Origin of the sequence: Sorangium sp. So ce296, from assembly GCF_051529605.1 — a bacterium.
Classification (GTDB): domain Bacteria; phylum Myxococcota_A; class Polyangia; order Polyangiales; family Polyangiaceae; genus Sorangium; species Sorangium cellulosum_D.
The window spans coordinates 4611061-4726403 of record NZ_CP150325.1; the positions used below are offsets into that span (position 1 = coordinate 4611061).

Consider the following 115343-nt stretch of genomic DNA (forward strand, 5'->3'; position numbering starts at 1 on the left):
GCTCCCGAGATCCCCGAAGGCGCCGCCCAGCCGGTCTTCGCGCTCCACGAGGTCGGCATCGGCCTCACCGGCGAGGAGATCCTCGCCGATCTCCGCCCCACGCTCCAGAGCCAGGCCAAGGAGATCGCGGACATCATCCTCGGCCGGTACTGGGTCAACAACGACGCGCTCGACTTCTACTACGGCCGCGCCGCGCCCGACGGCGCGCCGACCTTGTTCTTCGTGGCCGAGGACGACCTCCGCCCTTCGGATCAAAGCTCGGACGCCCCCCGCGCCTACACTTACGAAAAGCCCGGCTTCTTCACGAGCCGGGATCTCGACGAGGCGAGCAAGGTCTCGAAGAAGGAGCTCGAGGGCGTCGTCGACACCGCGCACGAGAAATACCGGCTGCCGCCGGGCGACACCACGCTGTACATGCAGGACGACGAGGGCGCCGTCTACGAGGTGCGCTTCCACGTGCCCGACGGCGACGATCCCGTGGAGATCACCGCCGACGTGGAGAAGCTCTGATCATGGTGAGGCTCTGATCATGATAGCGCGAGACAGCACCCACCCCGCCGCCCCCTCCCCCCGCCGGCCCTCCCGGCTCGGTCCCCTGGCCGCCGCCGCGCTCTCCGCCGCGCTGCCCGGCTGCGTCGACGCCGTCACCGTCGACCAGCCGCCGCCCCCGCCGGCGCTCGGCGTCAACGAGAGCCGCACCCTCACCCTCGAGTTCCTGCGGTTCGACGCGAAGCGCTTCGCCAAGACGCTGACGCTCGACGAGCTCAAGGCCATCCCGCGGCCCACGCTCGAGGGGATCTGGCTGCTCGATCTCGACATCGCGGCCCTCATCGAGAACGCGCTGCTCAAGGTCATGTACATGCCCCCCGCCGAGATCGACGCGCTCTCGCCCGCGTCGAAGAACCTCGTCGGGCTCCTGAACATGACGCCGGAGAACGCCGATCTCCGCGGCACGAGCCTCGAGGGCCTGCTCGGCGTCGGCAACGCCGTCGGGCTGCCGACGTCGAAGATCCTCTCGGACCTCGTGGGCGTGGCCGGCAACGAGCGGCTCATCCCCGTCCAGATCACGTCGCAGGCCGTCCTGGAGAACCTCGTCAGCACCCACCCGAACACCCAGCGCCGCAAAGGACCGACGGACGACGAGCACCCGGACGGCATCTACCCCGTCGCGCCCCACTCCATCCCCGTCACGCTCTACGACGTGGTCACCGACTTCGCCGGCCTCGCCGAGCAGTTCGGCCCGACACCGCTCGATCCGGACGACCCCGGAGGGGCGAAGCACCCCGGCTTCATCAAGGCCGCCGCCGGGGTGAAGGCGGCCCTCGACGACTTCACGATGACGGTCCGGGTCAACGTCAACGCCCTCCCGTACAAGGGGGTCGACGCGACGATGGCCGACGTCGCGAGCATCAACAGCACGCCCGGCCAGATCGACACCCTGTTCGACTTCACCGAGCCGGACTGGCTCGAGCTCGCCAACCTCGCCAAGAACCTCAGCATCGGCGAGCTGACCCTGGCCATCCCCGAGAGCGCGATGCACCTGCCGGGCGGCACGAGCCGGGAGCCCGCGCCGCGCGGCGACTCACCCGTGTGGGAGCAGCCGCTCTGGGAGTTCGAGCACATCCTCGCCCGCGCCGGCGAGCTCAAGGCAGCGCAGATCGAGGAGCATTGCTCGAGCTACGGGCCCCAGGGCACCTCCACGAGCGAGTTCCAGCCCGTGAAGGTCTGCGTCGACGGCACCGGATGGACCGAGATCAGCGTCGATAGCAGCATCGTCCTCGAAGACCCGCCGCCCCCGCCGTCCTACTTCTGGGACATCCTCCTCGAGGTGGCCCAGGCGCGGCTCCACGACGGCGGCCTCGCCGAGGGGGAGGCCGACCTCGAGGTGACCCTCCGCGACGTCCCGGTCGGCGTGAAGACCGAGGATCTCGTCGCGAGCATCAAGGAGAACCTCGCGAAGGATCCGGCGGTCCTCAAGGACATGGCGATCGAGCTCAACAACAACGCCGCCGGCGACGCGGACTTCTACCTCTACCAGCCGAGCACCGAGAGCGGCGTCGCCGGCCAGCGCGATTACCTCTACTTCGTCGCGCCCGACGACATCCGCAAGGACGACGAGGGCGTGCGCGTGCGCGACTATGCTTACGAGAACCCGGGCTTCTTCGCCGACGCCGCGCTCACGAAGAAGGTGTCGACGATCGAGGAGATCGACGGCGATGCGCTCCACGAGAAGGTGGAGGTCCAGCCAGGAGATACGCTGTATTTCGCGGACGACGAGGGGCGCCGCTACGAGATCGGGATCGGCGACAAGCCGAGCGCCCATCGCCTCTCGCTCACCCTCACCCGGATCCAGTGATCGGCCCCCCCACCGTGAGGACCCGTGTCATGACAGGAGCTCTGCCGACCCCGCGGCCCCGCAACCGCGCGCGTGCCAGTGGACTGAAAAGACGTGAGCTCGCCGCGCTGGCGCTCGCGACAGGCCTCGTCTGCCGGACGGCGGGCGACGCGCGCGCCTCGGGCATCGACGCGCCGTGGGTGACGAGCGGCGCCTCGGGCCCCACGACCGCGGACGCCGCCGCCGTCTTCTGGAACCCGGCCGCGCTCGCGGGCGTCGAGCGGCCGGAGCTCCTCCTCGGCGCCGGCCTCATCGTCGGCCGCGCCACCTATACGCGCGAGCGGCGCGGCACCTACCAGACGCCGGACACCCTGCAGTTCAAGCTCCCGCTCGATCCGGCGAACGTCGCCCCCGGCAAGACCGGCCCGGCCGAGCAGGTCTCGACCACGCCGATCGCGCCGACGGGCAACGCCTTCCTGGCGATCCCGGCCATCCCGAAGCGCCTCACCGTGGGCGTCGGCCTGTACGTGCCGTATGCCGCGGCGCTCAGCTTCCCGGACGGCGCGCAGCGCTGGCAGCTCCAGCAGGCGTTCATCGTGGCGAGCTCGCTGACGGCGGCCGCCGGGCTCCAGGTGACCGACCAGCTCTCGGTCGGCGCCGGCCTGTCGTACGTCGGCGGCCTGGCCGAGCTCTCGAAGGTGCAGGACTTCGCCAGCCTCAAGGAGTTCCACGACGGCCTCGACTACCTCAAGCAGGACAACGACTTCGGCCCGAGCACGCCGTCCGAGCTGCGCGAGCTCGACGTCCTCGCGCGCCCCATCGCGCTCAAGCAGGCGCTCTCGCACGGCGCCTCGTTCCACCTCGGGCTCGCGTTCAATCCGAACAAGGACCTGCGCTTCGGCCTGACGTACCAGCACAGCACCGCGATGCGGTACAAGGGCAAGTTCGCGATCGACATGAACCACCCGTTCTTCACGCAGGACCTGGCGGAGCAGGGCCTGCGCTACAAGCCGCTCGTGGAGGGCGACGCGGAGCTCTCGTTCACGCTCCCCAAGCGGCTCACGGCCGGGGTCGGCTACCGGGTCAACGACAAGCTCAGCATCGATGGCCTCCTCTCGTACGTGCTCTATTCGGACATCGAGGCGTTCGTGGTCACGGCCTCCTCGCCGGACCTCGCCCAGCCGAAGCTCGGGATCACCGATCGCGTGGCCGTGACCCTGCCGCGCCGGTGGAACGACACGGTCTGGCTGGAGGCCGGCGCCAAGTACCGTTTCAGCGAGGCGTTCGTCGGGACCGCGTCGGTCGGCTATCAGTCGCCGGCCTCGCCGGACAGCACGATCGACGTGGCGTCGCCGGACAACCACCGGCTGATCGGGGACGTCGGCGGCATCTTGAAGGTGAGCGACAGCGTATCGCTCTCGGGCGACGTCCGCGTGCAGGGCATCTTGCCGCGCACGGTGACCGAGTCGGACTACGACCTCGGCAACGGGGAGTACACGCTGGTGCTCACGACCGTGGGCGGGCACCTCAAGGTCGTGTTCTGAGCGGGAAGGCGGTGCCGAAAGAGCAGCGAGATGAGCTGCTGCGGGATCGCCATCCTCCAAGGGACAACGGCCTACCCGCCGGATCGGACACGGCCCTCCACGCCGAACCACGGGTCACCCGTCACCTCGGAGACAATTTTGTAAGCCGGATCACGCATCCACCGTCGAACGGGAGGCAGCGCAGAGAGCGCGGCGACGCCGGGCGCGTCGCTTCGATGATGCGGCTTTCAACGGCTCACGGCCCGCACAGCTCGAGATCCGGCTTCGGCGGCGCCGGGTACGCGTCCGTGGCGCGCTTCGCGAACTGGCACTGCAGGTCGTCCGGCAGGCACCCGCCCTGCGGGATGCACGCGCCGTCCTCGTCCGTCCCGAGACACAGGCAGTCCTGATCGCCGGGATCGCAGATCTCCACGAGCTCCATCATCCCCTCGTCCTCGTGGTTCAGCTTGTGGCAGTGCAGCACGAACTGACCCGTGAACTTCCGGGGGTTCATGATCACGTCGCGCGGCCCGTCCTCGACCTGGACCCACATCGTGTCCCGCCAGTGAGGGAAGTTGGGCTCCTTGTTCGATTTGTTGGGGCACACGAGGAAAGGGTTGATGTGGATGTGGAACGGGTGGCCGTCGAACGCGCGGATCTCCCACCGCTCCGCGCTGCCGACCGTCATGATGCGGTCGCTCCGGTAGCCCCGCAGCCGCCGATCGTCGAACTTGCGGCAGCTGATGTTCGGATCCGGGCAGAGGCACACCGGCGCGTCGGGATCGATCTGGTGCGGGTGGTCCTCCGGATCGCACGACATGAGGGCCACGTCCGAGCTGAGGTCGGGCGGCTGTGACCCCGGCGTGGGCACCAGCAGCACCACCTTCTGGTGCACGGTCTCGACCGAATCGCAGCTCACCTCGGTCATCTGCCCGTCGACCATGCCGGTCCACGAGGTGGGCGGGGCGAGCGCGGCCACGTCCGCCTCGCTGGGCAGGTTGACCTCGGTCGGCTCACCCGCGCTCCGGCGCACGTCGACGATCGCGATCACGCTGCCCAGGAGGTCGTTCGGCCGCCGGCCGACCAGGCAGAGCGTCTGCTCCCGCTCCGGCATCTTCACCATCACGTCGGCGCGGTAGCCCGGCGACACCCACACCGTGTCGCTCCGGTAAAACTGCGGGAGCGTCAGCCCGTCGCGCGCGATCTGCGTCGTCTCGATGGGCTCCTTGTCGAAACCGGAGCACGCCGCGTCCTTCGCGACGTGGAGCTTCATCCCCATCTCGTCCGGGCTGCCCGCGTACACCATGCGCCAGCGCTCCACCTGCCCGGGCGGCGTCACGATCCGCGGCCTCAGCTTGCCGTTGATCAGCGTGGCCCGGAGCGTCTCGACCGCGAGGAAGTCGAGCACCGACAGGTTGTCCTCGGTGCAGTCCTCCCCCTCTTTCAGGGGCACCGTGTTCTCGTGATCGATGGGCACCTGCGTCATCACCATGACCCGCTCTCGGGCCTTCGCGATGCCGGGCAGCTCGTCGAGCTCCCCCTCGATGAGCAGCGCCCCCGCGGCGCCGTCCATGACCTGGATGGCCGTCGAGCCGTGGATGTGCGGGTGATACCAGTTGGTCCCCTCGTGATGGATCCCGTCCTCGTCGATGTCCCAGCGGTATCGGGCGCCCTCCCCCGGCCCCACCTGGTGCAGCACGTGGTCGCCGAAATACCGTGCGTCCGGGGCGCAGCCGTCGCCCTCGCACGGGTCCTCGGCGTCGTCCGTCGCGAAGTTGGGCTGCACGTGCAGGCCGTGCGCGTGCAGGTTCGTCAGGTTGAAGTCGTGACACGACCGCGACCCGTGACCCATCATGCTCGCGATCTCGCGGAAATCGCTCCTCGTGAAGTCGTTGCGCAGGTTCACGTGGATCCTGCGGTCCTCGCCCTTCGGGACGCGGATCGTGGGCCCGCTCGTCATCCCGTTGTAGGCGCGGAGACAGAACCGCCGTCCGCCGATCTCCACCGCGCTCGGGCCGTAGCGGAGCTCGTAGGCCCCGTCCTCCCCCGGCTGGAGCTCGGGCGGATCCTCGTACATCGGCGACGCCGGCGTCCCGCCCGTCTCCTCGTCTCCGCCAGCGCCCGCGCACGCCGCGGCCCCAAGGGCCACCGCCGCGATCGATCCCGCGCGCATGAGCGCGTGTGAAGCGTCTCGTCCCATCGGCTTTGCTCCTCCGGGAACGACACTATCGATCCGCGCCGTACGCCGATGGCCGAAGACGGTCACCCGCTGGCTCGAATGCGGCCAGTGGCAGGATGTAAGGTGAACGCCGCGCGCAGATGCGGTAGACAGGTAGCGATACTCCCGTGAGCTCCGGTCAACCCGTCCTCCGCGTCCGCAACCTCCACAAGTCCCACGCGCTCGGCGCGACGCCGATCGAGGTGCTCCGGGGCGTCGACCTCGACATCCACGCCGGGGAGATGTGCGCGATCATGGGCCCGTCCGGCGTCGGCAAGAGCACCTTGCTCTCGTGCGTCGCGGGCCTCGAGTCCCCGGATCGCGGCGAGGTCCACGTCCTCGGCGAGGACATGGCGGCGCTCGACGAGCACGGGCGGACCCTCCTGCGCCGCCGCCGCATCGGCATCGTCTACCAGTTCTTCAACCTCGTCCCGACGCTCACCGGCTACGAGAACATCGTCCTGCCTTACCTCATCGACGGCGCCGCGCCGGACCACGACGCCGCCGCGCGCATGCTCGACCGCGTCGGCATGCGCGCCCGCGCCGAGCACCTGCCCTCGCAGATGTCGGGCGGCGAGATGCAGCTCATCTCCATCGCGCGCGCGCTGGTCCGCCGCCCCGCGCTCGTGCTCGCCGACGAGCCGACCGGCAACGTCAACGTCGCGACCGGCCGGCGCATCATGGCGCTGCTCGCCGACGCCCTGCGCGAGGCCGGCAGCGCCATGCTCCTCGTCACGCACAACGCCGAGGACGCCGCCCGCGCGCACCGGGTCGTGTTCATGCGCGACGGCCTCCTCTTGCACGACGCCGCCCTCGCGGGCGCCGCCGTCACCTCGGCCGCGGTCCACGATCGGCTGAAAGAGCTGGGCATCTGAATGCTCCTCCTCCTCCGCGCCCTGTTCCAGCCGCTCGTCCGCATCCTCGCGCTGCGCAACCTGCGCGCCGACCGCTTCGGCGCGATGGCCGCCCTGCTCGGCGTCGCCCTCGGCACGGCCACGGTCAACGTCGTGCTCATCCTCGACGTCGGCACGCGCGCCGTCGAGGCGCGGAGCTTCGTCACCAATCCGGATCTCCCGGTCTTCACCGAGCAGACCGTCGCCCTGCGCGGCCTCCGCCCGGACGGCGAGGTCATCGCCGCGGCCGACGCCCAGGAGGAGACGCACGAGGACTACGAGATCATGCGGTCGGCGATCCGCCTCGGCTCGCTCTCCGCGTTCCTCGTCGGCGCCCTCATCGTGTTCTTCACCTTCAACGTCGCCGTCGAGCGCCGCCGCCGCGAGATCGCCTTGTTGCGCAGCGCCGGCGCGCTGCCCCCGCAGGTCGCGGCGGTGTTCGTCCTCGAGGCGTTGCTGCTCGGCGTGGGCGGCGCGGTGCTCGGCCTGCTCGGGTCGATCCCGCTCGCGTACCTCGCGGCGAAGGCGGGCATCACGACGACCGGCCGCGCGCGCATCCCGCTCTACGCGATCCGCCTGCCCTGGAGCGCGATGCTGCTCGTCAGCGGCACCGGCGCCCTCACGGCGCTGCTCGGCGTGCTCCGCCCGGTGCGCGACGCGCTCCGCGTCGACATCGCGCGCGCGCTGCGCCCGCGCTTCCTCGAGGGCGGGGCCGAGCAGCGGCGCCGCCTGCGCGGGATCACGCTGCTCGCGCTGCCGTTCATGGTGCTCGTCTACGGCCTGCTCCGCCCGTTCTTCCGGGACTCGGTGCCGATGCTGGCCTTCTTCGTCGTCGAGGCGGGGCTCGTGTGCGCGGCGTTCCTGGCGGCCATCGTGTTCGTGCCGGACCTTGTCGCGCGGCTCGGCGCGCTCGCCGTGCGCCTCGCGCCGCGCCGCTGGGCCGCGGAGCGCCTGCTGCTCCGGCGCCGCGTCGAGCACAGCGGGCACGAGCTCGCCTGGAGCGTCGGCGGCGTGATGATGGTCTTCGCCCTGCTGCTCGCGCTGCACATCGCCACGGCGGCGCTCAAGCAGGAGGTCTCGGCCTGGGCCGGGCGCGCGCTGGCGCCGTACGCGTTCCTTTACCCGGACGAGCCGCTCGGGCATGCGCAGCGCCTGTTGCCGAGCCTGCCGCCGCGCCTCGTCGCGGCGCGGTTCTCGAGCCGCACGCCGTGGCCGAACGTGGTGTACGCGGTGCCGGGGGATGAGCTCCTCGCGCTCGCGGAGGCCACCGGGCGGCCTGAGTCGATCGCGCTGGCGCGAAGCTTCGGACCGGGCAAGGCGATCGTGTCCACGATGATGGCCCGGCGGTTCGGCGTGGGGGCGGGCGATCTGCTCGAGGTGAGCGGCAGCGCGGGCGGGCGGCGGTTCGAGGTCGTCGGGGTCACGGACGATCTGGGGTATGTGCCTGCGCCCGGCGCGTACCGGAACCTGCGGACGTACGCGGTCATCGAGGCGGCGGACTTCACGGTGATCTCGCCGTATGCGCTCGCGATCGGCCACACGGTGGCGCTGGCGGATCCGGTGACCGGGGCCGAGGCGGCGCGGGGCGGCGCCGCGACGCCGCCCTGGGACGAGCTGCTGGCCGACGTGCCGCGCGCGAGAGACGTGCGGATGCAGACGGGGGTCGAGATCGAGGCGGTGCGGCGGAAGGCGACCGGGCGTGACTTCGTGATCTTCGACATGATCCTGGGGTTCACGACGGTGCTCGCGGCGATCGGCGTGGCAAATCAGATGGTGCTGGCGCTGCACGCGCGGCGGCGGGAGCTCGCGCTGCACCGGGTGCTCGGGATGACGGCAGGGCAGGTCCGGCGGATGGTGCTGATGGAGGGGGCGCTCGTGGGCGCGCTGGGCGGGGCGCTGGCGGTGCTGCTCGGGGTGCCGCTCGGGTCGGCGGCGCTGGGGGCGCTGCGGACGGTGTCGAGCTTCGAGGTCGAGTTCCATATACCGCCGGAGTACGGCGTGATGACGGCGCTGGGGGCGACGGCGGTGGCGCTGTTCGCGTCGCTGTATCCGGCGCGGAGCGCGGGGCGGAGCAACGCGGCGGAGTCGGTGCAGTACGAGTAGGGGGCGGGGCGCCGGGCGCTGGGACCGTGGCGCGCAGGTTCGTCCCTGGCTACGGGGGTCTTGCCGAGATGCCGGTACAGGGGGACCCGGCGTGTCGCGCGGCGCGGGGAGCCCGACGAACTCGCTTGAGCATTAACTTCTTCCCGTCATGGAACCAGGGATGAACTCGGGCGACGATTTTGCGGGGGCGAACCGTCGCCATCTGTTGTTTCTTCCGGGGTTTTGGGGGCACCAGACCACCGATCGCCACCGTTTGGAACGGCATGCACCCAACCGGACCCAACCGGCGAGCTTGACCCTAGAGAACTCGCGCCGGCCGACCGTCGCCTCGCGCCGCCGTGGTCGCATCGCTCGCCGGCACCTTGCACCTCGGGCATGCGGAGGTAGCCCGGGTCGTGCACGAAGCAATCGGTCGGCTGTTCGGCCTTCCGCAAGTACCGGAGGGGCGAGCAACGTCGCACTGACTGAGTAGCCCACCGCATCGGACGGTCTATCTCCGCTCCGCGAGGAAGGCGGCTCCCTGCTCGCCGTGCTCCCGCGCAGGGACAGCGGCGCGATTTGTGCGTCGCCGGAAGAGGGACAGCTTTGCGTCGAGGATGAACCGTGCGGGCCAAGGGTCCTTACTCATCATCGGGAAGGCGCCAATGAATGCGTCGCAGATCGGCTGAGCGAGAGCGCCGCGAAGCGACCAGACCGATGCGGGTCGACCTCCTCCCACCTTGGTAGGGGCTCCTCCTAGGCCTCAAAGTGGCGCAGGAACGACTCACCCCCCGAGCACACATGGGGTTAGCGGATCTCTAGATGCGGCACCCGCTGGTGCACGTGGTGCTTATGCTGCACGAGGACTCCCGAGTTTCGCGTGCAGCGCCCGGCGTGGATCTCCCCGTCGGAACGCTATGCATCAGTAGAATCTTTCTTCGATCCGGAATTGCCCGTAGGCATCGCCGAGAGCACTGCCAGTTTCGCGTCCTTCTCGTTCTTTCGGCTAATCTCGTCCTCGACAGCAATTCGATACGCAGTTGCGAGGGCAGAACTAATCTTCCCCTCGGCCTCGGCCATGCGTCTTTCGAGCTCACGTAATCGCTGCTCGTGCGCCTCCATCTTGTCACTTAACCGACGTTCGGCGTGTGCAAACCTATCCTCTGTCCTTCGTTCGTGAGATTCGCATTTGAGCTCTATGCGCTGCTCGAACGCCTGAGCAGCTTTCTGAACCTGTTCCACGATTGCCTCGACGCGAACTACAGCCTTAAACGCCTCGAGAGCCTTCTCCATAGCCAGCTTAGCTGTGTCACCGAAGCCCATGCTGTACCTTACGCCTTTGACCCGTGGAGCAATGTAGAGCTAAGCTCTTGAAGCTTTTCTTCTAGAGCAGACAGTCTAACTGCGGTGTCGGACCATGCACTGGCCGCAGCCAGCCAGACAGAGTCATCCTCGTCGACGCTTGAGCTTTCTTCGTCTGTATGCTTGGCCCCCTCGCCAGCCGAGCTTTCTTGGCTTCTTAACCTTGCGCGCTCAAGTTGAACGAGCTCATGGCGGGACCTGTACAAAGGGCTTCTTAGCGCCGCATGCCTTTCGTATATGGCCTCAAAGGCCCGTTGCTCTACAACCAAATCGTAATTGATTTCGTAGGAGTACAACATCGCAAAGCATGCATCAAAAGATGATGCTATTTCCCCATCGAGAGCCGCAATAGATCTTCTTAGATCTTCCGCGCGATTCCTAACGAGCAACTGGTCTAAACTGAGTGACGATCTTGCAATTAGGCCAGCAGTCTCTAAGAGAACCATGTCGCGTTCCTCTCTGGAGGAACTTGTCATAGCCCAAAACACATGGCTAAGTATCACCATGACCAATTGAGGCTCTGGGACGTTTGACTGACGGTGCTCCACATATAGCAACTTGCGAAGCCGCTCCTCAAACGCCGGCAGAGGCGCGAAGGCGTGTGAAATATAACGATCATCCTCGGCTTCAGCGGAAGGCCGGCGCATGGGCTCAGGGATCGGCTTATATTGGTTACCCGCCATGCTGCGAGTGTAGGCCGGATTTCGGCTCAAGTCCATCCCAAGTCGGCTGGCGGAATACAGGTGACGAATTGCTGGAATTTTGTACAGGTGATGTCACCTACGTCCTGGGCAGGGCGACGGGCATGGATCTGGCATCCCAGCTGTGGTCGCCGAACCTGATGACGGATTCCGAGCGTCGGGTACGTGCTCTCGTCGTGACACAATGCGCAACGCGAGCGGCGCGACAGGCGCTCCCGGTCAGTCACGAGGCCTACCTGTGACAGCGTCGACGGCCAAGGTAGCCCATCAGACGCAGGAGATGGCGGGTTCGATGTCGTCCGGGTTTCGTGGGAAGATCCTGACGATCGGACCGTTCCGAATCAACACGCAACGGGGAGCGGTTCCACCGGCGATACGATCGATGATGCGACATAGGAGACACAGCACGGGCGGGCCTGCTCGGCGCTGCAGGGAACTTTCCAGCCGAGAGGCACGACGCCGTTCCTCGCCGGCCCAGGTCAGCTCGGCGCGCGCTTCCACCGCTCCTATTACGCGACCGGGGCAGCGGCGGCGCGGACGACCTCAATGAAGAGCTCGGCGTCTGCCGGATCGTCTAGATCGCGGCCGGGTCGGAGTAGCGTCGCGCAGTGGCGCGGCGGGACGGCGCGGAGGATCTCGGCAGAGCGGCAGCACATGGGGGCCAGGATGGCAGCTCGGGTCAGCGGCGGGGCGCCCCCGTCGACGCCACGGCATACCACGCCATGACTTCGCTTCGCGGAGGCGAGCGACGGGATCAACGAAGGTCTCGAGCACGTGCTTGATGACTTCCGTGGGGAACGCATTGGCCGTGCCGAACCGTCGCGATCCGTCGCATTTGACGGGACTTCGGGAGAACGTGACGACGGATCGCACCCCTTCGGAAGGCATGGCCCCAACCCGGGCCCAACCGGCGAGCCCAGGGCCCGAGGGGCCTGCGATGATCGATCCATCGCCTTGGGCCGCCGTGCTCGCCTCGCTCACCGGTACCCTGAGCCGCGCCGTCGCCCTCGGGGATGGGGAGGCGGCCCGGATTGTTCACGAGGTCATCGACCGGCTGCTCGGCATGCTGCCAGCACCGAGCGAGCAAGCAAGCTCGCGCTGTTACGGTTCTGCGAGAGGCTCTGCCGCCGCCGGGAGGTCGCCGTCGCGGACCCGTTGACCTGCGTCACCGGCCGGTTGCCGTGTATTGCCGCCCGGTCTCGATGATGCTCCAGCCCCTCACATCGAGCATGCTGCGTGATGGTGAGGAGCTCTACGCAGCGAAGATGGCCATCATGGAGGGCGCTCGCTCCGCGTACGCAACGAGGGAGGACGACACCCCTGAAGCCGCGGTACCTACATTCCGGCCAGCTGCCCCGAATTCTCATCGGAAGGAGCTACCGGCACGTGACTGCATCCATTCCGGCCACCGCTCGAAAATTGCCACCCATCGTTGCTCCCACGCCCGCCTCACGACGGGGTAGGTCCACCAGCGGAGCGGAGCAGCGGCGCGGTGCCGGCCACAAAATAGGCGACGAGGAGACCTGATCTTGGCCGACAGCCTCCTCGTCGTGCTCCGGTTCTTGTGCCCAGGAATCGAAGCGGTCGCAGTGTTATCCAGAGCGCCATCGACATCAAGCGCTGGCAGCAGCAACCCCCCTCGGTCGTCGAAGCGCGCCCTGCTCGCTGCCCCGCCTGCGGCGTCGCGAGTTGTCCGCTCGGAGGCGCCATCCAGCTCCAAGGTCACGGCAGGCGCGAGCGGCAGATCTGGGGCCCTGCCAGCCCCGACCAACCCCCCGAGGTGATCTCGGTCACCGCCCGTCGCTACCGCTGCCTCAGCTGCGGCGCCGTGCTCCTCGTCGTTCCTCGCGGTGTGCTCGGTCGGCGCACGTACAGCGCCGCCGCGATAGGCTTCGCCCTCGCGCTCTGGGGCCTCGCGCTCGCGACGGCAGCCGAGGTCCGGCGGCGCGTGGGCCCGGCGAGGATCCTCGGCGACAGCGCCGTCACCGGCTGGGCCACGCTGCGCCGGTGGGCGCGCGATGTCGCGCAGCGACGTCTCTTTGCGGAAGCCCCCGGCCCAGGCCCACCCGCATCCCTTCGTCAGAGCGCGGCCAGCGCCGCGGCAGCGCTCGCGGCGAGCGCTGCCCCAACGACCCGGGCGCTGCCGATCGAGCACCGCGCCTTCCTCGGCGCGGCGCACGCGGCGTGAGGGCCTCTGCCCTTTCAGAGTCCCAATCGTACAGCCCACCTGAGAGGATCCCTGCCGAAAACGCCGCCGATCCCGGACAAGGACCGCGCGCCAGCAAGGCGCAGAAAGGACCTGTTCGAATGGCTCTCGGCCCCGCCGACCACGCCGAGACCGTGGCGATCTATCGCGCCACGGTCATCGGCCCTCTGATGCACCGCGTGCTCACCCACGGCCAGCTCGCCGCCGAGCTGCGCACGCTCAGCGAGCAGCGGTTTCGCCCGCCGGGCGCGCACAGCACGCGCACCTACTCGGTGCCCACGCTCCAGCGCTGGCTGTACGCCTATCGCGCAGCTGGCCTCGACGGCCTGCGTCCGCAGCCACGCAGCGATCGAGGCTTCGCGCAGCGGCTGCCTGAAGAGCTGCGTGCGTTGCTGCTCGATATCCGGCGCGAGCATCCCTACGCCTCGGTGCCGCTCATCCTCAAGACGCTCGTCGATGACGGACGCCTCGAAGCGGGCAAGGTCTCCGAGCCCACCGTACGGCGCCTGTACGCGGCGCACGGACTTCGCCGCCGCGCTGCGCGCGCCGAGGGCGAGCCGAAGACGCGGCTGCGCTGGCAAGCCGAGCGCCCCGGCGCGCTCTGGCACGGTGACGTCTGTCACGTGACCGGCTGCACCGTCGGCGGCAAAGCGATGCCGCTCCGCATCCACGGGCTGCTCGACGACGCCTCTCGCTACGTCGTCGCGCTCGAGGCGCACACCACCGAGAAAGAGGTCGACATGCTCGGCATGACCGTCGACGCCCTGCGCCGTCACGGCAAGCCCGACGCGCTCTATCTCGACAACGGCTCGACCTACCGCGGCGACATCCTCAAGACCGCGTGCGCGCGGCTCGGCATCACGCTCCTGCACGCAAAGCCCTACGACCCCGAGGCGCGCGGCAAGATGGAGCGCTTCTGGCGCACGCTGCGCGAAGGGTGCCTCAACTACCTCGGTGCCGTGGCCTCGCTCGTCGACATCAACACGACGCTCCGCGCCTTCCTCGACAGGCGCTACCACCCGGCGCCACACGCGGGCCTGCTCGGCAAGACCCCGGCGCAGCTCTACGCAGCCCGCCCCGCCGGAGACAGCGCCGTCGATGAGAAGGCGCTACGCAGCGCGCTCACCGAGCGTACCCGGCGCCGCGTCTCGGGCGACAACATCGTCTCAGTCGACGGCATCGCCTGGCAGCTCGACCAGGGCTACCTCGCTGGCCAGATCGTCTCTGTCGCCCGGTGCTTCATCGCGCCGGACGAGCCGCCGTGGGTCGAGCACGAGGGCAAGCGCCTCATGCTGCATCCGGTCGACCCGCAGCGCAACGCGCGGCGCAAGCGGCCTCCGTGCGGCGGCCCAGCGGCGGATAAGCCGACGCGCCCGGTGGACTTCAACCCCGCGCGGACGCTCGGCCGCCGGGCGGGCGGAGGCGAGGACACCGGCGAGGCCGGAGGTGCAGCGTGAGCGAATCATACGTCCGCTTCTTCACCCTCTCGGCTGCGCCCTTCTCCAAGGAGATCCAGGACGGCGAGCTGTGGCTGCCGCCCTCCAAGGAGCAGCTCGTCGAGGAGGTGTGCGAGGCCGTGCACGAGCACGCCCAGGTGCTGCTGGTCGGCGAGCCCGGCGCCGGCAAGACGTGTGTGCTGCGGGCCGTGCGTCATCGGTTGCCGCAGGCAGGCTTCCGGTTGACCTACTGCCACAATGCCACACTGGGCCGTCGCGACTTCTATCGTCAGCTCTGCCATGCGCTCGGCCTCAACCCCGCTGCAACCGCGGCGGCCGTCTTCTACGCCGTCAGCGCGCATGTCGAGACACTCGGCCGCGAGCGTATTCACCCGGTCTTTCTGCTGGACGAAGCGCATCTGCTCCACCAGGACACGCTTGATCATCTCCACATCCTGCTCAACTACGAATGGGACAGTCGTGCACTGCTGTCGCTGATCCTGGTAGGGCTCCCTGACCTCCAAGATCGGCTCGAGCTGCGCAAGAATCGCTCGCTGTACTCGCGGATCGAGCGGCGTCTGTCGATTGGTCCAATGGTCCCCGACGATACCGGCCAGTACGTGCGGCTACGGATGAGCCGCGCCGGCGCCGACCGCGAGGTCTTCACCGCCGACGCCCTCCTCCTGCTGCACGAGGCGGCCGGATCGAGCCTGCGCGAGATCGACCGCATGGCCACCGCCGCGCTGCGCGAGGCGGCGCGGCGCAAGAAGAAGCTCGTCGAGCGCGAGGTGATGTCCCACATCGTCGGCGACCTGGGGACGGACGGCAGCTGACGCTGGACCGAGGCGGCGGGAACGCCCTCGGCGCCGGCGCAGGAGCGCCTCTTCGGCGCCAACGTCGGCGGACACGCGGTGATGGCCATCGCGAGGCAGCCCGCGGCGCACGCCGGAGCGATGGCCATCGCCCTCCTTGACCGCAACGGAGCACGCCCGCGATGGCCATCAAGGGGCCTGCTCGGCGAGCCATCAGCCAGCCTGAGCGTCAACAGGGAGGCGGCCGCTGTCGCGCTCGCGGTCCTCGTCGTCGGCGCCGCGCCCGAGCTCGGCGAGGTCTGACCGACGGCCGCGCCCGCGTGACCGTGGCGCCGAGTAGCGGGTACTTGAACGCAGCCTCCACCTTGTCACGCGCCCAGCTCGACCGCGGGACGGCGGACATCGGGGGAGGGTTATCCCGGCTGGACCCAAGTCCACACCTCCGAGAAGAGGCACATGTAGATCGTCGCCTCGCCCATCAACACCACGTTCATCGCCACATCCGGCACCACCTCGTTCCCGATCTCCGGCGGGATCGGCCGGTAGCCGGGGTACGTGGCCTCGATCTCCCGGGCGACCTCGCGCGCCGCCGGCTCCTCCTCGGGGATACCGGGGAGGTGGGTCCCGTAGTATGGCCCGAGCAGGGACACGTGGAAGCTGAGCGCCGTTTCGTCGGTGAGCCAGATGCGGGCCGAGTACGCCGGGTCGGCCCCCCCGGACAACAGGTGGAGCGACTCGTTCTGAAGGCCGTATCGATCCGCCAGCCTGTCAATCATGGCGTTCCACCTTGGGTACTCCGCTCGCCCGCGGTTTGCGGCTTCAACCAGGCGGCGGTGCTCCTCCGTGTCCTTGTAGACGGGCTCGCCCGGAGGCACGTGGATGCGATCGGTGTTATGCACGCCTCGCGGGTAAAATCGGTAGACTACGTCGAGCAGTTCGGAGCGAGTTATCATCATGGATTTGTCACCCTAGTGGACTGTTCGATAAGTTTTTTAACATATTCCCCGGGGTGGCGTAAGCTTCGGCATGCGAGGACGACCACCCAGGAAGATCGAGCTGTCGCAGGAGGATCGGGCGTACCTGGAGCGGCTGGTGCGCGATGGACGGACCGAGCAACGCGTGGCTCGCCGAGCTCGGGTGCTCTTGGCCATGGCAGACCCGGCGACGGTCGTGGAGGAACTGGCGACGCATGTGGAGCAGAGGCGCGAGAGCATCTGGCACCTCTGCCGTCGGTACGAAAAGGTGGGGGTTCGGGCGGTCGAGGACGCCCCTCGCGAGGGTCGGCCCCGGGCTTTTTCCCCCTCTGCAACGCGTCGGCCTCGAGATGCTCGCCTGTTGTGAGCCCGCAGGGCTCGGGCTGCACATGACGCACTGGTCGACGCGCAGCCTGGCGAAGGTGGCGGCTGAGCGTGGGCTGGTGCCGAAGATCGCGCACTCGACCGTCTCGCTGATCCTGCGTACCGCCGATCTGCAACCCCACCGTTCGCGGTACTGGAAGACGCCCACGATCGATGCCGACTTCGAGAGGAGGGTGACGCGCATCCTGTGGTGCTACGAAAGAGCCTCGGATCTAGCCGCGCGCGGCGAGCTTGTACTTTGCTTCGACGAGAAGCCGAACATCCAGGTGCTCGAACGCCGGCGACCGACGCGCCCCGTGAGGCCCGGCCAGGCCGAGCACCAGGAGTTCGAGTACATCCGGCACGGGACGGTGAACTTCGCCGCGGTCCTCGATGTGCACACGGGCAAGATGCGCGGATGGTGCCCCAACCGGAACGATAGCGAGCACCTGCGCGCGATCCTGCCCGAGTTACTCCACGAGTGCTGCGATGCGCGACGCGTGCACCTGATCTGGGACGGAGCCCCGTCCCACGTCGCACAGGAGACCACCACCCTGCTGCGTACCCTCTACCCGCACGTCCGCGTCCTCGTGACGCCGGCGCACGCCTCGTGGCTCAACCAGGCTGAGTTGCTGCTCCGCGCGTTCAGCGAGCGCTACCTGAAGCGCGGCAGCTGGAACAGCCGCCAGCAGCTCGTCGAGCACCTGGACGCGAGCTGGCGAGAGTACGACCAGCTCTACGCTCACCCGTTCAGGTGGTCCTGGACGCGGCAGAAAATGCACCGCTGGGTTGAGCGGCATGCCGCGTGATTATGTTAAAAAACTTATCGAACAGTCCACTAGCGCCGAGCCCCTTGTACTTGGATCTGAACGTCACCCGCGTCTGGTCGATGAACTTACTACAGAATATCCCCTTGGGGAGATCGTAGTCCATGCGGTTTGCGACCTCCTCCGTGATCTCCTCGCTGAGGCCGGCTGCGCGGTCTGCATCGATTGGCCCGTACATTTCAGTCCGGAGCGGCATTTCGATGGTAAAATTGCAGGACCAGCTCCTGACTGTATGCGGGATAGTGAGTTTCCTGAAATTCAGCTTAACCTTGGCCACTTGCCACCCACCGGCTTTACCCGTGCCTGGGTCATTGACGGTGGTAACAAACGTAAAGTCCGATGGATCGAAATCTACGTATATCCATGGGGCCATCCCAGGCGGCGGGCACTTCGAGCTACACGCATCGCTACAGCTCAAGATGGTCGCTCCGTCTCCCGCGATATCGCCGAATCCAGGGCAAGGGTCTTGCGGACTCGTCGGGCTCTCTGCCGGCCGTTCCGAGCTGTCGCTCGGTCTCTCCGCTTCGTCTTCGAGCTCCCACTCGTTGCACGCGATCTTGCGCCCGCTGACGTCGTACGGGCCGTCCGGCGGCTCCGCCCCGAAGTCACCGGATCCGGCGGACGTGTAGACGGGGCGTGGCTCCGAGCCTGGACCTGCACCTGCACCCGACGTTCTTTCCCCGACAGGATAGCAGTCCCCTATCGTCCAGTTGCACGCCGCCAGCGACCAAATTGAGATGGCCACGATCAACAACAGAGTTCTTCTCGCGCTCATTTGGCACTCCATCGAAGGACAGGACCAGCAACAACGACGACGGACACGTAGCCCGGCAGCACAGACTGCCCCGACCGACCCAATCCACGTTGACGTTCACCGACACCCCCAGCGGCCCAGCGATGTACGCGTTGGTCTGCGCGTGGCCGCCTACGGCCAGACCACCGACGAGGCCGCACAAGGAGATGCCGCACGCCGGCATGACGTAGAGCGCCACCGATGGCCCCGCGCTGACGTTGCCGTCCTCCCACGCGTACCCGATGTCAACCGAGGTCTGGTTGTAGATCCCTGGCCCGTCCTCCTCGGTCGGGGGTAGGATCGTGCACAGGTCGTGCACCGTGAACAGTATGTCTCGCTGGATGGGCCACGCTACGCCCGCGTGCGGCCCCACCGCGAGGCGCGGAACGGTACCGGCTTGGAACCACCCGAGGCTCACTCCGGCGCTCACCTCGGACGCTTCTACGGGCGCCGGAACAACAAGGAGCGGGAGGACAACCCCTGCTGCCCATGAGATCCGTCGCTGTGACGCCCTCACCGTCTCCCCCCGGTCGGAAGCCTTTGGCCGCTGCGCGCGCAACGCGCTGAGAACCGCAGGCCATTTCTCTGAACGTGGCGTGGGCGTCAAAGGCAAACTTCGCGGTGAAACCGGAATGCATGCGGATCGACCCGTCCCGGGCGTACACAGGGGCGCACGCGGTTACGCGGCGAGTGTTCGCCAACCAGCTGGTCGATGAACGGCCGGTCACCAGCGTCCGATGCATGCCTCGACCTTCGCGGCCGCTCCGCGCCCCCGGTCAGGTGACACGGACGGCCCCGAGCCCGAGGCATGCGGGCGTTCACCTTGTCCCCCGCGGTTGCTCCCCGCCTGGCGCCGCCCAAAGCGCGCGGCGCCCCATGCGCGCGGCGCCCCCGTGCGGGGTACCGCCGGCCTACCAGGTCAGCGGCGGCGCCGGAAGCGGAGGACGAGCGCGGCGCCCATGCCGACGAGCACGAGCAGGGCCACGAAGACCCACACCCAATCCAGGGGATCCGAGCTAAAGGAGACGGCCACCGCGCCGCATCCGGGAGAACACGCTCTTTTCATCAGGCAGCCGCTCCTCTTATCGACCGCCCCTCCGGTCCGCCGGAAGGTGCGGAGCACGCCGCGGTGCTCCTCGACGTCGCGGCCCCACTATCTGCGCGGGCGCCGTGTACGCAAGCGCGATCGCGAGTTCGCCGGCGTTCACCGCCGCGACGTGGCCGAGCTCGGCCAGGTGGACGGCGACGGCCCCGAGCTCGCGCGGCGCTTCTACCTGGAGGAAAGGATCCCCTGGCCGAGGGGCGTCCGCGCGGAGCTCGGCCAGACGGACGCACGTGTGGCCGCGGGCGTCATTCCTCCTCCTGCGTAGCGCGATCTCCAAGTCGCCGGACGCGCTGGTGAGCTGTGCCATGGTCCACCACGACCCAAGGAGCCAGCGCATCGTACGCTGTGACACCCCACACCGGCAGCGGCGCTCCTTGAGCGATTTCATCAAGGCCGTGTCGCTTTATTTGATCGCCGACAGCCGTCAACCTATAGCGAGCCTCTAGCATAGGTGGCCTGTCCGGCCTATAGGGCACACTCTCCAGCGCGGCCTCAGCCCCGCGGTGCTCGGCCCACTGGCGCAGCCGCATGGCGAGAAAGCAATCGCCGATGCGCGTCCCCCAACCGTTACGCAGCTCTTCGCCTGCCGATGAACGGTGCATAAACACGTCGGCTGGCGTCGACCAGTCTTTATCGAGGCACGCGAACAAAAGCTCGTCCACCCAAGACAGGGTGAGCGCGCTACCGTCCACCCGCGGAAAGAACGCAGCTTGGTGGGTGCCAAGCTCTACGAGATCCTTCCGCGCTCGATCTGCGCGCCTGCCCTCGGTGGACAGCACCGGAGATCGACCGGATAGCCTTCGCCAAGAGCGCGCCATATGCTGGACACGCGTCCGAGATAGAGCGCGCGCGTCGTTCAAGCCGCGGCGCGCGTCGGCCGGCTTCACGTGGACGAATCCACGGCCAAACCCATCCTCCGGCGCATCTCCCAGGACGATGACATCGAGCTCCGGGTGCTCGGGCCGATAGCGGAGCCTCCAGGCGCAGAGCGCCCACAGCATCAGCCTATCCCTCCACAACCCGGACGTCCATACGACGATTCGCTGACGCGATTTCACTGCGCTGATAAGATCGTTAAACGACGAGCAAAATCGTGCCCTTTCGCGCCCTCGCAGACTCCAATAATCGCACCGCCGCTCACAATGGTCTTCAGACTCGGACGCGCACGGCCCCTCCAGCACGTTATCACGCATGAAACGCACCGGAAGACGAAGCCCGCGCCGGACGGCTCTCCGAATGTCCTCATCTGTAGTGACGTGAATAGTCATCGAAGCCTCATCGATCGGTGCCACCCACATTCAGCATGCGCTCACCCTCATCGCCTCTGCGCTCCATCCCTGGGAGGGAGAACGGCTTCGGGCGTCAACGCCGGGCTCACCGTACGCGCAGATCCGCCAGCGCAACAGGCTGCCGAATCAACATCTCGCCATGCTCGTCCTTCAGGACAAGCGCGATCTCCTCGCCGGTCCGGTCGAGATCGATGTCCACGACGCCGTAGTTCGTGCGGTCGAACACCTCGCTGATGAGATAGCGATCGATGCCCCTCCCCAGCTGAGGCTCGTTCCAGGGCGCGTTCGCGAGGGGGCTCGACGTGAGCTCCCAGAATTCGGGCCCCGCGCGCCCGCCGACGTCGCGCCCGGGCACGTGGATGAGGTTCGCCATGTGGAGGTCGCCGCTCACGAAGACCACGCCCTGGATGTCGTTGGATTCGATGAAAGAGAGGATCTCTTCGAGCTCGCCGGGCGCGTCGGTGCGGAAGCTGTCCCAGCCGTTTTTGACCGGGTGCTCGGGGAGCACCTGCGTGGGCGAGGCGATGATCTTCACGGGCGCGGCGCTCTCGCGGAGGCCTGTGAGGAGCCAATCGAGCTGGGCGCGACCGAGGATCTCCGCCCCGGCGACGCGCTTGTGGTAGCGCGAGTCCGGGAGGAAGATCTCGGCGGGCCCCATCCGGACGGAGGAGAAGACCCCGGGGACGTCGGGCAGCCCGAAGCGGGCCTGCGCCCAGCAGCGCCGAAACGCGCGCAGCGAGGTGCCCTTGCCCTCGTAGCGGCCGTCCGCGTCGTTCGGGCCGAAGTCGTGGTCGTCCCAGATGCCGAGCACAGGGACCTCGGCCAAGAGCCTCCGGATCGCATCGCTATTGCGATTCCGGAGGTGCGTAAGCATCAGCGTGTGCTCGGAGCGGGCGTCGAGATCGGCGCAGTAGGACGTGTCGCCGATCATCAAGAAGACGTCGGCGCCCTCGCGCGCGATGGCGTCGAAGATGGTGAGCCGCGCGTTCGAATGGTCCCAGAAGCACGAGCCGTACGCGATCTTGAGCCTGCGCGCGCCCGCCTCGGGCGCGGTGCGGAGCTGATGGCGATCGGTGCGGCCGTTCTCGCTCGAGATCTCGTAGCGGTAGCGCTGGCCAGGGCGCAGGCCCGTGACGTGGAAGGCGGCGCAGAGCCACTCGGCTCGCTCGGGCGAAAGCGCGGCGCCGATCTCCTCACCGTCATCGGACAAGAACGAGATCGAGAGCGGGGAGGTGTCCCTCGCCTGGATCCAGATGCGCGCCTCCGTCTCGGAGACCTCGCCGGCCATCGGGCCTGCGAGGAGCGGGCCTCCCGGATGGCTGTTCCATCCGCCCGGATTGCCGCCCTCCGCCTCGGACGGGAGCTCGAGCCGCACGCCGTTCCATGGCCCGTCCCAGCCCGTCGAGCCCGCGTATTTCCACGAGCCACCGAACGTATTGTCGCTGTCATCGATGGTGAGCTCGAACGAGCCCTCCTTGCCGTGCTCGGGCTCGAACCACCGGCCCCGGGCCACGCCCTCCTCGAGCTCGCCCTCGACGCGGCCGCCCTTGTGCGTGTACGTGCCGCGGACAGCGCTGCCGCTCTGCGTGATGGTCAGCGTCCCGAAGGTCGTCGTCCAGATCCCTGCGAAGCGGGGCATACGGCGCTCCGCCCCGCGGCCCGGGAAGAGCTCGGCCACGAGGGTCTCCTTCCAGGGGTCGCCCTGGGGAGCGGCCCGTCGCCGTCATGACACCATGCGCGTGGGCCCCTGTAAACTCGCTGGCGGTGGGTCGCTCCGCGCTTCGCGATCCGCCGGCGAGCTAGCCGCCGCCGACGGCGATCGGCCCCTCCTCCGGCTCGGCGGCAGCGGCGGCGGCGATCGTCCGGCGCAGCAAGGGGCCGATGGTCAGGCCCTGCACCACGATGGAGACGACCACCACGACATAGGTGATGGTCAGCACCATCTCGCGCTCCGGAACGTGCGTGCCATCCGCGAGCTTTCCGGGGATGGAGAGCGCGAGGGCCACCGAGACGCCGCCGCGCAGGCCGCCCCAGGTGAGGATGCGGATCGCCCCCGGGGTGAAGACCCTGCGCCTCTTCATGAGGCTCACCGGCAGCGCGACCGCGATGAACCGCGCGAGCAGCACGACCGGAAACGCGAGCAGCCCCGCGAGCAGCGACTGGGCGTCGAACGCGACGATCAAGAGCTCGAGGCCGATCAAGACGAACAGCACCGCGTTCAGGATCTCGTCCATCAGCTCCCAGAAGTCGTCCAGGTGCTCGCGGGTCTTCTCGCTCATGGCGCCGGCGCGCGCCTCGTTCCCGATGAAGAGCCCGGCCACCACCATGGCGATGGGGCCGGAGACATGGAGCGCGTACGCCAGGGCGTAGCCGCCCGCCGCGGTCGCCAGCGAGAGCAAGACCTCGACCTTGTAGTCGTCGACCTTGCGCAGCATGGCGAGCGTCACGAAGCCGAGCGCGAGGCCGTACAGCACGCCGCCGATCGCCTCCTGGACGAACAGCAGCGAGAGCCGCTGCAGATCGAGGCCCGACGTCCCCGACGCGATCTCCAGGAGCCCGATAAACGCCACCACCGCCACGCCGTCGTTGAAGAGCGACTCCCCGGCTATCTTCATCTCGAGCTCCTTCGGCGCCCCCACGTGCTTGAGGACCCCGAGCACCGCGATGGGATCGGTGGGGGAGATGAGCGCGCCGAAGAGCAAGCAGTACACCGGCCGGATGTGCACGCCCATCAGCGTCATGAGGGCGTAGGTCATGCCGCCCACCAGCACGGTGGACATGAGCACACCCCCGGTGGCCAGGACGCCGATGACGACCCGCTGCTTCTTCAGATCCGCCAGGTTGACGTGCAACGCGGCGGCAAACAGCAGGAAACCGAGCATCCCCTGCATCAACGTCTTGTTGAAATCGATGCCCGAGAGGTGCTTCTTCGCCTCGGCCTCCACCTCCGGAAACAGCTCTCCGATGGCCACCATGACGAGGGACGTCGTCATCGCGATCAGCATCAACCCGATCGTGGTCGGCAGCCTGAGGAAACGATGGTTGAAGAAGCTGAAGACCGCGGTGAGCGAGAGCAACGCCGCCGAGACTTGGAATAGATCCATGCTCCCAGGCTTACAGACCGCCGCGCGTCGGCTCGAGCGAGGCGCGGCGCAGTCCGGAGAAAATGTTGGACGTCAAAATATACCTGAGGTGAAGAAAATCCAAGCTGATTCAAAATGTCAAGCCTCGACCGCGGGACCTGCGTCGGGCTGTCCGAACGGCTGCCGAGCAGCTGGCACCGCCGATGCGCCGCAGGCTCTGCTCCGCGGCGCAGGGCGTCATTCCTCCTCCGCCGCGCCGCCCGCCAGCACCGTCTCCCCACCTCTCTTGCCAAGCTCGATGACCCGGCAGGGCGTCGCCTTCCGGATCCGCTCCGCCAGGGGGCGCGAGTGCGTCGTGATCCACAGCTGACTCCGGGACGCCGCGTGCACGAGCAAATCCCCGAGCGGCCCGAGCAGATCCGGATGCAGGCTCGTCTCCGGCTCGTTCAGCGCCATCAGCAGCGGAGGCCTCGGGCTCAAGAGCGCCGCCAGCAGGCAGAGATACCGCGCCGTGCCGTCCGAGAACTCGCGGGCGTCGAGCGGCCGCGACATCCCGGGCAACCCGAGCTCGACGCGGAACCGCCCCTGCGTCGAGGAGACCTCGAGCGACGCGCCCGGGAACGCGCTGGAGACGGCATCCCGCAAGGCGCCCCTGTCGCCGATATCGAGGATCGTCGCCAGCGCCGCGGCGAGATCGTGGCCATCGGTGCTGAGCACCGGCGTCCGCACCCCGACCTGCTCCACCCGGAGCGGCGCGCCGGCGTCGGTGCGGAAGTGGTGATAGAACCGGAAGTTCATCAGCTTTTGCCGCACCACCGAGAGCAACGGAAAGCGGTGCGGCTCCACCACCTGCGACAGCACCGACTCCGAGCCCCAGAGCGAGAAGGGAAAGGTCACGCGGTGGCCGTCCACGTCGCGCGCGAAGGCCGAGCCGGCGGCCCGCTCCAGCATCGGCAGGCGGCGGCGCTTGTCGAGCAGCCAGAGGTTCTCTTCCTTGATGTCCGGGTCCAGCTGGAACGGCCCTGCGGGCGGCGGCGTCAGCCCGCACTGAAGCTCGTAGACGAGCTGATCCAGCCGCACCCGCAGCGTCATCCGCACCGGGCCTTTGCTGCGCTGGCCGGCCCAGAGCACAGACGGCATCCCCCCCTCCTCGGCCAGGGTGCGCGCGAAGCTCCCGCTCGCCGCGGCGCCGAGCAGCACCATGGTGCGATAGAGGTTGGTCTTGCCGACGCCGTTCGGTCCGACGATGATATTGACCTGCGCGAGGGGGAGGGTCAGCTCTCGGATCGAGCGATATCCCGCGACGTGGAGCTCCTGGACCGTCATCCCGCCCAGGATAGCCCATCGTGGTCCGGCCGCGCCGAGCTCGCCTCCCCTTCGCCTCCCGCGACGCCGGCCCCTGGCGACGGTCCTCGTCCTGCTGCGATCGCGACCCCAGCTCGCCGACGAGGTGGCCCAGCCCGATCCCCATGGCGCTGCGCAGCATCCGGGCCTTGAGGCGCAGCGCCGATCCGTGGGACTCTCCGTGGGTGAGGTCACAGATGCGACGGTCTGGACAGACCTGGCCCGGCGGCTTCGGTTGACCCATCGACGAATCGTTGTGCAGACCGATGCAGGTCGCCGAGTCGTTCGGCTTGGGCAGCTCGCCACCAGCAGTTGAGGGATTCACGTGATCAGCTTGCGGACCTTGACGTCTGACGATTGGGCTACCTGGCGCGACGTCCGGCTGCGCGCGCTCGCGGACGCTCCCCATGCTTTCGGCTCGACGCTCGAGGAATGGGAAAACGCATCCGACGAGCGCTGGCGGGCGCGCCTGGAGCTGCCTGGTTCCCACAACCTCGTGGCCTACGTCGACGGCGAGCCGGTCGGCATGGCCACAGGCGCGCCTCTCGGAGGCACCTACGAGCTGATCAGCATGTGGGTAGCGCCGGAGGTGCGCGGCCGCGGCGTCGGAGACGCGCTGGTCGAGGAGATCCTGCGGTGGGCACGCGAGCAGGGCGCACGTGAGCTCCGCCTCGACGTGAAGGAGCACAACCTCAGCGCCATCTCGTTGTACGTCCGCCACGGATTCATCGACGTGGGTCCGTCGCGCGAATCGGGCGAGCGAGCCATGATGAAGCGCGTGTGAGTCGATGATCGATCTGGCGGTCGCGTCCAGCGACGGCTACACAAAGCGCGGGTGCACGGAAGGCGTGTCACCATCTGCCGGCGAGGCGCGTCAGGCATCTGAAGGCGTCGAAGGAGTCAGGTGCAATGAGAGAACCGGAACGGGTGAGGTTTGAGATTGAAGGTGCCGAAGTGGCGGTCCGCCTGGCAGGCGATCGGGAGAAGCCGGCGCTCCTTCTGATCCACGGTTTTCCAAGCTCCTCGGAGTCGTTTCGGAACGTGATCGGCACTCTCGCACGGGACTGCTTCGTGATCGCTCCGGACCTTCCGGGGTTCGGAGGCTCCGAGCCGATCGAGCGGCCCTCATTCTCGCGTTTCGCGGACATCATCGACGCATTGCTCGCGCGGCTCGGGGCCGAGTCCTTCCACCTCTACCTCCACGATTTTGGAGCGCCGGTGGGGCTTCATCTCGCCACGCGCGCGCCGCGCAGGATACGCAGCCTCATCGTCCAGAACGCCAATGCCCATGAGAGCGGGATGGGGCCGCAGTGGTCGGCGACCAGAGCCTATTGGGACGATCCCACGCCGGAGCGGGAAGCTGAGGCGACCGCGCACCTGACCCTCGAAGGGACGCGCGACCAATATGTGGGCGGCGTGCCCCGGGACATCGCGGAGCGCATCGATGCCCGGCTGTGGGAGGAGGACTGGCGCATCATGTCGCTCCCCGGCCGGCTCGAGACGCAGCGCGCGCTGGTGCTCGACTATCGCAGCCATTTCGCGCGGTTCGGGGAGATCGCCGATTATCTCGATCGCTGGCAGCCCCCGGCGCTGATGGTATGGGGTCGGCACGATGTCTTCTTCGGCCTCGAGGAGACCCTCTCCTGGATGAAGGCGCTCCCGCGCATGGAGGCGCACGTCCTCGACGGGCCGCATTTTCTGCTCGAGACCCATCCGGCCGAATGCGCCGCGTTGATGAGCGCCTTCATCGGGCGCACGGAGGGACGGCGTTAGAGACGAGCACGGGTGACGAGAGGCGAGCACGACCGACGAATGACACGCATGTAGGAATGACACGCATGTAGACGGAGCTGTGCCTCGCGAGGGTCCTCCTCGCTCGGGATCCCCGCAGCCGCCGCGCCCGAGCGCCTCGCTACTCGCGCCGCGGCGGGGCCGGCCGGCGCCGCGTCGCCGCCTCGGTGGCGAACGGCCGCTCGCCGAGGCGCAGCGCGCTCCGCTGCTCGGGCGCCAGCCGCTTCACCGCCGCCCGGAAGTCCTCCCGGGCCAGCCGGAGGCGGTTCTGGGCCGTGTTCTCGTTGATCTGGAGCTCCCGGGCGATCTCCACGACCGGGATGTCGAGCATGTCGTGCATCACCAGCATGACGCGCCGCTGCGGGACGAGGCTCGCGAGCAGCAGGTCGATCACCTCGGCCCGCTCCGTCGCTTCCACCCGCAGCTCCAGGCGAGGGCGCTGGTCGACCCCGGCGAAGATCGCGCTGCTCTGCAGGCCCGCCGGGATCTCGCGGCGCCGGAACGCCCGCTGCCGGTAGTGGGTCACCTGCCGCCACGCGAACCCGTAGAGCCACCGGTACACCGGGTCCCACGCCCGCCGCGCCCGCAGCTTGCTCACGTAGGGGAGGACCGCGCTGAACGGCACCGGCTCGCCGCCGGGGACCTCATCCTCGTCGCTCAACCCCAGGGCGGCGCGCAGCAGGCGGCTCGCGTCGAAGCTGCCCAGACGGCGGTAGGCAGCCATGAGGATGTCGTGCAGGACGTCCTCGAGATCATCGGCGTCCACGCCATAGCTGCGGAGCGTCCGGCGAAGGAAGGGAGCCCCCACCTCGTACACCACAGCGAAGCTGCGTTGTTTGGCGCGGAGGGCATCATCGGGTTGAGATTCCACATATAAGTTTTACGAACCCTCTTTCCGAGTCATTTGGGATCCCGCCCCCTCGACGCAAAAACTCCGGGTTTTGCCGCTTATTTTTGTGGGTCGCGCGCGACTCCCACCGAGCGACTCCCGCCCGCCCCGGCGCGCCAGCCCCCATGTCGCCTCCGAAAATTCGATGCTTGGCCATCCGAATTCGTGATCAGCCGGCGGACGTCGCGCAATTTGCGCGTTTTGCCCGGGAAAATGCGACCGGCGCCCGCCGGCGCCCCCCCCGGCGCGCCGGCCTCGGCCGCGCGCTCGCCGCCTTCCAGCGCCTCGGCGGCGAGCGCGCGCCTGCCGGGCTCGACGGCAAATCCCCCCAGCGCCCGACCCCGCGGGCGCCGCCCCGCCCCTCAGGCGCCCCCCAGGCGCCGCCCCGCAGCGCCGCCCCGCAGCGCCGCCCCGCCCCTCAGGCGCCCCGCAGGCGCCGCCCCGCAGCGCCGCCCCGCCCCTCAGGCCCCGCGTAGACGCCCCGCAGGCGCCCGGCGGACGCGCCCGCGCCCCCCGGCCCGCCCGCAGCCGCGGAAGCGCCGCGCCGGCCCGCCAGCGCCGCCCGGGCCGCCCCCTTGCCGACCGCTCCCCCGGCCCGTAGGGTGACGGCGCCGTGCCCCTCCTCCAGCTCCGCCGCAATGCCGGCGCCGCCCCCCGCGACCTCACCGCCTTCCTGCCGACGACCCGGGAGGAGATGCGCGCGCGGGGCTGGGACGCGCTCGACATCCTGATCGTCAACGGCGACGCCTACGTCGACCACCCCGCGTTCGGCGCGGCGATCATCGGCCGCTTCCTCGAGGGCCGCGGCTTCCGTGTCGGAATCATCTCCCAGCCCCGCTACCAGGACCCGAGCGACCTGCTGCGGATGGGCGTCCCCCGGCTCATGGTCGGGGTCACCGCCGGCAACCTCGACTCGATGCTGAACAAGCTCACCGCCCAGAAGAAGGTCCGCAGCGAGGACCAGTACTCGCCGGGCGGGCAGGTGGGCCTCCGCCCCAACCGGGCCTCCATCGTCTACGCCAACCTCTGCCGGCAAGCGTTCCCGGGCGTCCCCATCGTCCTCGGCGGCATCGAGGCGTCCCTCCGCCGCATCGCCCACTACGACTACTGGTCCGACCAGGTCCGCCGCTCGGTCCTGCTCGACGCCAAGGCCGACCTGCTCATCTACGGCATGGGCGAGAAGGCCGTCTGGGAAGTCGCCGACCGCCTCCGCCGCGGCGAGCCCGTCCGCTCGATCCGCGACGTCCGCGGCACCGCCCTCCCCCTGCGCAAGGGCGAATGGGAGCAGATCGAAGGCTCACGTTACGTCTCGGACGGAAAACCCGTGATCCTCCCCAGCTACGAGGAGGTGGCGGCGGATCGGCGCGTGTTCGCGGAGATGTCGCGGGCGTTCCAATTCGAGACGAACCCCGGCAATGCGCGCCCGCTGCTCCAGCCGCACGGCGCCGAGGCGGTGTACTTCAACCCGCCCGCCTTCCCGCTGGAGACGGGGCAGATGGACGCGCTCTACGACCTGCCGTTCACGCGGGTGCCGCACTGGTCGTACGACGCGCCGATCCCGGCGTACGAGACGGTGAAGCACTCGGTCGTCACGATGCGGGGCTGCTTCGGCGGCTGCACGTTCTGCTCGATCACCGAGCACGAGGGCCGGGTGATCCAGTCGCGCTCGGCGGAGAGCATCCTGCGCGAGGTGCGGGCGCTCCGGCGCATGGACGGCTTCCGCGGCGTGCTCAGCGACCTCGGCGGGCCGACCGCGAACATGTACCAGATGCGCTGCAAGGACGAGGCGATCGAGAACGCCTGCCGGCGGCTCTCGTGCGTCCACCCCGAGATCTGCGAGAACCTGAACACCGACCACGGCCCGCTGCTCCAGCTGATGAAGGCGGTGCGCGAGGAGGAAGGGGTCAAGAAGGTCTTCATCGCCTCCGGCGTGCGCTACGACCTCGCCGAGCGGTCGCCCGAGTTCATCGAGGAGCTCGCCGCGCACCACACGGGCGGCCAGCTCTCGGTCGCCCCCGAGCACAACAAGAAGGACGTGCTCGACAAGATGAAGAAGCCGGGCATCGAGAGCTACGAGCGCTTCGCCGAGCAGTTCCGGTGCGCGAGCGAGGAGGCGGGGAAGAACCAGTTCCTCGTGCCCTACTTCATCTCGGGGCACCCCGGCTCGACGCTCCGCGACATGGTCGACCTCGCCGTGTACCTGAAGAGGAACGGGATGCGGCCGCGCCAGGTGCAGGACTTCATCCCGACGCCGATGTCGATGGCCGCGTGCATGTACCACACCGGGATCGACCCGCTCACGCGCGAGCCGGTGTACACGGCGAAGGACCTGCGCGAGAAGAAGCTCCAGAAGGCGCTGCTGCTCTACTGGGACCCGGCGCACCACGACGAGGCGCGCGAGGCCTTGATCAAGGCGGGCCGCGGTGATCTCATCGGGACGAAGCCGCACTGCCTCGTACCGCCGGCGGCCGGCAAGGGCGCGCCGCCGCGCTACCTCGCCAAGGTCCGCGGGGAGCGCCGGGGGAAGCCAGCCGATGCGACACACCGCCGAAATCGATAAAGATCGAGCCTTCGCCGCAAAGCTCGGCGACCGCAGCCTGTTCCCGCACCTCGCGCCGCTCGTCTACGTGAACCACGCGGGCATCTCGCCGCCGTCGCGGCCGGTGCGCCTCGCGGTGATGGCGCTGCTCGACGACTACGCCGCGCAGGGGGCGGCCGCGTTCCCGGCGTGGAGCGCGCAGCGGCTCCGCCTGCGGGAGAAGCTCGGCCGGCTGGTCGGGGCGGAGGCGCCGGCCGACGAGATCGCGCTGGTCCAGAGCACGACGCGCGGGCTCACCGACATCGCCCTGTGCTTCCCCTGGCGGCCGCGCGACCGGGTGATCCTCTTCGAGGGGGAGTTCCCGGCGAACGTGACCCCGTGGCAGCGCGCGGCCGAGCTCTTCGGCCTGGAGACCGTCTTCCTGCCGCTCGGCGGCTTCGCGGACGGCAGCGGCTCGGGCCTCGCCCGGCTCGAGGCCGAGCTCCGGCGCGGCGCGCGGCTCGTCGCGGTGAGCGCGGTGCAGTTCCAGACGGGGCTGCGGATGCCGCTCGCCGCGATCGGCGCGCTCTGCCGCGCGCACGGCGCCGAGCTGTGCGTGGACGCCGTGCAGGCGGTCGGCGCGACGCCGGTGGACGTCGGGGCGGCCGGGGTCGATTACCTCGCGTGCGGCGGCCACAAGTGGATGATGGGGCTGGAGGGCACGGGCTTTCTGTACATCCGCCGCGAGCGCCTGCAGGCGCTCCGGCCGTCGGTGGCGGGCTGGCTGAGCCACGAGGACGGCGTGAGCTTCCTGTTCCAGGGCCCGGGCAAGCTCCGGTACGACCGGCCGATCCGGCAGCGCGCCGACTACGTGGAGGGGGGCAACCTCAACGCCGCGGGCTACGCGGGGCTCGAGGCGGCGGTGGACCTGATCCTGCAGATCGGGGTCGAGCGGATCCACGAGCACGCGAACCGCTTCCTCGATCCGCTCGAGGAGGCGCTGCGGGAGCGCGGCTGGGAGAGCCTCCGGCCGGCGGATCCGGCGCTGCGGGCGTGCTCGCTCGGGGTGAGGCCGCCGGGCGGCGCCTCGGTGGTGGAGCTCTACCGCGAGCTCACCCGGCTCGGGATCGCCTGCGCGATCCCGGACGGCGTGGTGCGCTTCTCGCCGCACTGGCCGAACGCGCTGGACGAGTGGGAGCAGGTGCTGCTCTCGGCGGACGAGGCGCTCGCGCGGGTGCGGAAGGGGTGAGCGGGCGGCGCGAGCAGCGCCGGCCGCGGGCGGCCGGCGCGCATCACCATCGCATGTCGCTGCCGCACACGGTCCGCGCGTTCACCCACGTTCCGACCGGGAGATCGCTCAGCGCATTCCGGATCCGCTGGGGCCTGCACACCGTGTGATCGGGCCAGCGGACATCGTCCACCTCCGCCATGCTGGGATCGGACAACCAGCCGGTGACCGGATCCAGGAAGCCCTCGATCGTGACGGTGAGCCCCTGCCCAGGCGCGAGACGTAGCTGGATGTCGGAGCCGTTGAGCTTACGGAACGACGCGTCCTCGATCAAGGTCGGCGACCCCTCGATCTTGATGTAATCATAAGGGCCGCCATAGTCTGGCTCGGATGGCTGGTGGATGATGTCGTTCCCGTCCCCGGGCCTGAAGATGTAGCTGTCACCTCCGAGGCCGCCGTGGAGCTGGTCATCGCCAGTTCCGCCATCCAGCTCGTCGTTGCCCGGGCCGCCGTACAGCGTGTCGTTGCCGCTCAGCCCGTACAGGCCGTCGTTCGCTTCGTATCCCCAGAGCACGTCGTTGCCGTCCATCCCGGAGATGAGATCCTGCCCGGACGACCCCTCCAGGTAGTCTGCGGTGCTTGTGCCGACGACCGGGGTGCCGCTCCCGTAGAGCACGAGGTACGCCACCTCGTCGGCGGTCATCTGCGGTGAGCCGAACAGCTCACCGAACTTGATCCGATCGATCGTGTGCCCGGCGGCGCCGTTACCGCCGAAGAACGGGGTGATCCGCAGCGTGTCGGAGTGCCCTGGGACGGTGATCAACAGGTCGGTGAAGTATCTCTGAAACACGACATCGTCGGGCGACGCGGCGATATCCTCGATGATCACGGTATCGACGCTCGCATCGGCCGTGTCGCTGTTGTGAATGATGTCCTGCCCCGCGCTGAAGAAGTAGGTATCGCTGCCGTCTCCGCCCATCATGAAATCATTCCCGCTGCCGCCGAGCAGGTAATCGTTGCCGCCGTCGCCTCTCAGGTCATCGTCGCCGGCACTTCCTTCGAGGTCATCGTGTCCATCACCGCCCAGCAGATCGTCAGCTCCATTTCCGCCGATCAGGATATCGTTCCCTGCGAGACCCTGGATGACGTCGTTCCCATCCATTCCTGACACGATATCGGCCGCCGCGGTCCCCTGAAGGACGTCGTCGCCAGCCGTCCCATTGATAGTGAGGTGGCCCACGGCCTCCCCGGTCTCCTCCATCGTGACGGAGTGGCTGCCGTCCGGCAGGGTTTCTTCCGATGATAGGTCGTGCGCCGTGCAGGCCGATGCGACGCTCAGCGCCCCTACAGAAGCCAGGATCAGAAAGTAACGATTCTCGTTCATCGCGGATACCCTCGAGTTGATTCCGTTCCTACTAGCAATTCCAGCAAGGACCGCACCAGACCCGGTGCGACGCAGGGCGTCCGATCTCGCTGGAAAAATCGCCCGCGAGCCGCCGCGCCGTGACATCGGCCCGGGCGATGTCACGGCGCGACGGCCCGATGTCACGTGACATGTCCCGCGACATCCCCAGGCCTCGCCGGCGCGACGCCGGCGCGGGGCCGCGCGACGTGAGGCGCGGCCCCGCGCCGCGCCGCTACCACTGCATGTCGCTGCCGCACACGGTCCGCGCGGCGAGCGCGGTCCCGCTGGGGCTCGCGACCAGCGCGTCCCGGATCCGCTGCTTGGTGCACAGCGTGTGATCCGGCCAGCGGACCTCGTCGACCTCGTTGATCAGGCGGACCGTGCCGGAGGCGTCGTTCACGAGGAAGCCCTGGATCGTGACGACGAGATCGCTCCCGACGCGCAGCTCGATGTTCGTCGGGTTCACCCGGCGGAACGAGGCCTCGTCGATGACCGCCTCTGCCCCCACGACCTCGACGATGTCGAGATCCTCGAGCGCGCCGTCCGACGGCGGAACGATGATGTCGGCGCCGTCTCCGGGGGTGAACGTGTACTTGTCGCCGCCGGAGCCGCCGCGGAGCGTGTCGTTGCCGGTCCCGCCGTTCAGCGTGTCTGCGCCCGCCTCGCCGTACAGCTGGTCGGCGCCCGCCATCCCGTTCAGGGTGTCGTCGCCGTCCTTCCCGAAGATGGAGTCGTCGCCGCCGAAGCCCGAGATCGTGTCCGGCCCGAGGAACCCGTCGAGGTGATTTGCAGACTCGTCGCCGTTGATGGGGCTCCCGTCCCCGTAGAGCGCCAGGTAGGCCACCTCGGCGGCCGTCAGCTGCGGCGCGCCGGGGGCGGTGCCGAACTGGAACCGGTCGACCGTGAACGTGGAGGCCGCGTTGCCCGTCAGGAACTGCGAGATCCGCAGGGTGTCGGTGCTGCCGCGGACGCTGACCAGGAGGTCGCTGAACCCGTCCTTCCGGAACACCAGGTCGCCGGGCGCGAGGCTGTCGTCGAAGATCACCGTGTCGATGCTGCCGGCGCCGGTGTCGATGTTCTGAATGGTGTCCTGGCCCGCGGAGTAATAGTACGTATCGCTGTCGTCTCCGCCCATCAGCGTGTCGTTGCCAGGCCCGCCGACGAGGACATCGTTGCCCCGGTAACCCCGGAGGTTGTCGTTGCCGTCCCCTCCTTCGAGGGTGTCGTCGCCGTCGTCGCCCGCGATGCTGTCGTTGCCGTCGCCGCCCTGCAGAGCGTCGTTGCCGCCGAGCCCGCTGATCGCGTCGTCTCCCGCGAACCCCGAGACGACATCCGCCGTCTCGAACCCCACGATCGTGTCGTTCCCGGGTGTTCCGGCGAGGGCCAGGTACTTCAGATCCTCCCTCGTCCACGTCGCGGTGGCAGGCTCGCCGATCTGCATGAGGTCCATGCCGTACGTGCCGGCCGTGTTGAAGTGCGATCGGACAGTGATCTGCCGGTAGGTGCCGTTGGCCGAGATCGTGACGATCATGTCCCGGTTGACGTTGCGGACGAGCACCATCTCGGGCGTCACGTCGGCGCCGAGCACGAGCCGGTTGCTGCCCGAGAAGTCGTCGATCAGATCGGTGCCTCCCTCCATCCCGCCGACGAAGAACGTGTCGTTGCCGTCGCCGCCGTTGAAGTGGTCGCTGCCGGCGCCGCCGTCGAACACGTCGTTGCCCTTCTGACCCGAGAGCGTGTCGTTCCCGTTGCCGCCGTTCAGGTGATCGTCGCCGTCGCCGCCGTCGATCGCGTCGTCGCCGTCGTCGCCCGACAGGACATCGTCGCCGCCGAGCCCGAAGATCGCGTCGTTCCCCGCACCTCCCGAGACGGTATCCGCGGACGCGAACCCGAGGAGGGTATCGTTGCCCGACGACCCGGCGAGGGCCAGGTTCCGCAGGTCTGCCCTGGTCCACGTCACCGTGGCGGGGTCGCCGATCTGCACCACGTCCACGCCCAGCGCGCTGGTCTCATCGAACTGCCATCGGACCGTGACCTGCCTCGACACGTTGTTGCCGGCGACCGTGAGGACCATGTCCCGGTTGACGTTGCGGACACGCACCATCTCGGGCGTCACGTCGGCGCCGAGCACGAGCCGGTTGCTGCCGGAGGTGTCGTCGACGAGATCCGTACCTCCGTCCAGCCCGCCCACGAAGAACGTGTCGTTGCCGTCGCCTCCGGTGAAATGATCGTTGCCCGCACCGCCGTCGAGCACGTCGTCCCCGGCCTGACCCGTGAGGTTATCGTCCCCATCGCCGCCGCTGATGCGGTCGTCGCCCGTGCCGCCGTCGACCGTGTCGTTGCCGTCACCGCCCGACAGGTCGTCATTGCCGCCGCGGCCGGAGATGTAGTCGTTGCCCGCAGACCCCGGTACGGTATCCGCCGTATCGAACGCCACGATCGTGTCGTTGCCCGTCGAGCCGGAGAGGGCCAGGCCCCGCAGCTCTTCCCTGTTCCACATCGCCACGGCGGGCTCGCCGATCTGCACGGCGCTCACGCCGAGCGCGGCGTCCTCGTGGAACTGCCACCGGACCTTGACCTGCCTTGACTTGCCGTCCCCAGCGACGTTGATGATCATGTCGCGGTTCACGTTGCGGACGCTGATCATCTCGGGGGTCACGTCGGTGGCGAAGACGAGCCGGTCGTTGCCCGAGGTGTCGTCGACCAGATCATCGCCTGCCTCCAGCCCGCCCACGAGGAACAGGTCGTCGCCGTCGCCGCCGGTGAAGTGATCGTCGCCCGCGTCGTCGTCGAGCACGTCGTTCCCGGGGCCGCCCGACAGGTTGTCGTTCCCGCTGCCGCCGTAGAGGTAGTCGCCGTGGTTGCCGCCGTTCAGCGAGTCGTTGCCGTCACCTCCGATCAGGAAGTCCTGCCCGTCCTGGCCGTCGACCCAGTCGTCGCCGCCTTGCGCGTCGATGAGGTCCGGCGTCTGGTAACCGACGATCGCCCCGCCCGCGTCGCCGTTGTCCAGGGCCTTCACGCGGAGATCCCGGGTGTTCCAGAACGTGCCGTCGCTGAACGCGACGTTCCCCAGCGCGGAGCCGCTCGCGGCGTCCTGGTTGAAGAACCCCGCGACGGAGACCTTCGTGCGGGTGGCCAGAGGCGCGCTCGTCACCTCGATGACGAGGTTGCGATCCGAGCGCGTGACCTTGACGTCCTCCTTGCGGATGCCGTCGACGAACTGCAGCGTGTCGGTGCTGAGCTCGGAGCCGGCGAGGTAGAGCTCGCCGTAGTTCGCGCCGACGACGTAGGTGTCATCGCCGGGGCCGCCGTCGATGCGGTCGGCGTCGGTGGGATGGACGAAGATGAGATCGTCGCCCACGCCGGCCGACACCTGCGTGGCTTGCCATACGAGGTCATGCCCGTTGCGGTGATGATCGTAGCGGAGGGGCGTCGTCTTCGTGGGGTTCGCGAGCTGGCCCTCCCAGGTGTAATCGAACCAGCGGAACTGGCCGCAGAGATCCCCGGGGCTGAGCTTCACCAGGAAGGAGTCGGGCCGGTTGTACGGGTCGGGGCGCCCGCTGGGCTGGAACAGGAAGTGCTTGTCCTGCAGCGTCCCCAGGTACGTCTCATTGTAGTACGCGGAGGGATCCATCGCCGCGGACGGCTGCCAGAAGCACCCGCCGACGGGGAGCCACTGGGTCGCGACCTCCATGGTGGCGTCCAGCGTCGAGTCGAGGGCGTCCGCGAGGAGCGGGCGCGGATCCCAGCCGAAGCGCATCAGCGCCGGTCCCGCGTGGCGCACGAGGTCCACGAGGTCGGCGAGCGCGTCGCTGGTGTCGACCATCTCGTGCTCGGCGTCGAGCTCGAGCTGGAGGCGCTGGTTCAGCGCCGAGAAGTCGAGGCTCCCGGGCCCGGTGGGGTCGGGGACCATCTCGAGGTACGACTGCAGGCGCGTCTGGACCGCGAGGGCGCCGTAGACGCGCTCGTGGATCAGGCGGTACGCCGCGTCGAACCCCCACGTGTTCTGGGTGCTGAACGTGACGCGCTTGCCGCTCGCGTCTGTGGACAGCTGGTCCCAGTCGCGGCTCTCGATGCCGCTGAACACCTCGACCACCGTGAGGCGCCCCAGATGACGCTTGTAGTCGAGGACCATCGGGTGATCGCTGAGCTCCAGCACCTCCTTCAGCCATCGCGGGTTGCCGCTCACGCCGAGGCGCTCCGCCTCCGAGGCGAACAGCGTCGTCAGATCCGTGCGTGTCTGGTTCTCCGTCGCGCCCGGCACCATCGGCGTCACCCCCCAGTCGGACTGAGGCGCATACACCTGGCCCTTGCCGACCGACGAGCCGCCGCTCGTGGTCAGCGCGCCGCCGCCTTGCGAATCGACCTTCGGCTTCTTGACCCGCTGGAAGTGCACCCAGATGGGCGTGTTGGTCGCGATCGACTGGTGATAGAGCGATCCCCCGGGCGCCGCCTGCGCCCAGCGCGCCAGGATGTCGTCGACCTTCCGCCGCTGGCCTTCTCGCGTAGGCTCGGCGGCGAACTCGCTGACGAGCGAGAGCAGCACGGGATCGACCGACATCGCCTCGCGCAGCGGGCGCGCGAACCCGCTGCCGCCCATGTACGGGAGCGCCTCGGCCTCCGCGGAGATCGTGACCGGCTCCGTGAACTCCGCGTAGAAGTTGCTCTCGGCCGGGATCAGGTTGGCGACGATCCCGGTCGTCCCGTCGTCGCGGGTGTACTTCGCCGTGCCGGAGAACGTATTCCCGTTCTGGTTACTGATGTTCCCCGTGGTCGAGAGGGAGATCGAGCTGATCCCCATCTCCGTGAGCGACGCGAGCTCGCCGAAGTCGGCCCTGCCGTTCGAGTTCAGGTCCTGCCAGACGCGCAGCGCGCCGAAGCCGGCGTCGGCGGCGTCGACGACGCCGTCGCGCGTGGTGTCCAGATCGGAGAGGGCGTCGAGGCCGTCGGTCGCCAGCGTCCCGTCGAGCTTCACGGTGTTGACGCCGAAGAGCTCGTTGCCGTTGTTGATCTGGCCGTCGAGGTTGCGATCCCTCACGATCCAGCCGTCGTCGGGCGCCACCCAGCCCGTGGCCGTGGCCACGCCGTCGCCGTCGTGATCGAAGAGGACCGAGCCGGACCCGTCGAGGCCGAGGGTCTCGACGCCGTCGTCGTCGAGATCGATCGCCAGCGGGTCGCCGCCGATATCCATGAAGGCGAGGAACAGCGCCATGTCCGGCAGCTCGGCGTCGATGTCGCCCATGTGCGGCGCCCGGCCCTGGGACAGGTCCAGGAGGTAGTCCTGCCGCCAGCGCATGAAGTCGGCGAGCTGCCCCACCATGCCGTTGCCGAGCAGATCGCGCATGCCGAACCCGACGTACTCCTCGTTGATGATCTCGAGCCCGAGGATCGAGGTCTCGACCGCGTATCCCCAGTTGGGGTTGCCCGACTGTATCCCTTCGAGGATGAGCTTCAGCTTCGCCTCGGTCTCGAAGCGGTCGCCGACCTGGTGCACGCCGCTCTTGTCGGGCTTGTAGCTGGTGAAGAGCGGGCGCTTGAGCCCGATCTCGACCTCCGCCTTGTCAGGGACGTACTCCCACTTGTCGTTCATCTTCCCTTCGGTGACGATCGCGACGGAGGGCCCGACGGGGACCTCGAGCTTGATGCCGCGGTCCGTGCCGTAGGTGATGACGCCGTTGCCTTCGCCAGGCAGGTTCCAGACGTCGCCGTTCGCGATGGCGGTCGGGTTGGTCCCGTAGTTGGCCGAGTAGATGCCCGTGTTGGGCGAGGTGACCTCGAACTTGATGTTCCCGTCCGAGGCGTTCCACTTGAGCTCGAAGCCGCCGGGCCCTTCCCACTTGCCCTCCTTGATACCGCTCTTCGGCTGGATGTCTTCCCAGGACAAGGCATGTGCCGCGGGCGCGACGCTGAGCGCCCCTATCGACGTGAGGATCGTAAGCAGAAGGCTTTTGCTGTTGATTCTTCTCATTGAAGTCACTCCGTACCGAGCACCCGGGTTTCACAAGAACCGTGCCAGGCCCGGCGCGCGCGACCCCTCCGGGATCGACGCGAGGAGTCGCGGAGATCGGGCCGCGCCGTGACATCGAGGTCGCGGTGTCACGGCGCGGCCCCGCGATGTCACGTGACATGTCACGTGACATCGCGGGGTGGCTCGCTGGCCAGCCGCCCCCGAGGAACCCTTGGAGGCTGTTCGCGGACGGCTGATGAGCGCGCGCTGCGGCCCCTACGAGGCTACGCCATGCGCTGCCAGTAGGGGCTCGGAGAGCGGCTTGCCCTCGATCCGGCGCTCCGTCACGGCGAGGAGCCCTCGGACGGGCGTGATGTCGTAGATCCGGGGGAGCGCGAACGGCAGCCCCTCGCCGCGCAGCGAATCGTAGAACCTCCTCAGCACCTCGAGCGCGCAGGCCCGGCCGGGATCCGGATACAGCTTGAGGACGCGCTCGTCCGTCAAACCGTAGACCTCTGCCTCGGTCCCGCTCGCGATCCAGGCGCCTCGCTCGACGCCGAGCTCGCGCAGCGCTGCGTCTCTCGCCGCTGGATCGATCGCGGAGGCGTCCGCGCGGCTCAGCTCCACGAGGGCCCCCTCCTGCCGCCGCCGCCGGTTCGCCCTCGAGCATCGCGGCGCGGCGGCGCCCCGCTCACCGCGCCCGCTCGTAGTCGAGCGCCGCCTTCTCCACGACGTCCCAGTCCCGCGCCGCCCGCTCGGCCTCGGCCACGAGGTCCGCCGTGAAGAGCGTGAGCCCCCAGATGCCGTTGTCCCGCCGCCGGAACGGGTACCGCGTGCCGCGCGCCGTCTCGACGGTGGCCCGCTCGCCCGTCACCTCCACCTTCGCGATGCCGGACAGGTCGCGCCGGAGCCGCGCGACGAACCCCTGCTTCGCGGCGATGTCGACCCACACGTCCGCCCCGTCCTCGGCCATCGCGTGCGCGCGGTACTGCTCGAGCAGGCGCGCGCGCTCCGGCTCCGGGTAGCTCGCCTCGATCCGCTCGAACGCCTTCCGCCGGTAGTCCCGGATCGTGTAGGCCGCGTGCTGCGCCCGGTCCTCGAGGTACGGGAAGCACGCGCGCGGGTCGCTCGCGCCGATGTTGTACGCGATGCGGAGATACGCGCCCTCGGGCGTCGTGTCCGGCGGAAACTGGTTGAGCTTGCGGAGGAGGAGGACGACCGCCAAAAGAGCGACGGCGGCGGCGCCCCAGGCGATGGCGCGGCGACGGGTCATGTTCGAGCCTCCATGCGTGCGAGGGGCCCGGGCGAGCCCGAAGGCGGCGCCGCCCTGCCCGACACGGCACCTGCGCCTCTCCGGTTCATCCCTCGCTCGGTCGAGCCGCCCGGCGCGCTAGTCGATGTGCCCGCCGAACTGCAGGTAGAGCGACGTCACTCTCCGCCGGTCGAACGCAGGCCCGAGCGGCTCGTCCAGCGCGAGGAGCAGGCCGGCCCGCATGAAGAAGGTCTTCTGGCTGTCGTACACGAAATACGGCAGCAGCGAGACCTGCCCCTGGTCGTCGTAGACCGACGACGGGACCCACACGGTCTGGAGCGCCACGCCGCCGCCGAAGCCGGCGCGGCTCTGGAACTCCGGCTCGACCTTCGCCTGGAACACCACGTCGAGATCGTCCGAATCGTCGATGAAGCCGCGCCGGCCGCGGTCCTGCAGCGGGACGAAGAACGTGAGATCGCCGCCCGCCCGGAGCACGAAGGAGCGGCCGAAGCGGTACTCGATGCCGCCGAGCCCGCCGATCGGGAGCGCGTCGGCCGCCCAGAGGTGCAGATCGTAATAGGCCATCGCCGCCGACGCGTAGGCCGTCGCCCAGCGCCAGTCGTAGTCGTCGACCACGCCGAGCGGCAGCGCGGCGCGGCCGCCCGCGTACCACGTCAGCTTGCCGTCGATGTCCGCGTAGTAGAGCGTGAACGTCGGGTTGCCGAGCCCCGCGCGCGCCTGACCGTCGCGCGGATCCTCCAGATCCCCCGGGCCGTTCAGGGAGAGGGCCAGCGGGAACTTCAGGTTGATGAACAGGTCGGGCGTCGGCTCGAACTGGAGGAACGGGACGACGGCGGTCGACGCGCCGAGATCGCGGGCGCTCCACAGGTAGAGGTCCACGCCCGCGTCCGAGCGGTGCACCACCGGATCCCAGGCGTGCGCCGGCGAGGAAGCGGCGAGGAGCGGAGCGGCGGCGGAGACCGCCAGGGCAAATGCGCGAAGCCATCGGGGCGTGCTCATCTCGCGATCTGCCTACCGAGATCCTGACCGCGACGTCAACCGCGTCGCGCCCCCCTTCCTGAGAAGCCGGCGCGCCCCTACGATGCGCCCCATGTCCCGCACGAGACCAGAGGCCCCGTTCCTCGACGCGATCCGGCGCTCGATCCTCGTGTTCGACGGCGCGATGGGCTCGCTGCTCTACGAGCGCGGGGTGTTCGTCACGCAGAATTTCGAGCAGCTCAACGTCACGCGCCCCGACCTCGTGAAGCGGGTCCACGCCGACTACGTCGCCGCGGGCGCGAACGTCATCGAGACGAACACCTTCGGCGCGAACAGGTTCCGCCTCGAGCGGTACGGGCTCGTCAACGAGGTGCGCAACTTCAACCTCGCGGGCGCGCGCATCGCGCGCGAGATCGCGGGCGGCGACGCGTACGTGGCCGGCTCGATCGGCCCGACCGGGCTCGTGCCCGGCGTGGCCAAGCGCGACGACCTCGCCGCGGCGGCCGCCACCTTCGCCGAGCAGGCGGGCGCGCTCGCCGAGGGGGGCGCGGACCTCTTGGTCCTCGAGACATTCCGCCACCTCGACGAGATCAAGCTCGCCATCGAGGCGGCGCGGCAGGCCGCGCCGGGGCTGCCGGTGCTCGCGTCGATGACGTTCGACACGAGCGGCGTCGTGGCCGACGGCAGCGAGCCGGAGCGCGTCGCCCGGACGCTGCGGGACTGGGGCGTCGACCTGCTCGGCGTCAACTGCGGCGACGGCCCGCAGCTGTCGCTCGCCATGGCGGAGCGGATGGCGACCGCGGGGCTCCCGCTCTGCGTGCAGCCGAACGCGGGCCTGCCCCGCACGGTCGACGGCCGCCTGCTCTACATGGCGACGCCCGAGTACTTCGACGTCTTCGCCCGCCGCATGATCCAGGCGGGCGCGGCGATGATCGGCGGCTGCTGCGGCACCACGCCGGAGCACGTCAAGTGGATGGCCAAGTCGGCCCGCATGCTCCGCGGCAGCGCCGTGCCCGAGGTCACCTCGCGCCCGCACGTCACGATGGACGCGCCCACGGGGAGCGAGCCCACGCCGCTCGGCGAGCGGAGCCCCCTCGCGGCGAAGATCGCCGCGGGCAAGTTCGTGGTCTCGGTCGAGGTGAACCCGGCGCCGGGCCTCAGCCCCGAGAGCGCGCTCAGCGCGGCGAAGATGCTCATCGACAACGGCGTCGACGTCGTGAACGTCGCCGACGGCCCGCGCGCCACCGCGCGGATGACGAACCTCGCCTTCTGCTCGCTCCTGGTCCAGCGCTACGGCATCGAGCCGATCCTGCACGTCTGCGGCCGCGACCGGAACCTCATCGGCCAGATGGCGCACCTGCTCGGCGCCCACGCGATCGGCATCAAGAACCTCGTCATCATCACGGGCGATCCGCCGAAGGTCGGCGACTACCCGGAGGCGACGGCGGTCTACGACCTCGACTCGATCGGGCTGCTCCACATGGCGAGCACGATGAACCGCGGCCTCGACCCGGCCGGCAAGCCGATCCCGGGCGGCAAGACGTCGTTCCTGCTCGCCACCGGGCTCGAGCCCGGCGCCCCGGACCTCGACAAGGAGCTCGCGCGCCTGGAGCGCAAGCGCGCCGCGGGGGCCGACATCATCATGACGCAGCCGGTCTTCCACCAGGATCTCCTCGAGAAGGTGCTGCGGCGCATCGAGCACCTGGGGATGCCGGTGCTCGTCGGCGTGCTCCCGCTCGTGAGCTACAAGAACGCCGAGTTCCTCCACAACGAGGTCCCTGGCATGCAGATCCCGGAGGAGATCCGCGAGCGCATGCGCAAGGTGCCGGCCGGCCCCGAGGCCCGCAAGGAGGGGGTGAAGATCGCCCGCGAGATGCTCTTCTCGGTGCGCGACCGGGTGCAGGGCGCCTACCTGATGCCGCCGCTCGGCAAGTACGAGCTCGCGCTCGAGGTGCTCGACGGCCTCAAGACGAGCTGAGCTGCCCGGCCGCCCGCTCCGGCGCATGCGTTCTTGCTTGCAGCGCCGGGCGCGGCGCGGGGAAACTCGGCCGAGATGCCCCTAGAGTACCGGCTTCATTCGCGCTGCGCCTGCGGTTCCGTGCTCTCGTCGTCCGAGTTCGCGGTCGCCTCCCGTCCCTTCGCGCTCGCCGGGACGAAGCGCGTCTACGAGCGCTCGCGCCCGTTCACGGTCCGGCACATCGCCCTCGATCTCGCGCTCGACGTCGCGGAGCGCTCGATCCGCGGCGCCGCGCGGCTCGACGTGGTCCGCGTCGATCCGGCGGCGCGCGAGATCGCGCTCGACGCCGTCGGCTTCGATCTGGAGTCGGTCGAGATCAGCGCGGGCGCGGGGCGCGCGGCGAAGCCCCGGCGCGGCGCGGGCAAGGCGGCGAGCGGCGCGTTCCAGCCGGCCGAGCACACGTACGACGGCGAGACGCTCCGCGTGGCCGTGCCGCTCGACGAGGCCGAGGCGTCGATCCTGGTCCGGTACCGGGCCACGCCGCGGCGGGGGCTCTACTTCCTCCAGCCGGACGAGCACGTCCCCGACCGCCCGCGCCAGGTCTGGACGCAGTGCCAGGACGAGGACGCGCGCCACGTCTTCCCCTGCATCGACAAGCCCCACGTCAAGCAGACGACCGAGCTCCGGGCGGAGGTGCCGCCGGGCTGGTACTGCCTGTCGAACGGCGAGCTCGAGAGCGACGCGAAATCGCAGAAGGCGGGCGTCTTCCACTACCGGCTGGACGAGCCTCACCCGAGCTACCTGTTCACGCTCGTCGCGGGCGAGTTCGCGCGCATCGACGACGCGGCGCTCGACGTCCCGCTCGCGTACTTCGTGCCGAAGGGGCGCGAGGAGGACGGCCGCCGCACGTTCGCGCGCACGCCGGACATGATCCGTCACTTCAGCGAGAAGCTCGGGGTCAAGTATCCTTTCCGCCGCTACGCGCAGGTGGTGGTGAGCGACTTCATCTTCGGGGGGATGGAGAACACGACCGCCACGACGATGTACGAGCACATCCTGCTCGACGAGCGGGCGGCGCTCGACATCTCGTCGGACGATCTCATCGCCCACGAGCTCGCGCACCAGTGGTTCGGCGATCTCGTGACGTGCCGCGACTGGTCGCACGGCTGGCTCAACGAGGGGTTCGCGACCTTCATGGAGCACGTCTATCGGGAGCACCACCTCGGCGCCGACGAGTACGATCACGGCCTGAAGGCCGATCTCGACGCGTACCTGGGCGAGGCGCGGGGGCGCTACCGGCGGCCGATCGTCTGTCAGGACTACGACGCGCCGCTCGACGTCTTCGATCGGCACCTCTACGAGAAGGGCGGGCTCGTGCTGCACCTGCTCCGCCGCGAGCTCGGGGACGCGCTGTTCTGGCGCGGGGTGAGCGCCTACCTGACGCGCCACGCGCGCGGGGTCGTGGAGACGCGGGATCTCGCCCGCGCGCTCGAGGAGGTGAGCGGCAAGTCGCTGGAGCGCTTCTTCGAGCAGTGGGTGTTCCGCGCCGGTCACCCCGAGCTCGACGTGAAGATCGAGCTCGAGGGCGACGAGTGCACCGTGACCGTGAAGCAGACGCAGGCGGCCGGACAGCACCCCAGCCGGGAGCACGCGCTCCAGCCGGACGCCGCGACGCCGCCGGCGTTCGCGTTCGACCTGGTGCTCGATTTCGGCTTCGCGGACGGCAAGGGCTCGAGCGTGCGCCGCGAGGTGCGGCGCGTGGACCAGCAGGCGCACACCTTCGTCATCCCGCTCCCGCGGCGCCCTCGCTTCGTGGTGGTGGATCCGGACCTCCGGATCCTGGGCGAGGTCAAGGTCGACGCGCCGGCCGATCTGCTGCGGGCGCAGCTCGCCCACGCGCCGACGGCGCGCGGCCGCATGCTCGCCGCGAAGCCGCTCTCGCGGCGCGACGACCCGCCGACGACGCGGGCGCTCGGGCAGTCGCTCGCCGACGCGAACGAGTTCTGGGGGGTGCGCGCCGCCGCCGCGGGCGCGCTCGGCGCGCTGCAGTCGAGCGCGGCGTTCGCGCTCCTCGAGGCGAGCGCGGGCGTGGAGCACCCGAAGGTGCGGCGGGCGGTCGCGAGCGCGCTCGGCAACTTCCGGTCGGCCAAGGCGGCGGAGCTCCTCGGCAAGCTCGCCCTGCGCGACGCGAGCTACCTGGTCCAGGCGGAGGCGGCGCGGGCGCTCGGGGCCACGCGGCAGAGCTCGGGGTTCGACACGTTGATCGACCTGCTCGACCGCCCCTCGTGGGGCGAGGTCATCCGCTGCGGCGTGATCGACGGGCTGGCCAACCTGCGCGACGAGCGCGCCGTGCCGCACCTGACGGCCCGGACGCGCTACGGCGTCCCGACGCGGGGGCGCCGGGCGGCGATCCTGGCGCTGCCGAAGCTCTCGAGCGATCGGCGGACGCGCGAGCTCCTCGAGGAGCTCCTCGATCAGCCGGATCCGTACCTCCGGGTCGACGTCGCGCGCGCGCTCGGCGATCTCGGCGACGGCCGGTCGCGCGGCGCGCTCCTGCGGCAGCTCGACCGCGATCTCGACGGCCGGGTGCGGCGGCGGATCCGCGAGGTGCTCCGCGATCTCGGCGGGGCGGGCAAGCGCGAGCTGGACCGGCTGCGGGACGAGCTCGAGGCGCTGCGGCGCGACAACGCGGAGATCCGGGCGCGGCTGGGCAAGCTCGAGGCGGCGGGGAACAAGGCCAAGAAGGCGGCCGACGCCAAGTGAGCGAGCCCCTTTGCCGCGCCGCTTCGGTCGGCTAGGGAGGCTCCATGTCGGACGCCTCTCCCGTGAAGCTCGACCGGCGCGGCGCGGTCGCGGTGCTCACCATCGATCGGGCGGATCGCCGCAACGCGCTCTCGCGCGACGCGCTGCTCGCCTTCGGTCGGCTCGGGCGCGAGCTCGTGGACGACCCGGCGGTGCGGGCGATCGTGATCACGGGCGCCGGGGACAAGGCGTTCTGCGCCGGCGCCGATCTCAAGGAGCGGCAGGGCATGAGCCCGGACGACGTCCGCCGGCAGGTGGGGCTGTACCGGACGGAGCTCGGGGTGCTCGCGCGGAGCCCGAAGCCGGTGATCGCCGCGATCAACGGGGTCGCGTTCGGCGGCGGGCTGGAGCTCGCGCTGATCTGCGATCTCCGGGTGGCGGCGCCGCACGCCGAGCTCGCGCTGCCGGAGACGTCGCTCGGCATCATCCCGGGCGCGGGCGGCACGCAGCGGCTGCCGCGGGTCGTCGGCGAGGCGCGCGCGAAGGAGATGATCCTGCTCGGCCGGAAGCTCGCCGCGGCCGAGGCGCTCGCCTGGGGGCTCGTGAACCGGGTGTCGCCCGAGGGGACGCCGGTGGTCGACGACGCGATCGCGTGGATCGAGCCGATCGCGAGCGGCGCGCCGATCGCGCAGGCGGCGGCGCTCCGGGCGATCGAGGACGGCTACGACGTGCCGCTGGATCTCGGGCTCGAGGTCGAGCGGGTACATTACGACGAGACGCTGCGCAGCGAGGATCGGCTCGAGGCGCTGCGCGCGTTCGCCGAGAAGCGGAAGCCGGTGTACCGGGGGCGGTGACGGCGCGCGCCTCGCCCGCCGCGGCGCGCCGACTGGGCGGCGAGGCGCGTGCGGCCGCCGTCGTGCTAGCCTTGTCTTCATGGATCCAAAGCCGCGCGGCGCCGCGCTCCTGCTCGCCCCGGCCGCCCGAGGCGGCGCGGCGGCCAGGCTCCCGCCCGCAGAGCCGCCGCGGGCGCGTTTCCCGGCCGTGGACGAGCACCTCGTGGCGCCGGAGGTGACGCGCGACGAGCTGATCCGCGGGCGCAAGGTCGTCGCCGCGCCGGCGCTGGAGCCGCACGCCGAGCAGCAGGTGCGGCTCGATTTCCTGATCGCGCCGCACCTCCAGCCCGGCTACATCGGCGCGGCCGACCTCATCACCCGCGTCAACGAGGGTTCGGATTTCGCCACCGATCTGTCCATCCGCAAGGCGGGGCTCGATCCGACGACGGGGCGCCGGTACCTGGAGGAGCTCTCGTTCGAGATCGTCAACGAGCAATCGATGCACGACGTGCGCGAGAAGGCCGAAGATCTCGTCGCCCGGGGCGTGCGCCGCGTCTTCGCCATCTTCGTGAAGCGCGACGGGGTCGCCGAGTGGTCGGCGGCCGAGGGGCGGTTCGTGCCGCTCGCGCCCGACGCGGTGATCGAGGATCCGTGCCTGGTCCGTCCGGTCCCCGTCCGCGCGTTGCTCGACGGCGCGGCTGCCGAGCGCGAGGTCGTCCGCGCGCTGGAGCGCAAGGGCAACCCGGAGATCGAGGCCATCAAGGCGCGCGAGCGCCAGGCAGCGCTCGACGAGGGGCGGCGCGCGGGGCTCGACGAGGGCCAGCGCGCCGTGCTGCTGCGCCAGCTCAGGGCGCGGTTCGGGGACGTGCCCGAGGCGCGGCGGGAGCAGGTCCTCGCTGCGTCCGGGGAGCGGCTCGCGGGTTGGGCCGAGCGGATCCTGACGGCCACGACGCTCGACGAGCTCTTCGAGGGCTGACGCTCTCCTCCCTCGGCGCCCGCCGCGACGGGCGCCCCGCAGCATCGTGCACGGCGCTGCCGCGCGCCCTCGCCGCCCGCCGGGGGGAGCGCCGGCGGCGCCCCGCCCTACAGCCCCTCCGTCGGCGGGCGGAGCACCTCGACCTTCCCTTCCAGCCGCTTCGACACCCATACCTTGTTGTCGCGGTCGACGATCACCGCCCCGCAGTCCTCGATCGCCTCGACGAGCGCGAGCCCCTTCTCGGCTCCCAGGATGAACACCGCGTCGTCGACGGCGTCGGCGGTCAGCGCGTCCCTCGCCCAGATGGTCACGCTCCGGCTCTCGGTCGCCGGGAAGCCGGTCCGCGGATCGATGATGTGGTGATAGCGCCTGCCCTCCTTGATGAAGCTCCGCTCGTAGTCGCCCGCCGTCGAGAACGCGCGGTCCTCGACCTCGATCATCGCGAAGTAGTCGTTCGGTCCCTTCCCGCGCGGGTCCCGCACGCCCGCCCTCCACCGCGAGCCGTCCGGCTTCTTCCCGGCGATGTACAGATCGCCGCCGGCCTGCACGAAGAACGACGTCAGCCCCTCCCCGCGCAGCACCCGCGCCGCGGCGTCGACGGCGTAGCCCTTCGCGATCCCGCCGAGGCTCATCCGCATCCCCGGCCGCGCGAGCATCACCGTGCGCTGCGCGCGATCGATCCGGATCTGCTTGTAATCGATGAGCGCCCGCGCCCGCTCGACGTCGTCCCTCCGCGGCACGTTGTCGTCGATGTCCTCGTCGAACTTCCAGAGCCCGTGCATCGCCTCGAAGGTGACGTCGAAGACCCCGCCGGAGCGCTCGCTGATCCAGAGGCTCTTCTCGATCACGTCGAGCGACTCCGGGCTCACCGGGGCGGCGCTCTTCCCGGCGGCCGCGTTGACCCGCGACAGCTCGCTGTCCGGCCGCCACGTCGTCATCAGCCCCTCGAGCCTGCGGATCTCGGCGATCGCCTTCTCCAGCCTGGCCCGGATCGCTGCCTCATCCATCGCCGCGCTCGCGTAGGCGGCGAGGAGCAGGTTCGTCCCCATCGCCCTCGCCTCGACCGCGACGCGGGCGGGCTCTGCCCGCGCCGCCGCGCTCGCGTCCGGCGCGGACGCCGCGCTCGAGGCGGCGGGCGGGGCCTCCTTGCGCGCGCGCGAGGCGTCACACCCGGCGAGCGCGGGCGGCGCGAGCAGCGCCGCGAGGCCGAGGAGGAGCGAAGAGCAGCGCAGCCTTTGCATTCGAGGATCCTGACTCCGTGGAGAGCGTGAGGGCGCGCCGGCCTCGCCACCCGTCGCGGCCGGACGCCGGCGGAGCTCTACCGCCGGCGCCACCATGGCCCAGGCGAGCCGCGCGGATCCAGGGTAGTATCGCCCGCCCATGAGCCTCGACCCGAGCCGCATCCAGCGCGACATCGACGACCTCTCCCCGGAGCTCCGCGAGATCGCCGCGCGCATCCACGCGAACCCCGAGCTCCGGTTCCAGGAGCACAAGGCCGCGGCGTGGATCGCCGAGGCCGTCGAGAAGAAGGGCATCCAGGTCGAGCGCGGGCTCGCCGGCATGCCCACCTCGCTGCGCGCGCGCATCGGGCAGGGCCAGGGCCCCCACCTCGCCATCCTCGCCGAGTACGACGCCCTCCCGGAGATCGGCCACGCCTGCGGGCACAACCTGATCGCGGCGGGCGCGCTCGGCGCCTTCCTCGCCCTGGCCCGGCAGAAGGACGCCGTGGCCGGCACCATCGATCTGGTCGGGACGCCCGCCGAGGAGGGGGGCGGCGGCAAGATCCGGCTGCTCGAGGCCGGCGCCTTCGAGGGCGTCGACGCCGCGATGATGTTCCACCCGTTCGACCGCGACCTGCTCGCCCACGACACGCTGGCCAGCACCTGGCTCGAGCTCCAGTTCCACGGCAAGCCGTCGCACGCCGCGCTCGCGCCGTGGGACGGGAACAGCGCGCTCACGGCCTGCCTCGACACCTTCCGGCTGATCGACGGCCAGCGCGTCCACTTCCGCGATGGCGTCCGGGTGCACGGGTTCATCAAGAACGGCGGCCAGGCGGTCAACATCATCCCGGAGCTCGCGGTGGCCGAGTTCTCGGTCCGCGCCCTCGACACCGAGGAGCTCGCCCGCGTGCGGGCGATCGTCGAGCGCTGCGCCCGCGGCGCGGCCATGGCGAGCGGGGTGGAGCTCACGCTCGTCGACCAGGGCGGCTACAAGAACATGGTCAACAACCGGAAGATGGCGCGCCGCTTCGGCGAGCACCTGCGCACCCTCGGCCGCTCGCCGCTCGAGATGGACCCCGCCGTCGGCACGGGCTCGACCGACATGGGCGACGTGTCCCACGCGCTCCCCGCCATCCACCCCTGGATCGCGATCTGCGGCAAGGGCGAGACGACGTGCCACCAGCACGCGTTCGCCGCCAAGGCCGCGAGCCCCGGCGGTCAGGACTCGATGCTGATCGCCGCCAAGGCGATGGCGATGACGTGCGCGGATCTCCTGCTCGATCCCGAGCTGCGCAAGGGCGTGCGCGAGGAGTTCGCGCAGCGGAAGGCCGGCGCGAGCGCGGCCTAGGCCTGGGTCAGCCGTCGTCCTGGAGGGGGTTGCCGAGGTCGTCCATGAGCCCGGTCCCCCCCTCGATCGGGATCGCCCGCGCCAGGGCCACCCGCTCCAGCATCACGGACAGCGCGATCTTGTCTCCCACGTCCGGCAGCCAGGTGCGGGACCCGTCCCAGAGATCCAGCCGGATGTTGCTCGACGGCTTGCCTCGCTGGACCGCGCCCGCGCCGCCGGCGCCCGCCTGCGCCGAGGGCACCGACATGCGATCGATCTGCGACCAGGCGAAGCGCCGCACGCGCGGCAGCCCGAACCCGAGCAGCTCGCGCAGCTCGATCCCGTCCGGGTGCACGATCACGCCGCGCATCTGCTCCCGCAGCACCATCGCGAGCGCGCTCACGCACAGGATGATGGCGCACACGCTCGACGGGACGAGCCGGTGGCGATCCCCCTCCACGACGTACTGGAAGATCCGGGAGCTCGAAGGAGCGTTCTGGCCATAGAAGATCACCGCCGAGACGGTGAGGGCGAAGGCAAGGTAAAGCAGCGCCGGGATGCGCTCCTTCATCGGCGGCCCGAACGCGATGCGCTTCTCGGGCCTGTACGTCATGTCAAAGCCGGGAGGTCTGGAAGGACGCGCCATAGATTCATAGTCTACACGGCGGACGACGCGGCGCTTGGGTCCCCCCCTCAGCCCGCTCGCCGCGGGTCGACCGCCGCGCTTCCAAAAATCCATGGTCGGGCGTTCCCGGAAAACCACGGCCCGGCGCTCCCAGAAACCCATTGCCGGGAGATGGCTGAACGGACATGAAGGATCGCCCCGAGGGCGCCTCCTCGGGCCCATCCTGGAGTTTTCCATCCATGCACGACCGCTTCCTGCGCGCCTGCCGGCGTGAGCCGACCGATGTGACGCCCGTATGGTTCATGCGCCAGGCGGGCCGGTACATGGCCGAGTACCGGGAGCTCAGGAAGAAATACACGCTGCTCGAGATCTGCAAGACGCCCGAGCTCGCGCTGGAGGTGACCCTCCAGCCGCTGCGGCTCGGGATGGACGCTGCGATCCTCTTCGCCGACATCCTCTTGCCGCTCGAGCCGATGGGCGCCCCCTTCGAGTTCGCGAAGGGCGAGGGCCCGGTCATCCACGAGCCGGTGCGCGACCGGGCCGGCATCGAGCGGCTCCGCGTGTTCGAGCCCGAAGAGGGCCTCGGTTACGTGCTCGACGCCGTGCGCCTCATCCGCAAGGAGCTGGACGGCAAGACGCCGCTCATCGGCTTCGCCGGCGCGCCGTTCACCATGGCGAGCTACCTCGTCGAGGGGGGCAAATCGAGCGACTACCGGCTCACGAAGCAGCTGATGTGGAGCGATCCCGATGCGTGGTCGGCGCTGATGGGCAAGATCTCCGAGGTCGTCCGCCGCCTGCTGCGCGCGCAGGTCGCCGCCGGCGCGCAGGCCGTGCAGCTGTTCGACTCGTGGGTCGGCTCGCTCTCGATCGACGACTACCGCGAGCACGTGCAGCCGCACGTGCGCCATATCCTGCGCGACCTCGAGGCGACTGGCGTCCCGGTCATCCACTTCGGCACGAACACCGGGGCGCTCCTCGAGGCGCAGCGCGACGCCGGCGGCACGGTGATCGGCGTCGACTGGCGCACGCCGCTCGACAAGGCGTGGCAGCGCATCGGTCACGACCGCGCCGTGCAGGGCAACCTCGATCCGCTGCTGCTCTGCGCGCCGCGCGCCGTCGCCGAGCGCCGCGCGCGGGCGGTGCTCGCCGAGGCCGGCGGGCGCGCGGGCCACATCTTCAACCTCGGCCACGGCATCATCCCGGAGACGCCGGTCGACACGGTCAAGGCGGTGATCGATCTCGTCCACTCCATCCCGCGCGCGTCGCTGCAGGGCGAGCCCGATCGTTGACGCTGCGCCTCACCCCTTCCGGGGTGATATGGTGCCGCCGCGAGCATGTGCGAGCTCCTCGGGATGGAGTGCAACGTCCCCACCGACATCGTCTTTTCGTTCAACGGCCTCCGGCACCGGGGCGGCCGCACCGGACCGCACGCCGACGGGTGGGGCCTCGCGTTCTTCGAGGGGCGCGCCGCGCGCGTCTTCCTCGACCCGAGCCCCGCCTGCGATAGCCCGCTGGCGCGGTTCCTCGGCGAGACCCCGATCAAGACGCTGCTCGCGATCGGCCACATCCGGCGCCGCACCCGCGGCGACGTCCTGCTCGCCAACACGCACCCCTTCGTGCGCGAGCTCTGGGGGCGCCACTGGGTCTTCGCGCACAACGGCACGCTGCGCCGCGTCCGGCGCCGCGCGCTGGGCCGCTTCAACCCCATCGGCACGACCGACAGCGAGCACGCGTTCTGCTACCTGCTGGAGGGGCTCCGGAGCGCGTTCCCCGGCTACCCGCGCCGGCCCAGCGAGCTGTGGGCGGCGGTCGCGGCGCTCGGCGGGGAGCTCGGCCGGGACGGCACGTTCAACTTCCTGCTCGGCGACGGGCGCCACCTCTTCGCCCGCTGCGGGACCCGGCTCTGCTACATCGTCCGCAAAGCCCCGTTCGGCGTCGCGACGCTCGTGGACGATGATGTCCGCGTCGACTTCTCCGCCGTCACGACCCCGAAGGATCGCGTCGCCGTGGTCGCGACGACCCCGCTCACCGCCAACGAGGCCTGGACCCATGGGCGGCCGGGCGAGCTCTGGGTCTTCGACGGCGGCGAGCTGCGCGCGACGCTCCGGTCGTGATCGACGCCGGCCGGCTCCCGCGCCGGCCCCACCCGCCCAGCAGGGCTCGGGTCGTCAATACCCTCCTTGCGGCCGAGGTCGGTTTCTCGGCACCTGCTCCGGCTGGGCCCGTTGATGCCTTTCGAGGCAAACGGTTCCAGCAGCGACGGAGCATGGCTGCTTGGCGAGGAACGCGCTGCTCCGGGAATCATCCCAGGAGGAAATACGCGACAGCGCCGGGGGTGGAGATGGCCACGGAGCAGCCTGAAATGAAAAACGCCGCGACGGACCTGGGGGGGGAAGGTCTCCGCCGCGACGCAGGTCTACTCTACGCACCCCGTGTGCCAAGTCAACCAACCGGCGCTGCCCGGAAGAGGGCCGCGCGCTGGCGGTCGCAGCGCGCGCCGCGCTCGGTTCGGTTCCGTTCGGCTCTGTTCAGTTCCGCTCAGCTCCGCTCAGTTCCGCTCGTTCCGCTCAGTTCAGCGTTGTGATGCGCCCTGGTTTTGAGGCAGAACTCACAGAGCCTCATGCCCGCAGAACGCGGGCTTGCCAGCCGAACCAACACATCGTGCTCCAGCGAACCATTCTCTCCCCTGCCGGCTCGACCGCTCGCCGGACGGGTGGCGGCGCGCCCGGGAAACGCATAGAGAGAGCCGCATCGACGGCAGCGCGAGCTGCACGAGAGAACGGGGCGGCGCGTCCACTGCGATACAAGCGCACAATGCCCCACAAGGCGCTTCAGCGAGCACAGGCGATGCGGTGCAGAGCAAGCGGCGGTGAGGGGCGGACGGCGTGCGAGGAACAAGCCGAGAGCGTGGAAGGGCACGACGGAGCGCAGCGGGCGACGTGTGCCGCTGTCGGGTCGGGAAGGCGGAGGAATCACCGAAGACGGCTCCGCCCGGATGGCCGTCTTGACGGGAGTCGGGGCATGTCAGTACGCTTTGACGCTGGGCGAGCTAGGGCATATCGAGCCGTTGGATCGCGACCGAAGAGCCGCGCCCGGGCAGGTTCCGTCTCGGGAAGAGCTCGAACGATGTCGAGGCTAGGTCGCACGACGGGTTGGGCTGAGCGCGCGTGAGTGACTTCGACGAAAAGACTCGTGTAACGCAGGTGGTCCAGCCCCCACCGGGCGGCGGCAGCAAGAACACGACCGACTGCCTGGTCGTGATCTACACGAAGGAGCCCACGCTGCTCGGCAAGCGGTTCGTGCTGGAGCACAACCCGACGCGGGTCGGCCGGGGGGCGGACAACCACATCGTGCTCGACGGCGACTCCGTTTCACGGCGGCACGCCCATTTCGAGCAGCGGCCGAGCGCCTGGATGGTCGTCGACGACGGCAGCACCAACGGGACGTACTGCAACGATGAGCAGATCTCCCGCGAGGTGGTGCTGAAGAACGGAGACCGGGTGAAGATCGGCCCGACGATCTTCAAGTTCCTGTCCGGCGCCGACGTGGAGGCGCAATACCACGAAGAGATCTACCGGATGACCATCATCGATGGTCTCACGCAGATCCACAACAAGCGCTACCTCTACGAGGCGCTCGAGCGCGAGATCATTCGCGGCCGCCGCCACGAGCGCGACCTCGCGATCCTCCTGTTCGACATCGACCACTTCAAGCGCATCAACGACGTCCACGGCCACCTGGCCGGCGATTTCGTGTTGAAGGAGGTCGCGCGCATCGTGCAGAGCCGCATCCGCCGCGATGAGGTCTTTGCGCGGTACGGCGGCGAGGAGTTCGCCATCATCCTGCCCGAGACGTCGATCGAGGGCGCCGCGGCGCTCGGCGAGACGCTGCGGCAGAAGGTCGCGGAGCACCTCTTCGTCTTCCAGGCCGACAGCATCCGCGTGACGATCAGCGTCGGCGTGGCGCTGCTGCAGGAGGGCGATCGCACCGCGAACGACCTCATCAAGCGCGCCGACGAGCGCCTCTACCACGCGAAGAACAGCGGGAGAAACCGCGTCTGCGCCTGAGCTCGGGGCCGCGGGCGCGCTAGATCCCGGCGGAGGAACGACGATGCCGAACAGCGAGCTGCCGCTGCCGGCGGCGCTGGACCCGGACGGCGGCGACGCGCTGCCCGAGATCCTGGTGCCGCCGCCTGGTCCAAGGTCGCGGAGCGCCCTCGAACGGCTCGAGCGCGTCGAGTGCCCGGCGTTCAGCCGGCGCCGCGAGGCGCGGGCGCAGAAGAGCGGCGCCGAGATGCTCCCGATCGTGCTGTCGCACGGGCGCGGCGCCAACGTCTGCGACGTCGACGGCAACCGCTACGTCGACCTGTGCGCGGGCTTCGGCGCGCTGCTGCTCGGCCACGCGGCGGCGCCGGTGCGGCGCGCGGCGGAGGAGCAGATGTCGCGGCTGACGCTCGCCCTCGGCGACGTGTACTCGGCCGACGTGAAGATCGCCCTCCTGGAGCGCCTCGCGGCGCTGCACCCCGGGCCCTCGCCGATGGCGCTGCTCGGCCAGAGCGGCAGCGACGCGATCACGGCGGCCATCAAGACGGCGGCGCTCGCGACCGGGCGGCCGGGGCTCGTCGCCTTCGAGGGCGCGTACCACGGCCTCGGGTACGCGCCGCTCGCGGCGTGCGGGCTGCGCGAGAGCTACCGGTCGCCGTTCGCGGAGCAGCTCAACCCGCGCGTGACGTTCGCGCCGTACCCGCGCGACGAGGCGGGCGCCGCGCGCTCGCTCGACGCGATCGAGGCGGCGCTGCGCGGCGGCGAGATCGGCGCGATCCTGCTCGAGCCGATCCTCGGGCGGGGCGGCTGCGTCGTCCCGCCCGACGCGTTCCTGGGCGCGGTCTGCGACGCGGCGCACCGGCGCGGGGCGCTCGTGATCGCCGACGAGATCTGGACCGGCCTCGGCCGGTCGGGGGCGATGACGCGCACCGGGGCGATCGGGGCGCCCGCGGACATCCTCTGCTTCGGCAAGGGGCTCGGCGGCGGGCTCCCCATCTCCGCGTGCGTGGCGCCGGAGCCGATCATGCGCGCGTGGGCGCGCGAGGCCGAGGTGGTCCACACCTCGACGCACTCCGGCTCGCCCCTCGCGTCGAGCGCCGCGATCGCGACGCTGGACGCCCTGGACGCAGGCCAGCTGGCCGCGCGCTCGCGCGACGTGGGCGCGCGCTTCCAGGAGGCGCTCCGGCAGGCGCTGCGGGGCCGAGCGGGCGTCGTCGACGTGCGCGGCGCCGGGCTCATGGTCGGCGTGGAGCTCGAGAGCGCAGCGCTCGGGCTGCGGGCCATGCGCGGGATGCTGGCCGAGGGTTACCTGGTCCTCACGGGCGGGGTGCGCGGCGAGACGCTGACGCTGACGCCGGCGCTCACCACACCCGAGGCGCTGCTGTCGACCGCGGCCGGCGCGCTGGCCCGCGTGCTTTCGTCCTAGGCGCGCGCGGCGCGTGCTATCCCGGTCGCGTGGGACGTGTGGGACGCGTGGGACAGATCGATCAGAGCGAGGCGCTGCACCGCCGCGCGCGGGCGTTCATCGAGGCGTCGCTCCTCCAGGACAGGGCGGGCTCGCCCGGCGCCGGCCGAGCGGCGGCGGCCTCGCTTCAGCAGGGCGAAGGCGCGGCGGACGCCGCGCTCCCGGAGACGTTCGACGCGCTCGCGATCGCCCTCGCCCGGCGCCAGGCCGCGCAGTGCGCGCCGGTCGCCCGCCTCTTCAAGGCGCGCGGCGCGGACGTCGACACGATGCAGCGCGCGGAGCAGATCCCCGCGGTGCCGTGCGACGTCTTCCGGTTCGCGCGCGTCGCGGCCCACCCGGCCGAGGCGGACGAGCGCGTCTTCCGCACGAGCGGGACCTCGCTCGGCGCGGCGTCGCGCGGCGAGCACCCGTTCCGCACCACCGCGACGTACGAGCTCGCCGCGGTCGCCTGGGGCGAGCGCCTCCTGTGGCCCGACGGCGCGCGGCTCCGCGCGATCGTCCTGGCGCCGCCGCTCGACGAGGTCCCGGACTCGTCGCTCGGGTTCATGATCGATCGCTTCGCCGCGCGTCTCTCGGGGCCGGCGAGCTGGCACGTGCGCGGCGGCGAGCTCGACGCCGCGGGGTTCGCCCGCGCGTGCGCCGAGGCGCGCGCCGCGGGCGAGCCGGCCATCGTGCTCGGCACCTCGTTCGCGTTCGTCCACCTGCTCGAGGCCGGGCTGCCCGAGGGCGCGACGCTGCTGCCCGGCGGCAGCCGCGCGATGCAGACCGGCGGCTACAAGGGCCGCTCGCGCGAGGTGCCCGCGGAGGAGCTGCGCGCGTCGATCGCGCGATCGCTCGGGGTGCCGCTCTCGCACGTCGTCGGCGAGTACGGCATGACGGAGCTCTCGAGCCAGCTCTACGAGGGCACGCTCGCGGCGGCGCTCGCCGGCAGGCCGGGCCCCGCGCCGGGGATCTACCTCGCGCCGCCCTGGACGCGCGTCACCGCGGTCGACCCCGGGACGCTCGCGCCGCTGCCCGCCGGCGAGATCGGGCTCGCGCGGATCGTCGATCTCGCGAACGTCGACTCGGCGGTGGCCATCCAGACGGCCGATCGCGTGCGCGTCACCGACGAGGGCGTCGAGCTCCTGGGCCGCGCGTCCGGGGCGCCGCCGCGCGGCTGCTCGATCGCGATCGACCAGATGCTCGGCGGCGGCCCGTGAAGGACGACGGCGCGGCGCGGCGCCGCCGGGTCGAGCGCGTGGTCGCCGCGGCGGCGCGGATCGCGGACGCGCGCGACCCGCTCGGCCAGGAGGCGCGGCGGCGGCTGCCCGAAACGAGCGGCCTCTCCCCCGAGGGCGTGGAGCTCGCGCTCGGCCGCCACCTCGAGATCGCGCCGAGCAGCGGCGAGCTCGACGCGCTCGTGGCGACCGCGGGGCGCGCGCGCCGCTGCCACGTCGTGCTCGCCGCGAACGTCTGCACGGCGCCGCTGCGGGCCATCGCCGTCGCGGCGGCGACGGCGCCGGAGGTCCTCGTGCGCCCGTCGCGCCGGGATCCCGTCGTCGCGGAGCTCCTCGTGCGCGCGCTCTCGGCCGACGAGGGCTTCGCGCGCGACGGCGGCGCCATCGCCCTGGTCCCGGACGTGGCGCTCGGGGACGCCGGGGCGCAGGCGGCGGGCGAGGAGCCCCGCGACGGCGCGCCGCGCGCCGAGCTGCACGTCTACGGCTCGGATCGTACCGTGGCGACGCTGCGCGCCCAGGCCGGGCGCGGCGTCCTCGTGCGCGGGCACGGCGCCGGCCTCGGGCTCGCCGTCGTCGGCCCCGACGCGCGCCTCGCCGAGGCGGCGCGCGACATCGCAGACGACGTCGTGCCGTTCGATCAGCGCGGCTGCCTGTCGCCGCGCTTCGTGCTGGTGGAGGGCCCGGCCGAGCGCGCCGAGGCGCTCGCGCGCGCCCTGCACGAGGCGCTCGCGGCCGCGGGCGCGCGCGTCCCGCGCGGGCCGCTCGACGGCGCCGCGCGAGCCGAGGTCGCGATGTACCGGGCCACCCTCGAGGCCGTGGGCTCGTTCTGGGAGGGCGAAGGGCACGGGGTCGGCGTGGATCCGGCGCCGCGGTCGCTGTTGCTGCCGCCCGCGGCGCGCGTCGTCCACGTGGCGGCGAGCGGCGCCGGCGCGGCGCCGGCGCTGCTCGCGCCGATCCGCGGCGCGATCACCGCGATCGGGGCTGCCGGCGGCGGCGATCTCGCGCGCGCCGTGTCCGCCGCGGCCCCGCGCGCCCGGGTCGCGGCGCTCGGGTGGATGCAGCGCCCGCCCCTGGACGGCCCGGTCGACCTGCGGGCGCTCTGACCTCCGCGACCGGCCGCGCGGCGGGCGGACGGCGCGCCGGCAGCGCGCGCGCCGCGGACGCGGCCTCGGCCGCGGCGCGATCCGGGCGCGCTCGCGTGCGAGGTGCGCTCGAGCGACGGTGTGTGATAGCGATCGTCGTATGTCGTCGCGCACCGATGATCCGAAGGCGACCCACCCGCCCACGGAGCTCGAGGCGATCGCGAGCCCGCCCGCGGCGCCGCTCGACGTGGAGGGCGCACGGGAGGGGTTCGTCGACGGTGGATCGCCGGACGAACGCCACGCGGACGCGGGCTCCCCCGCGCCGAGCGATCCGGACGGCGGCTCGGCCCGCGCCGCGGAGGCCGGCGGCGAGGCGGAGCTCGAGGGCGAGGACGCGCCGCCGTCGGTCACCTCCGCCAGGATCCACGTGCGCCGCGACGAGCGCCTCGATCTCGTCATCGAGTACCTGGCCTTCGTGGCGAAGCCGATGCCTCTGTCGCTCCTCCTCGACGAGGCGCCGCAGCGGATCGCCGCCATCCTCGGCGCCGACGTGGCGTCGCTGTACCTGCTCGAGGGCGACGGCGACGAGCTCGTGCTGCGCGGCAACGTCGGCTTCCCGCGCGAGGCGCGCGGCACGGTGCGGCTCTCGGTCGGGCAGGGCATCACGGGCATGGCGGTCGAGTGCTTGCGCCCGATCTCGGTCGTCCAGGCGACGGAGCACGAGCGCTACCGCGCGTTCCCGGAGCTCCGCGAGGAGCGGTTCCCGGTCTTCCTGGCGGCCCCGATCCTCGGCAGCGGCCGCCCGCTCGGCGCCCTGGTCGTGCAGCGGGCGGGGGATCGCGCCTTCGCGGCGCGGGACGTCGAGCTCCTCATGGCCCTGACGGCCCCGATCGCGGCCGGCGCGCGCCACGCCCAGGTGCTCGACGAGCTGCGCGAGCGGCGGCGGCGCACCGGCGGGGGCACGCGCAAGGTCACGCTGCCGGGGCTGCCCGTGGTCCCGGGTCGCGCGCTCGGCGCCATCGCGGCCCTGCGGCGGCCGGCCAGCTCGTCGCTCGGCCCGCAGCGGGGCCACGGCGATCCGAAGCTCCTGCGGCTCGCCTTCGACATCGCGGAGAAGGCGCTCGTCGAGCTCCACGCCCGCGCGGCGGAGCGGGGCATCGCGCAGGACGCGGCGTTCCTCTCGACCTACCTCCTGATGATCGGCGACGGCCGCCTGCGCGCGCGCGCCTTCGAGCTCGCGGCCGGCGGGCGCACCGTCGCGCAGGCGCTCGGCACGGTCGCCCGCGAGGTGGCGCGGGCCGCCAACGGGATCGTCGGCGACCCGTTCTTGCAGGACCGCGCCCGCGACATCGAGGACCTCTGCGACGCGCTCCTGATGCTGGCGACCCCGGACGCCCGGGCCGAGCTCCCGTCGAAGGCGGTCCTCGTGGGCGACCAGCTGACCGTGTTCGATCTCCTGATCTCCGCCCGGGCCAACCCCGTCGGCGTCGCGCTCAGCGAGCGGTCCGGGCCGCGCTCGCACGTGCTCCTCCAGCTGCTCGACGTGCCGTCGATCGTGGATGTGGCCGGCGCGTTCCGCTGGGCGTCGCCGGGCGACGTCGCGCTGCTCGACGCGGACCACGGCTTTCTGGTGATCAACCCGTCGCGGGCCGAGGTCGCGACGGTCCGCGCGGCGCGGCGCAAGGGGCCGCCGCTGCCCGGGCCGGCGCCGGACGACGACGGAGAGGACGAGCCGGCGGGCTGAGCACCGGCCGGGGCCGGCGCTCGCGGCTCAGCGGCTGGGCTGCGCGGCGGCGGCCGGGTCGGCCGGCGGCGTTCCCTGGGCGCTCTGCAGCTCCTTCTTGGCGCGCCAGTTCGCCAGGCGCTTCGTGTCGCGTCGCTTCTTCTTGGCTCTCACTGCGGGCTTCTGCGGCATGGCCGGGGGTATAGCCGCTCGAGCCCCTCGAGGGAACCCCGTACCGCGGCCGCCGCCGCACCTCCGGCGGGCCGCGGGGCGTTGACGCCTCACGGCGCCCGCCCCATGACCGCTCGTCCAATGAACGTCCGTCTCGTGCATGAGTTCCGCTTCGAGGCCGCCCACCGCCTCCCCAAGGTGCCGCAGGGGCACAAGTGCGCGCGCCTCCACGGTCACAGCTTCAAGATCGAGGTCGCGATCCGCGGGCCCGTGAACGAGGAGACGGGGTGGTTCATCGATTACAGCCACCTCTACGAGGCCTGGGCGCCCCTCCACGACCTGCTCGATCACAACTACCTGAACGAGGTCCCGGGGCTGGAGAACCCGACGAGCGAGGTGCTCGCCCGGTGGATCTGGAACCGCCTCGCGCCGTCGCTGCCGTCCTTGAACCGGGTCACCGTCTTCGAGACCTGCGACGCCCGCTGCGAGTACGAGGGCGACTAGGTCGATGAAGACGCTCGTCTGCCGCTGCGAGGACGTCACCCTGCACGAGCTCGAGGCCGCGATGGAGCGCGGCTACAAGGACATCGAGTCCGTCAAGCGCTACACGGGCTTCGGCACCGGCTGGTGCCAGGGCAAGTGGTGCCTCGCGCTCTGCGCGCGGCTCATCGAGGAGCGCGGGGGCGACGTCCAGAAGCCGATCACGCCGCGGCCCCCGTACCACCCGGTCTCGCTCGCGGCGCTCGCCGGGCTCGACGCGCTCGGCCTCCGCGGCGGCGGGCACGAGCGCTAGCGCCGGCCGCGCCGCCCCCGCGCGCGCCCATCGCCGACGGCCGGCGCCCCCGGGCCCGGTCGTCAGCCGAGCGGCCGCCGGGCGCTCGCGCACCCGACGTTCACGGTCAGCTCGAAGACGCCCTCGGACCAGTACTTCGAGACCGCGTGGTGCAGGTACGCGAGCATCGAGTCGATGATCTGCGGCTCGAGGTCGAGCATCGCCGTCGCTTCGGGGATCACCATCAGCCGCGAGATCGGGTCCTCGAGGAACTCGCGCCCGCTGTCGAACGACACCGCGATGAGCTGGACGTCGACCTCGACCTCGTCGAACCCGGCGTCCTCGATCTCCTCGGCGATGGTCTCGAGCGTCGGGCGGCTGGCGGAGGCGGCGTCGACCGCCGCGCCGAGCTCCGACAGGTCCTGCTTGAGCGCGCACTCCCGCGCGATGTCGGCCACCTCCGGGAACGAGCCGCGCAGCGGCAGCGCGATGAGCGCCTGGCCGCCGGGGACCAGCACCCGGCGCAGCTCGGCGAGGAGCTGCGCCCGCTCGCTCGGGCGGCAGACCGGGTGCAGCGTGAACGCGTGGGTGAAGCTCGCGTCCGGCAGCGGCGTGGGCAGGGCGTCGGCGAGCACGTAGCTCGCGTTCATCCCGGAGAACAGCGCCGCCTTGGCGCGCGCGAGATCGAGCGCGGCGGCGGACCCGTCGAGCCCCACGAGCGTCGCGCCGGGCAGCTTGTCGGCCACGATCGCGTCGGGGAAGCCGCTCCGACAGCCGAGGTGGGCGATGCGCGCCGCCTCCGAGGGCAGCAGCATGTCCACCGCCAGCGAGGCGAAGAACGAGATGTAGCGCGGGACGACCGCGTGCTCGAACAACACGGCGTCCGCCGCGCTCAGCGGCGGGCCGATCATCAGGCGACCCCGTCCTCTTCCTCCTCGTCGTAGGGCGCGAGGAGGCCGAGCGCCTCTTCGGCGAGCTCGCCGATCGTGACCTCCGACGTCGCGTCGTCGCCGCCGTCGTCGGCCAGCTCGACCGTGCGCATGTCGCCGATCAGCGGCTGGATCAGCGGCGCGTGCGCCGGGTCGCCGATCTCGACCAGGGTCTCGATCGCCGCCGCCACCGCGTCCGGATCCTTGTGGCCGAGGAACTGGCCGAGCAGCTTCGGCACGCCCGGCTCCGGCACCTCGGCGATGAGGTACGGCAGCTCCGGCAGCGCGGACGACCCGACCGGCAGCCGCTTGAGCGCCCGCTCGATCGCCTGCGCGACCTCCTTGAAGCGGTCGTAGGCGAGCGACTCGATCTCCTCGCCCGCCGCCTGCCGCGCCTCGGGGTGCTCCGAGGCGAGCACGTCGATGAGCGCGTCGAGCGCGCGCGGGCCCTCGTGCTCGCCGAGCAGCGACGCGATGCGCACCAGCCGGAGCGCCGCCTCGTCCTCGTCGTTCTCGCGCGTCGCGCTCGCGATCGCGTCCGTGAGGACGTCCAGCAACGCATCGCCGGGCATGGCCGCCAGATCGTCGTGGAGCCGGCGAGCCGTGCGCTCCGCGTCGAACAGCTTGTTCAGGGTCGTCTCGATAGCTTGGCGATTTTGCACGCAGAGGAGCTATCAACAGCGCGCCGCCTCCGCAAGCCGGCAGGCAGCAAGGGCCCGTTCCCCGCGGATTCCCGTCCACGGCGGGCGCGGCCACGCCAGCCCGGCGCTACCGCATCGCGCTCGCCTGCCGCGCGCGATGCGGTAGACCGTTCATGGCATGCGCGCGTCCGGCTCATCGCAGGCCCGCCCGACGAGGGCGGCGGTCTCCCCTTCCCCGCTCGTGCGCGGCGCCGCGGCGTCCGCCCTCGTCCTTGCGCTCGGGGGCCTCGACGACCCCGCGCCGCCGCCGCCCGCGGTCGTCCCTCCGGCGGCCGCGGCGCGCGGCGCCGCGGGCGCGGCGGCGCTCTGCGGCCCGCGCACCGTGCCGGAGGGCGCCGCGTGCGTCCCGCTGCCGGCGCCGGGCGCGCCGCTCTCCGAGGGCGGCGCGGCGGCGCTCTCCGGCCCGGGCGGCGCGCGTCCCGCAGGGGCGGGCGCGCGCGGGCAGGCCTACGAGCACATCCCCCGCCGCCCGGAACGTCCGGCGAGCGCCGCCGCGTACGCGTTCCCGATCGGCGCGCCGGATCAGGCGCCCGGGTTCCTCCTCGTCGAGGGCGCTCCAGCGCAACCGGGCGCGCCGCCTCCGGCGGGCCCCGTCGCCGCGATCGGCGCCGCGCGACCCGAGCCGCCGTCCTGGGCCGGCGGGGTCGACCTCGCGGCGGCGCGGGGCGACCGCGTAGCGTCGCTGCGGCTCGAGGGCCAGGAGGGGAAGGCCGAGGTCGTCTTCGTCGGCGAGCTGTCCGGGATCACGGTCGCCACGGCGCACGACGTGCGCGACGTGGATCGCGTGCGCAGGTACGTCCTGCTCCACGGCCACCTCGACCGCCCCGGCCCCGGCGTCGTGGCGGGCGCGCGCCTCGACGCGGGCGATGTGGTCGGGTACGCCGGCGACACCGGCAGCCCGGGCCTCGTCCGGCTGCGCCTCGAGGCGCGGCAGCTCCGCGAGGGCGCGCGGCTCTCGGATCTCGATCCGAAGCGCATCATCGACGCCGCCGTGACGGTGCCGTGCGACCTCCGCAACGTGCTGCCGCTCCGTCAGGGCGCGAGCTTGTAGCCGAAGCCGTAGACCGTGAGGATGTGCTCCGGCTTGTCGGGCGAGCGCTCGATCTTCTTGCGCAGCTTGACGATGAAGTTGTCGACCGTGCGGTTCGACGGCCCGGCCTCGATCCCCCAGATCTTCTGGAGGATCTCCTCGCGCGAGACCGGCTGGCCCAGGCGCTCGTGCAGGAGGCGCAGGAGCTCGACCTCGTAGAACGACAGCTGATCCGACCGCGAGCCCCGCGAGACGGTGTGGGCGGTCATGTTGACCTGCACGTTGCCGATGGTGAACACCTCGACCGGCGCCTCGGCGGGCCGGGCGGCGCGGCGGAAGAGGGCGCGCAGCCGGGCGATGAGCTCGCCCACGCTGAACGGCTTGGTCACGTAGTCGTCGGCGCCCGCGTCGAGGCCGCGGATCTTGTCGATCTCCTGGCCACGGGCCGTGAGCATGATGATCGGCACGAACGCGTCCCAGCGGCGCAGGTCCTCGCAGACCTTGAAGCCGTTGGTGTCGGGGAGCATGAGGTCGAGCAGGATCGCGTCCGGCTTCTCCTGCCGCGCGAGCAGCACGCCGTCCTTCCCCTTCGACGCCGACGCCACCGAGAAGCCCTCGAACTCGAGGGCATCCGTCAGCCCCAGCACGATGTGGGGCTCGTCCTCGATGATCAGGATCTTCTTGCGTGCCGCCACGACGGAGTGCGGTCTTAGCACAAAACCGACCGGGCCCCGCGAGGGCCCTGCCGGCCGGCGCGCCGCAGGCCCTCCGGGGCCACAAAAAGCGGCGCGGGGCGCGATCTCGCGATCGGCCCCGCGCGCCGGGTCAGTCCGCCGTCAGCCTACTCGCCGGAGCAGGTGATGAACAGCGTGGAGCCCTGCTGGGCTTCGCCCTTGCCCGTGAAGCGGATCTTGCGCCGCTCGGTCGACGGGCAGTCGGCGACGATCGCCGCATCGCCGAGCCTGATCGACGGATCGACGTAGCACCACCCGTGCACCGGCTGGCCGCCGGACTCGACGTTGTCGTTCACGTTGTTCCTGCACTCGTAGGCCGGTTCGCCCGGATTCGCGCCCTCGAGCTGCTGGATCTCGCACACGCAGTCCCAGCCGGAGACCTTCGCGATGTCGAGGGCGAGCACCTCCTCGACCGCGGCGTAGCGAGTCGCGTCCTGCGGCACCGTGGCGCGCCCCGTCGCAGGATCGCAGTTGCACTGGCCCTGCGAGTTGCGCGCCTCGAGGATCAGGCAGGAGACCTGCTTCTCGGGGTCGGGGGTCAAGGTGCGCGGCAGGCACTGGCCGCCGAGCACCGTCTTCAGGCGATCGATGATGGCGCCGATCGCCGGCCGGTAGCCGTAGTCGGCCGCGTCGTCGTTGTCGAGCTGCGCCGGGCACACCGAGCCGACGATGCCCTGGGGTCCGAGCTCGCGGATGAGCTGCAGCTCGCGGAGGCCCGGGTAGGCCTTCGCCTTGATCTGCGTCGTCGTCCTGGAGCCCGGGGCTTCCTGGTTGCTTCCGGCTTCCGGCTGGCACAGCGGGTTGTCGTTCGGCGCGCCCTGTTGCTCCCTGCAGTCGCAGCTCTGGGCGTTGCCCTCGCAGGATTTCGAGTCGGGGAGATCGAAGATGCACGCGTACTGGAGGTCGCCGGTGCTCGTCTGCGGGATCGTGTACTCGCGGCCGTTGATGGTGTTCCAGCCCGTCTGGTCCGGCTGGATGATCGTGTCGCCGGTGATCGGGTTCGTGCCCGAGCGCGGCACCGTCGACTCGATCATGAACGGGTCCTTCGGCGGCTGGAACTTCGCGGGGTCGCCGAGGATGAGCTCCCAGGTGCTGGCGAACGCGTTGTCGAGCAGCGGGGAGCCGAGCTCGGTCGCGTTCTTGAACCCGCCGACCGGCTCGCCGTCTTCGTTGAGGCCGCGCAGGAGGTCCGGCTCGCCCTGCGCGTTCTGGCGCGCGATGTCCTGCCAGGGCACGCCGACGATGCCGGCGAAGAAGACGAGCCCGGGATCGCGGATGATCGAGTCATCGTCCTCCGTGACCAGGTCGCTGAAGATCGGGTTCGGGACGAGATCGCCCTGGCGGTTCGGGATCTGCGCCTCGGTGAAGGCGCGCCGGTAGCGCTCGATCGGGTAGAGGAAGTCGAAGCCGAACCGGCGCTTCTGATCCCAGCAGCGGGAGTTGACCGGATCCTCGACGGCGCTCAGCCGGGCGGGGAAGCCGTCGGTGCCCGTGCAGGCCGGGTCGGGCGGGCAGCCGTCCTGGTTCTGGCTGCACGACCTGCAGCACTTGTTGCCCGGGTCGGTGGCGCACTCGACGCGCGGCCGCCACAGGCGGAAGCCGTTCCTGGTCTCAGCGACGAGGTAGTTGCGGCCCTCCTCGCGGATCGAGCAGTCGTTCTCGTCGCTAAGCATGATGATCGCGAGGAGGGAGCTCGACCGGAGGAAGTTTTTGCGCTGCTCGATGACGGTGCCGTCGAGGCCCATCGGCACGGCGACGTCGCCCTGGATCTCGATGCGCTCGTAGGGCTCCGGGTCGACGAGGAAGCGGTACACGCTCTCGAGCTGCGCCTCGAAGCCGCAGCCGGACTGCCCGGTGCCCTTGACCATCGCCCTGAGCTGCTCGACGAGCGAGGTGTCGTTGAGATCGTTGGGCGAGTCGCCCTCGATGTCCGCCTCGCCGTCTTCCGGGTCGGGCCTCCCCGGCTCTCCGTTCACGTCGCGCTTCTGATCGGGGTCCCAGGCCAGGAAGCCCTTGTTGAGGTAGGTCGGGAGGTCGTTGACCTCGGAGTTCTCGCTCTCGCGCGCGAGGAGGTGCGCCATGTCCACGTTGGACGGGCTCGTCATCGCCGGGCAGGCGCCCGAGCCGTGGCCGCCGAGGCTCGAGCTGATGATGCCGATGTGGATGTCCTTGACCGGCTCGAACTCGCGCTTGAAGTCCGGCCTGCATTCTTCGTTCGGCGACGAGACGGTCTCGGGCGGCTCCATGCCGTTCTTGTGGATGCAGCGCGGGTTGACGAGGCCCTGCACGAGGTCAGGGATGGCGGTGGCGAGGATGTCCTGCTTGTCGGCCATCGAGCCCGAGTTGTCGATGGCCAGGAGGAGGTCGATCTTGTCGACCGAGCTCTGGGTCAGCCGCTCGACGATCGTCGACGTCGTGCGGGGCTCGTTCGCGGCGATGGGGCGGTTCAGACATCCGAAGGCGCTGCCCGTGCCCGCGATCAAGAGGCCCGCCAGGGCGAGCCTCATCGCGCCCCTCCACGGGCGCCTCCTCTCACGCTCAATCCGCGTCATCATTGGACTTTCCTTTCGACCACCGATCCAGTTGCGCGGCGGTCAAGCCACTGAACGGGCCCGTCGTCCACGGGCCCATGACCGACTTCCGCAGGCGATCCGCGGCTCGACGGGAGCCCGATGCTAAGGACCCGACCGGAATGCTGTCAATTCGACCCGTCGGCCCCGCCCGGACCCGCCTGAGGGCGCCGTAGCAAAGGAGGTGCCGCCGCCGCGCTTCGAGAGGCTCCATCGCCGCGCTCGGCCGCGCCGTCAACTTGATTGCGAAGCGCCAACTCCGTAGGCGATCCGCCGGGTTGGGAACCTCGGCCCACCTGGACGTGCCACCTACACGGCGATCGATCGGCCTCGACCTCAACCCGGGTCGGGTCGGGCCCACCTCAACCCGGGTCGGGTCGGCCCCACCTCAACCCGGGTCGGGTCGGCCTCGGCCTCAACCCGGGTCGGCCCACCTCAACCCGGGTCGGGTCGGCCTCGGCCTCAACCCGGGTCGGGTCGGCCCCACCTCAACCTCGGTCAGCCAACCTCGCCCTCGTCGGCCGTCGGCCGTCGGCCGCCGGCCTCAACCTCGGTCGGCCTCAACGGGCGGCACCGCAGCTCAACCCGGGTCGGCCGCCGCCAGCCCGGGTCGAGCTGCCGCACCTCGACCTCGGTCGAAGGGGGCAGCTGGCTCGATCGCGCCACCCGCGCCGGCACGGGTTGCCGCTTCCCAGCAGGGCCGAGTTGTGGTCAGTGCCCGAGCATGTTGCGCGTCGCCCTCGCCATGGTCCCGGAGGTCCGGCAGCTCCTCGCCGAGGATCCGGCGCAGCTCTCCGACCTGCTCGACGAGATCCACGACGAGGACCTCGCCGATCTCATCGGCCTGCTGGACGACGCCGAGGCGGCGAAGGTCCTCATGGCGCTCAGGGCCGAGGAGGCCGCGCCCATCTTCGAGCGCCTCGACGGCGAGACCCAGGAGGCGCTCGTCGAGCAGATGGGCGTCGAGAGCATCGCGCCGATCGTCTCCGAGATGGCGGCCGACGACCGCACCGACCTCATCGAGGCCCTCCCCGACCAGGTCAGCGGCACGCTGCTCTCCACGCTGGAGAAGGTCGACCCCGAGGCCGCCGCCGAGGTCGAGGAGCTCGCCAAGTGGCCGGAGGACAGCGCCGGCGGCCTCATGACCACCGACTACGTGTCGGTGGGCATCCACCTCAAGGTCGCCGACGTGATCGAGCGCATCCGCGCCGTCGGCGAGGACGCCGAGACCATCTACTACGTGTACGTCGTCTCCGATCGCGGGCACCTCATCGGCGTCGTCTCGCTGCGCGATCTGCTGCTCGCCTCGCCGTCCGAGAAGCTCTCGAACGTGATGACCGAGAACGTCTTCGCCGTCAGCCCCGAGACCGACCAGGAAGAGGTCGCGCGGACCATGGCGAAGTACGACTTCAGCGCGCTGCCCGTGCTCTCTGCGGACCGGAAGCTGCTCGGCGTCATCACCGTCGACGACGTGATGGATGTCCTCACGGAGGAGCAGTCCGAGGACATGCAGCGGCTCGGCGCGGTCGGCCCCATCGAGGACAGCTACTTCAAGACGAGCTTCTGGACGTTCATCCAGAAGCGCGCCCCCTGGCTCGCCGTCCTGTTCGTCGGCGAGTTCATGACCGGCGAGGTGCTCCGGCGCTTCGAGCACGACCTCGAGGCCGTCGCGACGCTCGCCTACTACGTGCCCCTGCTCATCTCGACGGGCGGCAACTCCGGCTCGCAGTCGTCGTCGCTCATCATCCGCGGCCTCGCCGTCGGCGACCTGCGCGTCGGCGACTGGTCGAGCGTCCTCGTCCGCGAGCTCGGGCAGGCCGTCGTGCTTGGCCTCATCCTCTCCGTCATCGGCATGCTCCGCGTCTGGCTCTGGGGCGACGGCACCGGCTTCGTCCTGACGATCGGCGTGACGCTGATGGCGATCGTCCTCATGGGCTGCACCGTGGGCGCGATGCTCCCCCTCCTGCTCCGGCGCCTCGGCCTCGATCCGGCGACCAGCTCCACGCCGTTCATCGCGAGCCTCGTCGACGTCCTCGGGATCCTGCTCTACTTCACGATCGCCCGCCTCTTCCTGTCCGACCTGCTCGCGCAGGCCGGGGCGGGCGGGTGAGCAGCCCCTTCTGCCGCGCCGTACGGACCGACGAGGCGCCGGCGCCCCCGCGCGGGCGCGCCGCGCGCCGCTCGACGCGCCGTGGGCCCTTGACGCGTCGGCCCCCATGGGGGAGTGAAACTGTCGATTTTCGTTCGGCGCAACGTGCGCTGAACCGCTCCTAGGGAAGGAGTCAAGATGGCCGAAGGCTTGAATCGCGTGATGCTGCTCGGCAACCTGGGCGCCGACCCCGAGCTCCGGTTCACCCAGGGAGGGCAGGCAGTCTTGAACCTGCGGCTCGCGACGACCGAATCGTACCTGGATCGCGACAAGGTCCGGAAAGAACGGACGGACTGGCACAATGTCGTGATCTGGGGCAAGCGCGCCGAGGCCTTGGGCAAGATCCTCAGCAAAGGCTCCTCGATCTTCGTCGAAGGCTCGCTCCGCACGTCGAGCTACGACGATCGGGATGGCAACAAGCGTTACAAGACCGAGGTGATCGCGAACAACGTCCTGCTGACGGGCGGGGGCCGCGGCGGCCGCGGCGTCGCCAACGACGACGCCGGGTTCGGCGCCGATCCCGGCGGTGGTGGCGGCGGCTACGGCGGTGGTGGCGGCGGCTACGGCGGTGGTGGTGGCGGCGGCTACGGCGGCGGCGGCGGCGGCGGTCGCCCGGCCGGCGGCGGCTACAACCGCGGCGGCGCCGGCGGCGGCGGCGGTCGCCCGGCGCCTGCGGCGCCGGATCCCGGTCCCCCGCCGGACGATTTCGGCGGCGGCGGCTACGGCGGCGGCGGCAACGACGACGACATCCCGTTCTGATCGCTCCCCTTCCGGGCTTCCGGGCCCAGTTGTCGGCTAGGGCCGCGGCCGCGGCCGCCTCGCCAGCACCACGGCCACGCCCGCCGCCGCGAGCACCCCGAGCCCCGCGGCGGCCGCGAGCGGCTCCTCCGCGGCGAGGAAGATCGCCCGCACGAGCAACCCCGGCGCCGGCGGCGCCACGAACGCCCCCTCGATCTCCGTCGCGCCGAGCAGCGCTTCGCATCGGGCGCCCGCCCCCTGCGCCGGCTCCAGGCAGACCACGCTGCAGAGCGCCGCGTCGTGCTCGCGCCCCGCGAAGCCGAGCACGTGCCGCCCACGGATCGCCACCGCGCGCTCACCCGCCCGCCCCGCCCCCTCGAACGGCTGCTCGTACCGCTGCTCGATCCCCCGGATCGGCCTTGCCTCCCACCGCTCGATCGCCACCCCGAGCGCCCCGCGCACGAGCCCCGACGCCCGATCGAGCACCAGCTCCTCCAGGCCGGTGACCCACCGCCGCGACGGGGCCGTCGCGCAGACCGCGCGCAGCGACACGTCGTCCGCCTCGACGGCGCGCCGCAGCGTCACCTTCGCCCCCGCGATGGCCGACACGTCGATCGCGGGCAACGCCTCCGGCGGCGCGTCGCGCGCCCCGGCGGGCAGCGAGAGGCGCAGCGCGAGGCCCGGCGCCACGCCGTGCAGCTCAGACGCGCTCGAGCTCATCCATCAGCGCGAGCACCTCGCTCCGGATCTCGACCAGCGCGGCGCGCATCCGCTGCACCTCCTCGTGGCTCGCGCCCGCGTCGGGGGCCGGCGGCTCGATCCCGCCCTCGCGCAGCTTGCGCCGCGCCCCGGCGATCGTGAAGCGATGCGAGTAGAGGAGCTCCTTCACCTTGAGGAGCGTCTCGACGTCGCGCCGGCTGTAGACCCGCTGCCCCTTCGCCGACTTCTGCGGGCGGATGGAGCGGAACTCCGTCTCCCAGTACCGGAGCACGTGCGGCTCGACCCCGACGATGCCGGCCACCTCGCCGATCCGGTAGTACAGCTTCGCCGGAAGCTGCTGGCGCACGGCCAAGCGGTCTACTCCTCGGCCGCCGAGGCCGTCTCGCGCGGGTTGAGGGCCTGCTTCAAGATCTGGCTCGCCTTGAAGTTCAGGACCCGGCGCTCCGTGATCAGGATCGGGTCGCCGGTCTGGGGATTGCGGCCCTGCCGCTGGCGCTTGTCGCGCAGCACGAAGTTGCCGAAGCCAGAGATCTTGATCTTCTCTCCGCGCCCCAGGGTTTCCTTCATGGTCTCGAACACGAGATCCACCAGATCGGCAGATTCCTTCTTCGAGAACCCCCCGAGGCGGGAGTAGACCGCCTGAACGATTTCGGCTTTCGTCATGAGACCCCCATCGCCCTTACAGAAGGGGGGGCGCGCCGCAACCCCTGAAGACCGTTCAGGAAGCCGCGTGCGGTCCCCCGACCGGCCTGTGGCAGGATGCCAGCCTGCGTCGGGTAGGTCTAGGGGGTACGCAGGTGTCGCCCGATAGGGCCGGGCCCGCTTCGTGCAGCCTCCAGCGGACGCGGGCGTCGGGGCCAGCCCGCAAGGAGCCCGAAAACCGGGCCACCCCCGGGGATCGGAGCCACCCCGCCACCGCGGGACCGGCTCCCCGCCCCGCCCGCCTCGAGGCCGCGGCCGGAAATCCGGCAGGATTCCGGCGCGGCCTCGGCAAGGCACGGGCTCGCCAGCGGCGGACCGCTCAGGCGGCGAGATCGCCGAGGGGCCGCTCCTTCGTCGCCTGCCTCGACCAGGCGCCGACCACGGCCGCGTCGCCCGGCCGCGCGTCGCTCCAGCCGACGACCGGCGCGCTCGAGACCGCCTCGCGGCGGCGCCCGATCTGCTCCTGGGCGACCATGATCGCGACATAGAGATAGCCGACGGCGAAGAGCACCGCGAACGGCGTGGCGAAGTAGTGGCCCGTCTGGATGGACGCGACCACCGCGCCGCACGAGAGCACGGAGAGCATCGCCTCGGTCAGCGGCAGGTCCGTGCGCACCTTGTACCGGCCCTTGTTGTCGCCCTGCTTCGGGGTCCGGACGAACTCGCCCGCCATGCTGCGGAGCCCCTCGATCACGGCCTTGGACAGGTGCGGCGCGAGCCCCGTCCCGAGCGCGATGAGCATCGGCAAGCGGGCGACCGCGCCCCAGCGCGAGCGGCCCTGCGCCGTCTCGGCCAGCATGTAGAACGCCGCGAGCGACCCGGTCGTGGCCGTGCAGAGCGGCAGGTCGATGGCGAACATCGTCAGCGTGTCGGCGGCGGGGAACAGCACGAGCGCCGGCAGGAGCAGGACGCTCAGGAGCACCAGGAGCGGGTACGCGAAGTGCGGCGTGAGGTGGAAGAACGCCTCGAGCCGCTGCCCGCGCGAGAGCTTCGCGTTCAGCACCGTCGCCATCAGCTTGCGCGCGGTCTGCACCGTCCCCTTGGCCCAGCGGTACTGCTGCGCGCGCAGCGCCGAGATGTCCTCGGGGAGCTCCGCCGGCGAGACCACATCCTCGCGGTAGACGAAGCGGTAGCCCGCGAGCTGCGCCCGGTACGACAGGTCGAGGTCCTCGGTCAGCGTGTCGTGCTGCCAGCCGCCGGCCTCGAGGATGGCGTCCTTGCGCCACATCCCGCCGGTGCCCGAGAAGTTGAACAGGAGGCCGGCGCCGTAGCGCGCGCGGTTCTCGACGAGGTGGTGGCCGTCGAGCATGAGCGCCTGCACCTGCGTGAGGATCGAGACGTCGCGGTTCAGGTGCCCCCACCGCGTCTGGACCATGCCGACCGTCGGATCCTCGAAGTGGCCGACGATCGACCGGACGAAGCCCGGCTGCGGAATGAAGTCGGCGTCGAAGATCGCGACGAGCTCGCCCTTCGCGACCTTGAGGCCCGCGTCGAGCGCCCCCGCCTTGTAGCCGACGCGGTTCGTGCGGTGCAGGTACACCGCGTCGATGCCCTCCGCGCGCAGCCGCTCGACGTGCGCCCGGACGAGGGCCTGCGTCTCGTCCGTCGAGTCGTCGAGCACCTGGATCTCGAGCTTGTCGCGCGGGTAATCCATCCGCGCGACCGCATCGAGCAGCCGCGCCGCGACCGTCGACTCGTTGAAGAGCGGCAGCTGGATCGTCACCGGCGGGAGGTCGCGATCGGTCAGGGCCGGGACCTCCTGCGCGCGCGTGATCTTGGCGCGGTGGAGGCGACAGAGGACCACGAGGTGCAGTCGGTGCAGGCCGTAGGCGCTGAGGCCGAGCAGCACGCCGAAGTAGAGCACGCAGAGCAGCATGGAGAGCATCGGGAGCACCTGCCGCCAGCGGGCTTTCGGTCGGGTGGGATCGGGCGAACCCCGGTCTCAACTCCTGCGGTGCTGGCGGGTAACGAACGCGTACCATCCGCCGAATCCGAAGTTGTCATGCACTTGTAATTCGTTGCAACTCTCTGTCACGAGGCGTGAAAAGTTGACTTGGGGTCGAGTCCTCCCCCCTGAAAAATGACAATCACCGACAATCCCGCTTCGCCCGGTCACGCGGCGCTTGCCGCAGGTTCGGCGCACGAACGCGCGTGCGCGAGCGACGCACGAGGTAAGGTAATCCCCCGATACCGATGCGCTAAGTAAGGTGTGTTTCGTAAGGGCTCTCCGAGGGAAAGTTCGATAAGTACGGCCCTGACCTGATGGGCAGATTCACAGTGCTGTGGGGTTTTGGAGTCCTCTCCAGGGGCGGCGCCGCCGCCGGGGGCCCGGGGTCATCTGCGCCTGGCGCCCGCGGGAGCCCGGGGCTATCCGTTGCCGATGAGCCGCGCGCTACTTAATGAACTGAAGGCCCGCCAGATCGCGTTCCTCGAGGCGCGGCTCGTCTCGGAGGCCGCGGCGCGGGAATTCCGGGAGCGCCTGCCCGCCGGCTTCGCGGCGCTGCTCGCGACGCCGCTCGGCGAGCTCATCGACGCGGGGGCGGTCGCGCGGGCGCTCGACGCGCTGGCGGCGGAGGAGTCGCTCCGGCGGGCGGTCCGGCCCGCGGCCGCCGCGGCGCTCGCGGCGCTGGTCGAGGCGGCGCGCGCCGAGCGGCGGCGCGCCAAGGAGCTCATGCCGGAGGGGGCGCGCGACAAGCTCGACCGCATCCTGGAGCAGCCGAAGATCGTCCCGGAGCGGCTCGTGCGCGAGGTGCTCGAGAGCGCGGCGCTCGACGCGGTGATGCGCGACGTCCTCTACGACACGCTGAAGGAGTTCTCCGAGAAGGTGAACCCGTTCTTCGCCGAGTGGGGCCTGCCGGCGCTGCTCAAGCGGATCGCCCCCTTCGGCCTGGGCGGGGTCGGCAAGGCGATGGGCACCCTGCAGGGCGAGTTCGAGCGGCGGCTCGAGCCCGAGATCCGCCGCTTCTTGCAGGGGTTCTCGCGCACGGCGATGCGCCAGGTGCACGACATCCTCGTCGCCAAGGGCGACACGCCCGAGTTCGTCGGCCTGCGCAAGCACGTCGCGACGTGGGTGCTGGAGCAGGAGATCTGCGCGCTCGTCGGCCAGCTCGACGCGAAGAGCTCGGCGCTCGCCGAGGAGCTCGGGGCCGACATCGCCGCGCAGGTGCTGCGGGACCGGCCGGTGCGGGCGCGCACGCGCGAGGCGATCGCGGCGTTCGTCGCCGCGCACGCGCGCGAGCCGCTCGGCGAGGTGCTGGGGCGCTTCGGGATCGCGCCCGCGCTCGACGCGCTCGACATCGACGCGCTCGCGGCCGCGCTCTGGCCGCTCGTGCGGAGCGCGTGCGCGACCGCGCCGGTGCGCGCCTGGCTCGCGTCCGTGGTGGAGGAGTTCTTCGACGGGCTGCCGGACGGCCTCGAGCCGTCGGCCTGAGGCGCGGCGAGGCGCGGCGGGGCGCGGCCCGCCCCCGGGCGGCGTGATCCGCGCCGAGGCGCAGGCGCTCGCGCCCCGCGCCGGGCGAGCTCGCCCGGCAGCGGCCGCTCAGCCCATGGCCGAGGCGTCCGCCACCGCCGACTCGATGTACGCGAGGTCGCGCGACGGGCACACGGGCACCGTGGGCGCGAACGCCTCCATGTCCAGGATGAGCTCGGGGCCGGCCGCGAGCGTGAGCATCACGACGGGCACGCGCGGCGACATGCGGCGGAGCTCCTCCATCTCGCTGTGGAGATCCGCCTCCTCCCGGGGCACGAGCACCATCACGTGAGGACGCCAGCGGGCAAGCACGTCACGCGCATGGCCGAGCCCGCAGCACGTCTCCACCGTGTAGTCCCGGGACGAGAGGAAGTGGACGAGCGGCTGGGTGTTGCTGGCGTCGTCGTCGATCACCAGAACGCGGGTCGTGCTCTCAATCTCCATAAGTATCCCCCGTTGGCGGCTGGGTCTGGCCGAAGCGCCGAAGAACGGATCTTCATCGCCTGGCTCACCGAAACCATACTCCATCGGCGGCAAAGCGCGATGTCAATCGCGCCTCATCGCATCACGCGACGCGTTGATACGCGCTTGAAACACCAGCGCTTTCTCCCCGTCGTCTGCGCGATGCGCCGGCAACCGCCGGGCCCGGCGGGAGCTCAGCCGCCGAGGTAGGCCGCGCGGATCTCTTCGTTCGCCGCGAGATCCTTGGAGTCGCCGCTCATGGCGATCTGCCCAGTACGGAGCACGTATGCGCGCGTCGAATACTTGAGCGCGAGTCGGGTGTTTTGCTCAACGAGGAGTACGGTGGTTCCTGACGCCGCGATCTTGGCGATCGACTCGAAGATGTCGGCGACGAGCCGCGGCGCGATGCCGAGCGAGGGCTCGTCGAGGAGCAGCATGGCGGGGCGCCCCATCATGGCGCGGCCGATCGCGAGCATCTGCTGCTCGCCGCCGGAGAGCGTGCCGCCGTGCTGGTGCATGCGCTCGCCGAGGCGGGGGAAGAGCTTCACCACGTCGTCGACGGTCTCCCCCATGGTGGGGCCGTGCTTGTGGCACCACGCGCCGAGCTCGAGGTTCTCGCGGACGGTGAGGTTCGAGAAGATCGCGCGCCCCTCGGGGACGAGCGAGACGCCGGCGGCGACGAGCTCCTCGGTCGAGACGGACGCGAGGTCCTTGCCGTCGTAGCGGATGCGGCCGGCGGCGATCGGCAGGAGGCGGACGATCGTCTTCAGCGTGGTCGTCTTGCCGGCGCCGTTCGCGCCGATCATCGCGACGATCTCGCCGCGCCGGACCTCGAGGCTCACGCCCTTGAGCGCCCGGATGCCGCCGTAGCTGACCGCGAGATCGTCGACGACGAGCAGGGGCTCGCCGGGCGCCACCGAGGGGGGCTGCCGCGTCGGGTGCGATGTCTTCATGCGGGCTCCTCTGCCGCGGCGCCGGCCGCGGGGCGGGCCTCGGCCGCGTCCTCGTCGACCTCCTCGCCGAGGTAGGCGGCGAGGACCTTCGGGTCCTTGCGCACGACCTCCGGGGTGCCGTGCGAGATGGTCTCGCCGTGGTCGAGGACGTGGAGCTCCTCGCACACCCCCATCACGACCTGCATGTTGTGCTCGACCAGCACGACCGTGACGTCGAAGGTGTCGCGCAGCCAGCGGATCTGCTGCTTGAGCCCCTCGGCCTCGCCGTAGTTCATGCCGGCCGCCGGCTCGTCGAGCAGGAGCAGCTTCGGCTTGAGCATCATCGCCCGCGCGATCTCGAGGCGGCGCTGGTTGCCGTACGAGAGCGACGTCGAGATCTCGTCGGCCATGGCCTCGAGCTTGAACACCGAGAGCAGCGAGAGCGCGCGCTCGGTCATCTCCTGCTCGTCCTTGTAGAAGAACCGCGAGCGGAGCAGGGCGGAGGCGAGCGTCGCCTTGCGCAGGTTCTCGCAGGCGACGAGCACGTTCTCGAGCACGGTGAGCTGGCCGAAGAGGCGGATGTTCTGGAACGTGCGGGCGATGCCGAGGTGCGCGATCTGGCTCGGCTTGAGCGGCGCGAGGTCGGTCCCGCCGAAGCGGATCGAGCCCTCGTCGTGCTTGTAGACGCCGGTGATCAGGTTGAACACCGTCGTCTTGCCGGCGCCGTTCGGGCCGATGAGCCCGAAGATCGAGCGCTCCGGCACGGTGAACGAGACGCCGCCCACGGCCTTGAGGCCGCCGAACCGCTTGGTCACACCCTTCAGATCGAGGTTCACTCGAACTCCCTCCCGGCCGGCTTGGTCTCGCGCTCCACGGCGGTGCCGGGCGGCCTCTCCTCTGGCGGCGCGCCCGCGCGCTCGGCGGCCGCCTCGGCGCCGGTCGTGGCGGGGACGGGCTCGGCCGGCCCGACCGGCGCGCGCTGCGGCCGCGCCGCGCGCCGGCCGAAGAGCTCGCGCTCGCCGAAGAGCCCCTCGGGGCGCAGGATCATCAGCCCGATGAGGATGGCCGCGTAGAGCACCATCCTGAGGGCGTTCAGATCGAGCGCGGGGTACGCCGCCTTCAGCGCGAGGACGCTGTCGAGGCCCTGGAGCTGCTCGATGAGCTTGACCGTGAAGGTCACGAGCACGCCGCCCACGATCGACCCGCTGACGCTGCCCGAGCCGCCGAGGATCACCATCGTGATCGCGTCGAACGAGTAGTTGAACGTGAACTGGTCCGGCTGGACCGTGGGGTTGCCGTCGCGCATCGAGGCGAGCAGGCCGCCGGCGATGCCGCCGCCGGCGGCGGAGATGACGAACGAGGTGACCTTGTAGCGCGTCGGATCGACGCCCACCGCGGCGGAGGCGATCTCGTCCTCGCGGAGCGCGCGCAGCGCGCGGCCCCAGCCGGAGAACTTGAGCCGCCAGGCGACGATGGTCATGAGCGCGACGGCGCCGAAGATCCAGAACGGGCCGGCGTACTGCGGGACGCCGGTGTCGTCGGGGCCAGCGTAGCCGATCGGGCCGCCGAGCGCGGCGAGCAGCTTGCCGATGGGCCCCTGGTCGGCGGCGCCGGTCGTCGCCGTGGCGATCGTCAGGCGGAAGATCTCGGCGAACCCGAGGGTCACGATCGCGAGGTAGTCGCCGCGCAGCCGGAGGCTCGGCAGGCCGACCACGAGGCCGAACAGGGCGGCGACGAGCCCGGACGCGAGCAGCGCCGGCGGCATCACGAGGAACGAGTTGCCGAAGAGCGGATCGCCGCCGCCGAGCTGCTGGTGCAGGTTGCCGGCGACGATGGCCCCGGTGTACGCGCCGATGCCGACGAAGCCGGCGTGGCCGATCGAGAACTGGCCGGCCATGCCGTTGATGACGTTGAGCGAGAGCGCCGCGATGACGTTGACCATCGCGAACAGGGCGAGCTGCCGCCAGGCGGCGTCCGGCAAGAGGGTCTCGAAGCCGAACTCGAGGGCGACGACGACGCCGAGGAGCACGAGCGCCGTGATGACGCGCTTCAACGGTCGAGGCATGGCCGGCCACAGTTGATTTGGCCGGGCCGCACCGTCAAGCGGGAGCGTTACTTGATAACGCGCAAATAGGGGGGCAGCTCGCGCTTCGGCTTGCCCGTCCCTGGTTGCGGTCTGGGCTCAGGCTCACCGGAGGTGCCAGAATCGTCGTCTTCCGCCTCGGTCGACCGCGCCGGCGCGAGGGCCGGGGCGGGCACCGGCGCGAGCGGCCTGACGGCCGCGCCGGCGTCGCGCGCCGGGGGCTCGCCGCGGCGCTCGGCGGGCTCCACGGCCTCGAGCTCGGGGCGGCGCGCCTTGTCGCGCGCGCGCGCCTCGTCGTCCGCCGCGTCGTCGCTCCGCTCCTCGTCGCTGCTCGGGGGCGCCACGGCGGCGAGCCGGGGGCGCGGCCGCTTCTGGGGCTTCTGCGGGGCCGCGCCGGGCCGCTGCTGCTTCTGCGCGGCGAGATCGGCCGGGATGTCCTCGGGCCAGACCATGCCGCGCTGGTCCTCGCTCACGAGCGCCCAGATCGCGTGCCACGGCAGGCGGCACCAGAACGGCGCGCGGTTGAACGAGAGCGTGCAGCTGATCCCGTCGTCGTCCACCTTCAGGTCGGGGATGGGGATCGCCATGTTCATGCCGACCTGGAGGATCAGCTGCGGCTGCCCCGTGAACCACTTGGGGACGGAGACACCGGGCCGGCGCGGGTCGAGGTGGATGAACACGCTCGGCTCTCGCTCGAGGAGGGCCAGCGCGACGTCCTTTTTCGGCGGAAGCGGTCTCTGCACGTCGGACATCGTACTGCTCTGCCCAATACCCCGGACCGCGCGGCTCCGCCAGCGCTTCGGGCCCTCGGGCGAACGGCGGCGCGCCGGTGAGCGGGCCGCGGCGCGAAAGCCGTCAGGCGACTCCAGCAGCTCTGTAGAAAGCTCGCCGTAGTCCGCATCCGCGCGCGCGGCCGGCGCCGAGGCGCTCGAGCCTCGCGGCACACCCGCGCACCAGGGCGCACCTCACGCCGCGGGTCGCCGGCTCAGCTCGACGGGGACCTCCGAGACGGTGACCCGGTGCTTGCCGCCGGGCGTGAGGGGGATCCGATCGACGATCTGGACGCAGATCTCCGCGCGCTCGCCGAGGTGCTGCCGGACGGTGCGCTCGATGAGCCGCGCGGTCTCGGGCTGGAAGCCCTTGGCGGGCACGAGCCGGACCGTGATCGCGCGCCGCCGGTCCTGGTAGACCTGGTAGCGGGCGATCGTCGGCTGGTCCTTGATGAGGTGCGGGAAGAGCTCCCCGGCGAGCAGCTGGCCGTCGGGGCCGACGAGGAGGTCGAGGACGCGGCCCTCCACCGAGGCGAGCATCGGCAGCCCGCGGCCGCACGCGCACGGCGCGCCGGCGGCGATCGCGACGTCCTGGTTCTTGTAGCGGATGAGGGGCATCGATCGGCAGACGAGGTCGGTCACGACGACCTCGCCCGGCTCGCCCGGGAGGGCGTGCCGCCCGTCGCGGAGCAGCTCGACGTACACGCCCTCCATGTGGATGTGCTTGCCCTCGTGCCGCTCGCACTCCGCCGCGATCAGCATGAGCTCGCGGCAGCCGTACCGGTCGAAGACCGGGGCGCCGAACGCGCGCTCGATCGCCTCGCGCTGGTGCGCGAAGAGCCGCTCCGCGCTGGTGACGACGCCGCGCGGCGGAGGGAGCGCGCGCCCCTCCGCGAGCGCGTAGCGGGCCGCGTGGTACAGCGCGCTCGTGTAGCCGACGATGAGCTGCGGCCGGTACCGCGCGATCTCGTCGAGCAGCGCGGCGAACCGGGCCTCGGACAGATCGAAGGCGCTGACCATCTTCTTGCGGAGGATGGCCTCGTGCAGGGAGCGCTTGGCCTTCTTCGCGAGCGTCTCGCCGAACTGGGTGCTCCACAGGTGGAGCTCCCTGTCGCCGAGCCGGGCGCCCGCCCACCCGTCGGACCGCATGGCGGCCGCGACGCGGCGCTCGTAGGTGCGGTGGTCGAAGCGGAACCGCACCGGCTCGCCCGTGGAGCCCCCCGTGCCGCTCGAGTAGAGCTTGCCGACGAAGCCCTCGGCGAGGAGCTCCGGCCCGTGGGCGCGGAGGTCGGCCCGCGTGAGCACGGGGAGCCGCACGAGGTCCTCCGGCGCCTTCACCGAGGCGACGCGCACCCCGTGCTCGGCGAACCGGGCGCGGTAGAACGGGACGTTCTGCTCGGCGAAATGGAGGGCGGCGAGCATCCGCCGGAAGCCGAGATCGCGAGTCTCGTCTTCCGACAGCCACTGAGAGCGCTCGAGGTCCTCCAGGTGCTTCAGGGTCTCCCTGCCCCGCAAACGGGTCTCGTAGAGCGGAAACAGGATGTTTCGAAACAGCTCACCGTACATGGGGAGAGCGTTCTATCGAATCCTCCACCGTCAAGCGCGCGCCGGCGGGTCTCCCGCGAATCCGCGTCTTCGTGGCGAGGAATCCGACCGGAGCGGCGCGCGCCGGCGGCTTCCGTCCTGGCGCGGCCGGGGGCTCCTCGATCGATCGCCGCACAGGCACGCTTCCATCGGACGAGCGATGTTCCGTCGGACGCGGCGCCGGAGGGCGCGTCAGCCTGCGCTGCTGGCCGCGGGCGGGCTCGACCCGAAGATGGCGACGGTGGCGCCGGCGAGGATGATCGCGGCGCCGGCGATCTCCGTGGTCGTGGGGATGGCGCCGAGCCACAGGGCGCCGATCAGGATCCCGCCCAGCGTCTCGCCGGGGGACACGAGCGCGATGATCGACGGGGACATGCGGCGCGCGGCGGCCTGCACCGCGGTGTGGCCGACGAGGGTGGGGACGAGCGCGAGCGCGACGATGGCGACGGCGGCGTGGGCCGGCGGCGGGGCGACGCCCTCGAGCGCGCCGGGCGCGGCGGGGAGCGCCGCCGCGAGGAAGACGGCGGCGCTCGCGTAGACGAGCGCCGCGTAGCTCCGCGCCGGCAGGGCGTCGCGGAGCGCCCGGGCGAAGGACACGTAGAGGCCGTAGAGGACGGTGGCGCCGACGACCATGAGGTCGCCCGAGAGCCGGTGCTCGCCGGCGCCGGCCGCGCTCGCGATGACGAGCGCGCCGGCGGTGGCGAGGAGCACGCCGGCCTGCTCGGCGCGCGTGGGGCGGACGCGGAAGAACGCCCACGCGCAGAGCACGACGGCGAGCGGCTCGAGGGAGATGAGCGAGAGCGCCGCGGCGATGGAGGTGCGGTCGAGGCCCCAGAGGAAGAGCGCGAAGTGGAGGGCGAGCAGCAGGCCCGCGCCGAGGACGGCGGCGCGCTGGCGCAGCGAGAGGCCGGCCGCCGAGCGGGCGATCGCGCGCAGGTCGAGCAGGGAGAGCGCGACCGCGGCGAGGACGACCCGGCCGAAGGCGACGAAGAGCGGGTGGACCGGGCGCGCGTACCGGGCGAGGGGGCCGCTCGCGGCGAAGGCGAGGCTGGCCAGGACGACGAAGAGGGCGGCGCTCCGGGCCGTGACGCGCTGCTTGGCCGCCATGCGATGCTGCTAGGTCAGCCGGCCGGGAAAGACAACCAGCGAGGCGCGCCCCGCCGGCGGGGTCAGTTGGGCGGGGGCGGAGGGGGCGCGATGAGGACGAGGTTGAGCCCGCCCGGGTACTGGTAGCTCGTGTACGAGCCGTAGCCGATCACCTGGATGCCGACGGGGGCCGAGGCGGTCAGCACGTGAGCGCCGTCGTTGCCCGGGCCGAGCGGGATGCGCGCGACGCCGAAGCCGGAGCCGTTGCCGATCGGGGTCGGCTCGACGTCGACGGCGTCGTCGTCGAGCATGATCGTGGCGTCGAGGGGCTGGATCACGTCGACGTAGCTCTCGTCGTAATCGCTGGGCGCGAGGAAGACGTACTTGGTGCGGTACTGCTCCACCGCGGTGGCGTGGCTCTGCGACGGGTCGCCCTTCTGGTCGGGGGGGGCGGTGTCGCGGTCGACGATCTCGGCGCCCAGCATGAACGTGCTGACCGCGAACTCGTGATCTCCCACGACCTCGAAATCCCGCTTCACCACGCTGAGGTCGACGACCTGGCCGGCGTCGATCGAGGTCGGCGCGCCGTCCGGCCGGCCGGACGGGTAGGTCAGCGCCGTGCCGTCGACGTTGCCGTAGAGGCGCACGACGTGACCGAAGACCTCGCCGCCGGGCGAGGTCGGGACGGCGACGAAGTAACGCTTGCCCAGGGTCTCGGCCGGGAACACCGACTCCTCGATGTGGTCGCAGGCCTTGTAGCCGATCGGCGACTGCACGCACGACATGCCGGTCAGCACCTGGACGGGGCGCGTGGCGGTGACGAGGCTGCCGCTGAGATCGCTGCTCGGGGTCCCGAGGATCTCGACGACATCGCCCGCGTCGAGGTCGACGGTGAAGCTGCCTCCGCCGGGCGTCGCAGGGATGTCGTCGCCGGCGATCACCGAGGCGCCCTGGGCGAGGCTCACCGTGACGCTGGTGCCGTCCTGGATGCCGGTGATGACCGCGTAGCCGCCCATCGACGCGCTCCTCCAGCCCTGCTGGCCGGTGATGCGGTAGTTGCCGGTCATCGCGGTGCTCGGCAGGAGCAGCGAGGCGTCGTTGGTGAAGGAGAAGCAGCCGTAGGGGGCCCCGCTGGAAGGGCACATTCGGAGGCCGGGACAGGAGGACCAGTTCTTCCCGTCCGGGCCCCCGGCGCCCTTGTACTCGAGCGCGTTGAATTGATAGACCGTGACCGGCCGGGTCGAGACGAGGTGGTAAGCGCCGCCGTCCACGCGAACGGAGCTGCTGAGCGATTCGCCCGAGGCGCACACGCCGGCGTCGGGCCCCTTCAGCTCGGGGACCCAGGGGAGGTAGACCTTGGCCAGGCTGTTGGGCTGGACCTCGGCGTGCGCCACCGAGGCGCCGTCGCGCGTCACCTCGACCTCGGCCACCTCGTCGCCCGCGTTGGCGACGACGACCGCGTAGTCGAAGATCGACCACACGATGTTCGCGGTGACCGTGGGCCAGAAGTCGCACCCGATATAGGATTTGTTCGCGGCGGCCTCCGCGCACGTCTTCGGGTCGCCCATGAGCTCGGGGCCTGGGTCGCTGCCGCCGGTGCCGGTGCCGATGTCGTCGCCGGTGCTGGTGGAGCCGGCGTTTCCGTTGGTGCTCGTGTTCGTGTTCGTGGAGGATCCGCCGTCGCCCGAGCCGCCGCCGGAGGTGTTTCCAGGCCGAGGGGGGCCCGCGGACGAGCCGCTGGCGGAGCATGCGGCCGCGGAGCCGGCCGCCACCAACAGTCCTAGGCCGAGAAACAGAGTGTGCTTCGAGTACTGCATGGGCCCTCCCGTCAACGGACTTCGAGCACAGGGGCCTGTGCGACAGCCCGGGTGGAATGCAAATTCCAGTGGATCGATGAAGTAAATGGTCGAGCGCTTTCGCACCCCTGGACACGTTGGTGTCCATCGATCCCGGCTACGCTTTTTTGTGCCGCGGCGCAAGCACGCTGGGCCTCTGTGTCGCGATCGCTATCGCGGAACACCGAGGAAATCCTGGAGCAACCACCGATAAGAAGCAAAGGTCACAGACGGGACAGATCGTACGATATCGCTTCGCCCGTTCCTGGTTGCGCCTGCCGTAGGCCCCCGGGGAGGGAGCTCGTCGCGCGGGGTGCGGGCGGGCTGGTGTCTGAGCCCCAATGACGTCCTGTGTCTGTCGTGCGCAGCACGACGGGCACAGGACGTCCCAGGCGAGTTCAGCCCGCCCGCGCCCCGCGCGACGAGCTCCCTCCCCGGGGGCCGGGCGTCTCGGAAGCCCCCTGACGCCCCTGGCCGACGCGCTACGACCGCGCCGTGAGCAGCGGGCGCAGGAACTGCCCCGTGTACGACGCAGGCACCTTCGCGACGTCCTCCGGCGTCCCCTCGGCGATGACCCGGCCGCCGCCGGCCCCGCCCTCGGGCCCGAGATCGATCACCCAGTCGGCGCACTTGATGACGTCGAGGCTGTGCTCGATGACCACCACCGTGTTCCCCGCCTCGACGAGCCGGTGGAGCACGCCGAGGAGCTTGCGGATGTCCTCGAAATGCAGCCCCGTCGTGGGCTCGTCGAGCACGTAGAGCGTGCGCCCCGTCTGGCTCTTGCCGAGCTCGCGGCTCAGCTTCACGCGCTGCGCCTCGCCGCCGCTCATCGTCGGCGCGCTCTGGCCGATCTTCATGTACCCGAGGCCCACCTCGACCAGCGTGTCGAGCACCCGCCGCAGCGCCACGTGGTGCTCGAAGAGCCGCACGCAGTCCTCGATGCTGGTGTCCAGGATGTCGGCGACGCTCTTGCCCTTGTACCGCACCGCCAGCGTCTGCGCGCTGTACCGCTTGCCGGCGCACACCTCGCAGGGGACGTAGACGTCGGCGAGGAAGTGCATCTCCACCTTCACCACGCCGTCGCCGCTGCACGCCTCGCAGCGCCCGCCCTTCACGTTGAAGCTGAACCGCCCGGGGCCGTAGCCGCGCGCGCGCGACTCCGGCAGCTCGGCGAAGATCTCGCGGATCTGGTCGAACGCCTTCGTGTACGTCCCGGGGTTCGAGCGCGGCGTGCGGCCGATCGGCTTCTGGTCGATCGCGATCACCTTGTCGAGCGCCTTGAGCCCCTTGATCGCGCGGTGGGCCCCGACCGGCTCGGTGCTGTTGTGGAGCGCCCGGCCGAGCGCCGGCAGGAGGATGCCGTTCACCAGCGAGCTCTTGCCCGCGCCGCTCACCCCGGTCACCGCGAGCAGCACCCCGAGCGGGAACCGGACATCGATGTTCTTCAGGTTGTGCTCGGAAGCGCCCAGGACCTCGAGCCACCCGCGCGGCGCGCGCCGCGCCTCGGGCAGCTCGATGCGCGCGCGCCCCGCCAGGTACGCGCCCGTCAGGCTCTCCGGGTCGCGCGCGATCTCCTCGGGCGTCCCCGCGGCCATCACCCGCCCGCCGAGGTGCCCCGCACCCGGGCCGAAATCCACGACGTAATCGGCGGCCCGGATCGTCTCCTCGTCGTGCTCCACCACCAGCACCGTGTTGCCCAGATCCCGGAGGCGCCGCAGCGTCTCGATGAGGCGCTGGTTGTCCCGCTGGTGCAGGCCGATGCTCGGCTCGTCGAGCACGTACATCACCCCCGACAGCTCGCTCCCGAGCTGGCTCGCCAGCCGGATGCGCTGCGCCTCGCCGCCGCTCAGCGTCGGCCCCGAGCGATCGAGCGTCAGGTAGTCGAGGCCCACGTTCAGGAGGAAGCTCAGCCGGCTCGTGATCTCCCGCCGCACGCCCTCGGTGATCTTCTGCCGGTTGCCCGGGAGCTCCAGCCGGGCGAAATGGTCGAATGCGTCCTTCACCGTCATGCCGGTGACGTCGGCGATGCTCTTGTCCGCGACGCGCACCGCGAGCGACTCCGGGCGCATCCGCTTGGAGCCGCAGGCGTCGCACGGACGCTCGCTCATGAACTTGCGGTAGGCGTCCCGCGCCGACTCGGACGACGACTGCTGGAACCTGCGCATCAGGCTCGGGATCACGCCCTCGAACTTCATGCCCCAGGTGCCGTGGGTCTCGGTCCCCTCCTTCCCCCACGTCACCGCGATGCGCTTGCCCGAGAGGCCATAGAGCACCGTCTCCTGCTTCTTCGCGCCGAGCTTGCGCCAGGGCACGTCGAGGTCGACGGAGCACGCCTTGGCCACGGCGTCGATGATGCGGAACGTCCAGCCCTCGCCGCGCGCCATCGCCGACGCCCAGGGGGCGATCGCGCCCTCCCGGATCGACAGCGAAGGGTCCGGGATCACGAGGGCCGGGTCGATCTCCAGGCGGGTGCCGAGGCCGTTGCAGGCGCCGCACATGCCGAGCGGGCTGTTGAACGAGAAGCTCTGCGGCGAGAGCTCGGGGAAGCTCTGGCCGCAGCAGGAGCGCGCGGCGCTGAACAGCAGCGGGGCGTCCGGGCGCCGCCGCCGCGCGGCCAGCCCGTCGTCGGCCTGGACCTCGACCCGGAGCTCGCCGCGCCCCTCCTGGAGCGCGAGCTCGACCCCCTCGGTGATGCGCTGGCGCTCCTCCGCCCGCACGGCCAGCCGGTCGACCACGAGCGCGATGGTGTGCTTGAGCTTCTTGTCGAGCCGCGGCACCTCGTCGAGCCGGTGCTGCGCCCCGTCGATCTCGACGCGCACGAAGCCGCGGCCGCGGAGCTCCTCGAACAGGTCCTTGAACTCCCCCTTCCGGTGCGTCACGAGCGGCGCGAGCAGCACGAACTTCGTGCCCTCCGGCATCGCGAGGAGCTCGTCGACGATCTGCTCCGAGCTCTGCGCCTTCACCGGCTTGCCGCAGAGGTGACAGTGCTGCTCGCCGGCGCGCGCATAGAGGACGCGCAGGTAATCGTAGACCTCGGTGATCGTGCCGACCGTGGAGCGCGGGTTGCTCGACGCGCTCTTCTGCTCGATGGCAATCGTCGGCGACAGGCCGCGCAGGTGCTCGACCTGCGGGCGATCGAGCTGACCCAGGAACTGGCGGGCATACGAGCTCAGCGTCTCGACGTAACGCCGCTGCCCCTCGGCGTAGAGGGTGTCGAACGCCAGGCTCGATTTGCCCGAGCCGCTCACCCCCGTGAACACCACGAGCTTGCGCTTCGGCACCTCCAGCCGGTCGATGCGGAGGTTGTGCTCCCGCGAGCCGAGCACCTCGATGAAATCCGGCTCGCGCGCGGCGTCGAGGAGCTTGAGCGCCGGCCGCGGCTCGACCTGCGCGAGCCCCGGCGCGGGCGGTTCGGCGCGCGGCGCGGCCTTTGCGCCGCCGTTGCCGGACCTGGCCAGCGCCCCGCCGCGGGGGGTGGATGCGATGGTCTGCGGCTGTGTGGATCCGTTCGTTCGCGCGGACATTGGATTGCCCACCGCCATTAACACGGTGACGCGCTGTCCGGCACTCGATGTTCTATGGAAAAACAGGCAAGGAACGCGCAATGCGCGCTGCGCCACATGTCAGGGGGGCGCGCAGCTCAGCGCCTGGCCGGGCCGCCTGGAGCGGCGCGCCAGCGCACGACAACGCAGGTGACGTTATCGGGGCCGCCGTTCTCATTGGCGCGCTTGACGAGCCGCATGGTGATCTCGGCGAGGTCGGCGCGCTCCCCCAAAATACTTGCGATATCTTGCGCCGGCACCACGCCCGACAGGCCGTCCGAGCAGAGCAGCAGGACGTCGCCGCTCTCGACGGCGTCGATGCGCGTCTCCACCTCGACCGCCTCGTCGGTGCCGAGCGCGCGGGTGATCACGTGCTGGAGCGGGAACGAGCTGGCCTGCTCGGGGAGGAGGTGGCCGAGCCGGATGCACTCGTTGACCAGCGAGTGGTCGCGGGTGAGCTGCTCGAGGCGGTGATCGCGGAGGCGGTAGACGCGGCTGTCGCCGACGTGGGCGATGGCGATGAAGCCGTCGCGCGCGAGCGCGGCGGCGAAGGTGGTGCCCATGCCGCGCTTCTCCCGGTCGCGCCGCGCCGCGGAGAAGATGCGGCCGTTCGCGAGCTGGATGCCCGCGACGAGCAGCGGGAGCCCCTGATCGACGTAGCGCGCCTCGGAGCCCCGCGTCGTGGGCGGCCCCACGCTGACCGCGACAGGCCAGGTGGAGTCCGGGTCGTCGAAGAAATCGCGCACGGTGTCGATCGCCATCCGCGAGGCGACCTCCCCGGCGGCGCGCCCCCCCATGCCGTCGGCCACGAGGAACAGCCCCCGCGACTCGAGGATCGCGAAGCTGTCCTCGTTCGTGTCCCGGACCATGCCAGGATGGGTGATCCCGGCGGCTTCAAAAACGAGGTGACGCTGCACGGCGCTCCCCTCCGGCGCGCTCGCAGGCGCGCCTTGCCGAACTGCCGAACGACGGGCGCGCATCCTCCGTCATCCGCGCCCTTCCGGCGCCTGGATCGAACCGATCGCGCGACACAGAACGCATCGTCTGCTCATGTGGCTGCCCGCTTCACTGCTTCGAGCGAGCCTACGCGGCAAGGATCGGTCGCGTCCACCAGATCGGGCCTCGGGCGGCGCCCGCCCTCGGCTGTCCGCGCGGGGGTCGGCGGCGCCTCGCGCGGCGCGCGCGTCGGCGTTCCGTTTCCAACGTCTGGCGCTGCCGCGGGGCGGGCAGGGCCGCGCCGAGCCGGCGGGCGGCCGGGCCGAGCGGCGGGCGCGTCACGGGACCGCGAGCCGCTCGGCGCCGCCGCCGGAGCACGCGCTGAGCGCGAAGCCGAACCGGTCCTCGGAGCCCTCCTGCATGATGCGCTCGAGGTTGCGGCAGGTGTGGCGGAAGACGCCCTGGAGGGCGTAGCGATCCTTGCTGTCGACGACGACCACGACGCCGGTGAGCGTGACCTCGAGGCGGTAGGTGACGGGGTCGCCTTCGATGGTGTACCGCGTGGTCGTGAACTCGGACGGCTCGCGCTTCTTGTACGCTTGCCAGATGCACTCGCGCGCCGCGCCGTTGTAGCCGTTGGCGTGCTTGACGACCTCGGTGCCGCACTGCTTGAGGGGCGGCGTCGCCGGCCCGCTCGGCGCCTTTTCGGGCGCGGAGGAGCAGGAGGCGGCGAGCAGGGAGAGCGCGAGGGCGGCGAGCAGTCGGCCTGGCGAGCGGGGCATGGCGACTTCTTACCTAACGCGATCCGCGAAAAAGGGATTCTTTTTTTCGGACGGACCGGCCGGACCCGCGGCGCGGGGCGGCGTCGCCGGCGGTCCGCGGGGCGGCCTTCTTTCGGGCGGGCTTGGCGGGCTTGGCGGGCTGCGGCTCGAGCGCGGCGGAGAGGGCGCCGAGGTCCTGGAGGCTGGCCACGAGCGCGCGCAGGTAGTGCGCGGAGAGGCGCTCGGCGGCGCAGAGCGCCCGGGCGGCGAGCACCTGGGCGTTGTAGGGGCCGGCGTCCTCGGGCACGTTGTCGGCGGCGCGGGCGACGGCGAGCGTCGCGCGGGCGCTCACCAGCGACTCGTGGAACAGCGCCGTGGAGAGGGCGTTGCTGAGCGCCTGGGCTTGCCGCTTCACCCGGCGCTCGACGACATCGCCGTCGCACGGGAGCTCGGCGAGATCGCGCGCGAGCGGCTCGGGCAGGCGCACGTCGCGCGCGGCGATCTCGCCGCGGAGGCGCGCGAGCGAGGGCACGGCGGTCGTCTGCCGCTCGGCGGCGAGCGCGCGGAGGCGGCGGCGCGCGGCCCTGGCGACGGCGGGGAGGTCGCCGAGCGAGAGCGCCGCGGCGAGCGAGCCGTCGTCGGGGATGCCGGCGTCGGCGAGGGCGCGGAGCTGGGCCTCGGCGTCGGCGCGGGCGCGGTGGAAGGCAGCCTCGAAGGCGGTGAGCCGCGCCGAGGCGCGGGCGTCGAGGCGCGCGCGGGCGGCGCCGTCGAGGGCGCGGGCGCGCTCGAGGAGCGCCTCGATGAAGCGGTAGCCGGCTGGATCGAAGCGGGGGGCGCCGGCGGCGCGGAGGGCGGCGAGGCGCGCGGCGGCGGGGGCGGGAGGCCCGGGTTGGGGGGCGGCGGCCGACCCGGGTTGAGCCGCCGCGGCCGACCGGGGTTGAGCCGCCGCGGCCGACCCGGGTTGTGGCACCGCGGCCGACCCAGGTTGTGGCACCGCGGCGGACCGGGGTTGAGCCGCCGCGGCCGACCCAGGTTGAGCCGCCGCGGCCGACCCGGGTTGAGCCGCTGCGGCCGACCCAGGTTGAGCCGCCGCGGCCGACCCGGGTTGAGCCGCTGCGGCCGACCGGGGTTGCGGTGGACGCGGATGCGGTTGGCGGCGCCCCGACCGAGGTTGAGGCTCACACCCGTCGACCGACCGGGGTTGGGATTGAAGACGCCGCTGGCGGTCCTCGGACTCCACCACCGCCGGAGAAAAATCCGACGTGGACGCCATCAGGGCGCGCTCCGCCGTGGAATGGGCGAGATCTCCACGCGACGGTTCTTCGCCCGGTTCTCGCTGGTATCGTTGGGCGCCACCGGGTGCCGCTCGCCGAAGCCGGCCGCGAACAGCGCCGTCTCGGGAACGCCCGCCGTAGCGAGCGCGCGCGTCACCGTGAGCGCGCGCTGCGCCGAGAGCTCCCAGTTGTCGGCATAGCCGCGGGACGAGCTCGTGAGAGGCCGGTCGTCCGTGAAGCCGCTCACCATGATCAGCTCGTCATGATGCTCGAGGTACGCCTTCAGCGGAGCGGCCAGAGCGCGGAGCAGCGCGATCCCCTCCGGCTGAAGCTCGGCCGAGTTCAGCTCGAACAGGATGCTCCCGCGGATCCCGATGCGCCCCTCCGTCAGCGTGATCCTCCCCTCGGCGAGCGGTCCGGCCAGCGCGCGCTCGAGCGCCTCCAGGCGCGCGCGCTCCGCTGCGCGGGTGGCGCGCTCGGCGGCGAGATCGCGGGTCAGGTCGACCTGGAAGGAGATCGCCCACACGAAAAAGAGCACGAACAGACCGAAGAGGCAGGCCATGAGGTCGCCGAAGACCGGCCACACCGCGGCCTGCTCGGGCGCCTCGTCCTCGGCCGGCATCAGGGACACGGCCGAGCCCTCCTCACGACGGGCGCCGCCGATACCGGCCGCGCGCCCTCGCGGCGCTCCATGAAGAAGCAGACGACCTCGGGGCGCGAGGTGCCGGGCGCCGACGGAGGCGAGGAGCGGCGCATCAGCTCGTCCTGCTCCTCAGCGCCCGCAGCTCCGAGAAGAGCTCGCGCTGAAATTGCAGCGAGTGATCGAAGACCTCGCGGGTCTGGTCGAGGTAGGCGCCGAGGAGGTCCGTCGCCTCCCCGTGCTCACGGCGCTCGATCGCGTCCTCGATCGCGCCGAGGCTGTTCAGCCATCGATCGCTGGCGTCGCGGTAACGGTCGACCGCGACGGTGAACATCTCGGCCACCGCCGTCATCTCGGCGCCGCCGGCGCGCACGAGCTCCGATGCCTCGCGCACCACCGCCGCGGTCGCCTCGAGGCTCTCGCCGAGCCCGCGGGCGTGGGCGCTGAGCCGCTCGGCCAGCCCATCGGCCGCCTCCCGCCGCGCCCCCTCCAGCCGCTCCTCGAACGACAAGAGCCGCGCCGCCTGCTCCTCCAGCAGCGCACGCGCCGCCTCCCCCAGCGCCGCCACCCGCGCCTCCGCCCGCTCCTCCCGCTCCGCCGCGCTCCGCTCCGCCGCCTCCGCCAGCGCAGCCACCCGCCCCGCCTGCTCCCGCGCGCTGCCCGCCATCGCCGCCGTCGCCTCCGACAGCTTCTCCAGCAGCGCGTCCAGCCGCACGTCCCGCGCCGCGTCCGCCTCCGCCCGCGCCGACAGCCGCTCCGACGCCTCCGCGATCAGCCGCGCCGCAGCCTCCGGCGCCGCCTGCGCCGCTCGCGCAGCCTCCGTCAGCGGGCCCGACAGCGCCTCCCCCAGCGCCGTCAGGTGCGCCGCCCGCGCCGCGTCCTGCTCCGCCTGCCGCGCCGCCGCCTCCGCCGCGCGCGCCGCCTGCTCCCGCTCCAGCCGCTCGATCGCCTCCCCCACCACCCCGGCCAGCCGCTCCGCCTGGCCTTCCAGCCGCGCCGACGACTCCGTCTCGAGCTCGCGCCGGCGCACCGCGGCCTCCCGGTCGAGCCGCTCCAGGCGCTTCGCCGCGCCCTCCTCCATCCGCTCCAGCCGCGACGCGACCCCCTCCTCCAGCTGCCCCAGCCGCGACGCGACCCCCTCCTCCATCCGCTCCAGCCGCTCGCCGAGCCCGCGGGCATGGGCGCTGAGCCGCTCGGCCAGCCCATCGGCCGCCTCCCGCCGCGCCCCCTCCAGCCGCTCCTCGAACGACAAGAGCCGCGCCGCCTGCTCCTCCAGCAGCGCACGCGCCGCCTCCCCCAGCGCCGCCACCCGCGCCTCCGCCCGCTCCTCCCGCTCCGCCGCGCTCCGCTCCGCCGCCTCTGCCAGCGCAGCCACCCGCCCCGCCTGCTCCCGCGCGCTGCCCGCCATCGCCGCCGTCGCCTCCGACAGCTTCTCCAGCAGCGCGTCCAGCCGCACGTCCCGCGCCGCGTCCGCCTCCGCCCGCGCCGACAGCCGCTCCGACGCCTCCGCGATCAGCCGCGCCGCAGCCTCCGGCGCCGCCTGCGCCGCTCGCGCCGCCTCCGTCAGCGGGCCCGACAGCGCCTCCCCCAGCGCCGTCAGGTGCGCCGCCCGCGCCGCGTCCTGCTCCGCCTGCCGCGCCGCCGCCTCCGCCGCGCGCGCCGCCTGCTCCCGCTCCAGCCGCTCGATCGCCTCCCCCACCACCCCGGCCAGCCGCTCCGCCTGGCCTTCCAGCCGCGCCGACGACTCCGTCTCGAGCTCGCGCCGGCGCACCGCGGCCTCCCGGTCGAGCCGCTCCAGGCGCTTCGCCGCGCCCTCCTCCATCCGCTCCAGCCGCGACGCGACCCCCTCCTCCAGCTGCCCCAGCCGCGACGCGACCCCCTCCTCCATCCGCTCCAGCCGCTCGCCGAGCCCGCGGGCATGGGCGCTGAGCCGCTCGGCCAGCCCATCGGCCGCCTCCCGCCGCGCCCCCTCCAGCCGCTCCTCGAACGACAAGAGCCGCGCCGCCTGCTCCTCCAGCAGCGCACGCGCCGCCTCCCCCAGCGCCGCCACCCGCGCCTCCGCCCGCTCCTCCCGCTCCGCCGCGCTCCGCTCCGCCGCCTCCGCCAGCGCAGCCACCCGCCCCGCCTGCTCCCGCGCGCTGCCCGCCATCGCCGCCGTCGCCTCCGACAGCTTCTCCAGCAGCGCGTCCAGCCGCACGTCCCGCGCCGCGTCCGCCTCCGCCCGCGCCGACAGCCGCTCCGACGCCTCCGCGATCAGCCGCGCCGCAGCCTCCGGCGCCGCCTGCGCCGCTCGCGCTGCCTCCGTCAGCGGGCCCGACAGCGCCTCCCCCAGCGCCGTCAGGTGCGCCGCCCGCGCCGCGTCCTGCTCCGCCTGCCGCGCCGCCGCCTCCGCCGCGCGCGCCGCCTGCTCCCGCTCCAGCCGCTCTATCGCCTCCCCCACCACCCCGGCCAGCCGCTCCGCCTGACCTTCCAGCCGCGCCGACGACGCGGCGTCCGCCTCCCGCCGCGCGCGCGACTCCTCGTCGAGGCGCCGCTCGACCGCCTGCAGCGCGCCGCCCGCGGCCGCGCCGGCGCGCTCCACCGCCTCGGCCAGGAGGGGCTTCACCACGCCGGCCGCCACGTCGGCGGTCTGCCGGAGGCCCGCCGCGATGTCGCCGCGGATCTCGGCCGCGGCCGCCGCGAACGAGGCGGCCGCCTGGCGCGCGCCCTCGACCTGCACGGCCACGAGCCGCTCCTCGAGGCGCTCGAGCCGGGAGGTCGCCTCGCGCAGCGACGCCGCCGCGGCGGGGAGCGCCTCGCCCTGCCGCGCGAGCGCCTCCAGCGCCGCGAGCTGCCGCCCCGCCACCGTCAGCGCCGCGAGCGGGCCCGCCGCGTAGGCGTGGAGCGCGGCCGCGGCCCCCGCCTCGGCGCGGCGCACGAGCACCGCGGCGAGCCCCAGCATCGCCGACGCCGACACGCCCGCCGCCGAGGTGCCGAACGCGCGCGACAGGCCCTGCATCGGCGCGGCCAGGCTCTCCCGGAGCGCGTCGACGTCGGCGCTCAGCGTCAGCGCCTCGCGCGCCCCCCGCAGCGTCTCGAACAGGCCGAGGAACGTGCCGAGCAGCCCGATCATCACGAGCAGCCCGACGAGGTACGACGCGAACGTCGCGCCGGCCGGAGGCAGCGCCGCGCCGGCGATCCGCGCCTCGAGCAGCGCGCGCAGCGGCGCGCTGCTCTGCTCGATCGAGGCGCGCGTCGCCGGCCGCGGCAGCGCGGCGAGCTCGCGCTCGATCCGGGCGGCCCGCCCCGCGCGCGCGAACAGCTCGAGCGTGCCGAACGCCAGCCCGAGCGCGATCAGCTGCACGAGGCGGTACGCGAGCGGGTCCGTCGCGCGGTAGACGACCGCCGCCCGCGCCACCAAAGCGAGGCCGATGCCTCCGGTGAGGAGGACCAGGAGCCGCGTCGTCCACTGCCGCGCCGTCGCGAGCCGCATCGTGAAGCCCCTCGCGGGCTACGCCGGCGCGCCCGCCGCCGCAGCCCCGTCGACCAGCGAAAGGAGCCGGCCCGCCTCGTGCGCAAGCACCGCCTGGACCACGAGCTCCATCCGCTGGAGCTCCCGCCAGAGCCACTCGTCCTGCGCGAACCAGGCCGCGACGTGCTCGACGTCGACGGCCTCCGGCAGCGTGCCGACAGCGGCGCGCAGGCCCCGCGCGAAGGCGCGCGCCAGCCCGGGGACGAGCTCCGCGAGGGCGCGCTCGCGCCGCTTCTGGGTGGCGGAGGCGATCGCGGCGTCGAGCCGCTCGAGCCGCGCCGCGTCCGGGCCGAGCGCCCGCAGCGACGGCGCGAGCTCCTCGCGCAGCGAGCGCGTCTCGAGCCGGATGCGGCCGAGGAGGCGGCCCGCGAGCTCGCCGAACGGCTCCCAGAGCTGGCCGGCCGCGGACGCGAGCGGGCGCCCGCCGCGCTCGCGGGCGGCGCGCGCGGCCAGCACCCCGGTCTGCTCCAGCGTCGCGAGCACGGCCGCCGCGTCGGGCAGCTTGTTCCGCCGGTGGAACGGGGTGGCGAACACGTGGTCGAGCGCCGCCGCGAGCTCGCCGAGGCGATCCGCGGCGAGCGCGCGGACCTCGGCCCGCGCGCCGGAAGCCGCCGCGGGCGGCGGGGCGGCGGGCCGGTCGAGGAGCGCGAGCTCGCGCGCGAGCGCGACGCTCCCGTGCAGATCCATGAGCCCGGCGAGGACCGCCGCCGGATCGGAGAGCTCGGCGAGCGGCGCGCGCGTCCCGTCCGCCAGCGCCGAGGCGGCGGCTGCGAGGGGACGCGAGATCAAAGGCCCGGGCCGCGAGGACCCGGCTCCGGGGTGAAGCATTCGCACGGCCGCGCGTTGTTAGCCGTCGCGGCGCGGAGCCGCAAGCCTGTCCGTCGCGCCGCGCCCCGCGCCTGCGCGCCCCGCGCCCGCCGTCCCTCGCGCCCGCCGCGCCTGTCTCCCTCGCGCCTTGCGCCGCTCACCTGTTGGTCGGCGCCTGCCCGTTCGTGGCCCACAGCGCGAAGGAGAGCTGGTCGGCGCCCTTCGCGACAGCTGCCTTGATGAGGTCCGCGCCGCCGTGGCCGGCGTTCCGCTCGATGCGCAGCAGGACCGGGCCGCCCGCGCTCGCCGCCTGGAGCGCGGCGGCGAACTTGCGCGCGTGCATCGGATCGACCCGGTCGTCGCTGTCGGCCGACATCAGGAGGACGGCCGGATACCTCGTCCCCGGCTTGACGTGGTGATACGGGGAGTAGGCGTAGAGCGCCTTGAACTGCGCTGGATCGTCGGCCGACCCATACTCGCTGATCCACGTCTTGCCGGAGCCGAACAGGTGGTATCGCACCATGTCGAGCAAGGGGACGCCGCAGAGGACGGCCCCGAACAGCTCCGGCCGCTGGGTGAGCGCGGCGCCGACGAGCAGGCCGCCGTTCGAGCCGCCCTGGATGGCGAGCCGCTCGGGGCGCGTGTACCCCTCGCGGACCAGGTGCTCTGCCGCGGCGATGAAGTCGTCGAAGACGTTCTGCTTCTTGAGCAGCATCCCGTCCCGGTGCCACGCCTCGCCGTACTCGCCGCCCCCCCGCAGGTTGGCCAGCGCGTACACCCCGCCCCGCTCGAGCCACGGGTAGATCGAGGCGGTGAACGCCGGGGTCTGCGACATCTGGAACCCGCCATAGCCGTAGAGCAGCGCGCGAGAGCTCCCATCCTTCTTCATGTCCTTGCGGCGGACGATGAACATCGAGATCTTCGTGCCGTCCTTGGACGGGAAGAAGGTCTGCTCGACGGTGAACGGCGACGGGTCGACCGGCACCTCGATGCGCGTGTAGAGCTCGGTCCGGCCCGTCTTGATCGAGGTCGCGTGGATCGCCTGGGGTGAGGTGAAGGACTCGAACGAGAAATACGCCTCGTCCTCGTCGGGCAGCCCGGACGGGCCGCCCACGGTGCCGATGCCGGGCAGCGGGACCTCGCGGACGAGCTTGCCGTCGAGCGTGCGCACCTCGACCCGGCTCGAGGCGTCCTTGAGGTAGCTCAGCGCGAGGTGCCCACCCAGGATGGAGACGCTGTCCAGGATGGCGTCGGGGCGCTCCGGGACGATCTCCTTCCACGCGGCGCGCTCGGGCCTGTCCGGGTCGACCTCGAAGAGGCGGTAATGCGGCGCGCCCTCGTCGGTGTGGACGTAGAACCGATCCTTGTAGACCTCGACGCTGTAGTGCGCGTCGCGCCCCACGGCGAGCGGCTTGTCCACGGCCTGACCGCCCGGCCTGCGGAGATCGCGAAAGTAGACGTCGGTCGAGGTCCACCCGTGGGCGACGGTGAGCACCAGGAAGCGGCCGTCCTTGGACACGAGCGCGCCGAGGAAGGTCTTCGGATCGCCCGTCCTGCCGCGCACCACGCGATCCTGCTTCGGATCCTGGCCGAGCCGGTGGAACCGCACCTCCGCGTAGCCGGGCCGATCGGCGACCGGGATCGACGGGTCGGTCGGGAGCCAGACGTAGTAGAAGCCGTCGCCGGAGGGCGTCCACGACGCGTACGCGTATTTGCCCCCTTCGATGACGTCCACCTCGGAGCGCTTGCCGGACGCGACATCCATCACATGGAGGGTCGCTTCATCCGAGTTGTTCTTCTGGACCTTGTAGGCGACGTTCTTGCCGTCCCACGACACCTCCCACCCGCCGAGCGACACGCTGCCGTCGTCAGACCAGCTGTTCGGGTCGAGCAGCGGGCGCTCCTCGCCGCTCTTTCCCTCCTTCCAGTAGACGATCGACTTCTCTTTCGTCGCGTGCCTCCGGCTCAGGAAATACCGCCCCTTGCGGTGGCGCGGCGCGGACACCGCATCGATGTAGAAGAGCTGCTTGAGCCTCGACGCGATCGCGTCCCGCTCGGGGAGCCGCGCGAGCTCGGCGCGGGTGAACGCGTCCTGAGCCTGCATCCACTCCTTCACTTCCGGCGCGCCGCCGTCCTCGAGCCAGCGGTACGGGTCGGTGATCTCGACTCCCTGGACGGCGTCTTTCACCGGAACGGCGCGGGTGGTCGGGTACGCGGGGCGGTGAGGATCGGCGGGCGTCGGCGCGGCGCTGGCCGCTGCGGGGGGCGGAGAGGAGCTTGCGATCATGGTGGGACCCGTTCGATGTGCCTTGGCACCTCCGCAGGCGCCAGCGAGGAGCGCCGTGAGGAGCAGGCAGGGAGAGGCCTTCATGGGACGGCGAGCATACCGTGCCCCAGGCGACGGGGGCAGGCGAGTTCGCCGCGCGCGCTCGAGGATCGAGCGCTCCTCGCGCGACGGCCGCGACGGCCGCGACGGCCGCGACGGCCCCCGGCGAGCGCCGCCTCGCGCCGCCGGCAGGTCATCCGGCGAACCGGATCTCCGATGGACTCGCTTCAAGCACGCTTCTCGTTCTGTCCCGACATGCGGTCCGTCGCAGGGCTGGATGCTGCGGCAATCGCACGCCGACGCGCGCCGACGCGCGCCGACGGCCCGCGCGTCCACGACGAGAGACCGCGGCCCGGGCGCGCCCGCGCTGGCGTCGGGCGGCGCGCCGATCGGGAAAGGCCATCGGATTGCGATGCCGGAGGCCCCCGTCATCGTATAGGAAAGGGAGCCCATGGCGACGTCCCTCCCCCTGCGGCGTGCGGCCGCGCTGCCGGCGCTCCTCGGCCTCGGCCTGCTCCATTCCACCGCGTCGGCGCAGGAGGCGGCGCCCGGGGGCGCGGAGAGCCCGCCGCCCGCGAGGGACGCCGGCACCGCCGCCGCGGCCGCGCCGCCGCCGGGGAATGCGGTCCCCGACCCCGGCGGCGCGGATCGGCAACCCGACACGGCCCCGCGGCTTGCCGAGGATGCGCCCATCGTGGACCCGCTGTTCGCGCCCACAAAGGCGGTGCGGCGCAGCGGGTTCGCCGCCGGGATCGCGGGGGGCCTCACGCTCGGCAGCGCCGCCGGATTCCCCAACGATGTTCAGAAGATAGGATACGAACGCTACTACACCGAGACCGGCGTCGGCATCGGCGGCGGCGGTTATGTCTGGCTCGGCGGGGTGCTCGCGGACTGGCTCACGTTCGGCCTCGCGTTCGGTGGGCACGGCCTGAGCGCCGCGGATCATGGCGCCCTGGCGGGCGGGGTCATGTTCCACACCGAGGTATTCCCGCTCTTCTCGCTCGGGGAGCGCTGGCGAGAGGTGGGTGTCATCGTCGATGCCGGCACCGGCGTGGCCTACACGACGCCGGACGGCAGCGACGCCGACGTCATCGACGGCGCGCTCCCCGCCCGCATCGGCGGCGGCGTGTTCTACGAGGGGATCCGGCTCTGGAAGGTGTCGATGGGCCCGTGGCTCTACGCCGATTACACCTGGAGCACGTCCGTCCGCCAGCCAGGGTTCTACCTGGGCTGGCGCACTGCCCTCTACACCGGGCCCTGACCCGCTCGGGCCCTGATCTCGTGGTCTACGCCTGCAGCTCCGGCGCCCGCCGCCGCACCAGCGCCTCCCACCTGGGCGGCGCCAGCGTGAGCCGGATCCCGCGCCGGATGAGCTGCATCGCCGCGAAAGACAGCGCCCCCACCAGGATCTTCCGCCCGATCTCGCGCGGCACGCTCGGCTTCCCGCGCGCCGCCACCCAGTCCGGGTGCTGCCACGAGCGCACGAGCGCGCGGACGCGCTCGCCCCGCAGCCGCTCGTCGCGCGCCCGCGCCCCCCGGACCAGCGCGATCACCGCCGCCCCGCCCAGGATCGCGAGCACCAGCCCTCCGGCCGCCACCCCGGGGCCGTGCCGGCGCACCTGGGTCTTCACGTCGAGGAGCGCGTGGCGCCGCCGATCGATCGCCTCGATCGTGTGCAGCAGCCGGTCGCGCAGCTCGTCCGCCTTCCGCTCGAACTCCTCCCGCTGACCGTTCAACCCCTTCATACGACGCGCTCCCGCACCAGCCGCACGTCCGACCCGAGGCGGCCGCGCGTCCGCTCGAGCGGCCTCCTCGGCGCGCGCCCGTAGCCGACGACGCCCACCACGACCGCGAGCGCGATGAGCCCGAGCCCGATCAGCAGCGCCGGAAGCGGCCCCGGCGAGATCGCCAGCGCGATCGCGACGAGCACCAGCGCCACCCCGAGCAGCGCCGCGGCCGCCGCCGCGCCGAGCGCGACGCCCGACGTCTTCGCCCGCGAGATCTCCTGGTTGATCTCGTCGCGCGCCAGCGCGACCTCGACCTCTATCAGCTCCCTGGCCTCGGCGATCGCCTCCTTCACGAGATCGGCCGTCGAGCTCTCGGGCCTGGGATCCACCTGCCTCATGGGACACCTCTCCGCCTCACAGGATGAACGCGCTCGGGAGCGGAGCAGGCAGCCGCCAGCGCACGGTTCGCCGCGGAGCCCCCGCCTCCGACCGCGCCACGCGGTGCATACGGCACGCCAGCCCCATCCTCGCGCAGGCGCGCGCGCGCTGCGCGGCCGCCGGCCCGCGTCCGCCCGGCGCGGCGGGCGATCAGGGCAGGACGCCGGAGACGACGCGCTCGTGGCCGCCGTAGTCGAGGTGCCTCGCGACGTCGACGAACCCCGCCGCCGCGAAGAGCTCGGCGACCTCGCCCGCCTTGCCCGCCTCGACCTCCACCGCCAGCACCCCGCCGCCGGCGAGCCGCGCCGGCGCGGCCGCGACGATGGGGCGCGTGAAGGCGAGCCCGTCCGCGCCCCCCGCGAGCGCGAGGTGCGGCTCGTAGCCGCGGATGTCGATCTGCAGCGCGGCCACGTCCTGGTCCGGGATGTACGGCGGGTTCGCGGTGATCAGGTCGAAGCGGAGGCCGGACGGCACGCCGGCGAAGAGATCCGAGCGCAAAAACCCCGCGTTGACGGCGCCGAGGCGGAGGGCGTTCTCGCGGGCGACGGCGAGCGCGCCGTCCGAGATGTCGATGCCGAGGACGCGGCTGGTGGGCCGCTCGCAGGCGAGGCTCACCGCGACGCAGCCGGAGCCGGTGCACAGATCGAGCACGCGCGCGGAGAGCGCGAGGCGCCTCGTCCGGGCGAGGCCGACCTCGACGAGGATCTCGGTGTCGGGGCGCGGGATGAGCACGCGCGGATCGACGCGGAACGGGCGGCCGTAGAACTCCCGCACACCGAGCAGGTAGGCGACCGGCTCGCCGGCGCGGCGGCGCTGGTGCAGCTCCCGGTAGGCGGCGAGCTCGGCCCTGTCGAGCGGCCGCTCGGCGTCGATGAGCAGCCCGACGCGGTCGATGCCCAGCACCTTGCCGAGCAGGAGCTCGGCGTCGAGGCGCGCCGAGGACGCGCCGCGCTTCCTCAGATCGCCCGAGGCCCACGTGATCACGCGGCGGATCGTCCAGGGCTCGTTCTGCGGCTCGACGTCGGGCTTTGTCACGGCAGCGGGGCGGCGACGGCGTCGCGGACGGCGGCGGAGACGACGGCCTCGACCTCGGCGCGGATCGCGTCGCGATCGGCGACCGAACGGGCCTCGAAGCGCAGCACGAGGATCGGACCGGTGTTCGAAGCGCGGCAGAGGCCCCAGGCCCCGCCGCCGAAATCGATGCGCGCGCCGTCGATGTCCACGACCGGACGGACGCGGCGGAAGTGCTCGGTCACGCGGCGCACGACCTCGAACTTCACGGCGTCGGGGCAGTCGACCCGGATCTCGGGGGTGGCGAAGGTCTCCGGCACGTCCGCGAGCAGCTCGCCGAGCGGCCGCTGCGCCCGGGCCACGATCTCGAGCAGGCGGACCGACGCGTAGACCGCGTCGTCGAACCCGAACCACCGGTCGGCGAAGAACATGTGCCCGCTCATCTCGCCCGCGAGCAGGGCGCCCTCCTCTTTCATCTTGGTCTTGATGAGCGAATGGCCCGTCTTCCAGAGGATGGGGCGCCCGCCGCGCGCGGCAACGTCCGCGTAGAGCGTCTCGGAGCACTTCACCTCCCCGAGCACGGCCGAGCCGGGGCGCTCCGCGAGGAGCGACCGCGCGAACAGGAGCAGCAGCTTGTCCCCCCAGATCACCTCGCCGCGCTCGTCGACGACGCCGATGCGGTCGCCGTCGCCGTCCCACGCGATGCCCAGCGCGGCGCCGGTCGAGAGCACGCGGGCGCGGAGCGCCTCGAGGTTCTCGGGCACGGTCGGGTCCGGGTGGTGGTTCGGGAACCGGCCGTCGATGTCGCAGAAGAGCGCGTCCGGCGAGAAGCCGAGCGCGTTGAGCGTGCGGACGCCGAGCGGGCCGGCCGCGCCGTTGCCGGCGTCGACCACGAAGCGCACGTCGGTGCGCGACAGGCGGGCCGCGGCGCGCACCGCCTCGATGTAGTCGGCCGCGAGGTCGACCTCGGTGAGCGCGCCCCTCGCCGCCGCCGCCGCCGGCGCGCCCGCGGCGCCCTCCTCGATGAGATCGGCGAGCGCCTGGATCTGCTTGCCGAAGAACGACGCCTTGCCGCGCATGAGCTTGAACCCGTTGTCCGGCGCCGGGTTGTGGCTCGCGGTGATCATGATCGCGCCGTCGGCGTGGAGGTGGTGCGCGGCGAAGTAGAGCAGCGGCGTCGGCCCGACGCCGGCCGAGGTCACGTCGGCGCCGCCCGCGAGCAGGCCCTCCGTCAGCGCGGAGAACAGCCGGCCGCTCGAGAGGCGGCCGTCCCGGCAGACCGCGACCCGCGGGCGGGCGCCGCCGGACGGCGCCCCGGCGGCGAGCTCGCGGCGGAGCAGCAGGGCGAAGGCGGCGCCGAGCTCACGGGCGAGCTCGCTCGAGAGGTCGCGCTCGGCGTCGCCGCGGATGTCGTACTCGCGGAAGATGGTTCGGGGGACCTTCATAGACCACGCGGAGGAACGCTCGGCGACGCGCTGCAGCGGGGGCCGGCGCGGAGGATGCTCTGACACGGCGCGATCGTGGGTGAAACGAAAAACGCTCGCCGCGGCGCGGGCCTCCGGCTCGCCGGCCCACCAGATTGCGTTCCTGGCCGCCGGCCGGGTAAGTTGGGCCCCGTGGAGCCCAGCACCGCATCATGACGCGCGTACAGAGAACCGGTCTCGCTGCCATGCTGGCCCTCTCCGCCTGCCTCGCCTGCAGCGAGGTCGCGCGGGCGGCGGAGCCGTCGCCCGCCGCCCTGCCGATCACGGTCGTCGCCATCCGGACCGACGACGCGTACGACCAGGCGGGCGCGCTGACCCAGGCGCTCCGCTCCGCGATCAAGGAAGCCCGGGGGTGGTCGGTCGGCGAGGGGGATTTCTCGCTCGAGGTCCTGACGCTCTCGCTGCAGTGCCCCGATGTGCCCGACGAGGGCTGCCAGACGCGCATCGCCGACCACATCAGGAGCGACCGCTACCTCTGGGGCGTGCTCCGCAAGAGCGACACCAACGTGGAGGGCTCGCTGAACCTCTGGACCCGCGGCAAGCCGACCTCGAGCGTCCCGGTGAAGTACAGCGCGAACCTCACCGAGGCCAACGACGAGCCGCTCCGGAAGATCGCGGCGGACGCGATCGCGTCGCTGACCGGCGGACCGCCGATGGGGTCGCTCCGCGTGAGGACGGGCGCCGCGCAGGCGAGCGTGCTCATCGACGGAAAGCCGGCCGGCAACGTGCAGAACGGCGAGGGGACCTTCCCGGTCACGGCCGGGCCGCACCGGGTGCGCGTGAAATCGGCCGGGTTCCTCGACTCCGAGGCGTCGGTCGTGGTCGTGCCCGTGAACACGACCGACCTCGCGCTCAGCCAGATGCCCGCCGAGCCGTCGCAGTCCAACTGGAAGCGGATCGGCGGGTTCATCGGCCTCGGCGCGGGGGCGGCGTTCGGGACCGTCGCCGTCATCAGCTCCGTCCAGGTCGCCAGCATCCAGAGCGACCCGCAGTACAAGGCCTACCGGGCGCTGTTCACCACCGAGGTCGACGACGTGTGCGCGCCCGAGCAGCGCGAGGCCGTCCGGGGCGACATCACCGCCGACGCGAGGACGGCCGACGCGGGCATCCGGCTCTGCGAGAAGACGGACACGTTCATGGGGCTCCAGTACGTCTTCTACCCGCTGGCCGTGGTCTCCGCGGGCCTCGGCGCCTACCTGCTCGTGACGAGCGACAGCCGGAGCGGGGAGCGCACCGGCTGGACCGTGCAGCCCAGCGTCGGCCTCGGCGCGGGCGGCCTCGACGTGACCTACCGCTGGTGAGCCGCGCCGCGCGTTCCGCGCGCCGGGAGCCCGGGGAGGGGCGACGATCATGCGGGTGATCGCCGGCCGGCTCGGCGGGCGGAGGCTCGCCGCGCCGCGCGGCGAGGGCACGCGGCCGACGGCGGACCGCGTGCGCGAGGCGCTCTTCTCCTCGCTCGGCGACGTCACCGGCGCGCTCGTCTGCGACCTCTACGCCGGCACCGGCGCGCTCGGCATCGAGGCGCTCTCGCGCGGCGCCCGGCGCGCGGTCTTCGTCGAGAGCGGCCGGCCCGCGCTCGCCACGCTCCGCGAGAACCTCGCCGCGCTCGACCTCGCGGACGCGGCGCGCGTCGTCCCGCTCCCGGTCGAGCGCGCGCTGGACCTGCTCGCCGACGAGGGCCCCTTCGATCTCGCGCTGCTCGATCCGCCGTACGCCGCCCTGACCAAGGCCGCCGCCGCGGCCGCGCGCCTCGCCGGGCCGCTCGGGTTGCTCGCCCCGGCCGGGCGCCTCGTCCTCGAGCACGCGCGCCGCGATCCTTCCCCGGAGATCGCCGGGCTCACCTGCGCCGCGGTCCGCACCTACGGTGACACCGCGGTGTCGTTCTACGCGCGCTGAACGGCCGTCCGCGTGGAGCCAACATGTTCATCCGGGGCGCATCCAGTTTCCTGGCGCGCTTCCCTGGCCACCCTTGTAGACTCGCCCCCGCCGGGCGCGCCCGCGTCTCGGCTCCGGCGCACAGGGCCCGCCGACGCGGCCGGCCCCGCGCGCCTCTCCGGGAGGACTTCTCAACGTGTCCGCATCGATGCCCCCGTCGTCCCAGCAGATTCCTGGAAAATCTAGCAATTCTGGGATTTACATCGCAGGAATGGTCGTCCTCGCCGCGCTCACGGCGGGCCTGCTCTACTGGAAGCTGCGCCCGGAGCCGGAGGCGCCGCCCGCGGCGCCCACCGCCGCTGCCCGCACCGAGACGAAGCCGGCGGAGCCGCCGCCGCTCTTCGCGCCCCCGCCGCCGCCGCCCGTCGAAGAGGTCGAGGACGCCGGGGTGGACGCTGGCAAGGTCGCTTCGGGGCAGGGCCCGGCGACGACCGGCAAGTCGCCGTGCTCCGCCAAGTGCGGCGACGGCGCCAGCTCGCCCGCGCTCGACTCGGCCGTCCTCGGGCTCGCTCGCTCGGCGCAGGGTTGTTATAACCGCGCGCTGCGCACCTCGGAGGTCTCCGGCAAGCTGACGGTGAGCGTGCAGGTCGCCTCGACGGGCGCGGTGTGCAGCGCCTCGATTCTCAACGACACGGTGGGGTCGGGCGAGATCTCGTCTTGCGTCCTGGGGCGTTTCCGCGGCAAATCACTGCCTCCGCCGCAGAGCGGATGCGTCGTGGTGAACGTTCCGATCAACTTCACCATCAAGCAATAGGAAGCAGCCGATGCGAATGCTCCCCCTCCGGATGGCCAGCCTGCTCCTCCTCGCGCTCGCGCTGCAGAGCGCCGCGTGCCGCGTCGAGGAGGGGACCACCCCGAGCTGCAACGACAACCTCGACCCCGAGCACGGGATCGTGACGGACCCCGACGGGTGCCATCAGCTCCCGTACTGCATGGTGGACGGCCAGCGGGCGGCCCCCGCGGAGTGCTGCAAGAACGAGGCGGGCATGGTCAACGAGGCGTGCGCCAGGGGGTATGCGTCCCTGACCGCCTCGGCCAGCACGACGGCGGCGAGCGGCTCCGGCGGCAGCGGCGGCGACGGCGGGAACGGCGGCTCGGGCGGCGACGGCGGCGCGGGCGGCGGCGGGGGCGCTGGCGGCTCGGGCGGCGCGGGCGCCGGCGGGTCGGGCGGCGGCGGGGGGAGCGGCGGCTAGGCCGCGCGCATCCATCGCGCCGTGGCGAGGAGCGCCGCTTCCACGCGGGGGATCCTGCTCTCGGTCGCCTACGACGGGCGCCCGTTCGCGGGCTTCGCCCGTCAGCGCGACCAGCGCACGGTCGCGGGCGAGCTGCTCGGCGCGCTGCGCGCCATCGATCCGGCCATCCGCGAGATCCGCGGCGCGAGCCGCACCGACGCGGGCGTCCACGCGCGCGACCAGCGCGTCGCCTTCGACACGGCGGCGCCGCTGCCGCCGCGCGGTTGGGTCCTCGCGACCGCGCGCCACCTGCCCGATGAGATCGTGATCCGTCGCGCCGCCGTGGTGCGCGTCGGGTACTCGCCCCGCTTCGAGAGCCTCCGCAAGCGTTACCGCTACCTGATCCTCCGGGATCTGGTCCGCGATCCGTTCCTCAGCCGGCGCGCGTGGCGGGTCGAGGGCCTCACGGACGACGCGATCGAGCGGGCGCGCGCCGAGGCGCTCGCCGCGAAGGGCACCCACGACTTCGCGGCGTTCCGGACGAGCGCGGACGAGCGGACGACCACGGTGCGCACGCTGTACGGCATCGAGCTGTCGCTCGACCCTGCGGATCCGCGCCTCGTCCGGATCGACGTCGAGGGGAACGCGTTCCTGCACAACATGGTGCGCATCCTGGTCGGCACCTTGATGGACGTGGCGCGCGGCCACCTCGCCCCCGGCGCGATCGCCCGCGCGCTCGCGTCGCGCGACCGGCGCGACGCCGGGATCACGGCGCCGCCGGACGGGCTCTACCTGGAGCACATTCACCTGCGCGACGACGGCCAGGATCCCTGGCCCAGCGGGCCATCGGACGGCTCCTCGGCGGACGACGCCGCGCCGGACGGCGCAGATGCGGCGGGGGCCGCGCCGGACGGCGCAGATGCGGCGAGGACCGCGCCGGCGGACGACGCCGCGCCGGCGGCGGACGAGGCGGGCGCGGGGCCCGAAGCGGGCGCCGGGGCCTAGGACCGCGGATCACAAGTCCTGCCAGGGATCTGCCTCGCGAGAGGAGAGAGATTTCAACGCAAAGGCGCAAAAATGCATTTGTTTTTTTGCGCCTTTGCGCTCTTTGCGCCTTTTTGCGTTGAACCCTCTCCCGGATCCCTGGCCGGACTTCTAGCGGGCGGAGCTGGGCCCGCGCACAGCCCGAGGCCGCGCGCTGCCCGAGCGGGCGCGCCCCTGCGGCCCAATCCGCGACCCGCGCGCTTTCCGCACGCCAGGAGGTTGCGTTCGCGAGCGCTTCCCGTCTTACCTCTTGCCTCGCTGCCGGGCCCCCCGCTCCGCGGACCGCGGACAGGCCCTCTCCCACGCGCTGGAGGAAGCATGAACTCGCGTCGGCTGACTGCATCCCTCGCCCTGCTCGTCCCTGCCCTCTCGCTCCCGTCGCTCGCGGGCGCCCAGCCGTCCGCAGCGCCGGCGCCCACCGTCCGGGCGCCCTCCGCGCTGCCCAAGGCGGCGCCCTCGCCCGCGCCGTCCCGCGCCGCCGCCTCCAGCGCCGCCGCGGCCGCCGGCACCGCCGATCTGCGCCGCCTCGGCGAGGCGTTCGCCGACGTCGCCGACAAGGTCGGCCCCGCGGTCGTCCAGATCGAGGTCGCCGTCGGCGAGGACGTCTCCTCGCCGCTGCGCTGGTTCCGCGACGGCGGCCAGCGCCGCGGGCTCGGCTCGGGCGTCATCTTCTCCCCCGACGGCGGCATCCTCACGAACAACCACGTCATCGACGGCGCCCGCGCGATCACCGTCCGGCTCCGCGACGGCCGCATGTTCGCCGGCCGCGTGGCGGGCCGCGACCCCGCGACCGATCTCGCCGTGCTCCGCATCGACGCGAAGGACCTGCCCACCGCGACGTTCGCCGACAGCGACGCCGCCCGCGTCGGCGCCTGGGTGGTCGCGATCGGCTCGCCCTTCGGCCTCGGCCACACGGTCACCACCGGCGTGCTCAGCGCCAAGGGGCGCGGCGGCGTCGGCGTGAACGACGTCGAGGACTACCTCCAGACCGACGCGAGCATCAACCCCGGCAACTCGGGCGGCCCCCTCGTCGACCTCGACGGCCGCGTGCTCGGCATCAACACGATGATCGTCAGCCGCGGGCAGGGCATCGGGCTCGCGGTGCCGGCGAACATGGCCCGGCGCGTGGCCGAGCAGCTGCTCCGGCACGGCCGCGTCGAGCGCGCCTGGATCGGCGTCGGGCTCCAGGATCTCACGCCCCAGCTCGCGGCGGTGATGCCGAACGCGCCCCGCGCCGGCGCGCTCGTCAACGCCGTCAACCCGAGCGGTCCCGCGGCCAGGTCGAACCTCCAGCCGGGCGACGTGATCACGTCGGTCGCGGCCAGGCCGACGCGCGACGCGCAGGACGTCATCCGCGAGCTCTTCAACCACAACGTCGGCGAGACGCTCGCGCTCGAGGTCGCGCGCGGCGGCCAGCGGTACCAGACCCGGGTGACGCTCGCCGCGCGGAACGAGTCGCCGCCGCCGGCGCTGCCGGTCCAGCGCGCGCCCGCCCCGCACACGGGCCTCGGCCTCACCCTGCGCGACGCGCCGGCCGAGCGCGGCGACCGCGGCGAACGCGGCGAACGCGGCGAACGCGGCGAACGCGGCGAACGCGGCGAGGGCCGCTCGCTGGCGCGCGTGGCCTTCGTGGCGGACGACTCGCCCGCCGAGCGCGCGGGGCTGCGCCCGGGCGACGTGATCCTGGAGGCCGACGGCCGCCGCGCGCCCACCGCCGCCGAGGTCGAGGAGGCCGCGCGCGACGGCGAGCTCCTCGTCCGGGTGCAGCGCCGGGGCGCGGCGTTCTACGCCGCCCTCAAGCGCTGACCCGCGCCGGCGCAGCGCCCCCGGAAAATCCGACGCGGACAAATGGACTGCCCGCGCTCGCCTTGGTAGTCAGGGTACCGTGCACGTCGGACTCGACCGTCTCCCGGATCTCTCGCAGCTCCAGCGCATCCGGTCGGCTCGCCTGGGGGTCCTCGCGCACCCGGCGAGCGTCGACCGCGAGCTCACCCACATTGCGTTCGTCCTCGAGCGCCTCGGCGTGCGCCCGCGCCTCTACTTCGGCCCGGAGCACGGCTACGGGGGCGAGGCGCAGGACATGGCGGCCGTGACGAGCGCCGTCGACGCGCGCTCCGGCGCGCGCATCGTCAGCCTGTACGGCGACAGGTTCGAGGATCTCTCGCCCTCTGCCGAGGATCTCGCGGAGATCGACCTGCTCCTCATCGATCTCGCCGACGTCGGCGCGCGCTACTATACGTTCGTCTGGACGGCGCTGCTCGCGCTGCGGGCGGCCCACGCGGCGGGCGTGCACGTCGTGCTGCTCGACCGGCCGAACCCCATCGGCTGCGCGCCGGAGAGCGTCGAGGGCGCGACGCAGGCGCCGGGGTTCCTCTCGTTCGTGGGCCTCGAGCCCGTGCCGATCCGCCACGCGCTCACGGCGGGCGAGCTGGTCGCGCTCTTCGCGCGGCGCGAGGGCATCCCGCTCGGCGACGTCGCCTGCGGGCTGCAGGTCGTCGCGGTCGAGGAGCACCGCCGCGAGGCGCTCGCCGCCGAGTGGGATCGCCCGTTCGTCCTCCCCTCGCCCAACATGCCGACGGCGGACACCGCGCTCGTCTACCCGGGCGGCTGCCTGATCGAGGGGACGAACCTGTCGGAGGGCCGCGGCACGACGCGCCCCTTCGAGATCGTCGGCGCGCCCTGGCTCGACGGCCGCGATCTCGCCGCGCGCCTCGCGTCCACGGGGCTGCTCGGGTTCATCGCGCGGCCGCTCACCTTCCGGCCGACCTTCCAGAAGCACGCCGGCAAGACCTGCGGCGGCGTTCAGATCCACGTCACCGACCCGCGCACCTTCCGTCCGGTCGCGACCTACCTCGCGCTCACCGCGTTCGCCCACCGGCAGCAGCCCGAGCAGTTCCGGTTCCGCACCGAGCGTTACGAGTACGTCGACACGATCCCGGCCTTCGATCTGCTCACCGGGTCGGCCGCGGCGCGCCTCGCCATCGAGGCCGGCGAGGATCCGCTGGCGATCGCCCTGGAGGCGTCGCGCCCGGATCCGGCCTGGCCCGAGGTGATGCGCGAGGCGCAGGCGGCGCTCGCCGCCGCCGGCTGAGCGGCGCCCGCGCGGCTCAGCGATCGTAGCGATCGTAGGGCTCCGGCCGGGAGAGGACGCCGGCCGCGTACCTCGTCGTGAGGACGACGAGCACGATCGCGAGCCCGGCGACGACGGAGAAGATCCGCGCCGGGCCCTCGGCGGAGAAGCCGAACAGCCAGGGCGAGGCGATGAGACCGACGCCGAGGGAGGACTCCAGCGCGCCGTGCACCGGAAACGGGATCTTCCTGGCGGCGCCGAGCGGCTGATCGGACAGCAGCGTCACGACGAGGTGCGTCAGGGCGGTGACATAAGAGACCGCCGTCGGCACCGGCCCGAAGCGGAGCGCGAGCGGCGCGAGCGCGAGCAGGACGACGATCGCGTAGTCGACGTACCCATGGAGTCGGGGAGACATCAGCTTCATCGGTCCCTCCTTGGAGGAGCTCCCCGCACGGCGGTGCATCGTATGTGCCGGAGAGCGGTCGTCAGCGCGCGCGCAGCCGGCGGCGTGGCGCCGCGCGCCCCGGAGAGCAGGGCGGTTATTCCTCGTCCGGGACGGGCGCGAGGGTGCTTGTCGTGCTCACGGGGAGCGAGCGCGTGCTCACAGGGAGGGAGCGCGGGGTGCGCGCGCGCGATCCGGCACGGGGCGGGGCCGGCACGGGGCGGGGCCGGCACGGGGCGGGGCCGGCACGGGGCGGGGCCGGCACGGGGCGGCGGCCGGCGCGGGCGGGCGTGGGGCCGGCCGCGCTTGACGGGACCCCCGCGGGGCGCAGGTTCCGTGCATGCAGGCCGGATCTCGCGTCGGCCGGCGGGCAGCGCGCGCGGCTGCCGCGCCGCGCAATCTGACCTGCGCCTGCGCGCGGGCGAAGCGCCGGTCATGAGCTCGGCGCCGCGGCTCACCGGCCGTGTCGTCCTCCCCGGCGATCCCGGCTACGACGACGCGCGCGAGGTGCACAACGCGCGCTTCTCGCGATCTCCTCGCGCCATCGTGTTTTGCCAGGACGCGCAGGACGTCGTGAATGCCATTCGTTGGGCGTCCGCGCGAGGCGCGGAGATCCGGGCGAGGAGCGGGCGGCATAGCTATGAGGGGTTCTCCGTGGTCGACGACGGGCTCGTCATCGACGTGAGCGACCTCCGGAGCGTCCGCGTCGACCGCGAGCGCGGGATCGCCGTCATCGGCGCAGGCGCGGATCTCATCACCGTCTACGACGCGCTCTGGCAGGTCGGCGTCACCCTCCCTGCGGGCTCGTGCCCCACGGTCGGCATCGCGGGGCTCACGCTGGGCGGCGGGTTCGGCCTCCTCTCCCGCACGCTCGGCCTCACCTGCGACAGCCTCCTCGCCGTCGAGATGGTCACCGCGGGCGGCGAGGTGGTCCGGGCCGACGCGGAGGACAACCCCGATCTCCTCTGGGCCTGCCAGGGCGGCGGGGGCGGCAACTTCGGCATCGTCACCTCCTTCACGTTCAAGACACACCCGATCTCCGACGTCTCGATCTTCAGGATCTCCTGGCCGTGGGCCGACCTCGAGCGGGTGTTCGAGGCGTGGCAGACGTTCGCGCCGCACGCCGACGAGCGACTGACGTGCATCCTCAAGCTCCCGGCGGCGGCTTCGGGCGACATCTCGTGCATGGGCCAGCTCCTCGGGCGGGGCGAGGAGCTGCGTCGGCTGATCCAGCCGCTGTTCTCCTCCACGCGCGGGGCCGAGCCTTCCAGCGCGTCGATCGAGACCATGCCTTACCTCAACGCCGTGGGCCGGCTCGGGGGGCTCGGCGGCGATCCCGAGCGATGGACGGTGCACCCGCGCCAGGAGCAGGCGAGCTACAAGAACACGTCGGCCTATGCGTACGAGCGCTTCGGGGCCGAGGCCATCGCGACCCTCGCCGCCGCGCTCTCGCGCGCGCCGACCCCGAAGTGCCTTGTCCAGCTCGACGGTTATGGCGGCGCCGTCGGCCGGGTCGCGCCCGACGCGACGGCGTTCCCGCACCGGCGCGCGCTGTGGAGCCTCCAATACCAGGCTTACTGGACCGCGGCCGCGGAAGAAGCGGAGTGCGTCGCCTGGGTCGAGGGCCTCCGCCGCGCGATGCTGCCCCACGTGCGCGGCGCCTACATCAACTACGTCGACGCGGAGGTCGAGGGCTGGCTCGCGGCCTACTACGGCCCGAACGCCGCGCGGCTCGCGGCCATCAAGGCGCGGTGGGACCCGCGCGAGGTGTTCCGCTTCGCCCGGTCGATCCCGCCCGCTCCGCCGGAGGCGGCGGAGCTGCCCGCAGGCCGCGCGGCCCAGGGCGGCGCGCCGAACGAGCGCGCCGCGCCGTGATCGCGCCGCCCGGAGCGCAGGTGTTCGCCCGGATCGCCGCGGCGGGCCGGGCGCGGCGGCCCGCGCGGCGGCCGGCGGTCCGGGGGGCTCAGCCCGTCGACAGGAGCTCGTCGAGCACGGCGCCGTACTCGTCGAGGAGCGGGTGCGGCGGCAGCGCCCGGGACATCGCGCGCAGCTCTTCGAACCTGGCGATCTGCGCGTCCCTGCCGCGCTTGAACATCGACCACGGGTCGCCGTGCTCGCGCGAGCAGACGATGATGGACTGGAAGTTGTCTATCTTGTCGGCCAGCGTGATCGCCTGCGCTTCCCAGGGCTTCTTGGGGAACGCCTCGAGATAGAGGCGCTTCCTGTCCTCCCAGGGCAGCGCCCGGTCCTGCTCGGTCACGTGGCGGACGAGCGTGGCGACGCGCTCGCCGAAGTGCTGGATCAGCTCGTCGAACGTGACGCCCTGGTCCTCCATGGCGTCGTGCAGCGCGCCGGCCGCGACCACCTCGTCGTCGAAGCCGTGGCGCGCGAGCAGGACCGCGACGCCGGCGAGGTGGCTGATGTAGGGGACGTCGGCGTTCGGATACTTGCGCTTCTGTGCTCGGTGCCAGACCGCCGCCTGGTCGAGCGCGCGCTTGAGGAGGATGCCCATCGCGGTGTCCCGCCAACCATAGCCGCTCGTCGTCCAGAGCGCAGGCGCTCGAACGTGAGCCGCCCCCGCCGCCGGGACCTCCGTCCCCGAAGAGGCCGCGCGCCGCGCGCCGACCGCAGCCCGCCCGGACGCCGCGCCGGTCCGGGAGCCGTTCGTTCAGAGGGTCCGGGGAGGTGTGCGCAAGTCCTACGAAGATGTAGACCTCGTCGCTCGTTGCCCAAGACTCCGCAGTTGTCGGCCGGTATACTGGTCCGCGACAGCGGCTTAACCCGTCATGCGAAACCCGCCGACGCAGGGTGCCACCTCATGAGATCTCGGTCCTTCTGCTCGCTGGCCGCCGCGCTGGCCGCCCTCGCCGCCGTGCCCGCGCTCGCCCGCGCGCAGGACGCGCCCGTCAAGCCCGACGGCATGGCCCTGAGCCGCTTCGTCCCGGCGCCGGCCGGGGACCGCATGTTCAGCGTGCCGTCGCCGTTCGCGCCGGGCCACCTGACGCCCCACGTGATGCTGATGGCCGATTACGCGAGCAATCCGCTCGTCCTGCGGCGCGCGCGCGACGGCGCCGAGATCGGCGCGGTCGTCAGCGATCAGCTCACGTTCCGGCTCAACGCGTCGCTCCCGCTCTGGAACAAGGTGAGCTTCGACCTCGACGCGCCGCTCACCGCGCTCCAGTCGGGCGAGAACCCGAACGGCGGCGGCCGCGAGTTCGCGTCCCCGAGCGGCGCGGAGCTCGGCGACCTGCGGCTCGGCGCGCGCGTGCAGCTCTATGGCACCTACCACGACCCGCTCCAGCTCGCGGTCGGCGCGTACCTCTGGCTGCCCACGGGCGCGGCCGACTCGTTCGTGAGCGACGGTCACGTCCGCGCGATGCCCTACCTCGCCGCCGGCGGCCGCCTGGATCGCCTCGTCTGGTCGAGCTCGCTGGGCACCGAGCTCCGGCGCTCCCAGTCGTTCGGCGGCGTGGCGCAGGGGACGATGCTCACCCTGGGCGGCGGCGTCGGGTTCCTCGCCCTCGGCGACCGGCTCCAGGTGGGGCCGGAGCTCACCACCGCGATGGTGCTCGAGGACATCAGCAGCCGCTCGATCAACGCCGAGCTCCTCCTCGACGCCCGGTATCGATTCCTCCCCTTCCTGGAGGCCGGCGTCGGCGTCGGGCCGGGGCTCACCTCGGGGATCGGCACGCCCGACCTGCGCGTCGTCGCCATGGCCGCCTTCACGCCGGAGCAGCCGCCGGACGGGGACAGGGACGGTATCCCCGATCCGGAGGACGCCTGCCCGAAGGTGGCGGGCGAGCGCAGCGCCGACCCGCGCAAGCACGGCTGCCCGCCGCCGCCGGACCGCGACAACGACGGCATCCCCGACGGCGAGGACGCGTGCCCGTTCGTCGCCGGCGTCGCGAGCGCCGACCCGCGCAAGCACGGCTGCCCCCCGCCGCCGGACCGCGACAACGACGGCATCCCCGACGGCGAGGACGCGTGCCCGTTCGTCGCCGGCGTCGCGAGCGACGATCCGCGCAAGAACGGCTGCCCGCCGGACCAGGACGAGGACGGCGTGCCCGACAGCGAGGACGCCTGCCCCGAGGTCAAGGGGCCCCGCTCGAAGGACCCGGCGAAGAACGGCTGCCCGGGCGACACGGACGGCGACACGTTCCGCGACGACAAGGACGCCTGCCCGAGGGAGAAGGGCTTCGCGGATCCGGATCCCGAGAAGCACGGCTGCCCGAAGGCGGTGCGGGTGACCGACAAGAACGTCGTGATCCTGCAGCAGGTGCAGTTCGACACGGACAAGGCCACCATCAAGCCGGTGAGCGATCCGCTGCTCGACGAGGTCGCCCAGGTGCTGAAGGAGCACCCGGAGATCGTGCTCATCGAGATCCAGGGTCACACCGACGATCGGGGCACCGACGAGCACAACCGGGTCCTGTCGCAGAACCGCGCCAACTCCGTCATGGCGGCGCTGGTCCGCCGCGGCATCGACTCGACGCGGCTGACGGCGCAGGGCTACGGCCGGGACCAGCCCCTCGACAACAACGCGACGGAGGAGGGGCGGCAGCGGAATCGCCGTGTCCAGTTCATCATCATCAAGAAGGCCGCGTACAAGCCGCAGGTCGAAACCGGAGAGGATCGATGAGAAAGCAGTTGGGCATCACCGGGCTCGCGTCGCTCACGCTGATGGGCCTCACGACCGCCAGCGCGACGGCAGAGCCCAAGCTGCGTATACAGGTCGATCAGAAGGGCGATTTCGCCCTCATCGGGAGCTCGCTCGGGCAGGAGTGCCGCTCTTCGACGCCGAGGCCCAAGGAGGGCACGGTCGGCGCCTGCGGAGCGTCGACCGCCGAGTCGGGGCCCGATCTCTTCTGGCGGTCCGACTCGCCGGCGGACGGCAGCGCGGAGGCGAACCTCGACATCACCCCGGAGATGGCGCGCACGACCGCGGTGCTGACGCTGCCCGAGGGGGCGACGGTGACGCACGCGTTCCTGTACTGGGCCGCGCGCAACGGCGGCGGCGCCGATACCGAGGTGGAGCTCCACCACGAGGGCGGCTTCGAGGGCAAGGTCACCTCCATCGACTCGGTCGAGACGGTGATCAACCAGGGCAAGCCCAAGGAGTCGCACAACTACCAGTCCGTCGCCGACATCACCTCGATCGTGAAGGAGAGCGGCGCGGGGGCTTACCGGGTGGGCGGCGTGGA

At 71.8% G+C, this 115343-nt stretch carries 88 protein-coding genes (2 of these 88 only partly in view); 42 read left to right on the forward strand and 46 right to left on the reverse strand.

Annotated elements, in window-relative coordinates; translation table 11 throughout:
- The 3 genes in view from WME98_RS17405 to WME98_RS17415 are tightly spaced (at most 29 nt apart) and all read left to right on the forward strand, a layout consistent with a single transcriptional unit that may run on beyond the window.
- On the forward strand, positions 1-510 hold the 3' end of the coding sequence (locus tag WME98_RS17405; RefSeq protein ID WP_437952310.1) for a hypothetical protein. It extends 1437 nt beyond the left edge of the window; 510 of the gene's 1947 nt are visible here — the last part of the coding sequence; its start codon lies beyond the left edge, outside the window; the stop codon is at positions 508-510.
- A gap of 19 nt (positions 511-529) precedes the next feature.
- Complete coding sequence (locus tag WME98_RS17410; RefSeq protein WP_437952312.1) at positions 530-2356, forward strand: acetyltransferase; 1827 nt, start codon at positions 530-532, stop codon at positions 2354-2356.
- Between the two features lie 29 nt (positions 2357-2385).
- Positions 2386-3879, forward strand: coding sequence for an OmpP1/FadL family transporter (locus WME98_RS17415; RefSeq protein WP_437952314.1), 1494 nt, complete (start codon positions 2386-2388; stop codon positions 3877-3879).
- 235 nt (positions 3880-4114) lie between these two features.
- Here WME98_RS17415 and WME98_RS17420 read toward each other — a convergent pair whose 3' ends face one another.
- Positions 4115-6058 (reverse strand): multicopper oxidase family protein, encoded by a 1944-nt coding sequence (locus WME98_RS17420; protein ID WP_437952316.1) that lies wholly within the window; start codon positions 6056-6058, stop codon positions 4115-4117.
- A gap of 146 nt (positions 6059-6204) precedes the next feature.
- On the opposite strand from WME98_RS17420, the gene WME98_RS17425 reads away from it, so the two are divergent.
- Both WME98_RS17425 and WME98_RS17430 read left to right on the forward strand, forming a co-directional pair.
- Positions 6205-6951, forward strand: coding sequence for an ABC transporter ATP-binding protein (locus tag WME98_RS17425; protein ID WP_437952318.1), 747 nt, complete (start codon positions 6205-6207; stop codon positions 6949-6951).
- Positions 6952-9072 carry an FtsX-like permease family protein gene (locus tag WME98_RS17430; protein ID WP_437952320.1) on the forward strand — a complete coding sequence of 707 codons (2121 nt, stop codon included), beginning with the start codon at positions 6952-6954 and terminating at the stop codon, positions 9070-9072.
- A gap of 894 nt (positions 9073-9966) precedes the next feature.
- Here WME98_RS17430 and WME98_RS17435 read toward each other — a convergent pair.
- Positions 9967-10374 carry a hypothetical protein gene (locus WME98_RS17435; protein WP_437952322.1) on the reverse strand — a complete coding sequence of 136 codons (408 nt, stop codon included), beginning with the start codon at positions 10372-10374 and terminating at the stop codon, positions 9967-9969.
- Positions 10375-12894: 2520 nt separating this feature from the next.
- Here WME98_RS17435 and WME98_RS17440 point away from each other — a divergent pair.
- From WME98_RS17440 to WME98_RS17450, 3 genes are all read left to right on the forward strand, one after another.
- Complete coding sequence (locus WME98_RS17440) at positions 12895-13302, forward strand: hypothetical protein (RefSeq protein ID WP_437951241.1); 408 nt, start codon at positions 12895-12897, stop codon at positions 13300-13302.
- A 119-nt stretch (positions 13303-13421) separates the two neighbouring features.
- Complete coding sequence (locus tag WME98_RS17445; RefSeq protein ID WP_437952324.1) at positions 13422-14777, forward strand: DDE-type integrase/transposase/recombinase; 1356 nt, start codon at positions 13422-13424, stop codon at positions 14775-14777.
- Positions 14774-15589, forward strand: coding sequence for an ExeA family protein (locus tag WME98_RS17450; protein WP_437945293.1), 816 nt, complete (start codon positions 14774-14776; stop codon positions 15587-15589). The genes WME98_RS17445 and WME98_RS17450 overlap by 4 nt, the downstream gene beginning before the upstream one ends.
- A 392-nt stretch (positions 15590-15981) precedes the next feature.
- On the opposite strand, the gene WME98_RS17455 is transcribed toward WME98_RS17450, so the two are convergent.
- Entirely contained in the window at positions 15982-16344 is a 363-nt protein-coding gene (locus WME98_RS17455) for a hypothetical protein (RefSeq protein ID WP_437952326.1), read from the reverse strand.
- Between the two features lie 548 nt (positions 16345-16892).
- Between WME98_RS17455 and WME98_RS17460 the strand changes: the two genes are divergently transcribed.
- Complete coding sequence (locus WME98_RS17460) at positions 16893-17714, forward strand: IS630 family transposase (protein ID WP_437948501.1); 822 nt, start codon at positions 16893-16895, stop codon at positions 17712-17714.
- On the opposite strand, the gene WME98_RS17465 is transcribed toward WME98_RS17460, so the two are convergent.
- The 4 genes from WME98_RS17465 to WME98_RS17480 form a co-directional block, all read right to left on the reverse strand.
- Positions 17656-18507, reverse strand: coding sequence for a hypothetical protein (locus WME98_RS17465; RefSeq protein WP_437952328.1), 852 nt, complete (start codon positions 18505-18507; stop codon positions 17656-17658). The genes WME98_RS17460 and WME98_RS17465 overlap by 59 nt on opposite strands.
- Before the next feature lie 2497 nt (positions 18508-21004).
- On the reverse strand, positions 21005-22597 hold the full coding sequence (locus WME98_RS17470; RefSeq protein WP_437952330.1) for an alkaline phosphatase D family protein: 1593 nt from the start codon (positions 22595-22597) through the stop codon (positions 21005-21007).
- Between the two features lie 121 nt (positions 22598-22718).
- Positions 22719-24023, reverse strand: coding sequence for a cation:proton antiporter (locus WME98_RS17475; RefSeq protein WP_437952332.1), 1305 nt, complete (start codon positions 24021-24023; stop codon positions 22719-22721).
- 216 nt (positions 24024-24239) lie between these two features.
- Positions 24240-25328 carry an AAA family ATPase gene (locus tag WME98_RS17480; protein WP_437952334.1) on the reverse strand — a complete coding sequence of 363 codons (1089 nt, stop codon included), beginning with the start codon at positions 25326-25328 and terminating at the stop codon, positions 24240-24242.
- A 361-nt stretch (positions 25329-25689) separates the two neighbouring features.
- Here WME98_RS17480 and WME98_RS17485 point away from each other — a divergent pair, with 361 nt between their 5' ends.
- Both WME98_RS17485 and WME98_RS17490 read left to right on the forward strand, forming a co-directional pair.
- A complete protein-coding gene (locus WME98_RS17485) occupies positions 25690-26130 on the forward strand; it encodes a GNAT family N-acetyltransferase (protein ID WP_437952336.1) in 441 nt (146 codons plus the stop codon).
- A 125-nt stretch (positions 26131-26255) separates the two neighbouring features.
- On the forward strand, positions 26256-27119 hold the full coding sequence (locus WME98_RS17490) for an alpha/beta fold hydrolase (protein ID WP_437952337.1): 864 nt from the start codon (positions 26256-26258) through the stop codon (positions 27117-27119).
- A 139-nt stretch (positions 27120-27258) separates the two neighbouring features.
- Here WME98_RS17490 and WME98_RS17495 read toward each other — a convergent pair whose 3' ends face one another.
- Entirely contained in the window at positions 27259-27945 is a 687-nt protein-coding gene (locus tag WME98_RS17495; RefSeq protein ID WP_437952338.1) for an RNA polymerase sigma factor, read from the reverse strand.
- A gap of 694 nt (positions 27946-28639) precedes the next feature.
- On the opposite strand from WME98_RS17495, the gene WME98_RS17500 reads away from it, so the two are divergent.
- Both WME98_RS17500 and WME98_RS17505 read left to right on the forward strand, forming a co-directional pair.
- On the forward strand, positions 28640-30586 hold the full coding sequence (locus WME98_RS17500; protein ID WP_437952339.1) for a YgiQ family radical SAM protein: 1947 nt from the start codon (positions 28640-28642) through the stop codon (positions 30584-30586).
- The gene (locus WME98_RS17505) at positions 30561-31793 is read left to right on the forward strand and encodes an aminotransferase class V-fold PLP-dependent enzyme (RefSeq protein WP_437952340.1); all 1233 of its coding nucleotides are present in this window, start codon (positions 30561-30563) and stop codon (positions 31791-31793) included. Before WME98_RS17500 ends, WME98_RS17505 begins: the two co-directional genes overlap by 26 nt.
- Before the next feature lie 43 nt (positions 31794-31836).
- Here the strand turns inward: WME98_RS17505 and WME98_RS17510 are convergent, their stop codons facing one another.
- The 5 genes from WME98_RS17510 to WME98_RS17530 form a co-directional block, all read right to left on the reverse strand.
- On the reverse strand, positions 31837-33156 hold the full coding sequence (locus tag WME98_RS17510; RefSeq protein WP_437952341.1) for a calcium-binding protein: 1320 nt from the start codon (positions 33154-33156) through the stop codon (positions 31837-31839).
- A 253-nt stretch (positions 33157-33409) separates the two neighbouring features.
- Positions 33410-39061, reverse strand: a complete 5652-nt coding sequence (locus tag WME98_RS17515; RefSeq protein ID WP_437952342.1) for a calcium-binding protein — start codon at positions 39059-39061, stop codon at positions 33410-33412.
- Between the two features lie 339 nt (positions 39062-39400).
- Positions 39401-39751, reverse strand: a complete 351-nt coding sequence (locus WME98_RS17520) for a hypothetical protein (protein WP_437952343.1) — start codon at positions 39749-39751, stop codon at positions 39401-39403.
- Positions 39752-39815: 64 nt separating this feature from the next.
- Positions 39816-40397 carry a hypothetical protein gene (locus WME98_RS17525; RefSeq protein WP_437334300.1) on the reverse strand — a complete coding sequence of 194 codons (582 nt, stop codon included), beginning with the start codon at positions 40395-40397 and terminating at the stop codon, positions 39816-39818.
- A gap of 117 nt (positions 40398-40514) precedes the next feature.
- Positions 40515-41396: a hypothetical protein gene (locus tag WME98_RS17530; RefSeq protein ID WP_437952344.1), complete on the reverse strand. Its 882-nt coding sequence runs from the start codon at positions 41394-41396 to the stop codon at positions 40515-40517.
- Positions 41397-41487: 91 nt separating this feature from the next.
- Here WME98_RS17530 and WME98_RS17535 point away from each other — a divergent pair, with 91 nt between their 5' ends.
- The 4 genes from WME98_RS17535 to WME98_RS17550 all read left to right on the forward strand — a co-directional run bounded on the left by WME98_RS17535 (position 41488) and on the right by WME98_RS17550 (position 47883).
- Complete coding sequence (locus tag WME98_RS17535) at positions 41488-43353, forward strand: bifunctional homocysteine S-methyltransferase/methylenetetrahydrofolate reductase (protein WP_437316091.1); 1866 nt, start codon at positions 41488-41490, stop codon at positions 43351-43353.
- Positions 43354-43473: 120 nt separating this feature from the next.
- A complete protein-coding gene (locus tag WME98_RS17540; protein ID WP_437952345.1) occupies positions 43474-46095 on the forward strand; it encodes a M1 family aminopeptidase in 2622 nt (873 codons plus the stop codon).
- 44 nt (positions 46096-46139) lie between these two features.
- Positions 46140-46928 (forward strand): enoyl-CoA hydratase-related protein, encoded by a 789-nt coding sequence (locus tag WME98_RS17545; protein ID WP_437334302.1) that lies wholly within the window; start codon positions 46140-46142, stop codon positions 46926-46928.
- Between the two features lie 79 nt (positions 46929-47007).
- On the forward strand, positions 47008-47883 hold the full coding sequence (locus tag WME98_RS17550; RefSeq protein WP_437952346.1) for a hypothetical protein: 876 nt from the start codon (positions 47008-47010) through the stop codon (positions 47881-47883).
- A gap of 107 nt (positions 47884-47990) precedes the next feature.
- On the opposite strand, the gene WME98_RS17555 is transcribed toward WME98_RS17550, so the two are convergent.
- Positions 47991-49124 carry an FAD:protein FMN transferase gene (locus WME98_RS17555; protein WP_437952347.1) on the reverse strand — a complete coding sequence of 378 codons (1134 nt, stop codon included), beginning with the start codon at positions 49122-49124 and terminating at the stop codon, positions 47991-47993.
- Between the two features lie 139 nt (positions 49125-49263).
- On the opposite strand from WME98_RS17555, the gene WME98_RS17560 reads away from it, so the two are divergent.
- Positions 49264-50451 (forward strand): M20 family metallopeptidase, encoded by a 1188-nt coding sequence (locus WME98_RS17560; RefSeq protein WP_437952348.1) that lies wholly within the window; start codon positions 49264-49266, stop codon positions 50449-50451.
- 7 nt (positions 50452-50458) lie between these two features.
- On the opposite strand, the gene WME98_RS17565 is transcribed toward WME98_RS17560, so the two are convergent.
- Positions 50459-51043: a hypothetical protein gene (locus tag WME98_RS17565; protein WP_437334306.1), complete on the reverse strand. Its 585-nt coding sequence runs from the start codon at positions 51041-51043 to the stop codon at positions 50459-50461.
- A 251-nt stretch (positions 51044-51294) separates the two neighbouring features.
- On the opposite strand from WME98_RS17565, the gene hemE reads away from it, so the two are divergent.
- The 7 genes from hemE (at position 51295) to WME98_RS17600 (ending at position 60606) form a co-directional block, all read left to right on the forward strand.
- Positions 51295-52344, forward strand: coding sequence for a uroporphyrinogen decarboxylase (hemE, locus tag WME98_RS17570; protein WP_437953996.1), 1050 nt, complete (start codon positions 51295-51297; stop codon positions 52342-52344).
- A gap of 45 nt (positions 52345-52389) precedes the next feature.
- On the forward strand, positions 52390-53169 hold the full coding sequence (locus WME98_RS17575) for a class II glutamine amidotransferase (RefSeq protein WP_061623269.1): 780 nt from the start codon (positions 52390-52392) through the stop codon (positions 53167-53169).
- A gap of 1053 nt (positions 53170-54222) precedes the next feature.
- Positions 54223-55122 (forward strand): GGDEF domain-containing protein, encoded by a 900-nt coding sequence (locus WME98_RS17580; protein WP_020741151.1) that lies wholly within the window; start codon positions 54223-54225, stop codon positions 55120-55122.
- Positions 55123-55165: 43 nt separating this feature from the next.
- Positions 55166-56524 carry an aminotransferase class III-fold pyridoxal phosphate-dependent enzyme gene (locus WME98_RS17585; RefSeq protein WP_437952349.1) on the forward strand — a complete coding sequence of 453 codons (1359 nt, stop codon included), beginning with the start codon at positions 55166-55168 and terminating at the stop codon, positions 56522-56524.
- A gap of 47 nt (positions 56525-56571) precedes the next feature.
- A complete protein-coding gene (locus tag WME98_RS17590; protein ID WP_437952350.1) occupies positions 56572-57762 on the forward strand; it encodes an acyl-protein synthetase in 1191 nt (396 codons plus the stop codon).
- Entirely contained in the window at positions 57759-58883 is a 1125-nt protein-coding gene (locus WME98_RS17595; RefSeq protein ID WP_437952351.1) for an acyl-CoA reductase, read from the forward strand. The genes WME98_RS17590 and WME98_RS17595 overlap by 4 nt, the downstream gene beginning before the upstream one ends.
- Before the next feature lie 139 nt (positions 58884-59022).
- Complete coding sequence (locus WME98_RS17600; RefSeq protein ID WP_437952352.1) at positions 59023-60606, forward strand: GAF domain-containing protein; 1584 nt, start codon at positions 59023-59025, stop codon at positions 60604-60606.
- A gap of 27 nt (positions 60607-60633) precedes the next feature.
- Here the strand turns inward: WME98_RS17600 and WME98_RS17605 are convergent, their stop codons facing one another.
- Positions 60634-60759 carry a hypothetical protein gene (locus WME98_RS17605; RefSeq protein ID WP_257792751.1) on the reverse strand — a complete coding sequence of 42 codons (126 nt, stop codon included), beginning with the start codon at positions 60757-60759 and terminating at the stop codon, positions 60634-60636.
- Positions 60760-60897: 138 nt separating this feature from the next.
- Here WME98_RS17605 and queD point away from each other — a divergent pair, with 138 nt between their 5' ends.
- Positions 60898-61260, forward strand: a complete 363-nt coding sequence (gene queD / locus WME98_RS17610) for a 6-carboxytetrahydropterin synthase QueD (protein ID WP_061621487.1) — start codon at positions 60898-60900, stop codon at positions 61258-61260.
- Between the two features lie 4 nt (positions 61261-61264).
- Positions 61265-61549 carry a (2Fe-2S)-binding protein gene (locus tag WME98_RS17615; RefSeq protein ID WP_061621488.1) on the forward strand — a complete coding sequence of 95 codons (285 nt, stop codon included), beginning with the start codon at positions 61265-61267 and terminating at the stop codon, positions 61547-61549.
- Positions 61550-61611: 62 nt separating this feature from the next.
- Here WME98_RS17615 and WME98_RS17620 read toward each other — a convergent pair whose 3' ends face one another.
- Positions 61612-62439, reverse strand: coding sequence for a class I SAM-dependent methyltransferase (locus tag WME98_RS17620; protein ID WP_061621348.1), 828 nt, complete (start codon positions 62437-62439; stop codon positions 61612-61614).
- Positions 62439-63119, reverse strand: coding sequence for a HEAT repeat domain-containing protein (locus WME98_RS17625; RefSeq protein ID WP_437334312.1), 681 nt, complete (start codon positions 63117-63119; stop codon positions 62439-62441). The genes WME98_RS17620 and WME98_RS17625 overlap by 1 nt, the downstream gene beginning before the upstream one ends.
- A 157-nt stretch (positions 63120-63276) precedes the next feature.
- Between WME98_RS17625 and WME98_RS17630 the strand changes: the two genes are divergently transcribed.
- A complete protein-coding gene (locus WME98_RS17630; protein ID WP_437952353.1) occupies positions 63277-64209 on the forward strand; it encodes a M23 family metallopeptidase in 933 nt (310 codons plus the stop codon).
- Here the strand turns inward: WME98_RS17630 and WME98_RS17635 are convergent.
- The gene (locus WME98_RS17635) at positions 64191-64883 is read right to left on the reverse strand and encodes a response regulator transcription factor (RefSeq protein WP_020741161.1); all 693 of its coding nucleotides are present in this window, start codon (positions 64881-64883) and stop codon (positions 64191-64193) included. The genes WME98_RS17630 and WME98_RS17635 overlap by 19 nt on opposite strands.
- 146 nt (positions 64884-65029) lie before the next feature.
- Complete coding sequence (locus WME98_RS17640) at positions 65030-67429, reverse strand: hypothetical protein (protein WP_437952354.1); 2400 nt, start codon at positions 67427-67429, stop codon at positions 65030-65032.
- A gap of 787 nt (positions 67430-68216) precedes the next feature.
- Here WME98_RS17640 and mgtE point away from each other — a divergent pair.
- Entirely contained in the window at positions 68217-69602 is a 1386-nt protein-coding gene (gene mgtE / locus WME98_RS17645) for a magnesium transporter (RefSeq protein WP_437952355.1), read from the forward strand.
- Positions 69603-69779: 177 nt separating this feature from the next.
- Positions 69780-70400: a single-stranded DNA-binding protein gene (locus tag WME98_RS17650; RefSeq protein ID WP_437952356.1), complete on the forward strand. Its 621-nt coding sequence runs from the start codon at positions 69780-69782 to the stop codon at positions 70398-70400.
- Between the two features lie 36 nt (positions 70401-70436).
- Here WME98_RS17650 and WME98_RS17655 read toward each other — a convergent pair whose 3' ends face one another.
- The 4 genes from WME98_RS17655 to WME98_RS17670 form a co-directional block, all read right to left on the reverse strand.
- A complete protein-coding gene (locus tag WME98_RS17655) occupies positions 70437-71099 on the reverse strand; it encodes a hypothetical protein (protein ID WP_437952357.1) in 663 nt (220 codons plus the stop codon).
- Positions 71080-71445, reverse strand: coding sequence for a MerR family transcriptional regulator (locus WME98_RS17660; RefSeq protein WP_237244684.1), 366 nt, complete (start codon positions 71443-71445; stop codon positions 71080-71082). The genes WME98_RS17655 and WME98_RS17660 overlap by 20 nt, the downstream gene beginning before the upstream one ends.
- An 11-nt stretch (positions 71446-71456) precedes the next feature.
- Entirely contained in the window at positions 71457-71762 is a 306-nt protein-coding gene (locus WME98_RS17665) for an integration host factor subunit alpha (protein WP_012241218.1), read from the reverse strand.
- Positions 71763-72120: 358 nt separating this feature from the next.
- A complete protein-coding gene (locus tag WME98_RS17670) occupies positions 72121-73686 on the reverse strand; it encodes a glycosyltransferase (RefSeq protein WP_437334318.1) in 1566 nt (521 codons plus the stop codon).
- Positions 73687-74181: 495 nt separating this feature from the next.
- Here WME98_RS17670 and WME98_RS17675 point away from each other — a divergent pair, with 495 nt between their 5' ends.
- Positions 74182-75231 (forward strand): hypothetical protein, encoded by a 1050-nt coding sequence (locus tag WME98_RS17675; RefSeq protein ID WP_437952358.1) that lies wholly within the window; start codon positions 74182-74184, stop codon positions 75229-75231.
- Between the two features lie 108 nt (positions 75232-75339).
- Here WME98_RS17675 and WME98_RS17680 read toward each other — a convergent pair whose 3' ends face one another.
- The 16 genes from WME98_RS17680 to WME98_RS17755 form a co-directional block, all read right to left on the reverse strand.
- On the reverse strand, positions 75340-75714 hold the full coding sequence (locus WME98_RS17680) for a response regulator (RefSeq protein WP_148314491.1): 375 nt from the start codon (positions 75712-75714) through the stop codon (positions 75340-75342).
- Positions 75715-75926: 212 nt separating this feature from the next.
- Entirely contained in the window at positions 75927-76685 is a 759-nt protein-coding gene (locus tag WME98_RS17685) for an ABC transporter ATP-binding protein (protein ID WP_020741170.1), read from the reverse strand.
- A complete protein-coding gene (locus WME98_RS17690; RefSeq protein WP_061625968.1) occupies positions 76682-77500 on the reverse strand; it encodes an ABC transporter ATP-binding protein in 819 nt (272 codons plus the stop codon). Before WME98_RS17690 ends, WME98_RS17685 begins: the two co-directional genes overlap by 4 nt.
- Entirely contained in the window at positions 77497-78729 is a 1233-nt protein-coding gene (locus WME98_RS17695; RefSeq protein ID WP_437952359.1) for a branched-chain amino acid ABC transporter permease, read from the reverse strand. Before WME98_RS17695 ends, WME98_RS17690 begins: the two co-directional genes overlap by 4 nt.
- Before the next feature lie 47 nt (positions 78730-78776).
- A complete protein-coding gene (locus WME98_RS17700; RefSeq protein ID WP_437952360.1) occupies positions 78777-79499 on the reverse strand; it encodes a ClpXP protease specificity-enhancing factor SspB in 723 nt (240 codons plus the stop codon).
- A gap of 213 nt (positions 79500-79712) precedes the next feature.
- Entirely contained in the window at positions 79713-81083 is a 1371-nt protein-coding gene (locus WME98_RS17705; protein ID WP_437334322.1) for a phenylacetate--CoA ligase family protein, read from the reverse strand.
- A gap of 210 nt (positions 81084-81293) precedes the next feature.
- Positions 81294-82208 (reverse strand): DMT family transporter, encoded by a 915-nt coding sequence (locus WME98_RS17710; protein ID WP_437952361.1) that lies wholly within the window; start codon positions 82206-82208, stop codon positions 81294-81296.
- A 62-nt stretch (positions 82209-82270) separates the two neighbouring features.
- On the reverse strand, positions 82271-83959 hold the full coding sequence (locus tag WME98_RS17715) for an IgGFc-binding protein (RefSeq protein WP_437952362.1): 1689 nt from the start codon (positions 83957-83959) through the stop codon (positions 82271-82273).
- 545 nt (positions 83960-84504) lie between these two features.
- Positions 84505-87546, reverse strand: coding sequence for an excinuclease ABC subunit UvrA (gene uvrA, locus WME98_RS17720; RefSeq protein WP_437952363.1), 3042 nt, complete (start codon positions 87544-87546; stop codon positions 84505-84507).
- Between the two features lie 116 nt (positions 87547-87662).
- Entirely contained in the window at positions 87663-88481 is an 819-nt protein-coding gene (locus WME98_RS17725) for a Stp1/IreP family PP2C-type Ser/Thr phosphatase (protein WP_061628207.1), read from the reverse strand.
- Between the two features lie 357 nt (positions 88482-88838).
- Positions 88839-89282 (reverse strand): hypothetical protein, encoded by a 444-nt coding sequence (locus WME98_RS17730; RefSeq protein WP_437334326.1) that lies wholly within the window; start codon positions 89280-89282, stop codon positions 88839-88841.
- 13 nt (positions 89283-89295) lie between these two features.
- A complete protein-coding gene (locus tag WME98_RS17735) occupies positions 89296-90231 on the reverse strand; it encodes a DUF2894 domain-containing protein (RefSeq protein WP_437952364.1) in 936 nt (311 codons plus the stop codon).
- A 302-nt stretch (positions 90232-90533) separates the two neighbouring features.
- Complete coding sequence (locus WME98_RS17740; protein WP_437953997.1) at positions 90534-91157, reverse strand: OmpA family protein; 624 nt, start codon at positions 91155-91157, stop codon at positions 90534-90536.
- Positions 91158-91290: 133 nt separating this feature from the next.
- On the reverse strand, positions 91291-94647 hold the full coding sequence (locus tag WME98_RS17745) for a hypothetical protein (protein WP_437952365.1): 3357 nt from the start codon (positions 94645-94647) through the stop codon (positions 91291-91293).
- Positions 94648-94665: 18 nt separating this feature from the next.
- Positions 94666-95475: a hypothetical protein gene (locus tag WME98_RS17750; RefSeq protein WP_437952366.1), complete on the reverse strand. Its 810-nt coding sequence runs from the start codon at positions 95473-95475 to the stop codon at positions 94666-94668.
- A gap of 175 nt (positions 95476-95650) precedes the next feature.
- Complete coding sequence (locus WME98_RS17755) at positions 95651-97780, reverse strand: prolyl oligopeptidase family serine peptidase (RefSeq protein ID WP_437952367.1); 2130 nt, start codon at positions 97778-97780, stop codon at positions 95651-95653.
- Between the two features lie 490 nt (positions 97781-98270).
- Between WME98_RS17755 and WME98_RS17760 the strand changes: the two genes are divergently transcribed.
- On the forward strand, positions 98271-99080 hold the full coding sequence (locus tag WME98_RS17760; protein WP_437952368.1) for a hypothetical protein: 810 nt from the start codon (positions 98271-98273) through the stop codon (positions 99078-99080).
- A gap of 25 nt (positions 99081-99105) precedes the next feature.
- Here WME98_RS17760 and WME98_RS17765 read toward each other — a convergent pair whose 3' ends face one another.
- The 4 genes from WME98_RS17765 to WME98_RS17780 form a co-directional block, all read right to left on the reverse strand.
- The gene (locus WME98_RS17765; RefSeq protein WP_437952369.1) at positions 99106-99564 is read right to left on the reverse strand and encodes a hypothetical protein; all 459 of its coding nucleotides are present in this window, start codon (positions 99562-99564) and stop codon (positions 99106-99108) included.
- Positions 99561-99944, reverse strand: a complete 384-nt coding sequence (locus WME98_RS17770; protein ID WP_129580045.1) for a phage holin family protein — start codon at positions 99942-99944, stop codon at positions 99561-99563. Before WME98_RS17770 ends, WME98_RS17765 begins: the two co-directional genes overlap by 4 nt.
- A gap of 190 nt (positions 99945-100134) precedes the next feature.
- A complete protein-coding gene (gene prmC / locus WME98_RS17775) occupies positions 100135-101019 on the reverse strand; it encodes a peptide chain release factor N(5)-glutamine methyltransferase (RefSeq protein ID WP_061624382.1) in 885 nt (294 codons plus the stop codon).
- The gene (locus WME98_RS17780) at positions 101016-102440 is read right to left on the reverse strand and encodes a phosphomannomutase/phosphoglucomutase (protein WP_437952370.1); all 1425 of its coding nucleotides are present in this window, start codon (positions 102438-102440) and stop codon (positions 101016-101018) included. The genes prmC and WME98_RS17780 overlap by 4 nt, the downstream gene beginning before the upstream one ends.
- A gap of 224 nt (positions 102441-102664) precedes the next feature.
- Here WME98_RS17780 and WME98_RS17785 point away from each other — a divergent pair, with 224 nt between their 5' ends.
- The 7 genes from WME98_RS17785 (at position 102665) to WME98_RS17815 (ending at position 109721) form a co-directional block, all read left to right on the forward strand.
- Positions 102665-103780 carry a PEGA domain-containing protein gene (locus WME98_RS17785; protein ID WP_437952371.1) on the forward strand — a complete coding sequence of 372 codons (1116 nt, stop codon included), beginning with the start codon at positions 102665-102667 and terminating at the stop codon, positions 103778-103780.
- Positions 103781-103829: 49 nt separating this feature from the next.
- Positions 103830-104375, forward strand: a complete 546-nt coding sequence (gene rsmD, locus WME98_RS17790) for a 16S rRNA (guanine(966)-N(2))-methyltransferase RsmD (RefSeq protein WP_063823737.1) — start codon at positions 103830-103832, stop codon at positions 104373-104375.
- 250 nt (positions 104376-104625) lie between these two features.
- Positions 104626-105168, forward strand: coding sequence for an AgmX/PglI C-terminal domain-containing protein (locus tag WME98_RS17795; protein WP_061624378.1), 543 nt, complete (start codon positions 104626-104628; stop codon positions 105166-105168).
- 10 nt (positions 105169-105178) lie between these two features.
- Complete coding sequence (locus WME98_RS17800) at positions 105179-105607, forward strand: hypothetical protein (protein WP_437952372.1); 429 nt, start codon at positions 105179-105181, stop codon at positions 105605-105607.
- 21 nt (positions 105608-105628) lie between these two features.
- Positions 105629-106591 carry a tRNA pseudouridine(38-40) synthase TruA gene (truA, locus tag WME98_RS17805; protein ID WP_437952373.1) on the forward strand — a complete coding sequence of 321 codons (963 nt, stop codon included), beginning with the start codon at positions 105629-105631 and terminating at the stop codon, positions 106589-106591.
- 357 nt (positions 106592-106948) lie between these two features.
- Positions 106949-108436 (forward strand): trypsin-like peptidase domain-containing protein, encoded by a 1488-nt coding sequence (locus WME98_RS17810; protein ID WP_437952374.1) that lies wholly within the window; start codon positions 106949-106951, stop codon positions 108434-108436.
- A 79-nt stretch (positions 108437-108515) separates the two neighbouring features.
- Complete coding sequence (locus WME98_RS17815) at positions 108516-109721, forward strand: exo-beta-N-acetylmuramidase NamZ family protein (RefSeq protein WP_061621381.1); 1206 nt, start codon at positions 108516-108518, stop codon at positions 109719-109721.
- Positions 109722-109737: 16 nt separating this feature from the next.
- On the opposite strand, the gene WME98_RS17820 is transcribed toward WME98_RS17815, so the two are convergent.
- The gene (locus WME98_RS17820) at positions 109738-110124 is read right to left on the reverse strand and encodes an SPW repeat protein (protein WP_061621380.1); all 387 of its coding nucleotides are present in this window, start codon (positions 110122-110124) and stop codon (positions 109738-109740) included.
- A 453-nt stretch (positions 110125-110577) separates the two neighbouring features.
- Between WME98_RS17820 and WME98_RS17825 the strand changes: the two genes are divergently transcribed.
- Entirely contained in the window at positions 110578-112017 is a 1440-nt protein-coding gene (locus WME98_RS17825) for an FAD-binding oxidoreductase (protein ID WP_437952375.1), read from the forward strand.
- A gap of 88 nt (positions 112018-112105) precedes the next feature.
- Here the strand turns inward: WME98_RS17825 and WME98_RS17830 are convergent, their stop codons facing one another.
- A complete protein-coding gene (locus WME98_RS17830; protein WP_437952376.1) occupies positions 112106-112654 on the reverse strand; it encodes an HD domain-containing protein in 549 nt (182 codons plus the stop codon).
- Between the two features lie 306 nt (positions 112655-112960).
- On the opposite strand from WME98_RS17830, the gene WME98_RS17835 reads away from it, so the two are divergent.
- Positions 112961-114781: an OmpA family protein gene (locus tag WME98_RS17835; protein ID WP_437952377.1), complete on the forward strand. Its 1821-nt coding sequence runs from the start codon at positions 112961-112963 to the stop codon at positions 114779-114781.
- On the forward strand, positions 114778-115343 hold the beginning of the coding sequence (locus WME98_RS17840; RefSeq protein WP_437952378.1) for a DUF11 domain-containing protein. It continues 1165 nt past the right edge of the window; only the first 566 of its 1731 coding nucleotides appear in the window; it begins with the start codon at positions 114778-114780; the stop codon falls past the right edge of the window. The genes WME98_RS17835 and WME98_RS17840 overlap by 4 nt, the downstream gene beginning before the upstream one ends.

Coding starts and splice junctions, on each gene's coding strand:
- WME98_RS17430 (WP_437952320.1), top strand. CDS start 6,952: ATGCTCCTCCTCCTCCGCGCCCTGTTCCAGCCGCTCGTCCGCATCCTC.
- WME98_RS17710 (WP_437952361.1), bottom strand. CDS start 82,208: ATGGCGGCCAAGCAGCGCGTCACGGCCCGGAGCGCCGCCCTCTTCGTC.
- WME98_RS17575 (WP_061623269.1), top strand. CDS start 52,390: ATGTGCGAGCTCCTCGGGATGGAGTGCAACGTCCCCACCGACATCGTC.
- WME98_RS17825 (WP_437952375.1), top strand. CDS start 110,578: ATGAGCTCGGCGCCGCGGCTCACCGGCCGTGTCGTCCTCCCCGGCGAT.
- WME98_RS17410 (WP_437952312.1), top strand. CDS start 530: ATGATAGCGCGAGACAGCACCCACCCCGCCGCCCCCTCCCCCCGCCGG.
- WME98_RS17465 (WP_437952328.1), bottom strand. CDS start 18,507: ATGAGCGCGAGAAGAACTCTGTTGTTGATCGTGGCCATCTCAATTTGG.
- WME98_RS17565 (WP_437334306.1), bottom strand. CDS start 51,043: ATGACGTACAGGCCCGAGAAGCGCATCGCGTTCGGGCCGCCGATGAAG.
- WME98_RS17830 (WP_437952376.1), bottom strand. CDS start 112,654: ATGGGCATCCTCCTCAAGCGCGCGCTCGACCAGGCGGCGGTCTGGCAC.
- WME98_RS17755 (WP_437952367.1), bottom strand. CDS start 97,780: ATGATCGCAAGCTCCTCTCCGCCCCCCGCAGCGGCCAGCGCCGCGCCG.
- WME98_RS17700 (WP_437952360.1), bottom strand. CDS start 79,499: ATGTCCGACGTGCAGAGACCGCTTCCGCCGAAAAAGGACGTCGCGCTG.
- WME98_RS17730 (WP_437334326.1), bottom strand. CDS start 89,282: ATGCCCCGCTCGCCAGGCCGACTGCTCGCCGCCCTCGCGCTCTCCCTG.
- WME98_RS17800 (WP_437952372.1), top strand. CDS start 105,179: ATGCGAATGCTCCCCCTCCGGATGGCCAGCCTGCTCCTCCTCGCGCTC.
- WME98_RS17545 (WP_437334302.1), top strand. CDS start 46,140: ATGTCGGACGCCTCTCCCGTGAAGCTCGACCGGCGCGGCGCGGTCGCG.
- WME98_RS17795 (WP_061624378.1), top strand. CDS start 104,626: ATGGTCGTCCTCGCCGCGCTCACGGCGGGCCTGCTCTACTGGAAGCTG.
- WME98_RS17695 (WP_437952359.1), bottom strand. CDS start 78,729: ATGCCTCGACCGTTGAAGCGCGTCATCACGGCGCTCGTGCTCCTCGGC.
- WME98_RS17630 (WP_437952353.1), top strand. CDS start 63,277: ATGCGCGCGTCCGGCTCATCGCAGGCCCGCCCGACGAGGGCGGCGGTC.
- WME98_RS17480 (WP_437952334.1), bottom strand. CDS start 25,328: ATGACGGTCCAGGAGCTCCACGTCGCGGGATATCGCTCGATCCGAGAG.
- WME98_RS17420 (WP_437952316.1), bottom strand. CDS start 6,058: ATGGGACGAGACGCTTCACACGCGCTCATGCGCGCGGGATCGATCGCG.
- WME98_RS17550 (WP_437952346.1), top strand. CDS start 47,008: ATGGATCCAAAGCCGCGCGGCGCCGCGCTCCTGCTCGCCCCGGCCGCC.
- WME98_RS17665 (WP_012241218.1), bottom strand. CDS start 71,762: ATGACGAAAGCCGAAATCGTTCAGGCGGTCTACTCCCGCCTCGGGGGG.
- WME98_RS17535 (WP_437316091.1), top strand. CDS start 41,488: ATGTCCCGCACGAGACCAGAGGCCCCGTTCCTCGACGCGATCCGGCGC.
- WME98_RS17445 (WP_437952324.1), top strand. CDS start 13,422: ATGGCTCTCGGCCCCGCCGACCACGCCGAGACCGTGGCGATCTATCGC.
- mgtE (WP_437952355.1), top strand. CDS start 68,217: ATGTTGCGCGTCGCCCTCGCCATGGTCCCGGAGGTCCGGCAGCTCCTC.
- WME98_RS17820 (WP_061621380.1), bottom strand. CDS start 110,124: ATGAAGCTGATGTCTCCCCGACTCCATGGGTACGTCGACTACGCGATC.
- WME98_RS17810 (WP_437952374.1), top strand. CDS start 106,949: ATGAACTCGCGTCGGCTGACTGCATCCCTCGCCCTGCTCGTCCCTGCC.
- WME98_RS17640 (WP_437952354.1), bottom strand. CDS start 67,429: ATGAGGCTCGCCCTGGCGGGCCTCTTGATCGCGGGCACGGGCAGCGCC.
- WME98_RS17670 (WP_437334318.1), bottom strand. CDS start 73,686: ATGCTCTCCATGCTGCTCTGCGTGCTCTACTTCGGCGTGCTGCTCGGC.
- rsmD (WP_063823737.1), top strand. CDS start 103,830: ATGCGGGTGATCGCCGGCCGGCTCGGCGGGCGGAGGCTCGCCGCGCCG.
- WME98_RS17760 (WP_437952368.1), top strand. CDS start 98,271: ATGGCGACGTCCCTCCCCCTGCGGCGTGCGGCCGCGCTGCCGGCGCTC.
- WME98_RS17460 (WP_437948501.1), top strand. CDS start 16,893: ATGCTCGCCTGTTGTGAGCCCGCAGGGCTCGGGCTGCACATGACGCAC.
- WME98_RS17600 (WP_437952352.1), top strand. CDS start 59,023: ATGTCGTCGCGCACCGATGATCCGAAGGCGACCCACCCGCCCACGGAG.
- WME98_RS17770 (WP_129580045.1), bottom strand. CDS start 99,944: ATGAGGCAGGTGGATCCCAGGCCCGAGAGCTCGACGGCCGATCTCGTG.
- WME98_RS17675 (WP_437952358.1), top strand. CDS start 74,182: ATGAGCCGCGCGCTACTTAATGAACTGAAGGCCCGCCAGATCGCGTTC.
- WME98_RS17740 (WP_437953997.1), bottom strand. CDS start 91,157: ATGCCGGCCGAGGACGAGGCGCCCGAGCAGGCCGCGGTGTGGCCGGTC.
- WME98_RS17685 (WP_020741170.1), bottom strand. CDS start 76,685: ATGAAGACATCGCACCCGACGCGGCAGCCCCCCTCGGTGGCGCCCGGC.
- WME98_RS17490 (WP_437952337.1), top strand. CDS start 26,256: ATGAGAGAACCGGAACGGGTGAGGTTTGAGATTGAAGGTGCCGAAGTG.
- WME98_RS17525 (WP_437334300.1), bottom strand. CDS start 40,397: ATGACCCGTCGCCGCGCCATCGCCTGGGGCGCCGCCGCCGTCGCTCTT.
- WME98_RS17745 (WP_437952365.1), bottom strand. CDS start 94,647: ATGCGGCTCGCGACGGCGCGGCAGTGGACGACGCGGCTCCTGGTCCTC.
- WME98_RS17435 (WP_437952322.1), bottom strand. CDS start 10,374: ATGGGCTTCGGTGACACAGCTAAGCTGGCTATGGAGAAGGCTCTCGAG.
- queD (WP_061621487.1), top strand. CDS start 60,898: ATGAACGTCCGTCTCGTGCATGAGTTCCGCTTCGAGGCCGCCCACCGC.
- WME98_RS17455 (WP_437952326.1), bottom strand. CDS start 16,344: ATGATTGACAGGCTGGCGGATCGATACGGCCTTCAGAACGAGTCGCTC.
- WME98_RS17780 (WP_437952370.1), bottom strand. CDS start 102,440: ATGAAGGTCCCCCGAACCATCTTCCGCGAGTACGACATCCGCGGCGAC.
- WME98_RS17560 (WP_437952348.1), top strand. CDS start 49,264: ATGAGCCTCGACCCGAGCCGCATCCAGCGCGACATCGACGACCTCTCC.
- WME98_RS17650 (WP_437952356.1), top strand. CDS start 69,780: ATGGCCGAAGGCTTGAATCGCGTGATGCTGCTCGGCAACCTGGGCGCC.
- WME98_RS17620 (WP_061621348.1), bottom strand. CDS start 62,439: ATGATCGGCCCGCCGCTGAGCGCGGCGGACGCCGTGTTGTTCGAGCAC.
- WME98_RS17615 (WP_061621488.1), top strand. CDS start 61,265: ATGAAGACGCTCGTCTGCCGCTGCGAGGACGTCACCCTGCACGAGCTC.
- hemE (WP_437953996.1), top strand. CDS start 51,295: ATGCACGACCGCTTCCTGCGCGCCTGCCGGCGTGAGCCGACCGATGTG.
- uvrA (WP_437952363.1), bottom strand. CDS start 87,546: ATGTCCGCGCGAACGAACGGATCCACACAGCCGCAGACCATCGCATCC.
- WME98_RS17475 (WP_437952332.1), bottom strand. CDS start 24,023: ATGGATCTATTCCAAGTCTCGGCGGCGTTGCTCTCGCTCACCGCGGTC.
- WME98_RS17655 (WP_437952357.1), bottom strand. CDS start 71,099: ATGAGCTCGAGCGCGTCTGAGCTGCACGGCGTGGCGCCGGGCCTCGCG.
- WME98_RS17510 (WP_437952341.1), bottom strand. CDS start 33,156: ATGAACGAGAATCGTTACTTTCTGATCCTGGCTTCTGTAGGGGCGCTG.
- WME98_RS17530 (WP_437952344.1), bottom strand. CDS start 41,396: ATGAGCACGCCCCGATGGCTTCGCGCATTTGCCCTGGCGGTCTCCGCC.
- WME98_RS17555 (WP_437952347.1), bottom strand. CDS start 49,124: ATGCAAAGGCTGCGCTGCTCTTCGCTCCTCCTCGGCCTCGCGGCGCTG.
- WME98_RS17785 (WP_437952371.1), top strand. CDS start 102,665: ATGCTGGCCCTCTCCGCCTGCCTCGCCTGCAGCGAGGTCGCGCGGGCG.
- WME98_RS17585 (WP_437952349.1), top strand. CDS start 55,166: ATGCCGAACAGCGAGCTGCCGCTGCCGGCGGCGCTGGACCCGGACGGC.
- WME98_RS17835 (WP_437952377.1), top strand. CDS start 112,961: ATGAGATCTCGGTCCTTCTGCTCGCTGGCCGCCGCGCTGGCCGCCCTC.
- WME98_RS17680 (WP_148314491.1), bottom strand. CDS start 75,714: ATGGAGATTGAGAGCACGACCCGCGTTCTGGTGATCGACGACGACGCC.
- WME98_RS17705 (WP_437334322.1), bottom strand. CDS start 81,083: ATGTACGGTGAGCTGTTTCGAAACATCCTGTTTCCGCTCTACGAGACC.
- WME98_RS17505 (WP_437952340.1), top strand. CDS start 30,561: ATGCGACACACCGCCGAAATCGATAAAGATCGAGCCTTCGCCGCAAAG.
- WME98_RS17415 (WP_437952314.1), top strand. CDS start 2,386: ATGACAGGAGCTCTGCCGACCCCGCGGCCCCGCAACCGCGCGCGTGCC.
- WME98_RS17765 (WP_437952369.1), bottom strand. CDS start 99,564: ATGAAGGGGTTGAACGGTCAGCGGGAGGAGTTCGAGCGGAAGGCGGAC.